The organism is Embleya sp. NPDC050154, assembly GCF_044460165.1.
In the GTDB taxonomy this organism is placed as follows: domain Bacteria; phylum Actinomycetota; class Actinomycetes; order Streptomycetales; family Streptomycetaceae; genus Embleya.
This window is the reverse complement of the sequence record NZ_JBITJP010000009.1, coordinates 68,637-183,979: the sequence shown is the minus strand read 5'-3', so window position 1 is coordinate 183,979 and position 115,343 is coordinate 68,637. Positions and strand designations below refer to the sequence as shown.

The 115,343-nt window shown below is 71.2% G+C and carries 94 protein-coding genes and 4 pseudogenes (2 of these 98 cut by a window edge); 34 read left to right on the top strand and 64 right to left on the bottom strand.

The annotated features are described in order from the left end of the window. A protein-coding gene (locus ACIBSV_RS20720; RefSeq protein ID WP_395864986.1) for an amino acid adenylation domain-containing protein crosses the window boundary here: on the top strand, nt 1–62 show its end. It extends 9,646 nt beyond the left edge of the window; the window shows 62 of its 9,708 coding nt (coding positions 9,647–9,708); its start codon lies beyond the left edge, outside the window; its stop codon occupies nt 60–62. A gap of 6 nt (nt 63–68) precedes the next feature. After that, nucleotides 69–1,163: an ABC transporter substrate-binding protein gene (locus ACIBSV_RS20715; RefSeq protein ID WP_395864984.1), complete on the top strand. Its 1,095-nt coding sequence runs from the start codon at nt 69–71 to the stop codon at nt 1,161–1,163. 88 nt (nt 1,164–1,251) lie between these two features. Here the strand turns inward: ACIBSV_RS20715 and panD are convergent, their stop codons facing one another. From panD to ACIBSV_RS20695, 4 genes are read right to left on the bottom strand one after another with little or no spacing between them, the layout of a single operon-like run. After that, entirely contained in the window at nt 1,252–1,674 is a 423-nt protein-coding gene (gene panD / locus ACIBSV_RS20710) for an aspartate 1-decarboxylase (RefSeq protein WP_395864982.1), read from the bottom strand. A gap of 13 nt (nt 1,675–1,687) precedes the next feature. Next, nucleotides 1,688–1,897 carry an MbtH family protein gene (locus ACIBSV_RS20705; protein WP_395864980.1) on the bottom strand — a complete coding sequence of 70 codons (210 nt, stop codon included), beginning with the start codon at nt 1,895–1,897 and terminating at the stop codon, nt 1,688–1,690. 6 nt (nt 1,898–1,903) lie between these two features. Next, a complete protein-coding gene (gene entS / locus ACIBSV_RS20700; protein WP_395864978.1) occupies nt 1,904–3,250 on the bottom strand; it encodes an enterobactin transporter EntS in 1,347 nt (448 codons plus the stop codon). Nucleotides 3,251–3,253: 3 nt separating this feature from the next. After that, nucleotides 3,254–4,621, bottom strand: coding sequence for a lysine N(6)-hydroxylase/L-ornithine N(5)-oxygenase family protein (locus ACIBSV_RS20695; protein WP_395864976.1), 1,368 nt, complete (start codon nt 4,619–4,621; stop codon nt 3,254–3,256). A 159-nt stretch (nt 4,622–4,780) separates the two neighbouring features. Here ACIBSV_RS20695 and ACIBSV_RS20690 point away from each other — a divergent pair, with 159 nt between their 5' ends. Then, entirely contained in the window at nt 4,781–6,109 is a 1,329-nt protein-coding gene (locus tag ACIBSV_RS20690; RefSeq protein WP_395864975.1) for a salicylate synthase, read from the top strand. A gap of 133 nt (nt 6,110–6,242) precedes the next feature. Here the strand turns inward: ACIBSV_RS20690 and ACIBSV_RS20685 are convergent, their stop codons facing one another. From ACIBSV_RS20685 to ACIBSV_RS20675, 3 genes are all read right to left on the bottom strand, one after another. Then, entirely contained in the window at nt 6,243–7,019 is a 777-nt protein-coding gene (locus tag ACIBSV_RS20685) for an ABC transporter ATP-binding protein (RefSeq protein ID WP_395865284.1), read from the bottom strand. Between the two features lie 295 nt (nt 7,020–7,314). After that, the gene (locus ACIBSV_RS20680) at nt 7,315–8,388 is read right to left on the bottom strand and encodes a FecCD family ABC transporter permease (RefSeq protein ID WP_395864973.1); all 1,074 of its coding nucleotides are present in this window, start codon (nt 8,386–8,388) and stop codon (nt 7,315–7,317) included. After that, nucleotides 8,385–9,353 carry a FecCD family ABC transporter permease gene (locus ACIBSV_RS20675; protein ID WP_395865282.1) on the bottom strand — a complete coding sequence of 323 codons (969 nt, stop codon included), beginning with the start codon at nt 9,351–9,353 and terminating at the stop codon, nt 8,385–8,387. The genes ACIBSV_RS20680 and ACIBSV_RS20675 overlap by 4 nt, the downstream gene beginning before the upstream one ends. Nucleotides 9,354–9,589: 236 nt before the next feature. Between ACIBSV_RS20675 and ACIBSV_RS20670 the strand changes: the two genes are divergently transcribed. The 4 genes from ACIBSV_RS20670 to ACIBSV_RS20655 all read left to right on the top strand — a co-directional run bounded on the left by ACIBSV_RS20670 (nt 9,590) and on the right by ACIBSV_RS20655 (nt 13,874). Beyond that, nucleotides 9,590–10,441 (top strand): siderophore-interacting protein, encoded by an 852-nt coding sequence (locus ACIBSV_RS20670; protein ID WP_395864971.1) that lies wholly within the window; start codon nt 9,590–9,592, stop codon nt 10,439–10,441. 116 nt (nt 10,442–10,557) lie between these two features. Then, nucleotides 10,558–12,390, top strand: coding sequence for a SigE family RNA polymerase sigma factor (locus tag ACIBSV_RS20665; RefSeq protein WP_395864969.1), 1,833 nt, complete (start codon nt 10,558–10,560; stop codon nt 12,388–12,390). Next, on the top strand, nt 12,387–12,536 hold the full coding sequence (locus ACIBSV_RS20660) for a hypothetical protein (protein WP_395864967.1): 150 nt from the start codon (nt 12,387–12,389) through the stop codon (nt 12,534–12,536). The genes ACIBSV_RS20665 and ACIBSV_RS20660 overlap by 4 nt, the downstream gene beginning before the upstream one ends. A 186-nt stretch (nt 12,537–12,722) precedes the next feature. Further along, on the top strand, nt 12,723–13,874 hold the full coding sequence (locus tag ACIBSV_RS20655; protein WP_395864965.1) for an erythromycin esterase family protein: 1,152 nt from the start codon (nt 12,723–12,725) through the stop codon (nt 13,872–13,874). A gap of 147 nt (nt 13,875–14,021) precedes the next feature. Here the strand turns inward: ACIBSV_RS20655 and ACIBSV_RS20650 are convergent, their stop codons facing one another. Together ACIBSV_RS20650 and ACIBSV_RS20645 are read right to left on the bottom strand one after the other, a co-directional pair. Then, a complete protein-coding gene (locus ACIBSV_RS20650) occupies nt 14,022–15,527 on the bottom strand; it encodes an MFS transporter (protein WP_395864964.1) in 1,506 nt (501 codons plus the stop codon). 203 nt (nt 15,528–15,730) lie between these two features. Continuing rightward, on the bottom strand, nt 15,731–16,330 hold the full coding sequence (locus ACIBSV_RS20645; protein WP_395864962.1) for a TetR/AcrR family transcriptional regulator: 600 nt from the start codon (nt 16,328–16,330) through the stop codon (nt 15,731–15,733). A 93-nt stretch (nt 16,331–16,423) separates the two neighbouring features. Between ACIBSV_RS20645 and ACIBSV_RS20640 the strand changes: the two genes are divergently transcribed. Continuing rightward, nucleotides 16,424–17,119, top strand: coding sequence for an SDR family NAD(P)-dependent oxidoreductase (locus ACIBSV_RS20640; RefSeq protein ID WP_395864960.1), 696 nt, complete (start codon nt 16,424–16,426; stop codon nt 17,117–17,119). Nucleotides 17,120–17,245: 126 nt separating this feature from the next. Here the strand turns inward: ACIBSV_RS20640 and ACIBSV_RS20635 are convergent, their stop codons facing one another. The 8 genes from ACIBSV_RS20635 to ACIBSV_RS20600 all read right to left on the bottom strand — a co-directional run bounded on the left by ACIBSV_RS20635 (nt 17,246) and on the right by ACIBSV_RS20600 (nt 23,831). Then, nucleotides 17,246–17,824 (bottom strand): hypothetical protein, encoded by a 579-nt coding sequence (locus ACIBSV_RS20635; protein WP_395864958.1) that lies wholly within the window; start codon nt 17,822–17,824, stop codon nt 17,246–17,248. Between the two features lie 212 nt (nt 17,825–18,036). After that, nucleotides 18,037–18,318, bottom strand: coding sequence for a hypothetical protein (locus ACIBSV_RS20630; RefSeq protein ID WP_395864956.1), 282 nt, complete (start codon nt 18,316–18,318; stop codon nt 18,037–18,039). 145 nt (nt 18,319–18,463) lie between these two features. Then, entirely contained in the window at nt 18,464–19,258 is a 795-nt protein-coding gene (locus tag ACIBSV_RS20625) for a hypothetical protein (RefSeq protein WP_395864954.1), read from the bottom strand. A gap of 256 nt (nt 19,259–19,514) precedes the next feature. Continuing rightward, the gene (locus tag ACIBSV_RS20620; protein WP_395864952.1) at nt 19,515–20,024 is read right to left on the bottom strand and encodes a hypothetical protein; all 510 of its coding nucleotides are present in this window, start codon (nt 20,022–20,024) and stop codon (nt 19,515–19,517) included. Between the two features lie 876 nt (nt 20,025–20,900). Continuing rightward, a complete protein-coding gene (locus tag ACIBSV_RS20615; RefSeq protein WP_395864950.1) occupies nt 20,901–21,719 on the bottom strand; it encodes a hypothetical protein in 819 nt (272 codons plus the stop codon). A gap of 266 nt (nt 21,720–21,985) precedes the next feature. Then, entirely contained in the window at nt 21,986–22,354 is a 369-nt protein-coding gene (locus tag ACIBSV_RS20610) for a chaplin (RefSeq protein WP_395864947.1), read from the bottom strand. Nucleotides 22,355–22,757: 403 nt separating this feature from the next. Beyond that, nucleotides 22,758–22,994 carry an acyl carrier protein gene (locus ACIBSV_RS20605; RefSeq protein ID WP_331771865.1) on the bottom strand — a complete coding sequence of 79 codons (237 nt, stop codon included), beginning with the start codon at nt 22,992–22,994 and terminating at the stop codon, nt 22,758–22,760. A gap of 303 nt (nt 22,995–23,297) precedes the next feature. After that, nucleotides 23,298–23,831 (bottom strand): MarR family winged helix-turn-helix transcriptional regulator, encoded by a 534-nt coding sequence (locus ACIBSV_RS20600; protein WP_395864945.1) that lies wholly within the window; start codon nt 23,829–23,831, stop codon nt 23,298–23,300. 207 nt (nt 23,832–24,038) lie between these two features. Between ACIBSV_RS20600 and ACIBSV_RS20595 the strand changes: the two are divergent. Then, a pseudogene (locus ACIBSV_RS20595) lies at nt 24,039–24,917 on the top strand (haloalkane dehalogenase); the annotation flags it as partial. Between the two features lie 234 nt (nt 24,918–25,151). Here the strand turns inward: ACIBSV_RS20595 and ACIBSV_RS20590 are convergent. Both ACIBSV_RS20590 and ACIBSV_RS20585 read right to left on the bottom strand, forming a co-directional pair. Next, a complete protein-coding gene (locus ACIBSV_RS20590; protein WP_395864943.1) occupies nt 25,152–25,946 on the bottom strand; it encodes a class I SAM-dependent methyltransferase in 795 nt (264 codons plus the stop codon). 221 nt (nt 25,947–26,167) lie between these two features. Continuing rightward, the gene (locus ACIBSV_RS20585; protein ID WP_395864941.1) at nt 26,168–26,641 is read right to left on the bottom strand and encodes an Lrp/AsnC family transcriptional regulator; all 474 of its coding nucleotides are present in this window, start codon (nt 26,639–26,641) and stop codon (nt 26,168–26,170) included. A gap of 93 nt (nt 26,642–26,734) precedes the next feature. Between ACIBSV_RS20585 and ACIBSV_RS20580 the strand changes: the two genes are divergently transcribed. After that, nucleotides 26,735–27,607 carry an LLM class flavin-dependent oxidoreductase gene (locus ACIBSV_RS20580; protein WP_395864939.1) on the top strand — a complete coding sequence of 291 codons (873 nt, stop codon included), beginning with the start codon at nt 26,735–26,737 and terminating at the stop codon, nt 27,605–27,607. Continuing rightward, nucleotides 27,598–28,086, top strand: a complete 489-nt coding sequence (locus ACIBSV_RS20575; protein WP_395864937.1) for a nucleoside deaminase — start codon at nt 27,598–27,600, stop codon at nt 28,084–28,086. Before ACIBSV_RS20580 ends, ACIBSV_RS20575 begins: the two co-directional genes overlap by 10 nt. A 38-nt stretch (nt 28,087–28,124) precedes the next feature. On the opposite strand, the gene uppS is transcribed toward ACIBSV_RS20575, so the two are convergent. The 4 genes from uppS to ACIBSV_RS20555 form a co-directional block, all read right to left on the bottom strand. Next, nucleotides 28,125–29,942 carry a polyprenyl diphosphate synthase gene (gene uppS, locus ACIBSV_RS20570; protein WP_395864935.1) on the bottom strand — a complete coding sequence of 606 codons (1,818 nt, stop codon included), beginning with the start codon at nt 29,940–29,942 and terminating at the stop codon, nt 28,125–28,127. A 383-nt stretch (nt 29,943–30,325) separates the two neighbouring features. After that, nucleotides 30,326–31,546, bottom strand: coding sequence for a cytochrome P450 (locus tag ACIBSV_RS20565; protein ID WP_395864933.1), 1,221 nt, complete (start codon nt 31,544–31,546; stop codon nt 30,326–30,328). A 166-nt stretch (nt 31,547–31,712) separates the two neighbouring features. Continuing rightward, nucleotides 31,713–32,471 carry a ferritin-like domain-containing protein gene (locus ACIBSV_RS20560; RefSeq protein WP_395864931.1) on the bottom strand — a complete coding sequence of 253 codons (759 nt, stop codon included), beginning with the start codon at nt 32,469–32,471 and terminating at the stop codon, nt 31,713–31,715. A 153-nt stretch (nt 32,472–32,624) separates the two neighbouring features. Further along, a complete protein-coding gene (locus tag ACIBSV_RS20555; protein ID WP_395864929.1) occupies nt 32,625–34,010 on the bottom strand; it encodes a salicylate synthase in 1,386 nt (461 codons plus the stop codon). 27 nt (nt 34,011–34,037) lie between these two features. On the opposite strand from ACIBSV_RS20555, the pseudogene ACIBSV_RS20550 reads away from it, so the two are divergent. Next, nucleotides 34,038–34,508, top strand: a pseudogene (locus tag ACIBSV_RS20550) (thioesterase domain-containing protein); the annotation flags it as partial. After that, nucleotides 34,409–34,927, top strand: coding sequence for a thioesterase II family protein (locus ACIBSV_RS20545; RefSeq protein ID WP_395864927.1), 519 nt, complete (start codon nt 34,409–34,411; stop codon nt 34,925–34,927). The pseudogene ACIBSV_RS20550 and the gene ACIBSV_RS20545, both read left to right, overlap by 100 nt. Nucleotides 34,928–35,550: 623 nt before the next feature. Here ACIBSV_RS20545 and ACIBSV_RS20540 read toward each other — a convergent pair. Both ACIBSV_RS20540 and ACIBSV_RS20535 read right to left on the bottom strand, forming a co-directional pair. Further along, entirely contained in the window at nt 35,551–35,991 is a 441-nt protein-coding gene (locus ACIBSV_RS20540) for a PPOX class F420-dependent oxidoreductase (protein ID WP_395864925.1), read from the bottom strand. A gap of 114 nt (nt 35,992–36,105) precedes the next feature. Next, nucleotides 36,106–36,846 carry an SDR family oxidoreductase gene (locus ACIBSV_RS20535; protein ID WP_395864923.1) on the bottom strand — a complete coding sequence of 247 codons (741 nt, stop codon included), beginning with the start codon at nt 36,844–36,846 and terminating at the stop codon, nt 36,106–36,108. 124 nt (nt 36,847–36,970) lie between these two features. Between ACIBSV_RS20535 and ACIBSV_RS20530 the strand changes: the two genes are divergently transcribed. Beyond that, nucleotides 36,971–37,477: an RrF2 family transcriptional regulator gene (locus ACIBSV_RS20530; RefSeq protein ID WP_395864921.1), complete on the top strand. Its 507-nt coding sequence runs from the start codon at nt 36,971–36,973 to the stop codon at nt 37,475–37,477. A 381-nt stretch (nt 37,478–37,858) separates the two neighbouring features. Here ACIBSV_RS20530 and ACIBSV_RS20525 read toward each other — a convergent pair whose 3' ends face one another. Together ACIBSV_RS20525 and ACIBSV_RS20520 are read right to left on the bottom strand one after the other, a co-directional pair. Continuing rightward, the gene (locus ACIBSV_RS20525) at nt 37,859–38,098 is read right to left on the bottom strand and encodes a hypothetical protein (RefSeq protein WP_395864919.1); all 240 of its coding nucleotides are present in this window, start codon (nt 38,096–38,098) and stop codon (nt 37,859–37,861) included. A 491-nt stretch (nt 38,099–38,589) separates the two neighbouring features. Continuing rightward, on the bottom strand, nt 38,590–40,287 hold the full coding sequence (locus tag ACIBSV_RS20520) for an ABC transporter substrate-binding protein (protein ID WP_395864917.1): 1,698 nt from the start codon (nt 40,285–40,287) through the stop codon (nt 38,590–38,592). A 187-nt stretch (nt 40,288–40,474) separates the two neighbouring features. Here ACIBSV_RS20520 and ACIBSV_RS20515 point away from each other — a divergent pair, with 187 nt between their 5' ends. The 4 genes from ACIBSV_RS20515 (at nt 40,475) to ACIBSV_RS20500 (ending at nt 43,772) form a co-directional block, all read left to right on the top strand. Continuing rightward, on the top strand, nt 40,475–41,602 hold the full coding sequence (locus ACIBSV_RS20515; RefSeq protein ID WP_395864915.1) for a M20 family metallopeptidase: 1,128 nt from the start codon (nt 40,475–40,477) through the stop codon (nt 41,600–41,602). A gap of 146 nt (nt 41,603–41,748) precedes the next feature. Next, nucleotides 41,749–42,216: a MarR family winged helix-turn-helix transcriptional regulator gene (locus ACIBSV_RS20510; RefSeq protein ID WP_395864913.1), complete on the top strand. Its 468-nt coding sequence runs from the start codon at nt 41,749–41,751 to the stop codon at nt 42,214–42,216. Nucleotides 42,217–42,329: 113 nt separating this feature from the next. Further along, nucleotides 42,330–43,082, top strand: coding sequence for a class I SAM-dependent methyltransferase (locus ACIBSV_RS20505; protein WP_395864911.1), 753 nt, complete (start codon nt 42,330–42,332; stop codon nt 43,080–43,082). A 129-nt stretch (nt 43,083–43,211) separates the two neighbouring features. Then, a complete protein-coding gene (locus ACIBSV_RS20500) occupies nt 43,212–43,772 on the top strand; it encodes a DinB family protein (RefSeq protein ID WP_395864909.1) in 561 nt (186 codons plus the stop codon). Between the two features lie 133 nt (nt 43,773–43,905). Here the strand turns inward: ACIBSV_RS20500 and ACIBSV_RS20495 are convergent, their stop codons facing one another. Next, a complete protein-coding gene (locus ACIBSV_RS20495; protein WP_395864907.1) occupies nt 43,906–44,763 on the bottom strand; it encodes a hypothetical protein in 858 nt (285 codons plus the stop codon). A 732-nt stretch (nt 44,764–45,495) separates the two neighbouring features. Here ACIBSV_RS20495 and ACIBSV_RS20490 point away from each other — a divergent pair. Both ACIBSV_RS20490 and ACIBSV_RS20485 read left to right on the top strand, forming a co-directional pair. Beyond that, a pseudogene (locus ACIBSV_RS20490) lies at nt 45,496–46,109 on the top strand (aminotransferase class V-fold PLP-dependent enzyme); the annotation flags it as partial. Nucleotides 46,110–46,299: 190 nt separating this feature from the next. Then, entirely contained in the window at nt 46,300–46,554 is a 255-nt protein-coding gene (locus ACIBSV_RS20485; RefSeq protein ID WP_395864905.1) for a SelB C-terminal domain-containing protein, read from the top strand. Between the two features lie 82 nt (nt 46,555–46,636). Here ACIBSV_RS20485 and ACIBSV_RS20480 read toward each other — a convergent pair whose 3' ends face one another. After that, nucleotides 46,637–47,098, bottom strand: a complete 462-nt coding sequence (locus ACIBSV_RS20480) for a VOC family protein (RefSeq protein WP_395864903.1) — start codon at nt 47,096–47,098, stop codon at nt 46,637–46,639. Continuing rightward, nucleotides 47,095–47,316, bottom strand: a complete 222-nt coding sequence (locus ACIBSV_RS20475) for a hypothetical protein (RefSeq protein ID WP_395864901.1) — start codon at nt 47,314–47,316, stop codon at nt 47,095–47,097. Before ACIBSV_RS20475 ends, ACIBSV_RS20480 begins: the two co-directional genes overlap by 4 nt. 62 nt (nt 47,317–47,378) lie before the next feature. On the opposite strand from ACIBSV_RS20475, the gene ACIBSV_RS20470 reads away from it, so the two are divergent. After that, entirely contained in the window at nt 47,379–48,509 is a 1,131-nt protein-coding gene (locus tag ACIBSV_RS20470; RefSeq protein ID WP_395865280.1) for a WYL domain-containing protein, read from the top strand. Here the strand turns inward: ACIBSV_RS20470 and ACIBSV_RS20465 are convergent. Together ACIBSV_RS20465 and ACIBSV_RS20460 are read right to left on the bottom strand one after the other, a co-directional pair. Beyond that, nucleotides 48,487–48,849: a hypothetical protein gene (locus ACIBSV_RS20465; RefSeq protein WP_395864899.1), complete on the bottom strand. Its 363-nt coding sequence runs from the start codon at nt 48,847–48,849 to the stop codon at nt 48,487–48,489. The genes ACIBSV_RS20470 and ACIBSV_RS20465 overlap by 23 nt on opposite strands. 117 nt (nt 48,850–48,966) lie before the next feature. Then, nucleotides 48,967–49,650: a TetR/AcrR family transcriptional regulator gene (locus ACIBSV_RS20460; RefSeq protein ID WP_395864897.1), complete on the bottom strand. Its 684-nt coding sequence runs from the start codon at nt 49,648–49,650 to the stop codon at nt 48,967–48,969. 93 nt (nt 49,651–49,743) lie between these two features. Between ACIBSV_RS20460 and ACIBSV_RS20455 the strand changes: the two genes are divergently transcribed. Next, the gene (locus ACIBSV_RS20455; RefSeq protein ID WP_395864895.1) at nt 49,744–50,460 is read left to right on the top strand and encodes an NAD(P)-dependent oxidoreductase; all 717 of its coding nucleotides are present in this window, start codon (nt 49,744–49,746) and stop codon (nt 50,458–50,460) included. A gap of 27 nt (nt 50,461–50,487) precedes the next feature. Here ACIBSV_RS20455 and ACIBSV_RS20450 read toward each other — a convergent pair whose 3' ends face one another. Together ACIBSV_RS20450 and ACIBSV_RS20445 are read right to left on the bottom strand one after the other, a co-directional pair. Continuing rightward, nucleotides 50,488–51,660 carry a cysteine desulfurase family protein gene (locus ACIBSV_RS20450; protein ID WP_395864893.1) on the bottom strand — a complete coding sequence of 391 codons (1,173 nt, stop codon included), beginning with the start codon at nt 51,658–51,660 and terminating at the stop codon, nt 50,488–50,490. A 16-nt stretch (nt 51,661–51,676) separates the two neighbouring features. Continuing rightward, nucleotides 51,677–52,126, bottom strand: coding sequence for an Lrp/AsnC family transcriptional regulator (locus ACIBSV_RS20445; protein WP_395864892.1), 450 nt, complete (start codon nt 52,124–52,126; stop codon nt 51,677–51,679). 252 nt (nt 52,127–52,378) lie between these two features. Between ACIBSV_RS20445 and ACIBSV_RS20440 the strand changes: the two genes are divergently transcribed. Then, entirely contained in the window at nt 52,379–53,305 is a 927-nt protein-coding gene (locus ACIBSV_RS20440) for an SMP-30/gluconolactonase/LRE family protein (protein WP_395864891.1), read from the top strand. A gap of 129 nt (nt 53,306–53,434) precedes the next feature. Here the strand turns inward: ACIBSV_RS20440 and ACIBSV_RS20435 are convergent, their stop codons facing one another. The 3 genes from ACIBSV_RS20435 to ACIBSV_RS20425 all read right to left on the bottom strand — a co-directional run bounded on the left by ACIBSV_RS20435 (nt 53,435) and on the right by ACIBSV_RS20425 (nt 55,501). After that, nucleotides 53,435–54,082, bottom strand: a complete 648-nt coding sequence (locus ACIBSV_RS20435; RefSeq protein ID WP_395864890.1) for a DsbA family protein — start codon at nt 54,080–54,082, stop codon at nt 53,435–53,437. A 37-nt stretch (nt 54,083–54,119) separates the two neighbouring features. Continuing rightward, nucleotides 54,120–54,473 (bottom strand): antibiotic biosynthesis monooxygenase family protein, encoded by a 354-nt coding sequence (locus tag ACIBSV_RS20430; protein WP_395864889.1) that lies wholly within the window; start codon nt 54,471–54,473, stop codon nt 54,120–54,122. A gap of 290 nt (nt 54,474–54,763) precedes the next feature. Next, a complete protein-coding gene (locus ACIBSV_RS20425; protein ID WP_395865278.1) occupies nt 54,764–55,501 on the bottom strand; it encodes a hypothetical protein in 738 nt (245 codons plus the stop codon). Nucleotides 55,502–55,945: 444 nt separating this feature from the next. Between ACIBSV_RS20425 and ACIBSV_RS20420 the strand changes: the two genes are divergently transcribed. Further along, a complete protein-coding gene (locus ACIBSV_RS20420) occupies nt 55,946–56,671 on the top strand; it encodes a TetR/AcrR family transcriptional regulator (RefSeq protein ID WP_395865276.1) in 726 nt (241 codons plus the stop codon). Then, the gene (locus ACIBSV_RS20415; protein WP_395864888.1) at nt 56,668–58,107 is read left to right on the top strand and encodes an MFS transporter; all 1,440 of its coding nucleotides are present in this window, start codon (nt 56,668–56,670) and stop codon (nt 58,105–58,107) included. The genes ACIBSV_RS20420 and ACIBSV_RS20415 overlap by 4 nt, the downstream gene beginning before the upstream one ends. A gap of 273 nt (nt 58,108–58,380) precedes the next feature. On the opposite strand, the gene ACIBSV_RS20410 is transcribed toward ACIBSV_RS20415, so the two are convergent. Continuing rightward, entirely contained in the window at nt 58,381–58,587 is a 207-nt protein-coding gene (locus ACIBSV_RS20410) for a cold-shock protein (RefSeq protein ID WP_020554951.1), read from the bottom strand. 790 nt (nt 58,588–59,377) lie between these two features. On the opposite strand from ACIBSV_RS20410, the gene ACIBSV_RS20405 reads away from it, so the two are divergent. Together ACIBSV_RS20405 and ACIBSV_RS20400 are read left to right on the top strand one after the other, a co-directional pair. Beyond that, nucleotides 59,378–64,900, top strand: coding sequence for a carboxyl transferase domain-containing protein (locus tag ACIBSV_RS20405; protein WP_395864886.1), 5,523 nt, complete (start codon nt 59,378–59,380; stop codon nt 64,898–64,900). A 204-nt stretch (nt 64,901–65,104) separates the two neighbouring features. Further along, entirely contained in the window at nt 65,105–65,413 is a 309-nt protein-coding gene (locus tag ACIBSV_RS20400; protein WP_395864884.1) for a hypothetical protein, read from the top strand. 102 nt (nt 65,414–65,515) lie between these two features. Here the strand turns inward: ACIBSV_RS20400 and ACIBSV_RS20395 are convergent, their stop codons facing one another. From ACIBSV_RS20395 to ACIBSV_RS20385, 3 genes are all read right to left on the bottom strand, one after another. Then, nucleotides 65,516–66,394 carry an SDR family NAD(P)-dependent oxidoreductase gene (locus tag ACIBSV_RS20395; protein ID WP_395864882.1) on the bottom strand — a complete coding sequence of 293 codons (879 nt, stop codon included), beginning with the start codon at nt 66,392–66,394 and terminating at the stop codon, nt 65,516–65,518. A gap of 52 nt (nt 66,395–66,446) precedes the next feature. Beyond that, nucleotides 66,447–67,238 (bottom strand): thioesterase II family protein, encoded by a 792-nt coding sequence (locus ACIBSV_RS20390; protein WP_395864880.1) that lies wholly within the window; start codon nt 67,236–67,238, stop codon nt 66,447–66,449. 308 nt (nt 67,239–67,546) lie between these two features. Continuing rightward, complete coding sequence (locus ACIBSV_RS20385) at nt 67,547–70,024, bottom strand: efflux RND transporter permease subunit (protein WP_395864878.1); 2,478 nt, start codon at nt 70,022–70,024, stop codon at nt 67,547–67,549. Nucleotides 70,025–70,515: 491 nt separating this feature from the next. Here ACIBSV_RS20385 and ACIBSV_RS20380 point away from each other — a divergent pair, with 491 nt between their 5' ends. Genes ACIBSV_RS20380 through ACIBSV_RS20365 form a run of 4 tightly spaced genes read left to right on the top strand, consistent with a single transcriptional unit; the run spans nt 70,516 to nt 84,246 of the window. After that, nucleotides 70,516–71,610 carry an SDR family oxidoreductase gene (locus ACIBSV_RS20380; protein WP_395864876.1) on the top strand — a complete coding sequence of 365 codons (1,095 nt, stop codon included), beginning with the start codon at nt 70,516–70,518 and terminating at the stop codon, nt 71,608–71,610. 57 nt (nt 71,611–71,667) lie between these two features. Then, a complete protein-coding gene (locus tag ACIBSV_RS20375) occupies nt 71,668–73,254 on the top strand; it encodes a PfaD family polyunsaturated fatty acid/polyketide biosynthesis protein (RefSeq protein WP_395864875.1) in 1,587 nt (528 codons plus the stop codon). 22 nt (nt 73,255–73,276) lie between these two features. Continuing rightward, nucleotides 73,277–80,029, top strand: coding sequence for an SDR family NAD(P)-dependent oxidoreductase (locus ACIBSV_RS20370; RefSeq protein ID WP_395864873.1), 6,753 nt, complete (start codon nt 73,277–73,279; stop codon nt 80,027–80,029). A gap of 5 nt (nt 80,030–80,034) precedes the next feature. Continuing rightward, nucleotides 80,035–84,246 (top strand): beta-ketoacyl synthase N-terminal-like domain-containing protein, encoded by a 4,212-nt coding sequence (locus ACIBSV_RS20365; RefSeq protein ID WP_395864871.1) that lies wholly within the window; start codon nt 80,035–80,037, stop codon nt 84,244–84,246. Between the two features lie 333 nt (nt 84,247–84,579). Here the strand turns inward: ACIBSV_RS20365 and ACIBSV_RS20360 are convergent, their stop codons facing one another. The 22 genes and pseudogenes from ACIBSV_RS20360 to ACIBSV_RS20255 form a co-directional block, all read right to left on the bottom strand. Continuing rightward, nucleotides 84,580–85,188 carry a hypothetical protein gene (locus tag ACIBSV_RS20360; protein ID WP_395864869.1) on the bottom strand — a complete coding sequence of 203 codons (609 nt, stop codon included), beginning with the start codon at nt 85,186–85,188 and terminating at the stop codon, nt 84,580–84,582. A gap of 175 nt (nt 85,189–85,363) precedes the next feature. Further along, nucleotides 85,364–87,022 (bottom strand): histidine ammonia-lyase, encoded by a 1,659-nt coding sequence (gene hutH / locus ACIBSV_RS20355; protein WP_395864867.1) that lies wholly within the window; start codon nt 87,020–87,022, stop codon nt 85,364–85,366. Nucleotides 87,023–87,265: 243 nt separating this feature from the next. Next, complete coding sequence (locus ACIBSV_RS20350) at nt 87,266–87,739, bottom strand: indole-3-glycerol phosphate synthase (protein WP_395865274.1); 474 nt, start codon at nt 87,737–87,739, stop codon at nt 87,266–87,268. Between the two features lie 81 nt (nt 87,740–87,820). Further along, a pseudogene (locus ACIBSV_RS20345) lies at nt 87,821–88,720 on the bottom strand (DMT family transporter); the annotation flags it as partial. An 8-nt stretch (nt 88,721–88,728) separates the two neighbouring features. Beyond that, a complete protein-coding gene (locus tag ACIBSV_RS20340) occupies nt 88,729–90,063 on the bottom strand; it encodes an MFS transporter (RefSeq protein WP_395864865.1) in 1,335 nt (444 codons plus the stop codon). Nucleotides 90,064–90,068: 5 nt separating this feature from the next. Beyond that, nucleotides 90,069–91,403 carry an acetyl-CoA carboxylase biotin carboxylase subunit family protein gene (locus tag ACIBSV_RS20335; RefSeq protein WP_395864863.1) on the bottom strand — a complete coding sequence of 445 codons (1,335 nt, stop codon included), beginning with the start codon at nt 91,401–91,403 and terminating at the stop codon, nt 90,069–90,071. Between the two features lie 70 nt (nt 91,404–91,473). After that, nucleotides 91,474–92,634 carry a saccharopine dehydrogenase family protein gene (locus ACIBSV_RS20330; RefSeq protein ID WP_395864861.1) on the bottom strand — a complete coding sequence of 387 codons (1,161 nt, stop codon included), beginning with the start codon at nt 92,632–92,634 and terminating at the stop codon, nt 91,474–91,476. Then, nucleotides 92,627–93,712: a saccharopine dehydrogenase gene (locus tag ACIBSV_RS20325; RefSeq protein WP_395864859.1), complete on the bottom strand. Its 1,086-nt coding sequence runs from the start codon at nt 93,710–93,712 to the stop codon at nt 92,627–92,629. Before ACIBSV_RS20325 ends, ACIBSV_RS20330 begins: the two co-directional genes overlap by 8 nt. 49 nt (nt 93,713–93,761) lie before the next feature. Then, nucleotides 93,762–96,029 (bottom strand): iron-containing redox enzyme family protein, encoded by a 2,268-nt coding sequence (locus ACIBSV_RS20320; RefSeq protein ID WP_395864857.1) that lies wholly within the window; start codon nt 96,027–96,029, stop codon nt 93,762–93,764. 32 nt (nt 96,030–96,061) lie between these two features. After that, nucleotides 96,062–96,979, bottom strand: coding sequence for a 3-oxoacyl-ACP synthase (locus ACIBSV_RS20315; protein ID WP_395864855.1), 918 nt, complete (start codon nt 96,977–96,979; stop codon nt 96,062–96,064). Continuing rightward, on the bottom strand, nt 96,976–97,839 hold the full coding sequence (locus tag ACIBSV_RS20310) for an isocitrate lyase/phosphoenolpyruvate mutase family protein (protein WP_395864853.1): 864 nt from the start codon (nt 97,837–97,839) through the stop codon (nt 96,976–96,978). Before ACIBSV_RS20310 ends, ACIBSV_RS20315 begins: the two co-directional genes overlap by 4 nt. Nucleotides 97,840–97,889: 50 nt before the next feature. Next, a complete protein-coding gene (locus ACIBSV_RS20305; RefSeq protein ID WP_395864852.1) occupies nt 97,890–98,678 on the bottom strand; it encodes a thioesterase II family protein in 789 nt (262 codons plus the stop codon). Further along, a complete protein-coding gene (locus ACIBSV_RS20300; protein ID WP_395864850.1) occupies nt 98,675–99,769 on the bottom strand; it encodes a C45 family autoproteolytic acyltransferase/hydolase in 1,095 nt (364 codons plus the stop codon). Before ACIBSV_RS20300 ends, ACIBSV_RS20305 begins: the two co-directional genes overlap by 4 nt. Continuing rightward, nucleotides 99,766–100,380, bottom strand: a complete 615-nt coding sequence (locus ACIBSV_RS20295; protein WP_395864848.1) for a GNAT family N-acetyltransferase — start codon at nt 100,378–100,380, stop codon at nt 99,766–99,768. The genes ACIBSV_RS20300 and ACIBSV_RS20295 overlap by 4 nt, the downstream gene beginning before the upstream one ends. Before the next feature lies 1 nt (nt 100,381). Then, the gene (locus ACIBSV_RS20290; protein ID WP_331771933.1) at nt 100,382–100,645 is read right to left on the bottom strand and encodes an acyl carrier protein; all 264 of its coding nucleotides are present in this window, start codon (nt 100,643–100,645) and stop codon (nt 100,382–100,384) included. Beyond that, nucleotides 100,629–102,179 (bottom strand): AMP-binding protein, encoded by a 1,551-nt coding sequence (locus tag ACIBSV_RS20285; protein WP_395864846.1) that lies wholly within the window; start codon nt 102,177–102,179, stop codon nt 100,629–100,631. The genes ACIBSV_RS20290 and ACIBSV_RS20285 overlap by 17 nt, the downstream gene beginning before the upstream one ends. Further along, a complete protein-coding gene (locus ACIBSV_RS20280) occupies nt 102,176–105,562 on the bottom strand; it encodes an amino acid adenylation domain-containing protein (protein WP_395864844.1) in 3,387 nt (1,128 codons plus the stop codon). Before ACIBSV_RS20280 ends, ACIBSV_RS20285 begins: the two co-directional genes overlap by 4 nt. Next, nucleotides 105,559–107,892: a class I tRNA ligase family protein gene (locus tag ACIBSV_RS20275; RefSeq protein WP_395864842.1), complete on the bottom strand. Its 2,334-nt coding sequence runs from the start codon at nt 107,890–107,892 to the stop codon at nt 105,559–105,561. The genes ACIBSV_RS20280 and ACIBSV_RS20275 overlap by 4 nt, the downstream gene beginning before the upstream one ends. Then, a complete protein-coding gene (locus ACIBSV_RS20270) occupies nt 107,889–109,064 on the bottom strand; it encodes an NAD(P)/FAD-dependent oxidoreductase (protein WP_395864840.1) in 1,176 nt (391 codons plus the stop codon). The genes ACIBSV_RS20275 and ACIBSV_RS20270 overlap by 4 nt, the downstream gene beginning before the upstream one ends. After that, entirely contained in the window at nt 109,061–110,413 is a 1,353-nt protein-coding gene (locus ACIBSV_RS20265; protein ID WP_395864838.1) for a lysine N(6)-hydroxylase/L-ornithine N(5)-oxygenase family protein, read from the bottom strand. Before ACIBSV_RS20265 ends, ACIBSV_RS20270 begins: the two co-directional genes overlap by 4 nt. 128 nt (nt 110,414–110,541) lie before the next feature. Next, complete coding sequence (locus ACIBSV_RS20260) at nt 110,542–110,682, bottom strand: hypothetical protein (protein WP_395864836.1); 141 nt, start codon at nt 110,680–110,682, stop codon at nt 110,542–110,544. A gap of 905 nt (nt 110,683–111,587) precedes the next feature. Continuing rightward, nucleotides 111,588–112,445: an NAD(P)H-binding protein gene (locus ACIBSV_RS20255; RefSeq protein ID WP_395864834.1), complete on the bottom strand. Its 858-nt coding sequence runs from the start codon at nt 112,443–112,445 to the stop codon at nt 111,588–111,590. 101 nt (nt 112,446–112,546) lie between these two features. Between ACIBSV_RS20255 and ACIBSV_RS20250 the strand changes: the two genes are divergently transcribed. After that, nucleotides 112,547–113,464, top strand: coding sequence for a LysR family transcriptional regulator (locus tag ACIBSV_RS20250; protein ID WP_395864832.1), 918 nt, complete (start codon nt 112,547–112,549; stop codon nt 113,462–113,464). A 121-nt stretch (nt 113,465–113,585) separates the two neighbouring features. Here the strand turns inward: ACIBSV_RS20250 and ACIBSV_RS20245 are convergent, their stop codons facing one another. Then, nucleotides 113,586–113,864: a hypothetical protein gene (locus ACIBSV_RS20245; RefSeq protein ID WP_395864830.1), complete on the bottom strand. Its 279-nt coding sequence runs from the start codon at nt 113,862–113,864 to the stop codon at nt 113,586–113,588. A 153-nt stretch (nt 113,865–114,017) separates the two neighbouring features. Here ACIBSV_RS20245 and ACIBSV_RS20240 point away from each other — a divergent pair, with 153 nt between their 5' ends. Both ACIBSV_RS20240 and thrS read left to right on the top strand, forming a co-directional pair. Then, nucleotides 114,018–114,608 (top strand): HAD family hydrolase, encoded by a 591-nt coding sequence (locus ACIBSV_RS20240; RefSeq protein ID WP_395864828.1) that lies wholly within the window; start codon nt 114,018–114,020, stop codon nt 114,606–114,608. A gap of 205 nt (nt 114,609–114,813) precedes the next feature. Continuing rightward, nucleotides 114,814–115,343, top strand: the 5' portion of a protein-coding gene (thrS, locus tag ACIBSV_RS20235; protein WP_395864826.1) for a threonine--tRNA ligase. Its footprint extends 733 nt past the window's final position; the window shows 530 of its 1,263 coding nt (coding positions 1–530); the start codon lies at nt 114,814–114,816; the stop codon falls past the right edge of the window.

Genomic DNA, 115,343 nt, shown 5'->3' with positions numbered 1-115,343 from the left:
TGGACCAGTGGGGCCCACTCGTACGCCGACGGTCGGACGCGACACACCCAGAGAGGCACTGAAGCATCATGCGAAGAATCGCAGCGCCGCCCTTCGTCCGCCACACCGCCGCCCGCCGCACCGGCCCCGGCCGCCTCGCCGCGGCCGGGATAGCCGTGGCACTCGTGTTCGGCCTCGCTGCCTGTGGCGACGACGACAAGAAGGATGCCTCCGGCGCGTCGCCCGCCTCCGGACCGGCGGCGGCCTCTCCCGGGACGGGCGGCGCGGCGGCGCCGACGTACCCGATCACGATCACCCACAAGCTGGGTACCACCACGATCAAGAAGGCGCCGAAGCGCATCGTCGCGCTGGGCGAGGGGGATCAGGACGCCGCGCTCGCGCTGGCGACCAAGCTCGCCGGCATGGTCGAGACGACCCCGCCGGACGGGGTGGCACCGTGGGCCAAGCCCAAGCTGGCCGGCGACAAGCCGCAGATCATCACGATGGGTGAGAACGGCGCTCCGCTGGAGAAGGTGCTCGCGCTTCAGCCCGACCTGATCCTGGCGAACACCGACTACTGGGTCGAGCAGGAGTACGACAAACTCAGCAAGATCGCGCCGACCACGGCGTTCGAGACCGGCCCCTCGCAGGACAGTTGGCAGCAGGTGACCCGGCAGGTCGGCAAGGCGCTGGGCAAGTCCACCGAGGCCGAGAAGCTGGTGACGGACCTGGAGGCCAAGATCGCCGGGGTGGCCACGAGCCATCCCGCGATCAAGGGCAAGTCCTTCGCACTGACCAACGCGCAGAACGCGGGTACGGTCGCGGTGCTCAAGGACAAGTCGGATACCTCGGTGAAGCTGCTCGCCGGGTTCGGGATGACCTTCCCGGATGCCATCGCCGGCCTGCCCGGGGCCGGATTCGCCGCCGAGTTGAGCATGGAGCGGCTGGACGTGCTCGAAGTGGGCGTGCTGCTGAGCAACTACAACGCGGACGACGCGCTGAAGAAGGCGATCGAGGGCAACCCGCAGTTCGCCAAGCTGAACGTGGTCAAGCGTGGTTCGTACGTCCCGCTGGACTCCAACGATTTCTGGGCCCTGCGTGCGCCGACCCCGCTCGCCGTGGAGTACGTGATCGACAAGATCATGCCGCGCGTGGACGCCGCCGCCCAGGCCGCGAAGGTCTGATCGCGGGCACCGGACGGAAGGTGAAGAGCCCCCGACTCCCCTGCGTCACAAGGGAGTCGGGGGCTCGATCGTTCGAGGTTCGATCGTCTCAGAGTACGGCGACCGTGGTGCCGGCGATCTGTCCCGGCATGCCGGGCACCGGCTCGGCCGGGTCGGTGCCCAGTGCCACGACGCGGTTGTCCGCGTCGACGTGCACCACGCGCGGGCGATGCGTGGCCAGTTCGGCTTCGTCCAGGAGTGCGAACGCCATCACGATGACCAGGTCGCCCGGGTGGATCAGCCGCGCGGCGGCCCCGTTGGCGCCGATCACCCCGCTGCCGCGCGGGCCGGGGATCGCGTACGTGGTCAGGCGCGCCCCGGTGTCGATGTCGACGACCTGGACCACCTCGCCCTCGGTGATGCCGGCAGCGTCGAGCAGGTCCTCGTCGACCGTCAGCGATCCGACGTAGTGCAGGTCGGCCTGTGTCACCCGGGCCCGATGGATCTTGCCACTCAGCAGCGTGCGCAGCACCGGTGCTCTCCGCTCAGTTCTCGGTGGCGGCCACGAGGGAACGCGGCCGCATGTCGGTCCAATTGGTCTCGATGTGTTCCAGGCACTGGGCCCGCGCGGCGGGTCCGTGCTCGGTGTGCCAACCGTCGGGCACGTCCAGGAACGCGGGCCACAAGGAGTACTGGCCCTCGTCGTTGAGCAGGGCCAGGAACGTCCCGGAGTCGTCGTCGAAGGGGTTCGTCACGGCGGGTCAGCCTTTCGTGGTCGTCGATGTCGTCGGCGGCGTGGCGCCGGGGGTGGGGTCTTCGGCCGCGGCGGGGTCGGTCGGGGTCGCCGCCTCCTCGGCCGGTGCGGAGGTCGGTTCCGCGGCCCGCAGCGCGGGCAGCGCGGTGGCGACCGCGAGGACCGCGGCGACACAGGCCAGGCCGCCGGCCACGAGGGTGGCGCCGGGGCCGATCAGGCGGGCGACGCCGCCGGAGAGCGCGTTGCCGGTGGCCGGGCCCGCGGTGGCCTGGGCCAGCCACAGGCTGCCCACCCGGCCTTGGAGTCGGTCGGGCGTGTACTGCTGTAGGAGGGTGCGGCGCAGGATCTCGGAGATGGTGTCGGCGCCGCCGGCCACCGCCAGGACGAGCAGGCCGAGCCACAGGTGCCGGGTCAGGCCGAAGGCGGCGATCGCCGCGCCCCACAGTGCGGCCACCGCGATCAGGGTCACCCCGGGGCGTTGCACCCGCGAGATCCAACCGCCGGCCAGGGCGCCGAGGAAGGCACCCACGGCGGGGGCGGTGTAGAGCAGGCCGACCGCGGTGGGTCCGCCGTCGAAGACCTCGTGGCCCATCTCGGGGAACAGGGCGTACGGCATGGCCAGGACGACGGCCGCCAGGTCGACGAGCATGAGCCCGCGGATGATCCTGTTCGCGCGTACGTGTCGCAGCCCGTCCAGGATGGCTTGCACGGGGTGTTGCGTGGCCGCGATGTCGGCGTCCTCGTCGGGTTCCGGGTGCAGTTGCGGCAGCCGCCACAGCAGGGCCGCGCCGGCCACGAACCCGGCCGCGTCGATCAGGTAGCACACCGCGACCCCCGGGCCGGCGGCGATCAGGCCCGCCAGGCTGGGGCCCACCATCGCGCCGAACTGGGTGGTCAGGGTGAGCAATGCCCCGGCCGCCGCGAGGTGTTCGCGCCCGGCGAGGGCCGGTGTGACGGCCATCAGGGCGGGTGCGCCCAGGCCGCCGGCGATGCCGGCGGCGATGGCCGCGAGGTAGACGAACCACAGTTGGGGCTCGGGTGCGAGGGCGTTGCCGGCCAGCGCGAGCACGACGACCGCGGAGCCCGCACGGGTGGACAGGATGAGCCGGCGCCGGTCGGTGCGGTCGGCCAGTACGCCGCCGGCCAGCAGGCCCACGCACAGGCTGACGCCGATCACCAGGTTGACCAACCCCACGTGCAGCGAGGACTCGCCCAGGTCGTAGACCTGGATGCTCGCGGCGACCGAGGTCAGCGCGGTCCCGAGCATGGACAGCGCGGTGGCGGTGAACAGCAGTCGGAACTCGCGATTGGCCCGCAGCGGGGTGATGTCGACCGCGATGTCGCCCAGGCGCACCGATCAACCCTGCCGGGAGGTGGGGATCAGGCCGTTCGCGATCGCGGTCGGGTTCTCGGTCGCGATCGCGGTGGTGGGGTCCGGGCCGGAGCGCTCGTTGATGGAGGTGAGGATCTCGCCGGCGCGGACCGCGATGTTGGACAGCAGGGTGGAGCCGATGCCGTGGGTGTGCTCGGTGCCGCCTTGGAGGTAGATCCCGGCGCTGAGCGGGGGTTCGGTGACCACCCGGTAGTCGCGGCCGAGGCGGGGGCGTCCGTACTCGTCGCGCGCGCAGGCCCGGGCGGTGTCGCCGAAGAGCGCGAGTCCGTCGCCGGGGCGGTAACCCGTGGCGTAGACGACCACGTCGGCGCGCAGCGTCTCGGTCTTCCCGGTGGGCAGGAACTCGACGTCCACGTGCGCTGCTTCGGGGTCGTCCCGCAGGTCGACGACCCGGGAGGCATGCCGGATGTACAGGCGTTGGCGGCCCTGGACACGCTCCTCGTACACCCGCCGGTACAACTCTTCGATCAGATCGCCGTCCACGACCGAGTAGTTCGTGTTCCGGTGATACTCCGTCAGTTGCCGTTTGACCTGCTCGGGCGCCTCGAAGTAGTGGTCGACGGCTGCGGGGTCGAAGATCCGGTTGGCGAACGGGCTGTCGTCGGCGGGGGAGTAGCCGTAGCGGCTGAAGACCGCGTGCACCTCGGCGTCGGGGAAGCGTCGGTAGAGGTAGTCCGCGGTCTCGGCGGCGCTTTGTCCGGCGCCGACCACCACCGCGGTGCGCACGGTCGTCGGGTCGGTGGCGGCGACGTTGGGCACGAGTCGGGAGTTGTGCCAGACCCGGGCGGAGGCCTCGACTCCCTCGGGCAGGTGCGGCATCAGGCCCGGGGCGAGTACGACGTTGCGGGCGCGGTGGGGGGTGGGATCACCCGCCACGGCGACGTCGAACGCGGTGATCCGGCCGGCGGTGAGGACGGGCTCGATGGCCAACACCTCGGCGCCGTAGCGCACATGATGGGCCACCCGGGCCGCGGCCCATTCGAGGTATCCGTGGAACTCGGCCCGGAGCGGGAAGAACACCTTGTGGTTGACGAAATCGACGAGTCGGTCGATCGAGTGAAGGTAGTTGACGAAGCTGAAGTCACTGGTCGGATTACGCATCGTGGCAAGGTCCTTGAGGAAGGAGACCTGCATCGTCGCGCCGTCCACGAGCATGCCGCGATGCCAGCCGAAGGTGGGCTGTTTCTCCAGGAACAGGGCGTCCACGCGGTGGTCCGACGAGGTGCGCGCGTTGTGTTCCTCGATCGCGACGGCGAGCGCCAGGTTCGAAGGCCCGAATCCGACCCCGATGAGGTCGTGCGTGGTCTTTCCGTCGTGCCGAGAGGAGGTCAACGAGCGTTTCCCTTCTGAGTGGTGGCCTCGAAGGGCACACGAAGCACTATTGCCTTTCAGTAGGGGAGGCTAACCTAACCTCGCGCGATGTGACCAGGGCCGTGGATCAATAGGTTAGCCTTGCCTAACCTGTCACTGTGCCGAATCGCGGAGGCTGTCGTGTCCGACTACGTCGAGCGGGAACTCCCTTTGTCCGAAGATCCTTTGGACCTGGCCGCAGCGTTGGCCGAGGCATCGTCGAGCATCGTGGGCAGCCGTGCGCATGTGGTCTACGAGCGGGACGACGAATGGTGCGTGGGCCTGGGGGTGCTCGTCGAGGTCGTGGTGACCAAGCACGAGGTCCGCTGTAGCGGCGGTGGCGGTGGTGACAGCGTGCGGTCGTGGGTCGACTCGCCGCTGCCGGCGGTCGACGAATTCCTGCGCGGGGCCCCGGTGTCACACTGGCGCGCGTATGGGTGGGCCGGGTTCGAGTTCGCCTACCTTCAGGCCGGCATGCCGGAACTGGTGGGTGAGGAACCGTTGTTGCACCTGTTCGTTCCGCGCATCGAGGTACGCCTGAGGCAGGGCCGGGCACGAATACGCGCCGTCGACGCCGAGGAACTCGTGGCGGTCAGCGCGCTGTTGGCCGCGCATCGACCGGCGCCGCGCAAGGATCCGGTGTCTCTCGACGTCGAGGCCGGCGGCGCCGGCGAGTACCGCTCGGCGGTCGGCGCGGCGGTGGACGAGATCCGCGCACGGCTGCTGCGCAAGGTCATCCTGTCCCGGACGGTCGAGGTGCCCACACCGGTGGACATGGTCGGCACCTACCTCGCCGGGCGGCGCGGAAACACGCCCACCCGCTCGTTCCTGCTCGACCTGGGCGGTGTGTGTGCGACCGGCTTCAGCCCCGAGATCGTGGTGTCCGTGGACGCCGATCGCAACGTCGGCACCCAGCCGCTCGCCGGAACCCGCGCGCTCGGCGGCGGGGAGGCGGCCGACCTGTCGCGACGCGACGACCTGCTCAGCGATGCCAAGGAGATCTACGAGCACGCCATCTCGGTCAAGGTCGCCTACGACGAACTGGTGCCGCTGTGCGACCCGGGCACGGTGATGGTCACCGACTACATGTCGGTCAAGCCGCGCGGCAGCGTGCAGCACCTGGCATCGTCACTGGTGGGCCGGCTCGCGCCCGGCATCGGATCGTGGGACGCGTTCGCGGCGCTGTTCCCCGCGGTGACCGCGTCGGGCGTGCCCAAACCGGCGGCGTACCGCGCGATCCGGCGACACGAGACGGGTCCGCGCGGGCTGTACAGCGGCGCGGTGTTGACCATGGACCACGACGGGACGCTGGACGCGGCCCTGGTGTTGCGCACGCTCTTCCGGCGCGACGGCAGGACGTGGCTCCAGGCGGGCGCCGGCATCGTGGAACAGTCCGAGCCCGGGCGCGAGTTCGAGGAGACTTGCGAGAAGCTGCGCTCGGTGGCCGGCTACCTGGTGCCGGCGCACTGAGCGACGGGCGTCTTCGACGGGTGCGACAGGCGTGCCTTCGCGCCGCCGGGGATGCCGAGCGGCGCGAAGGGCGGGCATGGTGTGCCGCCGGGTGGGGAGGGGGCCTCGCCGACGACGCGTGTTCGACGTGGCTCTAGCGACGGCCCCCGACCGGGATTACCAGTGGTGTGCCCGCGATGGGGCACTCGATCACCGCCGCGCGCAGGTCGAACACCTCGCGCACCAGCTCCGGCGTGACCACCTCGGCGGGCGGCCCGGACGCGACCACCCGGCCGTCGCGCATCGCGATCAGGTGATCGGCGTACCGGCACGCGTGGTTGAGCTCGTGGATGACCATCACCACGGTCCGGCCCTCGGCCCGGCCCAGTTCGGCCACCAGCTCCAACACGTCGACCTGATAGGCCAGGTCCAGGTAGGTGGTCGGTTCGTCCAGCAGCAACACGGGGGTGTCCTGGGCCAACGCCATGGCGATCCATACCCGTTGGCGCTGCCCGCCGGAGAGCTCGTCGATGCCTCGACCGGCCAACGCGTCCACACCGGTGGCCTTGAGCGCCGCGTCCACGACGGCGTCGTCGGAGGAGGACCACTGCCGCCACCACCGCTGGTACGGAGTGCGACCGCGCGCGACCAGATCGCGCACGGTGATGCCCTCGGGCGCGGTCGGGGACTGTGGCAACAGCGCGAGCCGTTGGGCGAAGTCCCGCCCGGACAACCGGGAGACGCTCTCGCCGTCGAGCAGGACGCTGCCCTGACGCGGTTTCAGCAACCGGGCGAGGGCGCGCAGAGCGGTCGACTTCCCGCACGCGTTGGGCCCGACCAGGGCGGTCACCCGGCCGGCGGGGATGTCGAGGTCCAGGTCCCGGGCGACGATGCGTTCGCCGTAGCCGAGGGTGATGCCTTCGGCGGTCATCCCGGGGGCGGCGGTCGTCCCGGGGGCGCCGGAGGCGTTCCTCGACGGAGCGGAGGGAGGGGCGGCGTCCGGCGCGCCTTTCTTCGTCGCCGGTTCGGTGTGCCGCGTCGTGTTCCCGGACTGCGCGGACTGCGCGGCCTGCGCGGCCTGCCCGGTCGAACCGGGCCGCTCGGCCGGTTCGATCGGCGCGGACGGCTCGACCGTTCCGACCGGTCCGGCGAGTTCGGCCTGCGCGGTCGCCTCCGTGTCGTCCGGGTGATCCGTCTGCTTCGTCTGCTCCGGCGCGGAACCCACGTCAGCCTCCCTTTCCGGCCCGGTTGTTCCGGGCGAGCAACCACAGCAGGTACGGCGCCCCGACGGCGCCGGTGACGATGCCGACCGGGAGTTCGTTGGTGAACGCGGTGCGGGCCACCACGTCCGCCACGACCACCAGGGCCGCGCCGACGAGACCGCTCACCACCAAGGGCAGCCCGGGGGTGCCGGCCAGTCTGCGGGCGATCTGCGGGGCGGCGAGCGCGACGAAGACCACCGGTCCCGCGCACGCGGTGGCCGCCGCCGTCAGTCCCGTCGCCAGCACGAGCAGCGCGATCCGCGAGCGGGTGACCGGCATGCCCAGGCTCGCGGCGGTGTCGTCGTCGAACTGGAGCATGCGGTACGGCCGTGCGAGCGCGATCGTCGCCGGCACCAGCACCACGAGCGCATAGCCCAACCAGCGCACGTGGGTGTACTCGCGCCCGTCCAGGCTGCCGGTCAACCACGAGGTGGCCCGGGTCGCGGTGTTCACGTCGACGCGCGCGAGCATCCAGCGGGTGAGCGCCGCGAGCATGCCGTTGACCGCGATGCCCACGAGCACGAAGCCGTACCCGGAGATGGTGCCGCCGCGAAACGCCAACAGATAGATGGCGGCGGCCGTCGCGAGCGCGCCGACCAGGGCGCCGAAGGGCACCGCGCCGTAGGTCGTGGACTGCGTGGTGCTCACACCGCCCAGCAGGATCGCCAGCACCGCGCCGGCCCCGGCGCCGGCCGTGATCCCGATCAGGTCCGGCCCGGCGAGCGGATTGCGGGTCACGGCCTGGAAGACCGCCCCGGCCATCCCGAGCGCGAATCCGACCAGCACTCCCACCAGGGCCCGTGGGAGCCGGAGTTCGTGCACGACCAACTCGGCGTCGGCGGGACCCGCGCCGAACAGCCCGGTGACCACGTCGCGCCACGGCAGGTGATAGTCGCCCAGCGCCAGCGACGCGATCAGGCCGACGAAGACGAGCACCGTCAGGCCGACGGCGGCGGCAAGCGTACGCGGGCGCACGGCGAATCCCAGCGGCCCTCGCTCCCAACGCAGGACGCGCGGTGCGGGATCGGCAGTCTTCATCCGGTGTGTTCCCCGATCCTTCCGCGCCTGACCAGATATATGAGGAAGGGCGCCCCGAGGAAGGCGGTGACCACGCCGACCTCCACCTCCGTGGGCCGTGCGATCACCCTCCCGACCACGTCGGCGACCAGCAACAACACCGCACCGGCCAGCCCCGAACACGGCACCAGCCAGCGGGCGTCGGGCCCGGTGAAGGCCCGCAGCACATGCGGCACCACCAGACCGACGAAGACGATCGGCCCGGCGGCGGCGACCGCGGTCCCGGTCAGCAGGACGACCACGAGCGCGCCCAGCGCCCGGGTGGTGCCCGCCCGCGTGCCGAGCGTGGTGGCCAACTCGTCGCCGAGCGCCAACGCGTTGAGCCGACCGGTCAGACTCAGCGCGAGGCAGATCCCGACCACGACGAACGGCAGCAGGAACAAGGTGGTTTCGCTGTCCCGGCCGGCGAGCGAACCGACCGCCCAGGAGCGGTAGCGGTTCAGTGAGTCGGGGTCGGTCAGCACGAGCGCGCCGGTCCCGGCCTCCAACAGCGCGCTGACCGCGGCCCCCGCGAGCGCGAGCTTGGCGGGTGTCGCGCCACCCACGCCCGCGCCGCCCACCAGGTAGGCGATCGCGCCCGCGATCGCCGCGCCGAGGAAGGCGAACCACAGGTGGCTGTGCGATCCGGTCAGTCCGAGCAGTCCCACACTCGCCGCGACCGCGAACGCCGCACCCGCGCTGACCCCGATCAGACCGGGGTCGGCCAACGGGTTGCGGGTCACGTTCTGGGCGACGGCGCCGGCCACCCCCAGCGCGACGCCCACCAGGAGTCCCAGGAGCGTGCGCGGCACCCGCAGATCGCGAATCAGCCCGGCGTCACCGGTGCGTTCGCCGCCCAGCATGGCGAGCACCTCGCTCGGCGCGACGTTGCGCGTGCCGATCGCCAGGGACGCGAACAGCGCGCCGAGCAGCAGCACGGCCAGCATCGCGAGCAGCCCGACACGCGAGGAACGACCGGGCGCGGCCCGGGCGTCGGACGCGGCGACGGCGGACGGGGCATCGGGGGAATCGACCCGGAGAGACACCCCAGTAAGGTAAGGCATACCTGAAAGACTTGCCCAGTACGCCCGGTTGCGACGCCGTGCCGCCGGGCGTCGCGCACGCATACCGATTCCGACCCGAGGCGCCGAGCAATCGGGACCGAACGACGAGGGGGCATCCCATGGCGCGAGACGACCAGGCCGGCGACACCCGTGACCGTGCCGGGCGGTCGCCGATTCGCACCTGTCTGGCCACGGTCGTGCGGTCGGCCGAGGTGACGCCGAGAATGTTGCGGTTGACGCTCGGCGGAGACGAGTTGCGTACGTTCGAGGGCGGAAGGCAGGCCGACGAACGGGTCAAACTCTTCTTCCCGCCTCGGGGCGAACGCATACCGGTGCTACCCGAATTCGGCCCCGAGGGTCTGGTCCATCCCGCCGGCGCGACGCCGCCGCACGCGCGCAACTACACCGTGCGGCGCTTCGACCCGGCCGGGCCCGAACTCGACATCGACTTCGTGATCCACGGCCACGGCCGAGCCGTGGAATGGGCCCGCGAGGCCCGACCCGGCGACGTGCTCGGGATAGCCGGCCCGGCGGTCGGTACGCTCCCGCCCGCCGACGCCGACCAGTTGTTGATCGCCGGGGACGAAACGGCGCTGCCCGCCGTGGCCTCGATCCTCGAACGCCTCACCCCCGGCACGCGCGCGCACGTCTTCGTCGAGGTCGCCGACCGCTTCGAGGAGCAGCCCCTGAGCGCGGCACCGGGCACCGACGTGCGGATCCGATGGTTGCACCGGGACACCTCGGCCGACCCCGACGACGATCAATTGGCCGACGCGGTTTGTGAATTCCCCTGGCCGGACGGCACCGTGCACGCCTGGGTCGCCGGCGAGGCGCTCACCGTGCGCACCATCCGTCGCTACCTGCGCAACGAACGCGGTCTGAACCGGGACACCCTGCACGCGGCCGGCTACTGGCGCCGAGGCAAGACGGTGGAGGAGTGGCTGAACGAGCCCCAGGACGCGGACGCCTGATCCCGCACGGGCGTCCTCCCCGCGGGGATTCCGGCCCGAAGAGATTTCCGACGAAGGTGTTATCAAAACCCGGGGCTCGTGGCGTTTCTCGTGTGACGTCAACGTGTGGAGGGTCCATGTCGGGAAGCAAGGCCGCGGCCGCGGACTTCGAGGAGTTCGCGCACGCGCGCAGCGGGCAATTGCTGCGCACCGCCTGCCTGCTCACCGGCGACTGGCACATGGCCGAGGACCTGGTCCAGGCGACCTTCGGGAAGTTGTTCCCGCGCTGGAACCGGGTGAGCGAGATGGACGCGCCCATGGCGTACGCGCACCGGACGCTGGTCAGAACGTTCCTGTCCGTCCGGCGACTCAAACGCTGGTCGGAATATCCCGCCGAGGATCTCCCGGACGCGCACGCGCCCGACGGCCAGGACATCGAGCTGCGCCTGACTCTTCTGGAAGGTCTGGCGCGACTGTCCCCGGACGACCGCGCGGTACTGGTGTTGCGCTACTGGGAGGACTACGCCGCGCTGTTCCCCGCCGCGATCGCGGTCGCCGCGGTGGAGGTCGTGCTCACCCGACGGCCCGGCACCGACGCGGCCCGACGCCGCGGTGTCGCCGCCGTCGCCGGGTTGTGGCCGCGCGTACGGCGTTGCCGGCGGCATCCGCTGGTCGTCGTGGCGGCGCTGCTGGTCGCCGCGCAGTACTGCTGGCGCGCCGCACTGGCCGTGTTCCTGGGCCCGTTGGACTTCGACGGACTGTGGTACCACCTGCCCGGACCCGCCCTGTGGCTCCAACAGGGCCATGTGGGACACACCCCGCAGGTGTTGTGGGCCGACGTGTACCCGCAAGGGCAGGAACTGCTCACCGGCTTCAGCGGCGCGTTCCTGGGCGACACCCGACTCGGTTGGGCGTCCGGACTGCCCTTCCTCGCCCTGGGCGCGCTCGCCACGGCCGGGCTCGCCCGTACGGCCGGCGCCCGCCGCGCGCACGCCGTACTCGCCGGTCTCGGCATCCTGGCGATCCCCGCGGTGTTCCTGGAAGCCTCCACCACCTACGTGGACTTCGCCACGGCCGCGACCACACTGACCGCGCTGCACCTGACGCTCGACCTGCACCCGGCCGTCGTGGACGCGATGCGGCGCGGCGAGGACGCGACGCGCTGTCTGCGTTACCGGGTGCCGATGGTCGGGATCGCGCTGGGGACGGCGATCGGCGTCAAGTCCTCGAACCTGTTGACCGCCGCCATGGTCGGCGTTCTGGTCGTGGTGCAGACCTGGCGTGTGGTCGGTGCGCTGCGGCGCTCGTTGCCGCCCGGCCCCGGGTCCGCGCCGGTCACCCGCGCCGCCCGGCTGCGCGGTCACGCCGCCGCCGCCCGCGTGGCGCTGCCGAACGCGGCCGTGCTGGGTGTGCCCACACTGGCGCTGGGCGGCTACTGGTACATCCGCACCTGGCTCAGATACGGCAACCCCTTCCACCCGTTCACGATGCTCGGCTTCCACGGGAAGGGCACCGTCGACGAACTGATCATCGTCCACAACACGGCATGGGTCGTGCGCGGCGAGAGCAAGCTCCGCGCCACGTGGCACTCGTGGACCTTCGACCGTGAACGCGTGGCCTACACGTACGATCAGCAACCCGGCGGATTCGGGCTGCAATGGATCTACGTCCTGCTCCCGGTCGTGCTCGTCGCCATCGCCCTGTTCGTGCGCGGGCGCCGCTTCGACTGCTCGCCGTACTGCGCGACCGCGCCCACTACCGTCCGGTGGTGCGCGCGGGAGGTGGGGTCGGCTGGTCCGCCGGCGGACTCGGCGGCGCGGAACTCTTCGAGGTCGGCGATTTCACCGGCAGCGTGTGCGGCAACCGTGCGCCCCGACTGGTTGCCACGAAGCGGGCACCCGACACGATCGCCGTCTCGCTCCGGGACGCGTGCGCGGCACCTTTGTTCGAGGTCGAGGTGGTGCTCGTGAACGCGGGCGGGGAGGCCGTCCGGGCCTGGACCGGCCGAGAAGGCGAGGCCGTCCTGCGCGTGCCGTCCGACCTCGCCGGGAAACCGCTGCTCGTGCGGTTCGCGGGAGACGGGTACTACGAGGGTGGGGAGGCGACGGTGGACTGATGGTCGGGGCCGGGGCGCGGCCGGCGCCGGTGGCGGGACGGCTTGCGGAGTGGGGAGCCGTGCCGGCGCCTCGGTCCCGGGTATCTCCGGGTGTCGGGTACTTGTCGAATTCGACCGAAGGAGTACCCGAGTCCTGGGTCTGGCGGACGAGGCGCCGGCCGCTAACCGTTGTCTAGCGTCGGAGTCATGAAATCAGACGATGTGTACCCATCCTGTGAGATCGAGGCCCCGGCGATCTCGCCCCGACACGGGCCGGGTGCGACTGTGGCCCTCGGCCTGGTTCCGGACCCGCCGCCGGCGCGCGGCACCGCCACCGTCACCGGGGCGCCGGGGTGGGTCGCCACCGGTGCCGCGCCGCCCAAAGACTCCGCTGCGGCGCGCGGTGACCCGGCGGCGGCCCTGGCTCACTCCGCGCATGCGCTGGGCAGTACCCTGCCGGGCGGCTCCGAGGCGGATCTGCGGGCGTTCGACACGATGATCGGCGGCGCGGACGTGGTCGGCGTGGGCGAGGCCACGCACGGTTCGAGCGAGTTCTGCACCGTCAAGCATCGCCTGTTCCGGCACCTGGTCGAACACCGCGGTTTCCGGAGCCTCGTCCTCGCGGTCCACCGGGATGCGGGGGTCCGCCTGGACGCGTGGGTGTTGCACGGCACGGGCCATCTGAGGACGATCATGGACGAAGAGTTCCGGGCCGGTGACAGTGCGTGGAACACCACCGAGACGCGGGACCTGTTGCGGTGGATGCGGGTGTGGAACGTACGCCGGCCCGACAGTCCGGTCCGGGTGGCCGGGAACGGCCTTGACTGCGCGTTCGACATCGCCGACGAAGCGGCGCGGCGGTACCGCGACCGGGTCGCCGCCGACTACACCCTGTGGTGGCAGCGCCACACCGGCACGCGGGTCTTCCTCTCCGCCCACAACGCGCAGATCGCCGGCGAGGGCCGGGCCGGGACCGGGACCCAGGGGCGCATCCTGCGCGAACGTCTCGGGGCCCGCTACGTCAACGCCGGATTCACCTTCGGCCAGGGATCATTCAACGCGATCGACCAGAACGCCCCCGGCGCACCGTGGCGTCGCTTTACGATCGGCCCGCCCGCCACCCGCGCCGGCGAGGACGTCCTGGAGAGAGTCTCCCGACGTGACTGGTACCTCGACACCCGCGCCGCGGCCCCGGGCGTCGCGCACGACTGGATCGAGGCCGCGCACCCCATCCGCAGCCTCGGCGTCGTCTGGCCCTGCGACGAGTACGAGAACACTCGGCTGCGCGCGAGCTACGACATCCTCATCCACCTGCACCACATCGGCGCTACCCACCGGCGCGCCGGCAACTCGACGTGACGAGTGGATGGGTCGGGGCCGGGTGGGGCTTCGGCAGCGCTCCCGGCCCCCGTCTTCGTTGCCGTCTCCGTACCCGCTTCCGCTCCTGCTTCGGCTTCCGAGCGTGCGTCCGTCGATGGGGGAGGCCGGGGGTGAACAGGACCGGCCTCAATCGGCCGCCGAGCCGCGGTCGACCGAGGAGATCGGTGGGGCGATGTCCTCGAGGGAGCGCCCTTCGGCGTTGATCGCGAGGAATCCGGCGACGATGCCGGCGGCCAGCATCAGACCCGCGCCGATGCAGAACGCGAGGACGGTGTCCGCGACATCGCCGGACTTGGTCAGGTCCGAGAAGACCAGGGGCCCGGCGATTCCGCCCGCCGCGGTACCCACCGCGTAGAACAGCGCGATGGCCGATGCCCGGGCCTCCATCGGGAAGATCTCCGAGACGGTCAGGTAGGCACTGCTCGCGCCGGTGGAGGCGAGGAACAACACGACGCACCAACACGCGGTGAGCGTGGTCGCGTTCAGGTGTCCCGCTCCGAACAGCCAGGCGGTGACGAAGAGCGCGAGCGCGCTGCCGACATAGGTCGAGGTGATCATCACGCGTCGTCCGACCGTGTCGAACAACGGCCCCAGCAGCAGCGGACCGAGCAGGTTGCCGACGGCGATCACGGCGAAGTAGTAGCCGGCACGGTTGCTCGGCACGTCGTAGAAGATTTCCAGGATCGACGCGAAGCCGAAGGTGATGGCGTTGTAGAGGAATGCCTGGCCGATGAACAACGACAGGCCCAGGACCGAACGACGCGGATGGTCCCGGACCACGCTGCGCGCGATCGCGCCCAGACCCGCCGCCTTGCCGGTGTCGATGGTCAACTCGCCCTCGGGATCCGGCAATGCGCGCTTCTCGCCGGTGCTTCGCGCGCTCTCGGCCACCACCTCCTCCTCGGCCTCGGCGACCAGGCGTTCGGCCTGGTCGCCACGGCCGTGCAGGTAGAGCCAGCGCGGTGATTCGGGGACGTGTCGGCGGACCAACAGGATGACCAGGCCGAGCACGACGCCCAGCGCGAAGGTCAGACGCCAGCCGATGTCGGCGGGGAAGATCGAGGTGTCGAGCATCACCACCGACAGCAGCGCGCCGCCGGCGGCTCCGGCCCAATAGGTGCCGTTGACGGCGAGATCGACCCGGCCTCGGTAGCGGGCCGGCATGAGTTCGTCGATGGCGGAGTTGATGGCCGCGTACTCGCCGCCGATGCCCAGGCCGGTGATGAACCGAAAGAGGAAGAACATCCAGGCCTGGACGGACAGGGCGGTCAGCGCGGTGCCCACGAGGTAGACGGCGAGCGTGACCATGAAGAGTTTCTTGCGGCCGAATCGATCCGTCAGCCACGCGAAGAACAGCGCACCGACACACGCCCCCGCGACGTACATCGCGGCGGCCGGCCCGGTGACCTGAGCCGCCGTGATGTCGAGCCCACTGTCCGACTCGGACAACCGGCCGGCGACGTTGCCGACCACGGTGACCTCGAGGCCGTCGAGGATCCACACCGTGCCGAGGCCGATCAGGATGCGCCAGTGCCACCATGACCACGGCAACCGGTCCAGGCGGGCGGGAACATCGGTGGTGAGGGTTCTGCGCTCGTCCGACGCGCTGCCCGGGGTTGTCGCACTGGTCATGATCGCCGTCCTCCGATCGGGTCGCCTTCGCAGCTGCCCCGCCCCGACTCGGGAAAACCCCCACGAGGGCACCGGGCTTCGTGTCGCGACCCACCCGGCATCCTCCTACTCCGGTGCCACCAGGGGCCGTTCGCGGCCTCGCCGAGCGCGCGGGTGCAGAGGGAGCCGGCGTCCACGCCCCGCCGGCGTCGCCTTGGTGATGCTCAATGTGAGCGAGGTTTGAGGAGTTCCTCGGTGAGGGTGCTCAGCAGTGCACGGGAGAGGGGCGACCGGGTCAGGGCGCGGTAGACGATCGGGCCGATGAGGGCGTCGATGGTGTCGTCGGGGTTGAGGGCGGGGGAGATCTCGCCTGCGTCGATGGCGTGTGTGAGCATGGCGCGTTCCCGCTCGCGGCGGGGGTCGAGGTAGCGGCGGTGCAGGCTTTTGGCCGCGTCGGGGTTGTGCTGTGCCTCGGCGATGAGTGCGAGCAGGACTTTGCCGGCGGAGTCGTCGGTGACGAATCGCGCGAAGTCGCCCACGTAGCGGCGGATGTTGTCCGCCGTGGGCGTTTCCGTCGGGACGGGAAGACGCTTTTCGCTGTCCTCGATGAGTGTGTCGAGGAGGATCTCGACCTTCGAGGGCCACCAGCGGTAGATCGTCTGCTTGGCGACGCCGGCGCGGCGCGCGATCGCCTCGACGGTCAGCGCGCCGAAGCCGTGTTCGACGAGCAGATCGTCCGCGGCATGGAGCACGGCAAGGCGCGCGACCTCGTCGCGCCGGTTGCCGGAGTGCGTCCTGCGGGGCTGGGGGCCGGCGGCGGGCATGCGGGACACGGTACCCGTCCGGCGGCGGCAAAAATCTTGCCTAGACGCAACGTCGCGTCTATGTTGGAATCCGCTCACCGAGAAGGAGTCGATATGTCCGTCACGTCCAATCGCCAAGCTCTCGTCATCGGAGCCTCCCGAGGGTTGGGACTCGTCCTCGCCAACGAGCTCGCTCGACGCGACTGGCGGGTCACCGCCACCGCGCGCCGCAGCGGCGGGGAACTGCAAGCGAACGCCGATGCCTCGAACGGACTTCTCGAGGTCGAATCACTGGAGATGACCAGCTCCGAGGAGTTGGCCGCGCTGCGCGAGCGCCTAGCCGGCCGGCGACTCGATCTGCTCTTCGTCAACGCCGCGATCGACCGAGGCAACCTGCCGATCGGCGAGGTCCCGACCGACATGTTCACCGAGGTGATGGTCACCAACGCGTTGAGCCCGCTGCGCACCCTGGAGGCCCTCCGCGACCTCGTGGTGCCCGGCGGCACCGTCGCGGTCATGTCCTCCGAGCAGGGCAGCATCACGCGGAACACCGAGGACGGCTACGACCTGTACAAGGCCGGCAAGGCCGCGCTCAACCAGCTCATGCGCAGCTACGCCACCCGCTATGCCGACGACGGCCGGACCAAACTGCTCATCGACCCCGGCCACAACCGGACCCGGCTCGGCGGACCCGACGCGCCCCTCGCCGCCGAGGAGAGCATCCCGGCCGTCGTCGATGTGCTGGAGGCGCAAATCGGCGCCCCCGGCCTGCGGTTCCTGGATCGGCACGGCGAGACCGTGCCGTGGTAGAGCGCCAGGGCACGGTCCACAGTCGGCGAAACGGCGGCAGGCTCATCCGGATCACGCGGATCACGCGGATCACGCGGGTCACGCGGATCACGCGGGTCACGCGTTGATCCGTTGAGCCTGCCGTCGTCACCCGGTGATCTTGCGGCGGCGGTGGTAGGCGATGGTGGCGATGGCCAACAGCGGACCCCACAGGAGAAGAGGGGCGTAGGCGGCGGTCATCAACCAGTAGTAGCCGCCGTCGGGGGAGTCAGGGTGGCCCATGTTGTCGGGGTCGTTCCAACCGATGGCGCCGAAGACGGTGATCAGGGTGACCAGGACGGCGCCTGTCGCGGCGGGGATCACCGCGGCCGGGCGCGGAATACGGCGGCCGCCCAGCCACGGGACCCAGCGCGGCATCACCTCGCCCCAGCGCTGGACCAGGCCGAGGGCGAGCAGACCTACGAGTTCGGCGAAGATGCTCAGGCCGATCAAGTAGAACGAGTACTTGCCGGGGTAGTTGGACTGGTGGAGCGGATCGCCCGCGGCGAACCCGCTCGGCATGCCGAAGGCGATCGCGGTGCGCCACAGGCCGGTCGGCAGGAGAGTGAGCGCGGCCCCCTTCGCGGCCCAGCGGGCCCGGCGGGAGACGACCGGGCGGGCGGGCGACTCAAGGGCGACGCCGCCGGCGGGCGACTCGGTGGGTCGGGCGATCGTGGCGGCGGTCATGTCTGCGTCCTTTTCGGGAGTCGTTCCTGCGGTGCCTCAACCTTCGTCGGTGGGTGGGGTGTTGGACATCCGCCGATCGGGAGACCGCGTGGGACGACATGCGGGGTGTCTGACCCGATCGGCAGAGGCCGGCGAAGGACTTCGACCACCTACTGCGCTGGAACGTCAGGGACCGCTCTCGACCTCCTCCTCGTACTCCTCTGCGATGTCGGCTATGCGCGCGGGTGTCTCCGGCGGCCGGTCACCGCCACCTTGGTGGCAAAGCCGTACAAGCGCGCGACGGCCCGGACACCCTCGGGAAGCTCGGCGTCCCAGCTTCCTTCGTGCTCCTTCGCCAATCGGTCGATCTCTGTTCGCAGTGCCTCGCGTCGGTCCTCCCGCACCTCGCGTGTCAGGCGCAGTTCCAACGCGATCAGGCTGCCCCGGGCGTCGCCCCGCTCCAACAGCACATCGCTGTAGGCACGCCAGGCGGCGAGGGCCGTCCGAGTCTGCACGCAGTAGTTGTTCCAACGGCGTTGTTCTCAACCGAAACTACCTATGGGTGGCTGCCGACAATCGACGACCACGCGTGCCTGGTGCCCACCCCGGGCCTGGCCGGGCCTGGGCCCGGGCCGGGCCCTCGTCCTCGCCCGGGTTCGGTCATCGAGCCAGTGAGGGGTTCGGGGAGATTCGTTCGGGGGTGGGTGTGCGTCCTCCCGGTGGGCGGGGGCGTCGTGTGCGGCGGGGCCGGCGGCGGCCCATGCGCATCGGGGAATCCTGGTTTCTGATGCGCTCCAGCCGTGCCGTCTCGTCGCGGTCGCCTCCGGAGCCGTAGGGGCCGGTGAGCGGGACGGGATGGCGGAGCGGGTCGGACAGCGCGACGAGGAAGGGCAACTCTTCGTCCCGGCTGTCGGGTTGCTCGAACTCCATGTTCCAGCCCTTCACCACCAGGACCGGCCCGGACTGCTCGCATCGGGTGTAGTCGATCAGGCCGGAAAGGTCCTCGATGGTGGGCACGCCCTTTGCCTCCGACGGCAGACGCCCTCGCCGGTACGCCTGCCGCTCCTGTGCGGACGCGCCTTCGTATGCCGGCACCTTCACGCTCCAATAGGCGTGAATCGCCTGCCACAACACCGATTCGGGTGCGGTGACGAGGCCGTCGGTCCAGTGCCGGCCGCTGCCCACCTCGAAGCTCAGGAAGCCGCCCTCCCAGCTGTTCGGCTTGATCTCGGCGATGCCACGGGCGCCGGAGTCGTCGAAGCCGAGCAGGTGGTGCGGGACGTCGATGTAGAGGGCGAGTCCCTTGTCGAGCATCGTCCGCTCGAACCGCCGCCGACCGGAGGTGACGTATTCCTTGTGCCGATCGGCCAGTTCCGGGCAGCCGGCCACCGCCTGTTCGTAGCCGGTGACCGTATCCGAACGCCCGGTCCACTCGCCGTACAACTGAATGATCACGCGTGACTCCCCACCTCAACGCGATAACCGACGGAAGTCACCCAATCACTATCCGCGAACACCTCGCAGGTAGGTTTTGCGCCAAGCTCCGGGCTTCCCCAGGTGATCCGGCCGCACGTGGCCGGTTGTCGATCCCTCCGGTCGATCCCTCCGGTCGACTCCTCTCGTGGATCCTTCTCGTCGATCCCTCTGCTCGATCTGTCGGAGTCGGGCCCGGGGTTTGGTTGTTCGCCGGGTGAGCCCGCATGCGGTGCGTCTATTCGATTCCTTGGTCCCGCCGGCCGCATTCGGATTCCTGGAGGCGCTCGATCAGCGGTTCGGTGGAGGAGTCTTCGGGCACGGTGGTGGAGGAGTCGCGGGTGACCGGGCTCGTTCGGGGCCAGGCGTCGAGGGCGTAGAGGATGTCGAAGTCCTCCAGGTCCATCCAGCCGATGGCGTGGTCGGGGTCGTGTTCGGCGTCGCCGATCCGGACGGCCGCCGTGCCCTCATGGGGATGGATGCCGCCGGCGCGGCGGACGGCGAGGATACGGACCCGGCCCGGGGAGAAGTCGGAGGTGGGAGCGAACTCCTCGCGTAGGCGCCAGGTTTGCCCGGGTTCGACGATCAGCCACGGCGAGCGGTCGGCGAGGCGCTCGCACGCCGCGCGGGTGGCGGCCTCGCGGCTGAGGAGGTCCTCGGTCATGAAGGTGTCGATCCATGCGTTGACGAGGGCGCCTGCGGCCTGGGCACCGAGGACCTGGTCGACGGGCTTGTCGTTGGGGTTCATTGGATCTCCTGGTGGGATGCCTTCGGTGAAGGTGTCGTGGGACGGCTGGTGAGCGGTCGGCGGCGGATGCCGTGAACGCGGCCGGGCGTCGGCGTTGGACCTTCCGCCGCCGGTGCCCGGTCCGGGACAACACGGGGATGGGCGAGACCCATACCGGCGACGAGTGTGATCCTGTCGGCGCGCCGCGAACGAGGCGATCGTCGTCGGGCGTCGGTTGCGGCGTACTGCTGTCGGAGTGGTCGGCGCCGGTTGTTGTTTCGGCGCTTACTGAACTACTCGAATACCGGATCCGCCCGGTTGCCACCCCGCGTCGTTTTTCTTCACCGGGTGGCCAGCCGCGCGACCGCTCGACGGTCGGTGGCCGGGTCTCGGCCCCGGGAGCGAGTGCGCCCGCGTGCGCTGGGCCGCAGGTTGCGGGATCGCGACGACCTGCGCGGACGGGCCCGGCGGGCAAGCCGCGCCCGGGCGGACGCGTGTGCGGGTAGTGGCGGTCGTGACCCTTCTCACGTCGGGTGAACGCGCGTACAGTCCCGGCCTGTTGCGTCGGGGATGACCGCGCGGAGCTGCTCCGTGCGTGGGCCTCGGCCGTTCTCGACCGGTCGAGGACTCACTCTGCGTGCGAGGTGTGGCCGGTACGGCCGCCTATTCGAGCGGGCGGTGGATCGCCTCGCCGCGCACGATGTGGGTCCCGTCCCAAGCAGCCATGCAGAGAGCCTGGCAGCGGCCCGGCTTGATCGGCAGAGGCGCACCGGCGGCGCTCTCGAGGCGTGCGCATCAGTCGGGGAGCGCGGCGGGGGAGGCGTCGACGCCGGAAGGATCGCGGGGTTGCTTCGGCCACTTGCACCACGCGCACCCCGCGCCTCCCCCACCCGACGGTCAGGTCGCGGTGGGCAGGTATCGCGCTACCGCGAGGTTGGCGATCGTGCGGAGCTTCGAGAAGTAGGAGGCGCAGTATTCCTCGTTGAGCAGGGGCACGATCTTGTCGAGGTCGGCGATGCACGCCCAGAGGACAGCGATGCCATCGCCGTCGAGTCCGCCGCTCAACTCTCTCGACACGAGACCGGCGACGTCGGCGTCCAGGAGGATCAACTCCACACCCGCGATGTCCACGCCGCGGAAGCTCGCGGGGAACGACGCTCGCCGATGCTCGGCCCAGAGCCGCCCGAGCAGCCCATCGCGACGGGCCTCACCGCCCTCATCGGCGGATCTCGTTTCCACTGCGGACGATGGGCGACGGAGCAGGGCGACGGCGTCGAAGACGGCACGCACGATGGTGATGGCCCTGGTCGGGTGGACGGCGCCACTCGTCACGACGCCGCGCGTGAGGTCGTCCCGCAACACGCGGCCGCGGTCGAGTACGGCGGCGAGTTCGGCCGGGACGAGCCCTGCCTCGACGGCCCGTTCGATCAGGTCCCGGAGCGGTTCGTCGCCGGCCGTACGCTCGGCGAGCATGTGCTCCAGCGCGTACAGGGAGTGCGAGACCGCGACCGTGGCGAACTCGTACCGGTAGTAGGAGTGTCGGATGAGTTCGCGGGAGGTCTCCAGGGCGCTCATGACGTGCATCGACGCCTCGTCGGGCAGCACGAGGCCGGCGACCAGGGCGTCCATGTCCGCGTAGTCGAGTGCGACGTCGCAGGCGCGCGGGTCCGGTACCGGCAAAGGGAACGGCCTGGGGGCAGGCGGCAGGGTGTCCATCGGGGCCATCGTGGCATCGAGGGGGTGCGGGCGTCGGCGGATTCGGTTTTTGGGGGGCGAACCGGTGGTCTGGTGCTGTGCGTTGTGGGTGGGCGGCACGGTTTCGACGAGTTCGGCTCTCGTGTTCGGCCCGGTTTGCCGCTTCGGGGCGTGTGTCCGCCTCGTCGCGTGTGGGGCAACACGACGGGGCCCCCGCGGAGAACCCGCAGAGGCCCCGGGTATCGGACGCGGAGGAGGCGGCCGAACCGGAATCACTGAACGAGGCGTCAGACGCCCACACGCTCGAGGAGCGAGCGGTTGCCGTTGTCGTGCTGGTAGCCACCACCGTGGGGGTGGCCCTGCGGACGGTGGCCCTCGTGCTCGTGGTCGCCGTCGTAGTAGACCTCGTTCTCGACCTCGGCGACGATGCATTCGTTGCCGAACGCCGGGTTGAGCGCAGCGGCCCCGTTGGCGGTGTCGCCGCATCCCATTGCCGGGGTATGGAACGGGGACTGGCCGATGTTCCCGGAAAAGACACCCGAGGAGTGCACCGCGGCGGCGTCGGCCTCGGAGCTCGCACTCGCGGCACCCGTGCCTCCCATCACGAGGGCGGCGGTACCGGCAGCCAGGACACCGGCCTTCTTGAACGAGTTCACGACAATCTCCCCTGTAGCGTATCCGCGCCGCCCGATGACGACGCGCACTCCTCTCAACGAGGCTGTTCGTCTCGGGAAACCACTAACGCAACGGTTCACCCGATTGACACACGATCGCCTCGCTGCGCCGAGTTGGCGATCCACGGAGGCGGAGGCGGAGTCCAGACGCGGCGGTGTCGCGTCCCCTCCCGCGTACGGGAGAGCCGGGTGGGCGGAGCGGCGGGGTTCGGGTCGTGGGAGTGGTCGAGCGATGAACGAAGGGGGGAGCGCCGTCTTCGCGAAGGACTGGAGGAACCGACTCACCCTCGACCTCGCCGACCTCACTCCTGGGTGACCCGCGCACGTCGGTATCGACTCGGCTCGATTCCGCCGCCGAGTCGGCGCCGGGCGTGAGGGGATTCGGCTACCCGGCCCGCTTGGCGGCGTCGATGGCCGCCGCCACGTCGTTGACGGTGGCCAGGCGCTCCCTCGCGGTCAAGGTGATGCCGTGTTCGCGTTCCAGGTTGAGAAGCAGTTCCGCCTTTTGGATCGAGTCGAATCCCAGGTCGCTCTCCAGGTTCGTCGTCCCGGTGATGTCGTCCACGTTCACCCAGGCCAGGTTGCATGCGGCGGCGATGACGGCTTTCTCGGTCGTGCTCAACTCGTACTCCCAGGATCGCGGCCGGCCGTCCCGCCCGGCCTCCGAAGCCGCGCCGGCGACCGGTACGGCCACGCACGGCCCACGTAGGCCAGGGTCTCACGATCCCCCCGACGTCAACCAATGGTTGTCCGCTCCGCTCCGCTGCGGTGTGGGGAGGCGGTGCGCGCAGGCCGCTCGGACGCGATTGCGTCAGGCCGGGTCTCGACCGTTTGGCGAGGGATGGATGGTCCGTGGGCCGGCGGCGGTGGTTTCCGCGTGACGCGGTCGAGGGCGGGGTCGGGGTCGGGTGTGGTGAGTCCGTGATCAATCGCCGGCGGTGCGTGGTGCGGTCTTCGTGTGATGGTCCAGGAGCCGGGTCAGCAGACCGGTCAGTGTGCGGCGTTCGGCCTGGGTCAGGGGCGCGAGCAGGTCGTCCTGGGCCCGGCTGATGATCGCGTCGAGGCGGCACAGGTGGTCGCGGCCTTCGGGGGTCACGGTGATGACGTTGCGACGGCGGTCGTCCGGGTCGGGCGTGCGGTCCACGAAGCCGCGTTCGGCGAGGTCGTTGATGACGGCGACCATGTCGCTGCGGTACACGCCGGTGCGACGGCTCAGCGCCGACTGACTTGCGGGGCCGCTCCGAGTGAGCGCGACCAAGACCACGAAATGCCACTTGCGGGCACCTTCGGTGGCGAGGCCGTCGGTCACCAGACGATCGGCGTGCATCGCGTTCCGGGTCAGCAGCCTGCTCGGCAAGCCGCGTACCCGGGCGGGCATTTCCCCCGCGTCCGGGCCGTCGCCGCAAGTCCCAGGGGTGCTGGTGTTCGCGGCGGTGTCGTTGGCCGCTCGGCTGCTCATGGCATCGATATTACCCCGTTGCATTAGTGAGACTAACGATATATGATCCAGGAGATCAAACGTTAGAAACACGAACGTTCATTGCCCGAACGAATGATCCGGGATGTTGCCACATCCGATCCCGATCCCGATTTCGATCCCCACGCGGGTCAGGGTCAGGGTCAGGAGCCGGGTCCGGACAGCCGGGCACCACGAGAGGAAACACTCACCATGCGTACCGTCGACGTCCTCGACTCCCACATCGCCTACACGGAGACCGGCGACGGGCTGCCCGTGGTGTTCCTGCACGGCAACCCGACCTCGTCGCACCTGTGGCGCAACGTCACCCCGCACGTCGCCGGCGGAGCCCGCGCCTTGGCCCCGGACCTGATCGGCATGGGCGCCTCGGGCAAGCCCGACATCGACTACGACTTCGCCGACCAGGCCCGCTACCTCGATGCCTGGTTCGATGCCCTGGACCTGGGCGAGGTTGTCCTGGTCGGCCACGACTGGGGCGGCGCGCTCGCCCTGGACCGGGCGGCCCGACACCCCACGCGGGTGCGCGGAGTGGTCATGCTGGAGACGATGCTCAAGCCGCTGACCGCCGAGGAACTCCCGCCGCCCGCGCGTTCCCGCTTCGAGGCGTTCCGTACGCCCGGAGTCGGCGAGGAACTGGTGCTCGAACAGAACGTCTTCATCGAGACCGCGTTCAAGGGCGGCGTGCTGAATCCGCTGAGCGAGACGGACGTGCAGCCCTACCGCGACCCGTACCCTACGCCGGAGAGCCGGCGTCCACTGCTGGCCTGGCCGCGGATGATGCCCATCGACGGAGAGCCGGCCGACGTCGTCGCCCGCATCACCGACTACGACGCCTGGCTCGGGGCCAGTACGGACGTTCCCAAGCTGCTCCTGACCTTCGACTCCTCGCCGACGCTGCTCATCGGTGACGAGATGATCGCCTGGAGCCGCGAGCACATCGCCGCCCTGGACATCGAGCACTGCGGCCCGGCCGGACACCACGCCCCCGAGGACCGGCCCGACGCCATCGGCACGGCGATCGCCCGGTGGCTGGACGCACACGGGCTCACCTCGCACGGCTCCCGCTGACACCACCCGGATCGACGTTTTCGGGATCCATCGGGGGCGGTGGCGACGGTCGGGGCTCGGGGCCGGGAAAGCGGGACCCGGCGGTCCTGCCCGCGCGGCGGTCGTCTCAGCCCGCGGCCGCCGCTCGGAACGGGCGGAAGAACGCGCGCAGTTCCTTGAGGAAGGAACCGGACGGGTGACCGGAGCGTGCCCGACCGCTGACCGCACCCCGTCGGCGCCTGCCCCCGGGTGGGTTCAGCCGCCGTCCTCGGTCGGCGATTCCGTGCCGGCGCCGGCACGATTCGCGTCGGGAGGCGGTGGGAGTCGGTAGACGGACACGTGTGAGCTCGACTCGGCGGTGAATTCGGTTCCCTGCCAGTCGGCGTGCCTCGATTCGAGCTCGAAGCCGGCCAGTTGGGCCATGAGATCCAGTTCGGCCGGCCAGATGTAGCGGTGCGGGCTGCGAAACAGTCGGGCCCGGGTGCCGTCGTCGAATCGGAAGTGATGCGAGACGAGGTGCTGGCGCAGCACGTCGTAGGTGTCCAGGCCGATGTAACCGGTCTCGGAATGCCAGACCACGGCGTGCTGACCGGGCGGCAGTTTGCGCAGCTCGGGAACCCCCAGCTCGACGACGAACCTTCCGTCCGGTGTGAGGTGGCGAGCGGCGTTGCGGAAGCACGCGACCTGTTCGGCCTGGGTGAGCAGGTTGGAGATGGTGTTGTAGACGAGATACACGAGTCGGAACGTGCCCGGGGCACGGGTGTTCGCCATGTCGCCGACGACCACCGGAATCGTCGTCTCGTCCACCTTCGTACGCAGCCGGTCGATCATCGGCTGCGACAGCTCGATACCGGTGACCCGCACTCCTCGCCCCGCGAGCGGTACGGCAACGCGTCCGGTACCGATGGCGAACTCGAGCGCCCGTCCCCCGCCCGCCAATTCCGCGAGCCGGTCCAGAGCCGGCTGCAAAACCTCCGGCGCAAACATCCCGGTACCCGGCGTGTCGTACGTTCGGGCAGCCTCCACGCCCCAAATCTCATCCAGTCCCATGCCCCCCACGATTCCCGCGGCAAGCGCCGATGTCGACGCCTTTTCCGCCCGCGCGCAGCCGCCTCCACGGAATGGATCGTGAGCGGCACGGTCCGCGGCGCCGGAACGCGCGGTCGACTCGACCTCGGATCGCGCCGCGACACGAACGCGACGAACACACCGCTTGTCGAGCCCGGCTCGGACGCCTGGGCCCTGCGCCGCCCGGGCGTGCCCGGCGTGCGCTACGCGTCCCGGTCGTCGGTGGGTGGGGTGGGGCGTTGAGGGCCTCGGTAGGGGAGGGTTTGGCTGTAGACGATGTTGGTGGTGGTGCTGCCGAAGTGCGCGAGTCGGTCGATGGTGCTTTCCAGGTGGGTCATCGAGGTGGCGGCGACCTTGAGGGTGTAGCAGTCCTCTCCCGTGGTGCGCAGGCACTCCAGGATCTCCGGGCGCTCTTCGAGGAGTCGGTGCAGGGGCGCGTGCCTGCTGCCGGGGTACTTGAGGCGCACCACGGCCAGTACGGCGAAGCCCGCCTTCGAGAGGTCGACCTCGGCTCGGTATCCGGTGATGACGCCGATGGTCTCCAGGCGTCTGACCCGCTCGGTCGTCGCGGAGGCGCTGAGGCTGACGCGTCGTCCCAGTTCGGTCAGCGCGATGCGCCCGTCTTGTTGCAGCTCCGCCAGGATGGCCCAATCGGTGTCGTCGAGATCCTCGGTCATCCGGCCAGAATACCGGCAGATCCACGGTGGACGCGGGCGAAGGCAGTGAATGATGTCTTCAGATATGTGGTTGTCGCCGGATAGCCTCGGGGCATGCAACTCGGCGTCAATGTTCCCAATTTCGGCCCCGGCACGGATCCGGGCGTTCTGCGCGACTGGGCGCAGACCGTGGAGGGGCTCGGATTCGATCTGCTGATGGTCTCCGACCACGTCGCGGTCACGCCCGATGTCGCGGAGCAGTACCCCGCCCCGTTCTACGAACCCTTCACCACGCTCGCCTGGCTGGCCGGTGTCACCCGGCGGGTGCGTCTGGGGACCACGGTGCTCATCGTCCCCTATCGGCATCCCCTACTCGTGGCCCGGATGGCCGCCAACCTCCATCAGCTCAGCGGGCGGCGCCTGGTCCTGGGTGTGGGCGTCGGCTGGGCGCGGCAGGAGTTCGAGGCGCTCGGCGTCCCGTTCCGGCAGCGCGGGAAGCTGACCGACGACCATCTCGCGGCCATCCGCACGGCCTGGGACGACGAGGGGGACTACGGCGTCGGCCGCATCCCGATCTGGGTCGGCGGCAACAGTGACGCGGGCATCGATCGGGCGGTGCGCCTCGGCGACGCGTGGCACCCCCTACGACGCACCCTGCCCTGGATGCGGGCGGCGACGGACCGGCTGCGGGCCGTCGCCGTCGAGCGGCAGCGCCCGGTGCCGGCGCTGGTTCCGCGCATCGCGCTGCGGGTCACCCGGGAACCACTGCCCGATGCCGAGCGCCTCGCCGGCGAGGGAAGCATCGACCAGATCGCCGCCGACCTGGATCACCTGCGGGCCCTGGGCGCCGACACCGTGGTCCTGGACCCGTTCAACGGCGACCCCGGCGAGACGGCGCACCCGCAGGCCGCATGGCGGATGCTCGCCACCGTGGCCGAGCGGGTGGGCCCGCTCACCCATCACCTTACGGAGACACCATGGCAGTGACCCCGGACGACCTCACCCACCTGCGCCGCTGCGTGGAACTCGCCGCCGAGGCGGTGGAGGCCGGCGACGAGCCGTTCGGGTCGGTCCTGGTGGCCGCCGACGGTAGCGTCCTGGCCGAGGACCGCAACCGCGAGCGAACCACCGGCGATGCCACCCGCCATCCGGAGTTCGAACTGGCCCGCTGGGCCGCCACGAACATGACGCCGCCGGAGCGGGCGGCGGCCACCGTCTTCACGTCCGGCGAACACTGCGCGATGTGCGCGGCGGCGCACGGCTGGGTGGGACTCGGTCGCATCGTCTATGTGAGCTCCGCCGAACAGACGAGCACCTGGCTTGCCGAACTCGGCGTTTCGGCGGCGCCCGTACGCAACCTCCCGATTCGGGAGGTCGTTCCCGCGCTCGTGGTGGAGGGCCCCGTTCCCGACTTGGCGGAGGAGGTACGCGCCCTGCACCGTCGGTTCCGCGAGGCACATCGCTGAAGCCGTTCCCCACGACGCTCTCGGCAGGGAGCACCGCGTCAGTGGCCCGGTGTGCCCGCGTCGTGGGCGGGTTGCCCCGCCGGCGCCGCGGAATCCGGTACGGCGCCGAAGTTGCGGCCGCGGTCCGCGTACGCGGTGATCGCCCGCCACAGGTCGCGGCGGTCGACGTCGGGCCAGCGGGTGTCGCTGAAGTGCAGTTCCGCGTAGGCGGCGTGCCAGGGCAGCAGGTTCGAGGTGCGCTGTTCGCCGCCCGTGCGCCACAGCAGGTCGACGTCCGGCAGGTCGGGCAGGGCCAGGTGGGCGGCGAACACGCGCTCGCAGATGTGCGCCGGGTCGATCCGGCCGGCGACGGCGGCTCGGGCCAACGAGGCGGCGGCCTGGGTGAGTTCGATCCGGCCGCCATAGTTCACGCACAGGGTCAGGGTCAGCCCGGTGCGATCCCGGGTGGCGTGTTCCAGGCGCACGAGCCGTTCCAGCACGTCCTGCGGCAGTCCTTCGGCGGAGCCGGCCCAGCGGAAGCGCACGTCGTGATCGAGCACGGCCGCGTCGACCATGTCCTCTCGCACGAGTGCGAGCAGGCCGTCGATCTCCTCGGGTCGCCGACGCCAGTTCTCCGTGGAGAAGGCGTAGAGCGTCAGGTGCCGCAGGCCGATCTCCAAGGCGCCGTGTACGACGTCGCGCATCGACTCGCCGCCCGCGCGATGGCCTTCGGTACGGGGCAGGCCCCGGTCGGTGGCCCAGCGGCCGTTGCCGTCCATCACGACGGCCACATGCCGGGGGAGCCGGCGCGGGGGACAGCTCGGCGGGCGCGCGCCCGAGGGATGCGGCCGGGGAGGCGTGGGGGTCTCGGTGCGGGGCGCCGGCAACAGGGCCGACAGGGCGGGCGGGCGAGGGGTCGCGGTGTCCCGTCGGGACCGCGCGGGACCGATCGGCGTGAGGAAGCGCCACGCCACGTGCGCCTTGAGCCGGGCGGGGAGCAGGATGCGCCGGCTCGCCAGCCGGGGCAACCGGGGCTTTCCGCGTAGTAGCTGTGCCCCGGCCCGCTCCACGCGTTCCAGCCGCAGCCGGCCGATGTCGGTCACCGCACGCGCCACCACGGCGAGTGCGGGGGGCAGTTCGCGGAACAGGTCGGGTTGGGCCAGCCAGAGGCGGGCCTGTGCCGCCAGGTGCGCGATCATCGCCTCGACGGGCGCGTCGTGCGTGCCGCCGGCCAGGTCCGCCGCCGTGAGGCCGTGGTCGGTGAGCACCTCCACGGGCACGGTGATCCGGCCCTGGGCGAGGTCCTCCGCGAGGTCCTCGAGATTGTCGATGATGCTCAGCGCGTCCACCCACTGCCGGGCGGCGTCCAGGTAGCGCAACCGCAGTGGCAGGTACAGGCCCGCAGCGGCCAGGAGCGCCGCGCCCTGGGCGAAGAAGGAGGTGTTGACCGCCTGGGAATAGGCGCTCCACGCCTTCCAGGTGGGATGGATACGGCCGGTGATGTCCGCTCGGGTGGCGGCGAACGCCGCCGAGAGGCCGTCGGTCGGCAGGTCCCAGGTCAGCATCGTGTGCACCAGGGCCCGGCGTACCGGATCCTCGCTGTCGCCGCGCCGCAGGTCCTCGTCGAACGCGGCGGTCCAGGCGTCGAACAGCGCCTCTCTGCCGGTGGGATCACCGGTGTCGGCGACGTCGTCGATCACCCGGCCGGCCGCGTAGATCGCCCACAGCGCCGGGCGTAACGCCGGCGGCATCAGCCGGGCGGTCGGGTACTCCGTGCCCCCCGCCCGGCGGATCGCCCTGCGGCATGCCTCGTAGCCTTCGACGAGACGCGGTTCGTCGATCGCTGCCGCGCGGTAGACGGAACGGGAACGGCGCATGGGGCTCCTCGGCCGGGCGGGACGGCGTGCGCGTCGCGGCGGGCACATCCGTACGGGACGGGCGGATCCGTACCAGGCGCGCCCCGGCGGGTCGAAACCGCGCGGATCTCGCACGATCGTGGCAACGCCCTTGTCACGACCCGGTGTTGGCGGATGATCCGGGCATAGGGGGAGACAACCGGTTTCCGGCCCGCCATGTCACGCGTATGGGCCGAAGATGCCTCGCAAGGGTGATCCGTCAGGGCCGAACGGGTGACGAGACGTCGGGGTGCGGCATAGGCGGCGAGGATCCGGGCCGGCCGCGTGGATCGTGCGGGCCGCGCCCGTCGACGCGCTCCGTGCCCCGACCCCGCGTGTCGATCACCGGCGGGGTCGGGGCGGTGTCAGCCCAGTCGTACGCGCAGTTCGCGCAGCGCGCGTACGGAGAGGTTGTCGTGCCACCGGATGTCGTCGTCGGCGAGTGACATCACCGGTGCTCGGCGCAGGAGTTCGCCGAAGGCGATGTGTGCCTCCATGCGGGCGAGCGCGGCGCCGGGGCAGGCGTGGACTCCCGGCCCGAAGGCCTGGTGCCGGCGCCCTTCGCGGGCGATGTCGAAGCGATCCGGGTCGACGAAGACGCTCGGATCGCGGTTCGCGGCGCCGAGCATGAAGAACACCAGGTCGCCCGCGCGGATCTCCCGACCGCCCAGCACCAGGTCCCGGCGTGCCATCCGGGACAGCCGTTGCACGGGGCTCTCCAGGCGCAACATCTCCTCGATCGCCGAGGGCAGCAGGTCGGGACTCTCGCGCAGGCGCGCGAGTTGCCCGGGATGGCGCAGCAGCAGCAACAGGCCGTTGCCGAGCAGGTTGGTGGTCGTCTCGAAACCCGCGAAGATCATCATCAGGCAGGTGGAGACCACCTGTTCGTCCGACGAGGAACCGTTCCGGAGCAGCACGCTGATCAGGTCGTGGCCCGGCGCGCGGCGGCGTTGGGCGACCAACTCGCCGAGGTGGGCCGAGGCTTCGCGGACACTGTCGAACGCCTCGGCGGCGGTGGACAGGTAGGTCGCGGGCGGGGCGCCGAAGAAGTCGACGATGCCGATGGCGCAGCGTTTGAGCAACTCGTGGGATTCGCGTGGTGCGCCGATGATCTCCGAGACGACGTAGAGCGGCAGCGGCACGGCAAGGTCCGCGACCGCGTCCAACTCACCGCGTGCCGGCGCACGGTCGAGGATCTCGGCGACCGTGCGCCGGACCAGGGGCTGAAAGGACCGGATGACGCGTTGGTTCATCGAACGTGTCACCGGAGCGCGCAGCGGCCGGTGTTCGGGCGGATCGGCCATCAGCGGCCAGCGCGAGAGCACTTCGGCCAACGGACGAAACCGATCGCGGTGGGCGGGCGGGAACTGCCGCAGGCGTGGGGTGATCCGGTCCGCGGAGATGTCGGGATGGGCGGTTCCGCGGACCACGTCGTCGTACCGGGTGATCAGCCAGGCATTCCACCGGGGGTCGAAATGCACGGGATCGTGCTCGCGCAGGGCCCGCAGTGCCGGGTAGGGATCGTTCCGAAAGGACGCGGAGACGAGGTCGATGTGTGCGGTGCTCGTGTCGGGACGTATCGTCACCGACCCGCCTCCCGCCCGATCGGAGCATGGTCGCGTCGTGGTGAAGGCACATTTCCGCTCGACGCGGGGCGTAAGGGTAAGTGCGGGTGTGGGCGAGGGAGGCGACTAAGTGTAATCATGTGATTACTATAGCCATATCGCTGGAGCCCCTTCGCCCCCTCAGACCTCACGAACCACCGACGGCAACCGCCGAATTCCGGTGCGGGCGGGAGTGAATCCGTCGGGTGACGGCGCGGAAGTCGCGGGCCACGTGACCGGTGAAGCGACGGCGGGTCGTGCCGAGCGACGCGAGTGCCTTGCCGTGGTCGTAGACGACCACGGCGGTCGCGCCCGCGGTGATCATCCACCAACCGGCGACCGCGATCGCTCGGGTCGGCGGTGCCAGGTCCGCCAACGACGTGCGCAGGACGTCGCAGTGCAAGGGGACGTGACGTTCCTCGTCGGCGAGGATGCGGGCGGCGACCTCGGCGGCGAGCGGGTCGCCGACGCCGTCGTGGAGCGCGCGGTAGTACGGGAGCGCGATCACCTCGGCGACCATGAGGACCATCAACTCCAGGCGCAGGCCGAGCGAACGCCGCAGCCGGCGAAAGACCGCGTCGGACCAGTGGCCCGGGATGGTGTCCGCGCCGGCCGCGGCGAGCAGGTGCGCCAGGAGTCGGGCGTGGTTCTGCTCCTCGGCCACGAACAGCCGGATCGTCGCGGTGTAGACGTCGTCGCCGTCGGCGGCTGCCTTGGCGATCAGGACGCGGCCGTCGCTTCCCTCGCCGACCTGGAAGCGCTGGATGCTGCGGACCACGGCCGGGTGCAGCCGTGCGCCGGCCGCCCACGCCGGGTCGCCGTCGTCCGCGCGTCGTTGCGCCGCCGCCCGGAAGTCGCTCAGCCAACGGTCGTGGTCCGCGCTCGAAGAATCCTGGATCTGCGACATGGACGCTCTCCTTCCGTACGCCGTGGCGCACGCGAACGCGGCCGGATACCGCGTTCTGCGAAGGACGCGCGCGAGCGTCCGACGGTTGTCGAGCCGGGGCGGCTCCGGGGCGGCGCGGGCTCGGCGCGGCCGGGCTTCGGCGCCGGTGCTTGCTCAGCCGTCGGTGAACGCCGCGTAGGGTTTGGGTGGTTCGTCCTCCGGTGTCGCCGGCACAACGTACGGAGCGACGGTGGCGAGGGTGTGGCACGTTCCGCGGTATTCGTGCACCGGCCGTGAGTCGGCAACGACGCCCGCACCAGCGCGCAACCAGGTGCGGCCGTTCCGCGTGTAGACCATGCGCAGCGCGAGCGCGGCGTCCAACTCCCCGGCGTGCGTGCCCCGTACGACCGCGCCCGCGTACAGGCCGCGAGGCGCCTCCTCGAACTCGGCGATCATCGAGCACGCGGCCGTCTTCGGCACGCCGGACACGGTCACCGCGGGGAACAGCGCGAACAGCGCGTCCCACGGCCCGTGTCGCGCGTCGAGGCGCCCGAACACCCGGGAGCCGATGTGTTGGACGCTGCCGCGTTCCCTGGCGGTCATGAACTCGTCGACGCCGACACCGTCCGGGTCGCACAGCGGGGCCAGTTCGTCTTGCGCCAGGCGTACCGAGATCGCGTGGTCGTACACCTCCTTGGCGTCCTGGATCAGCGCGGCCCGCCGCCGTGCGTCGAACACCGGGTCGCCGTCGCGCGGACAGGTGCCGGTGAGCGGTCGGGTGGCGATCCGCAGGTCGGCGTCGACCTCCACGAGGGTCTCCGGACTGAACCCGGCGGCCCGGAGCCCGGGCAGGTCGAGCAGGAACGACCGCGCGGGTGTGTTCGCGCGAAGCCCGCGCAGGTAGGTAGCGGGGAAGTCCACCGGGTAGGGGACCTCGACACCGCGAGACAGGAGCACCTTGTCGAGTTCGCCCGCCCGGATGCGGTCGATCGCGGCTGCCACGGTGGTGGCGAACAACGCGAATTCGTCGGTCTCGACCTCCACAGGCCGCGTCGTCGTGGTGCTCGACCGGTCCGCGGCCGTCGCGGCGAGCAACACCCGGTCGAGGTCCTCGTCCGCCAGGGCGCGCACGGTCAGCGACGTCTCGTCGACCTCGACCTCGACGCGGGGAACGGTCAGTCGGCCCAGCTCCGGGCCCTGGTCGGAGGGCGGCAACTTCGCTGATACGCAGCCCAGTTCGTAGTCCAAGCGGCCGTAGACCCGCCAGTCCCGGATCGGTGCGTCGGCCAGGAGGGTCTCGATCGCCCGCGCAGGCGAGCCCGCCCACGGCACGCTCGTACGACCCTCGCCCACCCCGACCATCGTGTCGTGGTGGATGGTGAGCACCACGGCCGCGCCGCCGGCGAACCACCAGCGCGCTTCGCTTGCGTAGACGAGCGATTCGTCGAAGAGTCCGGACTCGGCCAACCGCACCGCGACGGCCGGCGGATCGTACCTCCCTTCTCGACGAACGTGCAGGTAGCGGCGGGTGGGCGCGGTCGTGGGGGAGTCGATGGTCACTGGTTGCACCGTCCTCGGAAGCTGCGCATGAGTGGGGCAGGGGGGCCGGAGCGGCAGGCGCGGATCCGGCGACGGACGTCGGATCCGGGTGGACCGACGACGTCCCAAAGTCGTGCGAGCCCGGCCGCGCGGATCGAACCTTCTTTTCCCGCAGGGGGTTTGGCTTCGATCATGGGCACGGTCGCGCGAGCGCCCCCTCGTCGGCGAAGCGCGCTCGATGCGCCTTCGACGACCCCTGTATGGCGATCATTTAGGTTAGCCTTGCCTAACTTGAACGTGCCAGGCCGGGTTTGGGTTCCCGCCCCGGGAACGAACTCGACTCGCGGGAACCGAGGAGGGGTCGTTGACGAACGCCCGCGCGCGCATGCGGCCGCGATCGCGACTCGGATCAGGTCGTCGTGCGCGCTGTTCGGGCACAGCGTGGGTGCGGCCGTCGCGTACGAGGTCGCGCTGCGGCTACAGGCGCACGGACCCGGTGCGACCCACCTGTTCGTGTCCGGGCGGCACGCGCTGCCCATGTCCGCGACGACGACGTGTACCTGTGTGACGACGACGGGCTGCCGGCCGAACTCGGCCGACTGGGCGGCACCGGAACGGCGTTGCTCGCCGACCCCGCGTTGCGCGAGATCGTGCTGCCCATCCTGCGCAACGACTATCGGCTCGCCGAGCGCTATCGCCCGACGCAAGGCATCCGGCTGCGCTGCCCGGTCACCGCGATGATCGGCAATGTCGACCCGGAGGTGACCGGGACCGAGGCCCGACGCCGGGAGGAGGTCACCGGCGCGCCGTTCGACCTGCGGGTGCTGCCGGGCGACCACTTCTACCTGACACCGCAACGCGACGCGGTGGTCGCCGAAGTGGTCCGCCGACTCGTCCCGGCCCCGGCCGCACGGACGCTCGGGCCGTCCACCCCCTGACCGCCGACGGGGCCGCCGGCGACCCGAAGTTCGCCGGCCTCGGCCGCGACGCCGACTACGTCACCGGCCGGTCCGGCTCGCGCGGCGTCTTCCATCACGCGCCCGCGACCGATCCCGCCGTCCTGGCGTTCGAGGAACGTGCCGAGGAGACCGGAACGTGGCCCGAGATTTTCAGCGGACCTGCCCAGGTCGTGGACGCCGCCTCGACGCGCGTCGCGATCCCGGTACCGACCGTCAACGGCGCCCGCGAGCCGTTCTCCTGTGGCCCGGGCGCCGCGGAATGTTCTTCGGGTCCGGCGCCGGCCGCGGTCGTACGGCCGTACCACGCGCCCGCCGCGACGGTGCGCGCGGCGGTGGTCCACGAGGCCGGCCACGCGGCACTTCCGGAACACGCGGCTCCGGCGGTCCGCCTTGCCGTGACCGACTTTTTCGACGATTACGTGGGGACCTGCCGACGCGTACGGGCGTGTCCTGATCGGTCGGCGAGTGCGGCGGCACGGCACCCCTGCCGATGTCGCACTCGCCGATTCGACGGCAACGCGCCCGCCACGCGGTCGACATCGGCCCGGGTGCCGGGGCCGGGGTGGGTGCGCCGCCGCCGCGATCGCCCGGGACCGGCTCGGCTACTCCGCAGCGGTACGGCTGCCGCCCGCCTGGTCGCTGTCCTTGAGCGTGCCCCAGCCGTGCCAGCGGTCGATCTCGACCCAGGCACTGACGCGGCCCCGGGCGCGCTGCGGGTAGTCCTGGCCGCCGTAATGACGCGACAGGCGGTCGATGTCGATCAGGTCCTTGTCGTCGCGGATCTCGGTGACCCGGCCGATCAGGCTGAGATGCGTGTACCAGTTCCCGGTGTCGAGCACGGTCAGCGAGACGCGCGGATCGTTGCGGATGTGCTCGAGCCGTTTGCGTCCCTCGTCCATGTTGACGAGCACCCTGCCCTCGTCCCACAGGTACCAGGTCGCCGTGGAGACGGGTTGGCCGTCGGCCCGGAGCGTTGTCACGACCGCGGGATTGGGCTGCCGCAGCATCTCGATCGCCTGCTCGGGCAGTGGCGGCTTCGACATGGGTCCTCCTCGTCGGTGTCCGGCCGCGGTGGATTCCCCCGCGACGATGTCGCCGCACCCGACCGCACCGAAACCCTACTCCCGGATCCCTCGGATTCCGTCGACGCGCCGCCGCTACCGGTCCGTTCGGATCCAGTCCCGGTAGTGCGTCGGTGCCAGGTGCGCGTCCGGCCCCGCGGTGAGCACGTCGCCGGGGACGGCCGCGAACATGCCGGCCGTGTCGTCGACGACCACGGTGCGGGCGTCGGCGCGCGCGGCCAGGGTGATCCTGCCGAGTTCGTCGAGGGTGAAGACGTCTGGGCCGGCGACGTTGCGGATGCCCTGGAGCGGGGTGCCGACACCGACCTCGACGACCGCGTCGACGACGTCCGCGGCGGCGATCGGCTGGACCGGGGTGGCGGGCAGACGGACGGTGTCGTCGTCGGAGGTCCAGGACAGCACGGCATCCATGAACTCGAAGAACTGGGTGGCGCGCACGATGGAGTACGGCGTGGGCCCCTGGCGGAGCAGGTCCTCCTGTAGGGCCTTGGCGCGGTAGTAGTCCAACCGGGGCACCCGGTCCACGCCGACGATCGACAGGATCACCTGGTGTCCGACCCCGGCTTCCGCTGCCGCGTCGAGCAGGTTGCCCATGGAGGTGCGGAAGAAGTCCGGGGACTTCTCGTCGAAGGTCGGCGAGTTCGCCAGGTTGACCACCACCTCGGCGCCCTCCAGTGCCTCCCGCAGGCCCTTCCCGGTGATCAGGTCGACACCGGTGGACAACGCCGCAGGGAGGGCTTCGTGGCCGCTCGCGGTCAGTTTCCGGACCACCTGCGAGCCGATCAGCCCGGTTCCGCCGACGACCGTGATCTTCATGGCTGTTCTGCCTCTCGTCGAGTGCGCGAGGTCGCGCGGGAACGCATCCAAACTCGGATACATCTTGTCCGTGATAATACTCGGATAGAGTTCATCCGAGTCAACCGGAGGGACGGTCGAGCGGATGAAGCTGTCGGGCGGAGTGGAGTCGGCGCTGCACTGTTGCGTGGTGCTGACCACGGCGACGGAGCCGGTACCCGCTGCGCGGCTCGCGGAACTCCACGGCGTCTCCGGCAGCTATCTGGCCAAACAACTCCAGGCGCTCTCCCGCGCGGATCTGGTGGGCTCGATCCAGGGCAAGTCGGGCGGGTACGTGCTGACCAGGGCGGCCGAACGGATCACCGTCCTGGACGTCGTGACGGCTGTGGACGGCGCGGAACCCGCGTTCGTGTGCACCGAGATCCGCCAGAGGGGTCCGCTGGCGGCGGCGCCGGAGGCGTGCATCCGACCCTGCGCGATCTCCCGTGCGATGGCCGCCGCCGACGCCGCGTGGCGCGCGGCGCTGCACGCGATCACCATCGCTGATCTGGCCAGGAGCGTCGACGAGGACTACGGCCCCGCCGCGCTCGCGGGCATCCGCACCTGGCTGAACGAACCGAGCGCCGGCGAGGGTGCGCCCGCCGCCGACTGAGCGCCCCTGCCGCCGTTCGAGCGCACGCCACCGACCGGCGCGCGCCACGGCATAAGAAACGCGGATGCGATGGCAAGAGCCCGCTCGACCCGGCCATCCGCGAGGAGGAAGGGCTCCGGGAGGAGCATTTGCGCTTCGCGTGACGCGTCGCCGGGCATGCTTGCGGGGACGAAGGTGTGCCGATTGCGGGGAGGCGGGGATGGTGGGCCGACTTGGGGTGCCGATGCGGACCACACCCTTCGGGTTGTCGGGGGCGGACATCCGGTTCGGCCCATTCGGGCCGATGTCGCCTTCGGCGACGGTGGGTTGACGGCCGCCCGCATTCCCGACTCCCCGACCCTCCCGACCTCTCGACCTCCCGATTGGGACCTCGGGCGGGGCTCAGCCGAGCGTGGGCAACTCGTCGAGGGGGAGTTGACCGGTCTGCACCCCGCCGATCGGCAGGCCGCCCGTCGTCACCGCGTCCGCGAACATGCCGGCCGCCGCTCCGGGAACCTCCCCCGCGGTGGTCGGGGGTTGCGGAGCGGGATCGGCGTGGGCGCTGCCCGCCGTCGCGGCCGTTCCGACCGCCGCCAATGCCGTCAGCACGGCGATCCCGCCGAGCCGTCCTCGAAGAGTCATGTGCAAGTCCCTTCCGTACCACGGGTCATGGGTCGCGGGTCACGCCCCGGCGGGGCGGATCTCCGTCGCCCCCTGGCGGGGAGCGCCCGGGCGCGGATTGGCGTCGCCCGGCGACAGCGGGTCAACGCCCGTCGGCATGCGACGGTTACGGGTGGGTCGCCTCGTCGGCCGAGGCGCCGCCCGCCGTGCCGGCCCGTCGTCGGTTTCGTGGGCGCGGTCGGCGTACGGCCGCACGTTCGAGCCGGACGCCGAGCAGGGAGGGGCCAGGTGAGGCCGGGGGTCGCGTGCGGGCCGACGGCAGATCGCCCGGCGCCGCATCCACGGTCGATGGCCGGCGATGGCCGCGAGGCGTCGGCTCCCGTCAGGGAGGAGCCGACGCCTCGGAAGCCGTGCACTTCCGGGGCGAGTTCGCCTCGGAAGCCGTGTACCTCCCGGGCGCGTGCGCCTCGGAAGCCGTCTACCTCCGGGGCGAGTGCGCCCGGAGGCAGGAGTCATCGCTTGCCGGCCCTGCGCAGCGTGGTCGGCAGGATGCCGCCGCCGTCCACCTCGAAGGCGTAACGACGGGTGAACCAGGGGGAGTTGGAGTCCATGAAGGTCACCACGTCGACGCGTTTGATCAACTCGGCCTCGGCCGCGGTCCATTCCGGGCAGCCGGCGGTGTCCGGCTTGGTCATCGCCTCGGCCGTGAGGCGCTGGTACTCGGGGTTGTCGGTGGCGCCGAGGTTGAGGCCCTCGGCCGGCTTGGGACCGGAGAAGAACACCAGGTTCTGATCGGGGGTGGGCACCGAGATCGGCGCCCAGGCGATGTCCCACTGGCCGGCCATCAAGGTGGAGACGTTGGTCGACTGGGAGGTCTGGCTGGTGTCGACCTTCACGCCGAAGGCCTTCCACTGCCGGACCGCCAACTCGACGGCGGCGATCACCTGGGTGCCCTGGTAGCCGGGGTAGGGCATCGAGAGGGACAACTGTCGGCCGTCCTTGCTCCAGCGCCCACCGGACTTCTTCCATCCCGCGGCGCGCAGTGCCTCCGCGGCGCGGGCCACGTCGTGCGGCGGGAGGTTGGCGGTGACCGAGTCGGTGGGGCAGGGCGGTGCCATCGTGGTGCCGAGTCGGGTCGCCGGCGCACCCTTGCCGCCGGTGGCCACGGCACCGATCTGCTTGAGGTCGAGCGCGGCGATCATGGCCCAGCGCACCCGGGCGTCGGCGGTGACGCGATTCGGGGCCTCGTTGAACAGCAGCATGCCGAACGGGTCCCGCTGGATCTCGAACCCGAGGCCGGCCGCCGCGAGCCGGGCACGATCGGCACCGATGACCCGCGCCACGTCGAGTTGTCCACCCAGGAGCAGATTGGTCCTGGTGGACTCGTTGCCGACGAACTTGAAGACCACCCGGTCCGGTGTGGCGGCGTTGTCGGCACCGTCCGGGCCCCACGTATATCCGGGGCGTTTGGTGAAGGTGAAGTGGTCGCCCGCCACCACTTCGGTCAGCCGATAGGGCCCGGTGCCGTCGGACGCCTGGTCCAGCTTCTCCTGCGACCGCATGCCGGAGGGGCACACCAGTTGCACGGTCCCGGCACTGCGCAGCAGGAACGGGGCGGACTCCGGGGCTTTCAGCGTCAGGGTGCCCGCGGCGTCGTCCGCGGTGGCGGTGGCGCCGACGGGCACCAACAGGCCCGCCATCGGCGACTTGTTCGCCGGGTCGCCGATGTAGTTGTACTGCGCCGCGATCGCGGACGGGGTCAGCGATGTGCCGTCGTCGCACATCACGCCGCGCCGGAGGGTGAAGTTCGCCGTGGTCGTGTCGGCGGTCCACGTCTCGGCGATGCCGGAGGCGATGCGCCCGTCGGGTCGGATGTTGACCAGCGAGTCGTACGCGAAGCGGTTCATCATCACCGCGCTGGAGGCCAGCGTGGTCAGCGGGTTCATGCCACCGGGGTCGCCGGGCACCCCGATGGTGATCGTGTTGCCGCCGGTGGAGGTGCCGCCGCTGTCGGTTCCCCCGCACCCGGCGGCAAGCAGCCCCAGTGCGACGGCCGCCCCGGCCCCTCGGGACACGCGTCGCATCCGCACACTTCCCGTGCGGCGGCCGGCGGCGGCGTGACCGGTGCCGTTCGCCGCGTCCGACTCCTCGGCCACCGCTCGTCGACGGTGGCCGGGCGGCGGGCCCGGCAGTTCGGATCGTCTCGTCACGGGATTCCTCCTGGGGATGTGGCGCTCGCCGCACACGTCGATCACGCTAGGCAGCGTCCGTACGTCTCGAATCGTCGTCGTGCACGAAGATCGATCCGCGATGCTGTGCGACTCGCCGACGCCGATGCCGCCGCCCGACGGTGATGTCGAGGTGGATCGAGCCGGTCGACTGGAGAGGTATTCGGGTATGGCTTCCCCCAAGCGCTGTCTCGAGGACATGTCGGCCGAGCTCGACGCGATGGTGGTTCTGTTACGCGATCTGGTGACCTGTGAATCCCCGTCCGAGGACCGTGCGGCCCTGAACCGGTGCGCGGAGTTGCTGGCCGCGGTGGGCACGCGGTTCCTCGGTCGTGAACCCGAGCGTGTGCTGCTGGACGGCATCACGAATCTGGTGTGGCGGCCGCGGGGACGCGGGCCGCTCCTGCTCGGGCACTACGACACCGTGTGGCCGATGGGAACCCTCGCGGAACTGCCGTTCTCGGTGCGGGAGGGGGTGGCGCGCGGTCCCGGTGTCTTCGACATGAAAGCCGGGATCGTGCAGATGTTGTACGCGGCCCGGGCGTCCACGGCGCGGGATCGGGTGGGGATGCTTCTGACGGGCGACGAGGAGACCGGATCGCTGATCTCACGTGCCCTGGTCGAGGAGGTGGCCGCCGAATCGGGCGCGGTGTTGGTGGGGGAGCCGAGCGCGGACGGGGGCGCGGTCAAAGTCGCACGCAAGGGGGTCGCCCGATTTCGGGTGGAGGTCGGGGGCCGGGCGGCCCACGCGGGCCTGGAACCGGAGCTCGGCGTGAACGCGACGGTGGAACTCGCCCACCAGGTACTCGCGCTGGTTCCGGTGGCGCGCGCGGAGCTGGGCACGACGGTCACACCCACCGTCGCGGCGTCCGGGTCCACGGTCAACACCGTGCCCGAGGCGGCGACGTTGGCGGTCGACGTCCGCGCCTGGAGCCGGGCCGAACTCGACCGTGTCGCAAGGTACATGGAAGGTCTGCGCGCGGTTCTGCCCCGGGCCGAGATCTCGGTCAGCGGCGGTGTCAATCGTTATCCGCTCGAAGAAGCCATGTCCCTCGACCTGCTCGCGCGCGTGCGCGCGGCGGCCCGCGAGATGGGCGTCCCGGAGCCGGAGACGGTGCGTTCGGGCGGCGGGTCGGACGGGAATCTCACCGCCGCGATCGGCATTCCCACCCTGGACGGCATGGGCGCCGTCGGAGGGCACCCGCACGCCCGCGACGAGTTCGTCGACATCACGAGCATGCCGATGCGAACAGCGCTGCTGGCGACGACGATCGACGGACTCTGCGCTGTGGAGTAGAGGCAGGGCACGGAGCGGCGGCGCGTCGGAAGGCTGGATGCCGGGTGCCGGGTGCCGGGAACCGGATGCCCGGGTTCCCGGGTGCGCGCCGTTCGCTCGGCCCGGAGGACTTGCTTGCTTGTACAAGCAGTATGTAGGTTGTCGCCATGTCGGACTTCATGCCGACCGGCGGGCCCGGGGCGGCGCCCGCCGGTGACGACGAGGACGACCGCTGGTGCATGGCGGTGCGTCTGTTGGGTCGGATCGAACAACGGTTGGACCAGGCCCTGCGGCAGTCCCACGGCCTGCAGCTCTCGGAGTATCGGGCGCTGTGCGCACTGAGCAGGGAGGACAGCGGAGGAAGCCTGCGAATGGGGGAGTTGGCGGAGCGCATCGGCCTGAAGGTCAGCTCGGTCACCCGACTCGTGGGGCGACTGGAGGCCCAGGGCATGGCCGAACGAACCTCCGTGGGTGGCGAGGACGGCCGGGGCGTGCGCGCGACGATCAGTACGGCCGGACACCTTCGCTACCAGCAGGCGACGGCCACCTACCGCGCGGCGCTCGGTGCCGAATTGGACGCCGCTCGCGAGAACGTCCACTTGGCCGAACTGGCGGGCTGGGTTCGCCATACGTGAGTTGGGCCGAGGTCGGCGCCGGGGTCGAGGCCGGAGCCGACCGATCGACGCGTGCCGCGTGCCGCCGCGTTCGACCGTTCACCCGGTCGACTCGGAACGAAGGATCGAGAGCCTTGACCGACGCAACCGTTCACTACGACCGACTCCTGGCCGAGCAGTACACCTGGATGCTCGGCGACGACATCGAAGCACTCGCCGCCGGACAAGCCGCGCTGCTCCGCGACCTGGGCGTGCTGCCCGGGCCTGCTCCGGGCGTGGCCGTAGACCTGGGATGCGGCCCGGGCCAACAGACGCTCGCCTTGGCCCGCGCCGGCTTCGCGTCGGTCGTCGCAGTCGACAGCAGCAAACTCCTGCTGGCCGAACTCGCGGGGCACACAAGGGACATCGCCGGGATCGACCCGGTCCACGCCGACATCCGCGGCGTGCTTCCGCAGGTCGCCAGACCCGGGACCGTGGACCTCGTCGTGTGCATGGGCGACACGCTTCCCCACCTGCCGAGCAGGGCCGACGTGACGGCGTTGCTCGCCGACACCGCGCGTGCCCTGGCCCCGGGAGGCCGGTTCGTGGTCACCTATCGCGACCAGTCCCGACCCCTGCACGGGACGGACCGGTTCATCCCCGTACGCGGCGACCGGGATCGCGTGTTCACGTGCTTCCTGGAGTACGTCGACGAGGACACCGTCATGGTCCACGACCTCCTGCACACCCGGAGCGGGGACACCTGGAGCCTGCGGGCCGGCAGCTATCCCAAGCTGCGCATCGCCTCGGACTGGCTGAACGAGCAGTGCCGGCGGGCAGGGCTGGAAATACGCGACGACACGACGGGCCCGCGAGGCATGCGCATCCTCCACGCCGTCAAGACCTGACCTCGGCCTCGGCCCTGGCCTCGGCCCTGCGACTTCGCCGACAAGGCGCGGTGCCGAGCCCCCGCGTTCCTTGGTCTCCGAGTCCCCGACAACTCCTATGCCCGACCGGGCAGATCGTGATGGCCGACCATGACGGACACGACCGATCCGAGCAGACGAGGCGACCTATTCGTGGGCGTCGCCGCCAACCGGCGTTTCGACGGCCCCACCACGGGGGGCGAGTTCGGCATCCTGACCGACATCCTGGCCGCCCAGCGCGCGACCCTGGAACTGAAGTGCTCCGGTCTGGGCCCGGAATTGGCCCGGCGATCCGTGGAACCCTCCACCCTCTCCCTGCTCGGCATCGTGCGCCACCTCGCCGACGTGGAGCGGCGCTGGTTCCGCCGGGTGCTGGCCGGCCAGGACACACCGGCCCGGTTCTCCTCGCGAGCGGATCCCGACGGCGACTTCGACGGCGCGGCGCCCGACTCCGCGATCGTCGAGGAGGCATGGCAGGCCTGGCGTACGGAGGTCGCCTTCGCCGAACGCTTCACCACCGAGGCGCCCGACCTCGACGTCGAGGGCGATGACGAGTGGCGCGGAACGGTGTCCCTGCGTTGGGTACTCGTGCACATGGTCGAGGAGTACGCGCGCCACAACGGCCACGCCGACCTGCTCCGCGAACGCATCGACGGAGCAATCGGCCTGTAACCCGGGCCGGGACCGGCCCGTCGTACCCGCGGGTCCCTCGACGCCGTAGCCGGACGCACGGCCTCGCGAAATGACGTTGCCTGGGGGCGACGTCGCGGCGTGCCCGGAGGTGGATCCCGGGACGCCGCTTCGGTCAGGAGCGCACGGCCGCCTGGAGTTTGCCCACCTGGGTGCGGGCCAGGGTCTGGTTGGGCTGGACCGCCTTGGTGCTCTCCAGGTCGACGGTCGATACGAGCACGAGGAGCGATCCGACCCGCACCAGCAACAGGCCGCTCGCTCCCGCCTCGGGATCCTGCGCCGTCACCGCGAGGGACTCGTCGCCCAGGGCGGGCCCGTTCGCCCGGGTGTAGGCCATCGTGGTGCGCGTGCCCTGCTCGTCCCTGGTCGTGATCGTCGAGCACGCGGCGAGAGCGGCGCGGCCCTTGGCCAGCAGATTTTCCGCCTGGCCCGGGCTGAAGGCGTACAACTCGACGATGTCGACGCGGCTCGGCATCGGGTCGGCCGGGGTCGAGTCCGCGGACGTCGCGGCCTTGATGGCGGCCAGGGGCGCGGGCGTGCCGTTGCCGGGCAGCATGAGGTCGACGAACGGCTGGCATTCGGGCCGCTCGGCGGTCTCCTTCCCGCCGAGGACACGGGGGTTGGGAACGTCCTTGGTGTAGTCCGCTCCGGTGTTCATCTCCGGCTGCGTCACCACCACGGAGGAGAGTTGATCCTGGGTCAGCACCCGGCCCGCGGATCCGGTCGACCCGCCGCCGCTCGACGGATTCGGCTTGGCCGAGGGCGACGTGGCGTTCGCTGTGCCGGAGCCGTTCGAATCGGCGGGGCCGGGCGCCTGGGACGGACCGGGCCCATCGGCCGCGGCGCCCGTCGTGACGACCCCCTTGGCACCCTTGTCGTCCGTTCCGGAGTCGGAGTCGCACGCGGACGCGAACAACAACGGCACCGACGCGGCGACGGCAAGGGTCGCGAGACGAAATCGTGCGCTGCGCATGTGCCGAGTTCCCCCATGGGTCGATCGAGAGCACGAGTCTTCCGCCGCTCGCGGACCGACGAAAGATCGCATCCCGATCCCGAGGGACCCTTGCCCGAAGGCGAGGGACCCCGAGGGATTCGACGGTACGCCGTCGGCCGAGTCCGGGGCATCGGTAAATGGCCGGCGCGGGTCCGGACGCGGCAGGAGGTTGTGCAGTGTCGGGGCCGACGCGAACCTGGCTGTGCTCGCGCCGTTTGCTCATGGAGGGACCTGCGACGACCGGTGACGCATCCGAGCCGTCCGAGCCGTCCGAGGGTATCCAAGGCGTCCAGGGCGTCCAGGGCGTCCAAGGCGTCGGTGTCGCCCGGACCCCGACCCGAGGTCCGTATCGGGGCCGGCGTGCTGCACGGCAGCCGGGAGGCGGGTGTGGCGGTCTTCCGCGGCATTCCGTTCGCCGAGACCTCCCGCCGGATCCGGAACGACCACACGTTTTCGGTAGTGCCGTTGCTCGGGACATAGCCCAGGGGCGGTGGTGCCATGACGTGGTCTGTCCGCTTCGGACAGCGACCCGGAGCGTTGCTTCGGACAGCGACCCCGGAGCGGTGGTTCCCGGGCGTTGGCCCCGGGCCCGATCCTCGCTCCCGGGGTCGGTGGTAGCCCGGCTCCGGGGTCGCGAGTCCCGATCAGCGCAGCGCGATCGTGACTCCCGGGCGCGCGGGCACGAGTTCGCCGATCACGGGGTGGCCGGGGATTTTGTCGCTGGCCACGCTCGGCTGTCCGGTGGTGGTCGACATCGGCTCCGGATTGCTCTCGCCCGAACCGCTGTTGCCCGACGAACCCGACGCGGCGTCCATGGTGCGCGCGGGAGCGACGCTGGTGACCGCGAGCGGTGACAAACTCCTCGGCGGCCCGCAGGCAGGGCTGCTGTTCGGGCACGCCGACGTGATCGCCGCGCTGCGCGCGCACCCGCTCGCCCGCGCCCTGCGCGTGGACAAACTCACCTTGGCGGCCCTGGAGGCGACCCTGCGCGGGCCACGCCCACCGGTGACCGCAGCCTTGCACACCCGGGCCCGGGAACTCGCCATGCGGTCAAGGGCTTGGCCGGCGCGCTGGAGGCGGCCGGGGTGCCCGCGCACGCGGTCCAGGCCCAGGGCCGGGTCGGCGGCGGGGGAGCGCCGGGCGTGGCACTGGCATCCTTCGCCGTCGCGCTGCCGCACGAACTCGCCGGGCCCTTGCGCATCGGCGAACCCGCGGTCGTGGGACGGGTCGAGAAGGGCCGCCTGCTGCTCGATCTGCGCTGTGTTCCGGCGGACCGGGATCCGGATGTGATCGCGGCGGTCGTACGCGCGCACAAGGAGGCGTGAGGTGCGGGTGCGAGTCCGGGGCCGGGCGATCCCGCTCGTGCGCGGGTCCACGGGGCCGTCGCGGGTCGTTCGCGGCCCGCGACGCCCGGGCGCGGTCCCGCGCCCGCGCGGGGGGCTGTGAGATGCGGGTGGTTGCCACGGCGGGGCATGTCGATCACGGGAAGTCCACGCTGGTGCGCTGGCGGCCTCGGTGCGCGCCGGCGCGCTGTTCCGGGCCGCCGACGCGGTACTCCTGCTGCCCGACGCGCCGCGGGAGGCGATGCGTCGGCCGGCCGTACTGGAGCAGCCGTTCACCGTCGCGCGGGCACGGGCCGCGCTGCACACCACCCGCCGGGTGGCGATGCCCGTCCTGGAACACCTGGAGCGCGCGGGCCGGATCCGCCGCCTGCCGGACGATCGCCGGACCGTGGTGCGGGTCGACGGGCCCGAAGCCGCGCCCGGGTAGCCACGGGAGCGCCTCGTGCCACCGCCGGCCGGCCCGACCGCAAGGGCGGCCGAGCCGGCCCCCCGACCGCGGTCGGGGCGGGTCAGTCCAGGCAGAACTCGTTGCCCTCGGGGTCGGTCATCACGATGTGGCCGCTGCCCAGCGGCGGAGCGGGCTCGTGGCGCTGCACCCGGGCGGCCCCCAACGCGACGAGCCGGGCGCACTCGGCCTCCAACGCCGCCATGCGCTCCTCACCCTGTAGTCCGGGAGACACCCGCACGTCGAGGTGCACTCGATTCTTGGCGACCTTGCCCTCGGGTACCTGCTGGAAGAACACTCGCGGACCGTTTCCGTCCGGGTCCTCGAGCGCCGACCGGGTGTTGCGCTGGTCCTCGGGCACGCCGATCCGCGCGAGGAACTCGTCCCACGCGGCCAGCGGGTCGGCCCCCTCGGGCAGGTCGACTCCGGGCGGGCCGGGGATGACATAGCCCAGCGCCTCGCCCCAGAAGGACGACAGCGCCGCCGGGTCGTGGGCGTCGAAGGTCACCTGGATGTGGCGGCTCATCGGGTTGCTCCGTTCGTGGCGGGTCGGATGTGCGAATGGAGGTCGCGCGGCAGGCGGACCTCGGACGGGCGGTGGATCGGCTCGCGGTGCATGTGCGGGACCGGATCGGCCATATTCGCCTCGGCGAGGCCGTCGAACCGGGTTCGGAGCCGGCGGTTCCAGTGGGCCTCCCACTGCTCGCGCGGCGTCCGGTTCCAGTCGATCTCGTCTGCGTCCATGGACCCACCCTGACACCATAGGCGGACAGGATCTGTCCGCCATGGCCGGCAGGGTGTTCGATATGGACGTGGCGCGCGGTGACGAGCGGGGTACGACGGAGCGGGTGCTCACGCTGCTCGGGCTGCTTCAGCAGCGCCGGGCCTGGTCCGGTCCCGAGCTCGCCGACCGCCTGGGGGTCACCGCGCGTACGGTGCGGCGCGATGTCGAGCGGCTGCGGTCGCTCGGCTATCCCGTACATGCCGGTCAGGGAGTCGGCGGCGGTTACCAACTCGGCACGGGCAAGGACTTGCCACCGCTGCTGCTCGACGACGAGGAGGCGATCGCCACCGTGGTCTCGCTGATCGCGGGTGCGGGCGGCGCGGGTCGTGCCGGTGGTGCGGTCGTCGGGTCCGGTGAGGCCGCGCTGCGGGCGCTGACCAAGCTCGACCGGGTGTTGCCCACCCGGCTTCGGCACGAGGTGCGTGCGCTTTCCGGTTCGGTGGAGTCGTTCGGCGCAGGCCGCGCGTCGGTCGACCCCGAGGTGCTCATGACGCTGGCCAGGGCCTGCCGTGACGAGGTCGAGGCCGGCTTCGACTATCCGACCGGGAGTTCGGGGGGATCCGGGGGTGCCGGGGACACGGGGAGTTCTCGAAACTCCGGGAGTGGGCTGCGCCGGCGGCGGGTCGAGCCCTACCGCCTGGTCGCCTCCGACCGGCGCTGGTACCTCCTCGGCTACGACCTCGATCGCGACGACTGGCGCAGCTTCCGGGTCGATCGCATGACCGCCGTGTCCGCCCGCACCTGGCGGTTTCGGCCGCGCGCGGCGCCGGACGCGGCGGCGTACGTGCAGGAGGGTGTCGCGAGTCGGGTCTACCCGCACCGGGCCCGCTTTCTCGTGCACGCTTCGGCCGACACGGTGCGCGCGCAGATCTCGGCGTCGGCGGCTGTGGTGCGACCACGCGGAAGCCGGCGCTGCGAGGTGCTCAGCGGCGCCGGCAACCTCGACGTCGTGTTGATGCACGTACTCCTGCTCGGGCACGACTTCGAGATACTCGACCCGCCGGAGCTGGCGAGTCGTTGTCGCGTGCTCGCGGAGCGACTACTGGCGGCCGGCGCGACGCTCGCACCCGAGCCGGACTCGGATCCGGAGAACGACCCGAACCCGGATACCGACCCGAACCCGGGCTCGGCTACGTCTTCGCCCGCACCGTGATGCTCGGGGTGCCCGTGGCGCTGTGCGCGGTCACCAACCAACACCCCGGCCCGGGCACTTCGACGCCCATCGGCAGGGCGCCGGGCAGTCCCTGAGCGGTCGGGGCGAGTTCGGCCCGACCGACGCCTCGGGTTCCCGAGACACCCCGGACGGTCACCGTGGGAGCGGATGATTCCCCTACCCACAACGGGTACTTGCCCGCAGAGCCTTCCTCGCGCTCGGACAACAGGTCGCCCCAGTGGCCGGTGTTCGGGGCGTAGAACCAGATTCCGCCGCCGCCCACGACGCGGGGCGAACCCGCGTCGTGGAGGGCTTGGGGCAACCCGGCATCGGTGGGCACGACGGCATCGTCGCACCCCGCCGATTGCCTTCCCCGGTCCCCGTTCCGAGCCGGCGCGCCGAGCACCAGAAAGCGCGGTGCTGAGCCGGTTTTTCACGGCGCTGCGGGGGACAGGCGCTATTCGCCCATGACTTCGTCGGGGCGCAGGGCGTCGAGGATGAGGGTGAGGCCGAAGGTGAACTCCTCGGCGTAGTCGTATCCGGGTTCGAGGGCCTGTTCGGTGACGAGTTCGGTGAGGTGGGGGTAGGTGTCGGCGGGCATCTCCCGCAGGATGGCGCCCGCGACCTCGTCCAACTCCGCGGAGTCGCCGAACGGCAGGCTCGATTCCTGGATCACGAAGCCGTACACGTAGCTGTCGATCAGCGACACCGCGTGCGCGGTCATCCGGACGGAGAACCCTCCGGCGCGCAATGCCCCGATGACGGCGTCGTGGTGGCGCAGCGTCGCGGGGCCGGGTCGGGTGCGAGAGTCCAGCAGGGGGACGGCCCACGGATGGCGCCGGAGTACGGAACGGGCGGAGGACGCTCGCAGGCGCATGGCGCTCTTCCAGTCCGTGTCGCGCGGTGGCAGGTCGATCTCTCCGAACACCGCGTCCACCATGCCGTCGAGCACGTCGTCCCGGCCCGCGACGTGGTGGTAGAGCGACATCGCCTCGACGCCCAGCGGTTCCGCGATGGCGCGCATGGTGAGCGCTGCCGAACCCTTCGCGTCCGCGACCGCCACCGCCGTGCGGATCACGCGCTCGCGACTGAGCGGCGTGCGCGCCGAGGCCCCGCGCCGGCGCTTGCCTTCCTCGCTCATCCGCTCCTCCTTTTGCTTCTGTTGACTACCTTACAACATAAGGCTAGCTTACCTTACAACATAAGGTCGTCATTTCGACGAAGGGGCCGCGCCATGGGCACGGATCGAATGAAGAAGGTCTGCATCGTCGGAGCCTCGGGGAAGCTCGGGCAGTACATGGTCCGGCAGGCGTTGGACCGCGGCTACGAGGTGGTCGGCGTGTGCCGCGAGCGCAGCGTGCCGAAGCTGGCCGCGTTCGACGGCCGGATCACCGTCGTCCCCGGGCCCACGAACGACCCGGAGGTGATCCGGCGGGCGGTCGCCGGCTGCGATGGGGTCCTGACGGTACTGGTGCCGTGGGGCGTGCAGCAGTACGCGTCGGGTACGGCACAGGCGGTGCTCGATCACGCGCGGCCGGGCGCTCGCCTGGTGTTCTCCTGCGGCTGGCACATCACCCGCGACGGCAAGGACCGGTATTCGCGGATGTTCACGATGGGCGTCCGGATCGCCCGCGTGTTGGGCAAGCTCGTCCGTGCCGTCGAGATCGACGACCAAGTGGAGGCGTGCCGCCGGGTGTTCGAAAGCGACACCCGGTGGACCGTGGTGCGCGGCAGCACCCTGAAGGAGGGCGACAGTCAGGGACTGCCCGTATGGAGCCGGCACGTGGGCGACCCGGTATTGGCCAGCGACCTGACCCGCCGGGTGGACTTCGCACTGTTCATGGTGGAGGCGCTCACCGACGACACGCTCGTCCGGGAGGCCCCGGCGATCGTCGGCTGCCGCACTCCCAGCGCCCTCGCGCACAGCGGGCGCGCCCAGGGGCAGGCATAGCACCGACAACGGTCGGCCGGATCGACATCACGGTGTGCCCGCCGCGTTGATCAGGGCGGTCGCGGCGGTGCTGACGTCCTCCGGTGTGGTCCATCGTCCGAGGGACAGCAGTAGCGCGCCCAGTGCGCGTTCCGGGGCGATGCCCATCGCGGTCAGGACCGGGGAGGGGGTGTGCCTGCCGCTGTGGCAGGCCGAGCCGGTGGACGCGGCCAAGCCCGGCGCGGCGGCCAGGAGTTCGTGGCCCAGGGTGCCGTCGATGCTGATGTTGAGCGTGTTCGGCAGGCGCTCCTTCGCGGGGCCGTTGAGGTGTACGCGACCGGGCAGCGCGGTGGCCAGGCTGCGGTGCAGGTCGTCGCGCAGCGCCGCGATTCGGGTCGCCGCGCCGTCCGCGAGTTCGGTCGCCGCGATGTCCGCGGCCGTGCCCAGGGCGACGGCCAGGGCGACGTTCTCGGTGCCCGCGCGCAGGCCGTACTCCTGGCCGCCCCCGTAGACCACCGGTTCCAGGGCGAGCCCCGCGCGCACGTACAGGGCGGCCGTGCCCTTGGGCGCGTACATCTTGTGCCCGACCACGGTCAGCAGATCCACGTCGAGGTCGCGCACGTCGAGGGGGATCCGGCCGGCCGCCCGGGCGGCATCGCAGCGGAACAGCGCGCCGTATTCGTGCGCCACCGCGGCGAGTTCGGAGACGGGCTGGAGGGCTCCGGTCTCGTTGTTGGCGGCCATTACCGACACCAGGACGGTGTCGGCGTCCAGCGCCGCGGCCAGTCGGCCGGGATCGACCAGTCCGGCTGCGTCGACCGGCAGATACGTCACGCGTACGCCGTGCAGACGCTCGAGCGCGCGGCATGTCTCCAGGACCGCCGGGTGCTCGGTGACCTGCGTGATCACGTGCGGCCGCGCGGCCTCGGAGGCCAGGACCGCGCCGCGGACGGCGAGTTGATCGGCCTCGGAGCCGGAACCGGTGAACACGATGCGCTCGCCATCCGCTCCGAGCAGGGCCGCGACCCTGGCGCGTGCCGCCGCCAGGGCCGCACGGGGTTCGTCGGCGTAGGGGTGATCGCTGGAGGGATTGCCGAACCAGTGGGTCAGGAACGGCCCCATCGCGAGCACGACACGCGGGTCGACCGGGGTGGTCGCGTTGTAGTCCAGGTAGATGGGTCCGTCGGCGAGGGCCGGGCCGCCTCGCGCCGTTCCGTTCATGGCATCTCCCTTCTGCTCAGGAGCTCGTGTCGCCCGTGGGGATGGAGCGTTCGAAGAAGGTTTCGAGGACCATCGTGGCTTGTGTGCTGCTGACGCCGGTGATGGCGTGGATGCGGCGCAGGACGTCCTGCATCGCCGCGGTGGAGCCGGTACGGATCTTGAGGAGGATCGAGGCCGTCCCGGCGATCACGTGTGCCTCCTGGATCTCCGGGATGGCCGCGAAGGACGGTGCGGAGTCGCCCATCCATGCGACCGAGTCGACGGTCACGAAGGCCAGGACGTCCAGGTCCACCGCGACCGGGTCGACGTCGACGGTGGTGCGGCGGATGACGCCCGCCGCCCGCAGCTTGCGTACCCGCTCGTGTGCGGCGCCGGCGGACAGGCCGACCTCCTTGCCGAGTTCGGCGTACGTGCGCGTCGCGTCCTCCTGAAGCAGCGCCAGCAGACCCCGATCGATGTCGTCCATTGCGGTTCCTCCGTTGTCGCGCCGATCGAGGGGGCTCGATGGTAGCGAGCCGTGTCGGGGCCGCCGTGACCGCGTGTGGCCGGCCGCGATCGTTGCCGACCGGGACGCCGCCGAGCCCGGGTGCCCGGGTTCGCCCGTACGAACCCGCAGGTGCGGAACGGGTTCGGCGAGGCCTTGACGCAACTGAAGCATATTCTGTAATCATGATGATCGATAGGATGATGTTCAGTGGCGGCGAGGAGTTGCGAGACGATGTCCGACGCACAAACCCCGATCTACGACATGATCGACGAACGTTTCCGCACCGGGCGATGCATGAACGGTGACGACCGGCTGGAGACGCTCTATTCGGGTGGCCGCTGGTCGGAGGGCCCGCTGTACTTCCCCGCGGGACGCTTCCTGATCTGGAGCGACATCCCCAACGACCGCATGCTGCGCTGGGACGAGACCAGCGGCGTCGTCAGCGTCTTCCGTTCGCCGGCCGGACACCCCAACGGCAACACCCTCGACCGCGAGGGCCGACTGGTCACCTGCGAACAGGGCAACCGTCGCGTCACCCGTACCGAACACGACGGCTCGATCACCGTGCTGGCCGACCGCTTCGGGGGCAAGCGGCTGAACAGCCCCAATGACTCCGTCGTGCACTCGGACGGCTCGATCTACTTCTCCGACCCCGACTTCGGCATCACCAGCGACTACGAGGGCCATCGTGCGGAGAGCGAGATCGGGGCGACCAACGTCTACCGGATCGACCCGGTGACCGCCGAAGTACGCCTGGTCGCCGACGGGTTCGCCGGCCCCAACGGGCTGGTGCTGTCCGAGGACGAGCAGCGGCTGTACGTCTCCGACACCCGGGCCAACCACGTGCGCGTCTTCGACGTTCGTGCGGACGGGACGCTCTCGGACGGCGAGGTCTTCGTCGAATGCCGCCCCGGTGACGGCCGGTTCGACAACATTCGCTTCGACGACGAGGGCCGTCTGTGGGTCGCCGCGATGGCCGACGGCGTGCACTGCTACGCCCCCGACGGCACCCTCATCGGCCGTATCCGCACCCCCGAGCCCGTCGCCAACATCACCTTCGGCGGCCCCAAGCGCAATCGGATGTTCCTGGCCGCCAACACCTCGCTGTACTCCCTGGTCGCGGCCGTCACCGGCACCCCACGGTTGCCGAAGCGCTGATCGGGCGGCGCGTACGTGCGGCGTGGGGGCGTCTGGCGCCGAACCGACGCGGCGGGGCGAGGGGTGTCGGCACAGGGTTGCCGCACGCCTCGCCCCGCCGCACTGTCGGCCCCCGGGCGGCCCGGCCCGTCAGTCGGCGGCCTCGACGCGTGCTGCCGGCATGGCTTCCTCCAGCAGGGCACGGAGTCGAGCCGGAGGTTGGATGCCCGAGGTCGGGGATCGCCCGTCGATGACCACCGACGGGACGCCGGTGATGCCCAGAGCCGTGGCACGGGCCTCGTCCGCTCGTACCTCCCGGGTGTAGGCGTCACCGTGCAGCAGGCGGCGGACATCGGACCCGGGCAGTCCGGCCGTGGTGCCCAGGTACGCCAGGACCTCCGGGTCGGCGATGTTGCGACCCTCGGTGTGGTAGGCGTTGAACAGGCTTTCCACGACCGGGTCGGCCAGGTTGTGCTCGGCGGCCAGGTACACCAGGCGGTGCGCGTCGAACGTGCTCACCGGCCGGGCGAGATGCAGGTTCAACTCCAACCCTTCGAGCCTGCCTTCGGCGCGGATGTGCTCGATCCGCTCGGCCGCTCGATCGCCCCACCACGTCACCATCGCCTCGGCCGCCGTCGGGCCGGGCACGCGGCCGGCATCGGGGGCGAGTTCGCGGCTTCGCCAGATGATCCCGACGAGCGGGCCGCCCTCCGGCAGGCCCCGCACGGCCGCTTCGACGCGTCTCTTGCCGATGAAGCACCACGGGCACAGGACGTCTCCGTAGATCTCGACCTTCATGGCCGGCCCTCTCTCCTGGACGGTGGCTGATTTCGGGCTATTCCCCGGTCCGAGGGCCCACTTCGCGCACGACGGTGTAGGTGGGGGCCCCGGTCATGCGCGGCTCGGCCCGGCCGCCGAGTGCTTCCACCGCCTGCCCGATGGCGGCCATCCTGCCGTCGGTGTCGGAGTTCTCGACGAAGTGGCGGTAGTCGGCCTCGCTCGCCCAATGCACGATGTTGTACACCCGCGTCCCGTCGGTGCTCACGTGGAAGCGGGCCGAGCGGTAGCCGGGGTAGAAATTGACCCACTGTTCCTGGATCTCGGCGAAGGCATCGACGAGTTCGCTCTGCGTGGCGGGGCCGTCGACGGTGTAGTCGATGATCGAGTAGAAACCCTGGTCGGTGCTCATGTCAGTGCTCCTGATACCGGCTGTTCGAGTGGAGTGGGGTGGCGACCCCCGATCGGTATTCTGGAACTTCAAGTTGGGTTGAGGTCAAGCGTGATCGTCGAGCCCGGTCATCGGGTGACCGGCTTCACGCACGACGCCGACGTCGCGCACGCGGTACCGACCAGGCCGTCGCCGCGACCACGACCAGGCCCGCCGCGGCGATTCCCGTCCGGCGGATCGTGGGAGAGGCGCCCGTGCCGCGGCCGGGCGAGGTCGTGCGGACGATCGGCAGCGAACGTGTCGGCGGGCCGCTATGGCATCCCCGGTGCGGACACGCCGGTCCACCACCAGGATTCCAGCTCGTCGCCGTCGAGTACCCCGGCCGGTGGGCGGTCCCCCGGCGGCACGTCGACGGCGAGCGCGTGTGTGCGGCGTACGATTTCGCGCAGTTCGCGGACGGCGGGCATCTCGGCCAACTCCTCGACGTCGAACGGGCAGCCGACGGGGCCGTCCAGGAGCATATGGCAGCCCAGCGAGTACCACATGGCGATCAATTCCCGGTCGCCGTGCTTCTCGGCTGCGACCGCGACCTCGCGGACCACGTCGATCAACGGGACGGGCCGCGGCGCCGCCGCGTCCGGGCCGTCCAGCAGGCCGGACTCCACCATGCGCCGCCACAACTGCGAGCCCGCGTCGCAGTACAACAACGGCGGATCGACGTAGCCGTCCTCGAGCCAGGAGGCGTAGCCGTCGAAGTCGTCGTGCTCCTCCGCGTCGTCGGGGTAGGTGCGCAACCCGGTGAACTCGCGCAGCGCGTCGAAATAGTCCTGCCGTTGCGGGTAGTCCGGGTGCCGATCGAGGGGAAAGGCGTAGCTGAACCGGCGGCGCAGCAGGATATCCATCACCCGGAAATGGGTGAACGAGCAGTCGAACCCCTCCTGGAAGCCGTACAGCACGGCGAACCAATCGCGCAGGCGCGGCTCGTCCGGTCCGTGGTGGGCGTCCAGGACCCTGATCGAGTCCGTCACCAGATCCTCGATCTCATGCATCGACACCGCGAACTCCCGCTTCTCGATTCGTCGTCCCGCCGGGTGCGTGGTGGAGGGACCAATTGTCTCGGCCGGGATTCCACCACGCCGAGCCGACACCCTCGCGCGCGGACGCGAAGGTCGCTCACCCCGCGAGCGGGAGGCCCGGTGTGCGGAACACCCGGTGCTCGGCGTCGATCGCGAACACCCTGCCGCCGTCAGCGACTTCACGTAGGCCCGGCTGGTCGTGGTCGCCCCCGAGGCCGAGTCCACGTCGGCGCTCTGCGCGACCAGGGTCTCCTGGACGAGTTGCGACCGGCCGCGTCGGCCTCGGGGCCGATGGCCCTGCGGAAGGCATGAGGCCCGGGGACCCGCACCCGGGACCCGCACCTCGGGGACCCGCACCTCCGGACCCGCACTCGTAGACACTGTCTACGGGTGTGGTAGACACTGTCTATGGCAGACATGGCACGCGAGGAATCGCTTCGGGAACGGCTGATCGACGTCGGCGTGGAGGTCGTGACGACCGATGGGATCTCCGCACTGGGTCTGCGTGAGATCGCCCGCCGGGCAGGGGTGTCGCACGGGGCCCCGCGCAGATACTTCGCCACACATCACGCGCTGCTCTCGGCGATCGCCCGGCGCGGCTTCGCGGACCTGAGGACCCGGTTCGAGGCCGCGATCGCCGCCGGAGCGTCGCCGCGCGACCGGTTGGCGGCGCTCGCGCGGGCGTATGTCGGGTACGCGCTGGAGCAACGCGGCATGTTCGAGCTGATGTTCCGACACGACCTGTTGGACAGCGAACGACACGGATCGGAGCAACCGCGGCTCCGGGAGTCCACCCTCCCGCTGTTCGAGATCATCGTCGGGCTCATCACGCGGTGCCGGACGGAGCAGGAGCAGGACGCGCGGCGCGGCGACGCACCGAGCAACGCCGGGCCGGTTCCGTCGCCGGCGGTGACAGCCGCGGCGCTCTGGTCGAACCTGCACGGCATCGCCCAGTTGTGGGCCTGGGACAGCCTGCAACTCGCGCTCGATACCAGGTCGGCGGGCGGCGGATCCGGACGAGGACCCGAAGGAGGACCAGAGGGTGGATCCGCGGTCGGCCCCGAAGTCGGCCCCGACCGCGGACCTCTCGATCTGCTCGTCAGGGCGGCCCTGGACGCTCACCTCGGCCCGGCGACCGCATGACCGAGAACACGAGGCGACACCTCGCGCTTGCCGTCAGCGTGGCCGGCGCGATGATCGTCGCGCTGGACGGCACGGTCCTGCTCGTGGCGCAGCCCAGCCTCCAGCGCGGCCTCGGCGCGAGTGTGGCGCAGGTCCAGTGGACCAGTACCGCCTACCTGCTCGCGGTGGCCGGACTGCTCGTCATCGCCGGACGCCTGGGCGACCGGTACGGACACCCCCGACTGATGTTCATCGGCGTACTCGGCTTCGGCGCCGCCTCGGCCGGCATCGCGCTCGCGCCGAACGTCGGCTGGGTGATCGTCCTGCGGGCGGTCCAGGGGGTGTTCGGCGCACTTCTGCAACCCGCCACCCTCGCCCTGCTGAGGTTGACATACACGCCGGATCGCCTGGGTACGCCGGTCGCCATCCGTACCGGCGCGATCGGGATCGCCGCGGCGGCCGGGCCCCTGCTCGGCGGCGTGCTCGTCGAACAACTGGGCTGGCGCGCGGTGTTCTGGATCAACGTGCCCGTCGCACTCGTGATCGCCGCGCTCACCCTCGCCCTGCGAGTGCCGACGCCCGCGCGTACCGGGTCGCAGCGGCTCGACCTCGTCGGTGCGGCCCTGCTCGCGAGCGCGCCGGCGATCCTGGTGCACACGCTGGCCGAGGTTCCGACGCGCGGATGGACCGCCGCGCCGACGTGGCTCGGGTTCGCGGTGGCCGCGGGCGTCGCGGTGGTGTTCGTCGTGCACGAGCGTCGCGCCGCGCACCCCATCGTGCCCTTGGCGGTGGCCCGCTCCATACCGGTGACGGCATCGATGGTGCTGCTGCTGGTCGTCAGCGGCGGCATGTTCGGGGCCCTGTTCGTGAGCACGTTCTTCTTTCAGGGCGTGCTCGGGCTCGACGCGCTCGACACCGCTCTGCGGGTGCTTCCGCTGACCGCGCTCATGGTCCTGGGCGCACCCGTCGCCACCGCCGCGCTGCGCCGATACGGAGCGCGGCACACCGCGATCGCCGGCGTCGGCCTGGTCGTCCTCGGCATCGCGGCGTTGTCCCGGATCGATCCCGGCAGCACATGGATCCTCACGGAGGCGGCCTTCGCCGTGCTCGGCGCGGGGTTCGCCGCCGTGATGGTCACCGGCACCGGGACCGTCGTCGGCGACGCGCCGCCCGGGTACGCCGGGGTCGTCGGCGGACTCAAGCAGACGGCGATGAACGTCGGTCCGACCCTGGGCATCGCGGTCGCCGCCGGCGTCATGCTGCCGAAGCCGTCCGGCGTCGGGCCCGCGAGCGCGATGCCCGCCCCGACGATGGGTCCGGCTCTGCTGACCCTGGCCGGACTCGCCGCCCTGGGTCTGCTGCCGGCGTTGCTCCTGCCCCGCACCCGGCCCGGTGCGAGGAACGACACGTCGGTCTCGGCCGACGAGCGTGTCCACACCGCCGACCGAGCGGCGTGAAGTCCCGGGCCGAGTCCGGCGATTGCTCGTCGAGTCGAGCGGGCGGCGGTCTCCGTTTCCCTGCGGAAACGTCTCCGATGAACGGAGATCTCGGTAGGTATGCCACCGGTGGGGGCACCCCGACCCTCGCGTGACCGCGCGCCCGTACACGTGGCATGTGCTGCCCCGTCGTCGTGGCCGCCGCGGTCGGGCACGCGGGCGGCTCGGGCGGGAAAGCGAAAGCGGGACCCGCGGCCTTCACGGCGCGGGTCCCGCAAGGGATATCGAAGGGCGTCAGGCGGGAACGATGTTCTCCGCCTGCGGGCCCTTCTGGCCCTGCGTCACGTCGAAGGAGACCTTCTGGCCTTCCTGGAGCTCGCGGAAACCCTGGGCGGCGATGTTCGAGTAGTGGGCGAAGACGTCCGGGCCGCCGCCGTCCTGCTCGATGAAGCCGAAGCCCTTTTCCGCATTGAACCACTTCACGGTGCCGGTGGTCGCCATGTCATTCTCCGTCTTTCGGGGGCAGTGCCGGAATGCGATGTGCGATTCCGTGTTCGCCGCAAGGAGCCCACCCGGAGATGACCGGCCAAACAAAAAGTGCACCCACGGATCACGCCCGTCAGGTGCACATAAAGTTCATGAGGACCACAACTGCAACTGGAATCAAGATAGCACGGAAAGCGACGAGACCACGGCGGAACGTCGCTCGACCCGCCCGCGCCGGCGCGCGACCCGGCGGGGGAGGGCCGCCGAGCCCACGTGCCCGACATCGCGCCACGGCCGCGGCGCGACATCGCGCCACGGCCGCGGCCGACCGGACCGACGAGTCGACGACGGGCCACACGACCCCCAACGCGGCCTCTCGTACGGGGGTTGCGCGGCTCGGCCGAAGGCGAGGGCCGAGGGTGGGGCCGAAGACCGGGACGAGCGACGCTGCTCCGAACGGATGACGGCCAATCAGGCAATCATCAAGCCGGATCCGAGGGCACCCGTCGTGTGGGTGATCGGGGCGCGCGGTGCCGAGGACCCGCTACGAGGTGCGGTTCGGGTGCGGCGGAGCCTGCCACGAGGACCCTCACGCCCGCCCCGGTCGGGCCGCGGCGCGTGACGGTCGGTGGTCGTTCGGCACACCCCGTCACCTGTAGCGTGCGCCGTCTGCGATATGGCCACGGCCGCGGGACGGAGGTCGTCACCGCCGGGCCCCCCTGTCGCGGCGCGCTCATCGTCGGTTCACAGGAGGGTCGTTCGGGTGTTCAGTCGTGTCGCCATCGTCAACCGTGGTGAGGCCGCGATGCGGCTTGTCCACGCCGTCCGGGAACTGGCCGCGGAAACCGGGACTCGGATCGAGACCGTCGCCCTGCACACCGACGTCGACCACGCGGCCACCTTCGTGCGCGAGGCCGACCTCTCCTACGATCTCGGCCCCGCCTCGGCCCGCCCGTACCTCGACCATGCCGTCCTGGAGCGGGCGCTGGTGGAGACCGGGGCGGACGCCGCCTGGGTCGGCTGGGGCTTCGTGGCCGAGGACCCGGCGTTCGCCGAGTTGTGCGAGCGGATCGGCGTCGCCTTCGTCGGCCCGAGCGCGGAGGCGATGCGCCGGCTCGGTGACAAGATCGGCGCGAAGCTGATCGCCGAGGAGGTCGGCGTCCCGGTCGCGCCGTGGAGTCGGGGCGCGGTCGAGACCCTGGACGCCGCCCTGGCAGCGGCGGCCGAGATCGGCTACCCGCTGATGCTCAAGGCCACCGCGGGCGGTGGTGGGCGCGGCATCCGGGTGGTCACGAGCGAGGCGGAGCTGACCGACGCCTACGAGCGCACCAGCCACGAGGCCGCGCGCGCGTTCGGCAGTGGCATCGTCTTCCTCGAGCGCCTGGTCACCGGGGCCCGGCACGTCGAGGTCCAGGTGATCGCCGACGGGCAGGGCACCGCGTGGGCGCTCGGCGTCCGCGACTGCTCGATCCAACGGCGCAACCAGAAGGTCATCGAGGAGTCCGCCTCGCCGGTCCTCGGCCCGGAACAGACGGCCGAACTCAAGGCATCGGCCGAACGATTGGCCATCGCGGTCGACTACCGCGGCGCGGCCACCGTCGAGTTCCTGTATCACCCCGGCGACAAACGCTTCTCCTTCCTCGAGGTCAACACCCGCCTCCAGGTCGAGCACCCGATCACCGAGATCACCACCGGGTTCGACCTGGTCAAGGCGCAACTGCGGGTGGCATCCGGGGCCAGGCTCGACGGCGGGCCGCCCGCCGAGCGCGGGCACGCCATCGAGGCCAGGTTGAACGCCGAGGACCCCGACCGCGACTTCGCGCCCTCCCCGGGCCGCATCGCGCGACTGGACCTGCCCGCCGGACCGGGCATCCGGGTGGACACCGGCGTCGGCGAGGGCGACACCATCCCGGCCGACTTCGACTCGATGATCGCCAAGATCATCGCCCACGGCCGCGACCGAGACGAGGCCCTGGGCCGACTGCGCCGGGCGATGGCGCAGACCACGGTGATCATCGAGGGCGGCGCGACCAACAAGAGCTTCGTACTCGATCTGCTCGACCAGCCCGAGGTGATCGACGCGAGCGCCGACACCGGCTGGATCGACCGCGTGCGTGCCGAGGGCAGGCTCGTCACGCGCCGGCACTCCGCAGTCGCGCTGGCCGCCGCCGCGATCGAGGCGTACGAGGAGGACGAACGCGTCGAGCGCCGAAGGCTGTTGTCGACCGCGTTCGGCGGACGCCCGCAGGTGCGGCACGAGAGCGGCCGGCCGCTCGACCTCAAGCTGCGCGGCGTCGGCTACCGGGTACGCGTCGCTCGAGTCGCCGCCCACCGGTTCCGCGTCGCCATCCAAGCGGGCGACGACATCCGAACCGCCGACTTCGAGCTCGACCGCTTCGACCGGCACACCGGCCAGATCATCGTCAACGGCACCTCCTACCGCCTGCTCACCGACACCCACGGGCCGATCCACCAGGTCGAGGTCGACGGCGTCACCCACCGGGTCAGCCGCGACGAGGGCGGCGTGGTCCGCTCGCCCGCGCCCGCACTGGTGGTCGCCACGCCGCTGGCGGTCGGGGCCGAGGTCGAGTCGGGTGCACCGATCCTGGTGCTGGAGAGCATGAAGATGGAGACGGTGCTGCGGGCGCCGTTCAAGGCGCGGCTGAAGGAATGCGCCGTGTCCGTGGGCAGCCAGGTGGACACCGGAGCACCGCTGCTGCGACTGGAACCGCTCGCCGACGACAACGCCCGAGCCGAGGACACCTCGTCCGCCGAATCCGTCGAACTGGACCTGCCCGCCGCGCCCGCGACGATCCCGACGCAGGAGCGGGTCACCCGCGGCTGCGAGGACCTGCGCGGCCTGCTTCTGGGCTTCGACGTCGATCCGCACGACGAACGCCGGGTCCTGGACGACTACCTCGCCGCGCGCCGGGCGGCCGGCGAGGAGGGCCACGGGCGACCGTTGGCCGCGGAACTCGAACTCGTCGACATGTTCGCCGACCTCGCCGAACTCAGCCGCAACCGCCCGGCCGGCGAGGACGGCCCCGGCGACGGCCACGTACACAGCGCCCGCGAACACTTCCATACCTATCTGCAAAGTCTCGACGCCGAACGAGCCGGACTGCCCGAGGCGTTCCGGGCCAAGCTCGCCAAGGCACTGGGACACTACGGCGTCACCGGGTTCGAGCCCTCGGCCGCGCTCGAGGCCGCGGTGTTCCGGATCTTCCTTGCCCAACAACGCGCGTCCGCCGACGCTTCGCTCGTGACCACGTTGCTGCGCGCGTGGTTGCGCGACCCGCCGCCGGACGAGACGCTGCGCGAGCCCGCCGGGTTGGTGCTGGAGCGGCTGGTGGCCGCCACGCAGGTGCGCTTCCCGGCGGTCGCCGATCTCGCGCGCGGCATGGTGTTCGCCTGGTTCGCCCAGCCGTTGCTGCGCCGCAACCGCGCTCGCGTGTACGCCGACGTCCGCAAGCACCTGCGTCACCTGGACGCGCACCCGGACACACCGGACCGCGCCGAGCGCATCGCCGCGATGGTGCGCAGCACCGAGCCGCTGGTGCGGCTGCTGGGCCGGCGGCTCGTGCGCGACGACCGGGACAACACGATCATGCTGGAAGTGCTGACTCGGCGGTACTACGGCAACAAGGCTCTGATCGGCGTGCGCACCACCGAGGTCGCGGGCTGCAAGTTCGTCGTCGCCGAGCGCGCGAGTTCACACCTGGTCTCCGCGGCGGTGCGGTTCGACGCGCTGGGCGGTGCGCTGCGCGGGTTGGCGAGACTGGCGGGCGAGGACGCCGTCGAAGCCGACATCTATCTCGCCTGGGAGAAGCAGCCGGCGGATTCCGAGGAGATGGCGGCGGCGCTGCACGAGGTCCTCGACATGCACGCGCTGCCGAACCGGGTCCGTCGACTCACCGTCACCGTCGCGGGCAGCCGGGGCGCGGTGATGCACCACCACTTCACGTTCCGCCCGTCCGGCACCGGGATGGTGGAGGAGCGACTGATTCGCGGTCTGCATCCCTACATCGCGCAGCGCATGCAGTTGGAACGGCTGAGCCGGTTCGACCTCACCCGCCTGCCGTCGTCGGACGAGGAGGTCTACCTCTACCAGTGCGTGGCGAAGGAGAACCCGTCGGACGACCGGCTCGTCGCCTGCGCCCAGGTCCGAGACCTGACCGAACTGCGCGGGCACGACGGCAGGTTGCTCGCGCTGCCGACGGCCGAGGACGTCTTCGCCACCTGCCTCGACTCGATCCGCCGCGCGCGGTCGCGGCGGTCGACCACGAAACACGCCAACACCAACCGGATCGTGATCTACGTCTGGCCGCCGAGCGAGATCACCCGCGCGGAACTGGAGACGATCGCCGGACGCGTACTGCCGACCACGGCGGGCGCCGGCCTGGAGGAGATCCTGTTCATCCTGCGGCAGCGCGACCGCAGGACCGGTGAACTGAACAAGATTGTCGTACGGATCACCTTCGACGCCTCCGGCGGCACCGAACTCACGGTCGGCGAGCGCACGGTGGAGCCGGTGGAGCCGGTCGACGACTACCGCCAGAAGGTGCTGCGCGCGAGTGGCCGCAACACCGTGTATCCGTATGAACTGGTCCGCCTGCTCGCCGGGACCGACGGCGGCTTCGTCGAGCACGACCTCGACGAACACGGCGCGTTGGTGCCGGTGGACCGGCTCAGGGGCGGCAACACCGCGGCGATCGTCGCGGGTGTGGTCAGCACGCCCACCGAGCGGCATCCCGAGGGTGTGACCCGTGTCGTGTTGCTCGGGGATCCGACGAAGGCGTTGGGTGCGTTGTCGGAGCCGGAGTGCCGTCGGGTGATCGCCGCGCTGGACCTGGCGGAGCACCTGCGGGTCCCGTTGGAGTGGTTCGCGCTCTCGGCGGGCGCGCGGATCTCGATGACCTCGGGCACCGAGAACATGGACTGGGTGGCCGCGGCGCTCAAGCGGATCGTGACGTTCACCCAGGACGGCGGCGAGATCAACATCGTGGTCGCGGGCATCACCGTCGGCGCGCAGCCGTACTGGAACGCCGAGGCGACGATGCTCATGCACACCAAGGGCATCCTGGTGATGACCCCGGACTCGGCGATGGTGCTCACCGGCAAGCAGTCGCTGGACTTCTCCGGCGGCGTCTCCGCCGAGGACAACTTCGGCATCGGCGGCTACGACCGCGTGATGGGCCCCAACGGCCAGGCCCAGTACTGGGCACCCGACCTCGCCGCCGCCCGCGACGTCCTGATGGCCCACTACGACCACACCTACGTCGTGCCCGGCGAGAGCCTGCCGCGGCGGGCGCGGACGTCCGACCCCGTGGATCGCGACGTCTGCGACTTCCGGCACGAGATGGGCGGCAGCGACTTCACCACCGTCGGCGAGATCTTCTCCGCGGAGCACAACCCGGACCGCAAGAAGCCGTTCGACATCCGGACCGTGATGCGCGCGCTCTCCGACCAGGACCATCCGGTGCTGGAGCGCTGGGCGGGCATGGCCGACGCGGACACCGCGGCGGTGCAGGACGTGCATCTGGGGGGCATGCCGGTGTGCCTGATCGGCATCGAGTCGCGGTCGGTGCCGCGACGCGGTTTCCCGCCCACGGACGGCCCGGACACCTACACCGCCGGCACCCTGTTCCCGCAGTCCTCGAAGAAGACCGCCCGGGCGATCAACGCCGCCTCCGGCAACCGGCCGCTCGTGGTGCTGGCGAACCTCTCCGGGTTCGACGGATCACCGGAATCCATGCGCAAGTTGCAACTGGAGTACGGCGCCGAAATCGGCCGGGCGATCGTGAACTTCCGTGGGCCGATCGTGTTCTGCGTGATCTCGCGCTACCACGGCGGCGCGTTCGTGGTCTTCTCCAAGGCACTCAACCCGAACATGACCGTCCTGGCCCTGGAGGGGTCCTTCGCCTCGGTCCTCGGTGGTGCGCCCGCGGCGGCGGTGGTGTTCTCCGGCGAGGTCAACCGCCGTACGGCGGCCGATTCGCGTGTGCGCGACCTGGAGGCCCTCGTCGCGGCGGCCTGTGGTGCCGAGCGCGCCGGGTTGATCGCGGAACTCGACGAACTGCGCTCGTCGGTGCGGGCGCAAAAACTCGGCGAGGTGGCCGCGGAGTTCGACCGGGTGCATGACATTCGGCGTGCGGTCGAGGTCGGTTCCGTCGACGCGGTCATCCGAGCCGCGGAGTTGCGCCCGCGGATCATCGAGGCGATCGAGTCCCGCCTGCACCCGACCGACGAGCGCCGTGCGGAAGCGGCCCAGGGCGAACAGCGGGGGTCCCTGCGCGAGGCGCCCGCGCCGGAGTCGACCCGCCTCTGACCCCTGAATGCAGCAGCGCGGCCTGCGTCCGTACGAGTGGTTCCGAAAATCCGGCGCAGGGGTGGTGAGCAGCGGCGATGCCCGAAAAGCCGTGAATCCGGCGGCGTTTCGGGTGTCGGCTGTGCACCTCGGCCCCCGGATCTGCGTTCAGGATGAATCCGACCACCTCGGCCGAGGTGGTGCTTTCCAAGGCAAGGGGTTTTCATGCGCAGGCTCACTCGCGCTTCCGTCACGGCCGTCGCGGCCGTGCTCCTGGCGGGTGCCGCGTCCGCCGCACCGGCGTTCGCCCTGGACGGCGTCGCCGACCGGCCGGCGTCGGCCCCGCAGCCGGGCGGTCACGGCTCCGGTGACGGCGACTCCGGCGGCGGTGGCGGCGGTGGCGGCATCTTCGGTGGTTGGGGCTACGGCCACGGCGACGCCCACGGCGGCGGCGGTGGCGGCGGCTGGGGCCCGTGGGGCGGCGGTGGCGGCGGTGGCGAAGGTGGCGGCGGCGGTTGGGGCGGCCTGCGGTAACCACCGCCACCCCGCTACCGCGGATGACATCGGCCTGCTCGATCCGATCGGATCGAGCAGGCCGATGTTGTTGCGGCGTTCGTCACGGCGACGTGGTGTTCGCTACGACAGTGTGCCCGCGGTGTCCTTCGGCGCCTGACGTGCGACCTTCGCCGTAGCGCGTTCGATCGAGGCGTGCACGACCGGTTCGAACGCGGAACCCAGCAACCGGGTGCCGAGGTCCATCACCTTCGCGTCGAGGCCGATGCACACGCGGGAGCGGCCCTTGCGGACGCTGGTCAGGATCACCCGTGCGGCCTCCTGCGCCGAGGTCTTGGACAACGAGTCGTGGATCGCCGCGACCTCGGCCCGGTCGGTTCCCTCCGCCGCACGCGAGTTGCGCACGATGGCGGTCTTGATCCCGCCCGGGTAGGCGGTGGTCACCCCGATCTCGGGGCCCTCGCGGCGGAGTTCGTTGCGCAGCGATTCGGAGAACCCCCGGACGGCGTACTTGGTCGCCGAGTAGGCGCTACGCCTCGGCATGCCGAACAACCCGAACGAGGAGGACACGTTGACCACGTGGGCGCCGCGCTCCGGGGCGGCACGGCGAAGGTGCGGGAGGAACGACTTCGTACCGTGGACCACGCCCCAGAAGTTGACGCCCATGATCCACTCGAAGTCGGCCCACTCCATCTCGTCGACGCTCGCGGTCAACGCCACACCGGCGTTGTTGACCACCAGGTTGACCTGGCCGAAGCGCTCCGCCGTGGTGTCCGCCCAGCCCTGTACCATCGCACGCCGAGCCACGTCGACCACGTCGGCGTACACCTCCTTCGCGCCCAGGTGCCGGGCCTGTTCCGCGGTCTCGTCCAAGCCGTCCGCGTCGACGTCGGAGAGGGCCAACAGCGCGCCCTGTCGGGCGAGGGCGAGCGCGAGAGCCCGGCCGATCCCCGAAGCGGCTCCCGTCACCGTGCACACGCGTCCTGCGTAGTCCCGAATCACGGGCTCACTCCAAAACTGGAAGACATTCGGATGACGGTCGGCGTTCCCGGAATCAGGAGAAGGCGCCGACGGTGGTGCGCAGGTCGGCGGAGAGGTCGGTGAGCAGACTCGGCAATGCCTCGTGCACGTACAGGTGTCCACCGGGATAGGTGCGCAACCGCATGGGCAACGTGGTCTGCTCCTGCCAATTCGACAGGGATTCCACGGCGACCAGCGTGTCGCCCCGAGCGCCGAATACACTCATCGCACAATCCAGCGGCGCCTCGTGCACGTATTGGTGCTGGAGGGCCAGCAGGAGATCGGCCATCATCGGCGGACCGAAAGCAGTCATCGCGCCCTGGTCCCGAAACACCTCGGGGGGAAGCAGGTCGGTCAGACCCAATTGGCGCCAGGGTTGGTCCGACACCAGGATCGGTCGGCACGCCCGCGCGAACGCACCGCCCTGGGGCGGGGGTACGGCGGACAGGGCCAGCAGCGACGGCATGGCGTGGCCGCATCGGCGCAGCTCACGCACGGTGTCGAAGGCGATCATCGCGCCGATGCTGTGGCCGAAGAAGACGTAGGGACGGCCGTCGTCGGTATCCAGGACGAGTTCCGCGACCATCGCGCACAGTTGCGCCGGATCGGTGAGCGAGACCTCGCCCGCCCGTGCGCCGCGTCCCGGAAGTCGTACCGCGGTCAGTTCGACCGAGTCCGGCAGGTATTCGACCCACGGCGCGAACATCATCGCGTCCGCACCCGCGTAGGGGATGGCGAACAGCCTTACCGGGGCCTGCGGCCGGGGTGTGAAGGTGACGAGGTCGGGGCGTGGTGAAGTGCTGAGCGGACGGCAGATGGATTCCACAGGCGATTCTCGATTCGTCTCGCGCGAAAAGGCGGCGGGATCGGGTGCGCTCGGCGAAAGCCGGCTGATCGCGGAAACTCTATGCCCCCGCGGGAGTTGGGCCGGAAACACGATCCGCCGAACGGGGTAATGGAGTCGACGCTATCGACAAATGACCGGAACGGCCTTTCGAATGAGTCGACTTGCAGAACAGATTCGGATCGCGGTCACCACCGGGGCCCGGGTCGAGCACGGATGGGAATTGAACTCCGCTTCATGGTCGAGTCTTTGCCATGCCATGGCACGGTGGTGTCGATCCCGCGACCGGGTCAGGGTGTCTGTTGGTCAGGGCCTTCGCTTGCCGAGTCCGCGGTCTGGCCGACCAGCTCCGGGCAGGCCTCGGCGCGTGCGTCGGGCAGCTTGGCGCCGATCTCGCGGGGGCGACGCCGGGGGAGCGTGGGCGCCCACCAGTTGGCTCGGCCGGTCAGGCGCATCAGTGCGGGGACCAGGATGCCGCGCACGACGGTGGCGTCCACGACGACGGCGACCGCGAGGCCGACGCCGACGGTCTTGAGCAGCGTGACGTTGGACATGGTCAGCGCGACCATGGTGGCGGCGACGATCAGGGCCGCGGCGGTGAACAGGCGGCCCGTGTGCTCGATCCCGAAGACGATCGAACGGGTGTTGTCCCCGGTGCGCACGAACTCCTCCTTGATCCGGGCGAGGAGGAATACCTCGTAGTCCACGGAGATCCCGAAGGCGACGGCCAGGGTCAGCAACGGCATGGTGGTCTCCAGCGATCCGTTGGTGCTGAAGTCACCAACCAGCCACCGCAGATGACCGTCCTGGAAGACGTAGACGATGGCGCCCAGGCTCGCGGTGATGCTCAACAGCCCCATCAGGACCGCCTTGATCGGCACCAGGACGCTGCGGGTGAACAGGAAGAGCATGACCAGGGTGCCGATCAGCATGATGCCCGCGCCGTAGGGGAGGGCCTCCCGCAGGGTGTGCTTGGTGTCGGTCAACTCCGCGGCCTTGCCCGCGACCAGGTGGGGTTGCGGCGCCGGCAGGGTCCGCAGCGTGTGCACGAGCGCGACCGTCTCCGGCGCCTGACTGTCGGCGGTACTGACCACCCGCAGCACACTGCCGATGACGACGGGGGGAGCCGGCGCCGGCGGCTCGACCGGGCGTACCACGACCCGCGTTTGGTCGTCAGGGGCCGGTACGTCGGCCGCCGGTGTCGACGGCGAGGGCGACTCCGGTACGTCGATCACCGGCGCCGAAGGCGACGGCGACTGTGGTCCGTTGCTCGCCGGGGGCGACTGTGGTCCCGGGACGGGCAGGCCGGCACGGTAGTCGCCGGTGTCGGCGAGTACGTGCGCGACATGGGGCAACGCGGACAACCGCCGGGCGTAGGCGTCGATCGCCGGGCCGTCGGTCGCCGCGTTCGCCCGGGGCAGCACCACCGGGATGATGCGCTCGGGCGGGTCGGCGAAGTCCGTGCGCAACAGGTTGGCCGTGGCGTGGGGTTCGGAGCGGGTCGGCAGGATCGTCTCGTCGACGGTGGTGAACCGCGCGTGCAGGAAGGGCAGGGCCAGGACCAGGAGCAGTACCGCGGCGGCGCCGCCGCACAGGATCGGGCGGGCGGTGGCGACGGTCGCGATCCGACGCCAGAGCGGACTGCCGCCGCCCACGCGCCCGGACCCGCGCCGGAACCGGCGGAACGGGTCCAGCCGGTCCAGGCGCGGCCCCAACACGGCCAGCAGTGCGGGCAGTACGAGCAGCGAGGTCAGCGCCGAGATGATCACGACCAGGATCGACGCCCACGCCAACGAGCGCAGCAGTTCCAGCGGGAAGACGAACAGCGCGGACAGGCACAGGGCCACCGTCGCCGCGGAGAACAGCACGGCACGTCCGGCGGTGGCCATGCTGCGGGTGATGGCCCGGCGTGAATCGGCGCCCCGGGAGAGCTCTTCGCGATATCGGGTGACGATGAACAGGGCGTAGTCGACGGACAGCGCGAAGCCCAGGGCGGCGCAGATGTTGATCGCGAACACGGTGATCGGCATCACCAGGGTCAACGTGGCCAGCACGGCCAGGGCGCCGGCCACCGAGACCGCGCCGACGGCGAGCGGGATCGCCGCCGCGGTGAGCGACCCGAAGGCCAGCAGCAGGATGATCATGGTCAGCGGCGCCGCGAGCAATTCCCCGCGTTTGAGGTCGCGTTCGGACTCGTCGGTGGCCTGCGCGTTCAGCCAGGCGGGCCCGGTGGCGCTGACCCGCAGACCGTCGCCGGCGGCCTTGCGGGCGGCCGGGACCAGGGAGCGCGAGGTGGCCACGTGGTCGCGTTCGCTGCCGGTGAGGTCGACGCGGATCAGGGCGCCGTGTCCGTCCCGGGAGCGCAACAGGGTCGAGCCGGTGCTCCAGTAGGACTGGGCCTCGCGCACGCCGGGCCGTCCCGCGACCGTGGCGGTGAGCCGGCGGCCCGTCTCGGCGACCGCGGCGTCGTCGACGGGTGTGTCGGCGCGGACGTAGAGCACCAGGTCGGCGGCCTTCGCCCCGTAGCGGGCGGCGACGCGCTCGGCCTCGGCCGCCTGGGTGCCCGTCGCGGTGAACCCGCCGTTGGACCAGCGGTCCCTGGCCCCGGCGACCACCGTGGCGGCCAACACCAGGACGATCATCGCGCCCACCAGGAGCCAGCGACGATGCCGAACACACCACCCCGCGAGGCGGTTCAGCGCGCCGCCGGGCGGGCGCTCGTGCGACACCTCGTGCTCGGGGGGCGGGACCGGGATTGTGTCGAGCATTGCATGTCCTCCCATGGCGACGTTGCCTGCGCGGTGGGTGGCGTCGCCCGTGAACCGAGATCAGGTGGAGACGCGGCGGGCCCCGAACGGCCGGCGCCCGGGGCCGGCGGCCATCGACGAGGGGTATTTCGTTGCCGGCGGTCCGCCGCACACACGGGGATGTCCGGGGAATCACTGCTCGCGCCGGAAGCGAGGTTACCCCGCCGCGGACCGGCAGGTCGCGATTGCGGACATCGACCACGCCGATCCCGGAATTCGGACGAAGATAATCCGACAGTCGCACCGAGATTCGAGCGAATACGCGTACGAATATGTGCCGGTTTCGTCCGTTTGGGTCATTCGCCGACCCGACGACGCGTCCGCAGACAATTGGTCCATCATGATGAATCCGACTCGATCGCCTGTTAGCGGAGCTTTCCGGTCCCGTGTCCGTGCATAGAATCGACCCGCAATACCGGTCATCGGGTCCCATCGAGAAGAGGCACACGATCTTGCGGGTTACATTGACTGGTGGCACCGGTTTCCTCGGTCTGCGACTCATTCGTGAACTTGTGAACCGGAATTGTTCCGTCACCCTGCTGTCGCGTCGCGGCGATGTAAGTGCGATCGACCGAGCCTCCCAGGCTTTCGGTCGACTGGCGGAGCCGTCGGCTTTCATCGACAAGTTTCGTCGGCGCGCCGACGAAATCGAGATCGACATCGCGCAACCGTTGTTCGGCCTCCCGGACGACACGGTGGAAAAGCTCGTCCGGCGGACCGACATGTTCCTTCACAGCGCCGGCAACATCGACCTCAACACGGGCGCCCGTGCGATCCGGCCCGTCAATGTGAACGGGACGCAAAATTTCCTCGACATCGCGTCCAGGAGTCCCTACGGCGCGCCGTTTTGTCATGTCAGCACCGCTTTCGTGGCCGGTGCGCGACGATCCGGAACGGTGTACGAGGCCGACCTCGTCGACACGTACGGCTTCGAGAACGAATACGAGCGGTCCAAGTGCGACGCCGAAGCCCTCGTGCACCGCTGGTCCGGTGAGAAGGGAATCCCGGCGCTGATCATGCGCCCCAGCATTCTCCTCACCGACCGCCCGCCGGTGCCGGGTCTGCCGGCCCACCCCTTTCAGACCATCAGCGCACTGCTGCGCGCGTCGACCATCGAAAGGGGCATCGCCGGTCTTTCGATTCCGCGAGGTCTGCGGCCGGTCATCCACATGGTGGGACGGGTCGACGCCCAGCTCAACTGCCTCCCGGTGGAGGACGCCGCGAACGCCATGGTCGGCATCGCCGCGGAATACCGTTCGACGACCGTCGAGACCCATCACATCGTGCATCCGGAGTACGTGGCGGCCACGACGCTCATCGAGCTCTTCGAGAAGTTCGCGCCGATCCGTATCGTGCTGAAAACCGCGCTGCCCGAGCGGCTCTCCCCGGCCGAACAGCGCTTTCACAGCTACGCCGGATTCTCCGCGTACTTTCGCCACACGCGCGTCTTCGACGACCGCAACGCGCGCCGTGTCCTGGGCGCGCCCTGTTCCCGGACGCCCGTCGACATGGCCTACCTCCTGGCCGGAACGCACGGGATTCTATGACGGTCGACGACCCCGAAATCCGGCCAACTTTCCGAAAGGCCACAGGAGAAACCGTTCATGACCATCGGACTGCAGGCATCACCCCGTCGTGAATTGCCGGACCCCACCGCCGACGGTCTCCTGGCCGTGCTCCGCCAACCGCGGAGCGCGGCCACGATCGTTCGGCGCCGGTCCGACTCCGCGACCGTAGCCGTGCCCGGTGACGCGCCGGTCGAAGGCTGCGAAGTCGTCGGCACACTCCCTCCGTTGTACCCCGAATGGCTGGGCGACAGATCCTTCACCGCCGATCACGGCGTGCGATTCCCCTATGTGGCCGGTGAGATGGCCCAGGGGATCGCGGGCGTCGCCATGGTCAAGGCCATGGCCCGAGCGGACCTGTTGGGGATCTTCGGCGCAGCCGGCCTGCCGATCGACGCGGTCCGGCGGGCCATCGAGGAACTGCGGCGGGACCTGCCCGAACACGCCTCGTGGGGCGTGAACATCATCCACAACCCGCACTCGCCCGCCTGGGAGAACGAGGTGGCCGCCCTCGCCATCCGACACGGCGTGCGGTGCGTTTCGGTGTCCGCCTTCAGCGAGGTCACCCGAGCCCTCGTGCACTGTTGCGCCGCGGGCCTGCGCGCGCGGGCCGACGGCCGGGTGGAGCGGCCCCGGATGATGATGGCCAAGGTCTCGCGTCCCGAGGTCGCCGAACAGTTCCTCGCCCCCGCGCCGCCGGCCCTGCTGCAAGAGCTGGTCGCCGAGGGGCTCCTGACCGCGGACGAGGCCGCCCTCGCGGCCCACGTGCCGATGGTCGACGACCTCACCGTGGAATCCGACAGCGGCGGGCACACCGACGGCAGGCCGCTGTCCACCGCCCTCCCGCAGATCCTCGCCCTACGCGACGCGGTCGCCCACCGGCACGGCATCGCGCCGCGCACCAGGATCGGCGCGGCCGGCGGCCTGGGCACCCCACACGCCGTCGCCGCCGCGTTCGCCATGGGCGCCGCGTACGTGGTGACCGGATCGGTCAACCAGCTCAGTCTGGAGGCCGACACCTCCGACCGGGCCCGGGCGATGCTCCAGGCCGCGGACACCATGGACGTGGCCATGGCGCCGTCGGCCGACATGTTCGAGCTCGGGGCGAAGGTCCAAGTCCTCAGTCGAGGCACGATGTTCGCGGCCCGGGCCGCGAAACTGGCGCAGCTCTACCGCGATCACGAATCACTGGAGGAGATTCCCCCGGCCCAGATCGCCCGCCTGGAGCGGGAGATGTTCCGGCAGCCGCTGGCCGACGTCTGGGCGCAGACCGAGGAGTTCTGGCGCGCCAGGGAGCCCGCGCAGGCCGACCGGGCGGCCGTGGACGCCAAGCACCGCATGGCGCTGGTGTTCCGCTGGTACCTGGGTATGTCCAGCACCTGGGCGACCACCGGAACCGCCGACCGCAGCGTGGACTACCAGATCTGGTGCGGCCCCGCGGTCGGCGCGTTCAACGACTGGCGCAAGGACGGCTTCCTCGCCGACCCCGCGAACCTGTCCGTGGTGCAGATCGCCCGCAACCTGATGGAGGGCGCAACGGTCCTGACCCGCGCGCACCAGCTGCGCAGCCACGGCGTCGACCTGCCGGCCCAGGCGTTCACCTTCCCCGCCCATGAACTGCTCTGATCCGTCCACTGCAAGGAGCCCCGTGCCCGAGAGTTCCCGCCCCTCGCAGCCGCCCATCGCCGTCATCGGTCTGAGCACCCTGGTGCCCGGCTCCGCGGACGTCGCCGGGTTCTGGCGCGACCTGGTTCACGCCCGCGACCTCATCCGAGACGTGCCGGAAACCCACTGGCTCGTGAGCGATCACTACTCGAGCGACCCCACCGCCCCCGACAAGACGTACGGCAAGCGCGGGGCGTTCATGTCGCCGGTGGCGTTCGACCCGCTGGCCTTCGGCACTCCGCCGTCGACCATCGACGCCACCGACACCGCGCAACTGCTCAGCCTGATCGCGGCCGAACGCGTTCTGCGCGACGCCTGCGGTGAGCAGGGGCCGTCCGAGACGCTGCGCGAACGCACCGGCATCATCCTCGGCGCCAGTCCCACCGAACTGGCCTTCCGCATGTCGTTCCGGTCCCAACGGCCCACCTGGCGCCGGGTCATGCTGGCCGGTGGCGTCGACGAGCACAAGGCCGACGAGTTGTGCGACGCGATCTCGGCCTCGTATCCCGTATGGAAGGAAAGCTCCTTCCCGGGCATGCTCACCAACGTCATCGCCGGACGCGTCGCCCGCCACTTCGACCTGCACGGCAGCAATTACACCACCGACGCGGCCTGCGCCAGCTCGCTCTCGGCGATGAGCGCCGCCATCGACGAACTCACGCTCGGCCGCGCCGACATGATGATCACCGGTGGCGTGGACCCGCTGTGTGACGCGTTCGGGTTCACCTGCTTCAGCAAGACCCCGGCGCTGTCCCCGTCGGGCGAGTGCCGGCCCTTCTCCGCCGAGGCCGACGGCACCCTCCTGGGCGAGGCCGTGGCCATGGTCATGCTCAAGCGGCTGGCGGACGCCGAGCGCGACGGCGACCGCGTCTACGCGGTGATCCGCGGCGTCGGAACCTCCTCCGACGGACGCGGATCCTCGATCTACGCCCCCGCCGTCGCCGGTCAGGTCCGCGCGTTGCACCGGGCCTACGCCAGTGCGGGCTACAGCCCCGCGACGGTGGAACTGATCGAGGCGCACGGCACCGGCACCAAGGCCGGCGACACCGCCGAAGTCACGGCCCTGCAAGAGGTGTTCGGCACCGGTGACCCGGCCGACATCGCGCGCTGCGCACTCGGATCGGTCAAGTCGCAGATCGGCCACACCCGTACGGCCGCGGGCGCGGTCGGACTGGCCAAGGCCGCCCTCGCGCTGCACCACAAGATCCTGCCGCCCACGCTCAAGGCGGACCGGGCCGACCCGGCCCTGGAACTGGAAAAGGGTCCCTTCTACCTGAGCACCCGGACCCGACCCTGGATCCGGGGCAGCGAACACCCGCGCCGGGCCTCGGTCTCCAGCTTCGGGTTCGGCGGGACCAACTTCCACGTCACGCTCGAGGAGCACCGCACCGAAGAGTCCGCCCCGGCGGTCGACGCGTACACCCGCACCGCTCCGAGCGAACTGGTCCTGTTGAGCGCAGAGTCCGGTCCCGCGCTGGTCGCGGCGCTGGACGCGCTGACCGCGGACACCGCGCCGTTGCACGACCTGGCACGTCGTACCCAACTCGCCTTCGAAGCCGCGGCGAAACACCGGCTGTGCCTGGTCGCGCGCGACGAGGACGAGCTTCGGGCCCAGGCATCCGACGCCCGACGCCGGATCTCGGCGGAACCGCAGAGCGGGTTCCACACGCCCGCCGGCATGCGCTACGCGTGCGGCGCCGCCTCGACCGACAAGATCGCGCTGCTGTTCCCGGGACAGGGCAGCCAGTACCCCGACATGGGGATCGACGTCGTGCTGCATCAACCGCGCGCGCTCGCCGCGTGGGACGCGGTGGCCGACTTCGCGATCGACGGACGCCCCCTGCACCGCAGCGTCTTCCCGCCGCCGGTGGCGGACCAGGCGGCCGAGCGCGAGCACGCCGAGCGGCTCAAGGCCACCGAGTGCGCGCAACCCGCGCTCGCCGCACACGCGTTGATGATCCAGGAGATCCTGGGCGCGGTCGGCTTCGTGCCGGACTGCGTGGCGGGCCACAGCTTCGGCGAACTCTCGGCCCTGCACGCGGCCGGTGTCTACGACGACGCCACGCTGATGTCCCTGGCCCGCGCCCGCGGCGAACTCCTGCGCGACGCGAGCAAGGTCTCCGGCGCGATGCTCGCGGTCACCGCCTCCAGCAAGGAAGCGGACGACCTGGTGCGCGGCATCCGCAGGGCCTGGGTCGCCAATTACAACTCCCCGACGCAGCACGTGATCTCGGGCGCCGAGTCCGCGATCGCCAAGGTGGAGCAACGCGCCCTGGAGCAGCAACTGCCCACCCAGCGGCTCGCGGTCTCGTGCGCCTTCCACAGTCCGCTGCTGCAGTCCGCGACCTCCGGGTGGCGGCCCACCCTGGAACAACACGATTTCACGGCGCCTCGACTGCCGGTCTACGGCAACGCCGACGCCAAGCCGTATCCGGACACGGCGCCCGAGATCCGCACCGTGCTGCGCGATCACGTCACCTCCTCCGTGCGCTTCGCCGAAATGATCCTGGCCATGCACGATGACGGCGTCCGCACGTTCGTCGAGGCCGGGCCGGGAACCGTACTCACCGGCCTGGTCGGTCGGATCCTCGCGGACCGTCCGCACGTCGCGCTGAGCGCGGACCAGACCCGGGGATCCGGACTCACCGCACTGCACCGCGTCCTGGGCGCGCTGGCCGTCGCCGGACGCCCCCTGGACTTCGCCCCGCTGTGGGCTGCGTTCACCTCGAGCACTCCTTCGCCATCGTCAACAAGGACGGGTATGACCATCCCCATCTCCGGTCCCAACCCCGATGTGGGTCACCGCGAGAAGACCCCTGCCGCGCCCGCCGTACGCGAGTCGGCCGCCGGGTTCAGGCAGGCCGGCCCGCCGACGACCCCGACCGCGCCGGTCGCCGCGGTGCACCAAGCGCCGCCGCCGACGCCCGCGGCCGTCACCCAGGCACCACCGCCCGCCCTCGTCCAGGCCGCGCTTCCGCCCGCGGCCGTGGCACCGTACGCCGCGCCCGAGCCGGTGACGCAGTACCCCGCGCCCGCTCCGGTGGCGCAATACGCCCCGACGGCTCCGGTGGCGCAGTACGCCGCGCCCGCCCCGGTGGCGCCGGCCGCACCGGTGCCCGCGCCCGTTCCCGTGCCCGCGCAGCAGACGCCCGCCGTGCCGGTGCGGACCTACGAGGCACCGGTCGCGGAGGCGACGACGCACGACGTCACCTCGTCCGGGTCCACCTGGTCGCCGGTGACCTCGTCCGGTGCCTGGCTGCACGCCTTCCTCGAGGTACAACGGCAGGCGAGCGACGCGCACAGCGCGTACCAGAGCACCACCTCGGCCAGTCACGCCTCCTACCTCGACCTGGCCAGGACCTCGCTGGACGGCCTGATGGCCTGGCAGCCCGGTGCCGAGCCCCGTGCCGTGGCGGCTCCGGCGCCCGCTCCGGCGCCCGCGCTCATGCCCGCGCCCGCCCCGCTCGCACCGGCCCCGCAGGCGTTGGAGGCCCGGCCGCACACCCCCCGGGAGATCAGCCCCGCGCCCGCCGCGGTGACGCAGTACCCGCCGACCCCGGTCACCCAGGCTCGGCCGCCCGTGCCGGCGGCCCAGGTCGCCCCGGCCCAGCCCCGGCCCCCGGCGCAACCGGCCGCCGTGCACGCGGCGCCCGCGCTCCGGCAGATCCCGGCGCCGACCGCCGCCCCCGCCCCCGCCCTCACCTCCGCCCCGGCCCCGGCTCCGGTCGCGGCGCCCGCGGCCCCCGCCCAGGAGAGCGGCGCGGACGTGGCGCTGGCGATCGTGGCGGAACTGACGGGTTATCCGGTGGAGATGCTCACGCCGGACATGGACCTCGAGGTCGACCTGGGTGTCGACTCGATCAAGCGGGTGCAGATCCTGACCCGGTTGCGGGACCACTTCCCGGACGAGGCGAACGTCGACCCGGCGGACCTGGCCCGGCTGCGTACGATCGCCGCCATCGCCGACAAGATCACCTCGCTCCGGGCACCGAACGGCGCGACCCCGCAGACCCGGGCGCTCGCCTCCGTCCCGGCCCCGGCCCTGGCCCCGCTTCCGGAATCGGCCTCGGCTCCGGCCCAGGAGAGCGGCGCGGACGTGGCGCTGGCGATCGTGGCGGAACTGACGGGTTATCCGGTGGAGATGCTCACGCCGGACATGGACCTCGAGGTCGACCTGGGTGTCGACTCGATCAAGCGGGTGCAGATCCTGACCCGGTTGCGGGACCACTTCCCGGACGAGGCGAACGTCGACCCGGCGGACCTGGCCCGGCTGCGTACGATCGCCGCCATCGCCGACAAGATCACCTCCCTCCGGGCGCCCGACGTCGCGACCCCGCAGACCCCGGCCCCGGTCGCGCCCGCCGCGCCGGCCGCCCGCGCGCAGGAGCAGATCCCCGCACAGGCCAAGCACGCCGCGCCCCAGCTCACGGTCCTGCGCACCGGCACCACCCTGGTACCCACCGAGGCCGCGAACGGCGGCCCCCTCAAGGGCCTGCGCGAACAACCGCTGTTGATCACCGACGACGGCACCGGCGTCGCCGAATGCCTGGCGGAGACGCTGCGCCGCGAGGGCATCAAGGTCTCCGTCACCGACCGGGTGACCGAGGACTCCACCGCCGTGATCGTCCTCGCCGGCCTGCGCGAGATCGACCCGGAGCAGGACCCGGACGCACCCACCCGCGAGGTCTTCACGACCCTGCACACCATCGCCGAGGCCATGGAGCGCCGAGGCGGCGTCCTGGTCGTCGTCCAGGACACCGGCGGCGCGTTCGGCACCTCCGGCATCCGCGGTCGCGAGGGCTGCGCCGGCATCGCCGCGCTGGCCCGGACCGCCGCGAACGAATGGGCGCACGCCTCGATCAAGACGATCGACATCGAGCGGGCCGCCCGCGCGCCCCAGGACCTCGCCCAGGCCATCGCCACCGAGCTCCTGCACGGCGACGACACCACCGACGTCGCGCTGACCGCCGACGGCTCGCGCGCGCTGCTCCGCGGCACCACCGAGACCCTCGGCACACCGCGCCCGCTCGACCTCGGACCGGACCCGGTGATCGTGGTCACCGGCGGAGCCCGCGGCATCACCGCGTCCTGCCTGATCGCCCTGGCCGGCGCCCACCGGCCCAAGTTCCTGCTCCTGGGCCGGACCCGCCCCGTCGACGAGGACGACGAACTGCGCGGCGCCGCGGACGAGACCGCCATCCGCAAGGTGCTGAGCAACCGTCGCGACGAGAACACCGGCGCCACCCCGACCCTGGCCGAACTCGCCGTCGCCTCCGGCCGGGTGCTCGCCTCCCGCGAGATCCGCACCACCCTGGACCTGCTGGCCGTCGCCGGAGCGGAGACCCGCTACGTCACCGCCGACGCGACCGACCGCGAGCGGGTCTTCGAGGCACTGGCCGAGGTACGCCGGGACTGGGGCCCGATCACGGGCATCATCCACGCCGCCGGTGTCATCGCCGACAGCAACATCTCGGACAAGACCCAGGCCCAGTTCACCTCCGTCTACGACACCAAGGTGCGCGGATTCCGCACCCTCCTGGAGCTGACCGACAACGACCCGGTGCGCCTGGTGTGCGCCTTCTCCTCGGTCAGCGCGCGACTGGGTACCGCCGGGCAGAGCGACTACGCGGCGGCCAACCAGGCCATGGAGCAGATCACCGCGACCGAGGCGGCCCACCGCCCGGAGTGCACCGTGCGAGCCGTGGCCTGGGGCCCCTGGGCCGCCGGCATGGTTTCCCCCGCGCACGCCGAGCACTTCCGTCGGCTCGGCGTCCCGCTCCTGGAAGAGAGCGCGGGCGTCCAGGCGTTCATGACCGAACTCGAGCAGTCCGGTCCGGCCTGCGTCTCGATCGCCGCCGGCGCGGCCGGTCCCGCCGTCGGGACCGACCACGGCGGCGTCACCGAGATTCTGGTCGGCGCCGACACCCACCCCTACCTGGTCGACCACAGCATCGCGGGACGCCCCGTGGTGCCGGTGGCCCTGGTGCTGGAATGGTTCGCCCGCGCCGCGCGTACGGCCCTGCCCGACCAGGATTCCGTACTGGTCCGTGACCTGCGCGTGCTGCGCGCCGTCGCACTGGACAAGTTCGGTGTGGAGGAGACTCGGCTGCGGGTGCACGCGCGCCCCGACGCCACCCAGCCGGACGCCCCGCTGCGCCTGGAACTCAAGAGTGCCGACGGCGCCCTGCACTACGCGGCCCTCGCGGGTCCGGGCGAGGTCGCGACGTTGACCGCCCCGGCCGCGGAGCCCGTCGACGAGAGCTTCGAGGTACACCCGGGCAGCGCCGTCTACGACGGGGCCATGCTCTTCCACGGACCGCTCTTCCACGCCATCACCACGATCAACGGGCTGAGTTCCGCCGGGGCGACCTGCGATCTCGTCGGGCTGCGGCAGCTCGGCTGGGCGCACGACGCCTGGCAGACCGACCCGCTCGTCCTGGACGGCGCGCTCCAGGCGGCCTGCCTGTGGGTGTTGTCCTCGGCCAGCGTGCAGTCCCTGCCGATGGGCGTTCGTGAGGTACGCGTGTTGTCGACGGGCGCCGTGGACACCCCGGTCAAGTGCACCGTCCACAGCGTCATGCAGGGCACCGACAACGCGATCTGCGACATCTGGCTCACCACCGAGCACGAGGGCGCGGAGCGGGTCCTGGGCGTGCTCGCCGGCGTGGAGATGGTCTACCGCCCGGACCTGTCCAGCCCGCAGCGAACTGCGGCGTTGATCTCGACGGACGCGTGAGGGGCATGAACTTTCCCGCCATCGCCATCGTGGGACGCGGCTGCGTTCTGCCCGGAGCCAACGATCCCGCCGAACTGTGGGACACCGTGGTCTCCGGCGCGGTACGACTGACCCCGTTCTCCATCGGGCGCTCGAAGGCCGGACCCGATTGGAGCGGGGCCGACCCCGCGAGCACCGTGTTCGGCCATGTCACCGGGTTCGAGGAACGCTTCGACCCGAACGGCCTGGCCATCGACGCCGAACAGGTCATGGGCCTGGATCCGACCGTCCGCTGGGTCATGCACGCGACCCGGCAGGCACTCGCCGAGGTCGGCCGACTCGGCCTGCAGCCACGCGCCGGTCTGGTCCTGGGCAACATCTCGTGCCCGACCACGTCGATGACCGCCTACGCCGAGGACGTCTGGCTGCGCTCGCAGCCGGCCGAGGTCCGGGCCGGGTGGCCCCGGCACGACCGGCACGCGCCGATCCCGGCGAGCCGATTCTGCTTCGGGCTTCCGGCGCAACTGGTGGCCCGGGCGTTCGAGCTGCGCGCGGGCGCGGTGGTCCTGGAAGCGGCCTGCGCGTCGGTGCTGTACGCGATCGAACTCGCCTGTCGGAAGCTCTCCTTCCGGCAGGCGGACCTGATGGTCGCCGGGGCGCTCAACGGCGGCGCGCCCGAGATCATCAGCCACGGCATGGGTCGGCTGGGGGCACTGAGCCCCAGCGGACGCTCCCGGCCCTTCCACCGGGACGCCGACGGTCTGGTCCCCGCGGAGGGGACCGCCATGGTCGCCCTCATGCGGTTGGAGGACGCCCTGGCCGCGGACGTGCCCGTCCTGGGCGTGATCCGCGGCATCGGGGCGACCAACGACGGCGGCCGGGGCGGCATGCTCGTCCCGGACGGCGGCCGGCAACAACGTGCGATGAGCCTGGCCTACCAGGCTGCGGGCATCGATCCCAAGACGGTGTCCCTGCTGGAGTGCCACGCCACCGGCACCGCGGTCGGCGACACCGTGGAGGCGGGCTGCGCGGCCCGGATCTTCGCCGAACGTACGGACCTGCCGGTCGGTTCGGTCAAGGGCAACCTCGGCCATCCACTCACCGCCGCGTCGGGCGCCGCGCTGCTCAAGGTGCTGGGCGCGATGGAACACGGCACGCTGCCGCCCACCGTCGGTGCCGACGAGGCCATCGACGCCATGCGCGGCACACCGTTGCGCCCGTTGGCCCGGCCGGAGGAGTGGCGGGGTCTTCGGCGCGCCGCGGTGAGCGGATTCGGCTTCGGCGGTGTCAACGCCCACCTGGTCGTGGACGCCTGGAACACCGCCGACCGGGCGTCGGTCTCCTTCCCCGGCGTGGCCGTGCCCGGCCCCGCCGCGCGCCGCCGGCACCAAGTGGCGGTCGTCGGCCTCGGCGCCCGCGTCGGTGACGGCGACACCACGGGCGACTTCGTCGACGCCCTGCTGGCGGGCGAGCCCAGGCTGCGACCGCCGCGTACGGTCGAACTGCGCGTGGACGGCCTGCGCATGCCGCCCAACGACATGCTCCAGACCTCCGGCGAACACCTGTTGGTGCTGGAGGCCGCCCGTGACGCCGCCCGCGCGCTGGAACTGCCCGAAGAGCGCACCATGGTGCTCGTCGGGGTGGGCGCGGCGACCGTGCACGCCGAGTTCTCGGTCTGGCACAACCGCACCACCCTGGAGGCCCGCCGGTCGGCGGCGGCCGAGGCGTCCTCCGAGGACCGCGTCGCCGACCCGTTGAACTGCCCGCCGTGGTCGCTCGGGGGCCTGGGCAACATCGCCGCCAACCGGATCAGCGCGCAGCTTCGGCTGACCGACCACAGCGTCGCGGTCTGCGCCGAGGAGGCATCCGGGATCCGGGCGCTCGACATGGCGGTCGACGCGATCGGCAGTGGGGCGAGCGACGCGGCACTCGTGGGCGCGGTCGACCTCGCCTCCACGGTGGTCCACCGCGCGGTCGTCCGTGACCTCGGACTCCCCGGAGCCGAGGGAAACGCGGCCGTGGTGCTGGCCCTGAAGCGACTCGACCACGCGCGCCGGGACGGCGACCCCGTCCTCGCCGTGATCGAACCGCAGGACCGGGACCGGGACCGGGACTCGGCCGAGGGAGCGGCGGCGTCGGACGCCGTCGATCTGGTGGTCGGCGACCTCGAATCGGCGCCCGCGCAGTCGGGCCGGTCGGGCCGGTCGGACCGGTCGGACCGGTTGGATCCGTCCGGCCTGTTCGGTCGCCCGCACTGCGCCGCCGGCCTCCTGAGTGTGGCCTGTGCGACCGTGGCCCTGTACCACCGCAGCGTGCCCACCCTGGGTGGCGTGGCAGTGCCACGGCCGGAGTTGACCCGGGCGAAGGTGAGCGTCGCCGCGCTCGGGGCGCCGCCGGCCGAACTGGTCCTGAACGCGGGGGACACGGCGCCGGCCGAGACCGGTTTCGCGACACTGGGCCGGAGGGCCGAAGGGGAGACGCCCGCCCGGCGTCTGTCCAGCATCGCGTTCTTCGACCTCAGGACCGTGCTCCGGCTCCAGGAGGCGCGCCCGGCGCGCGAGCTCGTGGCGCTTCCGGCGGCCCGCGCGGTGCCGGCGGTCGAGATCGGTGCCGGTGCACAGGCGCCGGCCCGGACTTCGGCCGCGGTCCCGGTCCCGGTCCCGGTCCCGGCTACGGCAATGGCCGCGGCCCCGCCGCCTCCGCCGACGCCGAGCCACGTGTCGGTCGAGGAAAGCCTGGTACCGGCCGCGCTCAGCGCCCACCAGCGGCTCGTGGGCAGATCCCATCTGCAGTTCCTGAACGCTCGGCACGAGAACCACCTGCTGTTCCTGGAGATGCAGCAGCGGGCGGCCCGAGCGCTGCTCGAGGTCGCTAGCGCGTTCCGGGATCCGCATCCGTCGGAGGCGGTGGTACCCGTACCGCATGTGCCGCAGGCGGGCGCACCCGTACCGCATCCGGTGGGATCGGCGGAGCCGGTGCCTCCGGTCGCCGCGATCGCCCCGGTGCGGCCGGCCGAACCGGCCGCCGAAGTCGCCACGATCGCCGAGGCCGCCGCGCCGATGCCGACGCCGCAACGCGGCCCGGCCGAGCGCGAGTTCGTGGTCAGCCCCGACGACGATCCGTGGGTGCTGGACCACTGCCCCACCTGGACGTTGCCGGTGCTGCCGATGATGTGCACGGTGGACCACCTCTTCCAGGCGGCGAGCACGCACACCGGTCTCCAGGCGACCGGCCTGCGGGAACTGCGCCTCCAGCGCTGGATCCCGGTGGTGAGCCCCACCCGTCTGGCCACCAGGGTCGAGCCGATCGCGGGTCGGGACCGGGACGTACACGTCAGCCTGCTGATGTGGCGGCCGGCCCGGAACGAGGCGCTGTCCCGGTTCGAACTCGTGGCCGAGGCGACGATCACCTTCGACCGGCCCGAAACGCCGGCTCCGCTGCCGCCGCTCACCGACGCCCAGCGCGCGGAACTGCCGTATCTGACCAATCGGCTGCCGCACGGCCCGGCGTTCCAGTACCTCACCGAGGTCGGCTACGGCAGCGGTGGCGCGGTGGGCATCCTGGACGCGCGACGCGGTTCCGTCCCCGGGACGTTCACGCATCCCGGGCTGCTCGACGCGGCGACGCACATCATCGCCGATCGGGTGTTCTGGTTGCCCTATCCCCAGGTCGGGCCGAACGTGGTGCCCTATCCACACGGCCTGGTTCGGATGGACCTGTTCGCCCCGTTCCCCACGGAGGGGCAACTGCGCGTGGAGGCCCGTCCGGCCGGAGCCGAGGGCGATCTGCTCTTCGTCGACTTCCAGGTGTTGGCGGGGGATCGGCTGTGCGCCGCGTTCCGCAACGTCAGCATGGTCTCGCCGCCGAGTGTGCTGGAACTGCAATCCGGCGCGGATCGGCGGGCCTTCCTCCTGGAGCGCCGCTACGCCCCGGCGATGAGCATGTCCCAGGTCGTCGGGGGCGCCAGCCGGCTGGACCGGGCGGTACTGGAGCAGGCCGACTGGCCGACCGGCGGGCTGGCCTACGTCTACGGCCTGCCGGCCGGGGCCCCGGCCCGACTGCACGCGGAGGAGGTCGCGATGCGTGAGCACGTGGCCCGCGCGCACGGCGAACACCCGGCCCGGGTGGTCGTCGACGTACCGAACCAGGTGGCGTGGATGGCCGACCAACCGGACCGGAAGCACCGACTCCTGGTGCACTCGGACAACGAGACGGTCACGGTCGAGAACCGGCCGTAGCCCGCGCCCGCGCGCGGTCGAGGCCCACCGGTGGGCGGGATTCCTTCGGGGTCCCGCCCACCGGCGTGTGCTCGACGTGCGAGTCCCGACGACAGTCGACTCGGGTCCGAGGCCCCGGCCGCGCTCCGCGCGATGAACCGCGGCCAGGCCCTGTCCGGCGAATCCTGGTGGGTCCGCGCCGCCCGGCACCGCGCCTCGCCGCACCGGAGAAGCAGCCGAATGGAAGCACCATGCGGCTGCTTCTCCGGCACGCCGATGCACGGCATCCGCCCTTCGGGCTCCTCGCTGCGCTCACGACGCGGCCCGATCCACCAAGATCCGCCGGACAGGGGCCTAGGACATCGCGTCGCGCAGCGCGGCGACGATCGTTTCGGGTGGGTGGATTGCGGCGGCGGCGTGTTCGGCCGCGTCGAGGACGTCGGCGAACCGGTCGGGTTCCGCGCGGCCCAGCACCTCGCGCAGCCATGGGACGAGGCGGTCGGCGTCGGTCGGAACCTCGGGCAGCACGAGGCCGGGTACAGAGTTGGCGGGCCGTACCACCGGAGGGTGCCGCTCGTCGCGCTGCGGCTTGCGCGCGGTGGGACGTGTGCCGCGAAGGAGGCGTCGCAGGCCGGGGGACAACGCGACCGGCTCGGCGGGCCGCGCGGGTTCCGGGTCCCGAGGGGGCGCGGCGTCCGGTTCGGGAGCGTGCCAGGCGGACAGGTCCGGGGCTCGGCGTTCGCTGCCCCAGCGGCCCACCGGCAAGCGGACCTTGTGCGGATGCACGCACACCCCCACACCCGACTCGGCGTCGATGCGGCGTCCCTCGCCCGGGCGCCACGGCCACGCCGGGTCCGGCCGGTCGGCCACGTCGAACTCGCCGGGAGCGAAGCGCAGCGACGGGCAGTACCCGCACACCTCCCCTTCGATCCACGGCGGCAGGACCGGCTCGTGCGAGGACATGACGGCAGCGTAGTGACCCGGGCCCGGACGCGGGTCCGAAGGGTGCCGATCATGCGCCCCGCCGCCCGGGAGACGCCGCGCCCCGGTCCCGGAGCTCGACGGCTCCGGGACGGCCGGCCCGGTCGGCGGCGTCGACCCGCGTCGACGCCGCCGATCCGGCGGGGTCGCGCGGGGCTCAGACCCCGTCGGGGCGCAGGGTCCCACGGGCGACCATGTCGACGGCGGTGTCGACGTCGGGCGTCATCCAGCGGTCCTCACCGAGGGTGGGTACCCGTTCGCGGAAGCGGTGGTGCAGTTCGTCGGTGGCCTTGGCCAGCGGCAGGTCGCCCATGGTGGGACGGGCCAGGTCGATGCCCTGCGCGGCGAGGAGGAACTGCACGGCCAACACGATCTCGGCGCGGTGCAGGTTGTCGTCGAGGTTGCGCGCCGAGGCCATGGCCATGGTGTTGTGATCCTCCTGCCCGAACTTCTCCGGTCGGGACAGCACCCCGGCGGGCATCGCGCGTGCCTGCATCTCCGGGATCAGCGCCGCGCCGACGGTCTGGACCTGCACCATGCCGGAGTTGAGTCCGACCGGCGGGCCGGCGAGGTTGTCGGGGAGCCCGTAGCTCCACTTGGAGGCGATCAGCCGTCCGGACAACTCGTGCGAGAGTACGGACACGTCGGTGATCTGCGCGTTGAGGGTGTCGATCGCGTGTCCGATCTGTGCGCCGTCCCAGTTCCCGCCCATCACGAACTCCCACGTGTCGTCCGGACGTTCGAACAACAGCGGGTTGGAGGTCGAGGCGTTGGCCTCGCGGGTGATGATGGTCTGCGCCTCGTCCAGGGTCTGCCGGGCGGTCGCGACGATGTGCGGGGCGGCGCGTACGGACACCGCGTCCTGCACGCGCGGCGACGTCTCGCCGAACCGCTCCCGGCCCTGCTCGGTCATCCACGCGCTGTCGTCGGTCAACTCGCGCAGCCGGGCCGCCTCGTGCTCCTCGGCGGGGATGCGCCGCTCGGCGTGGGTGCGCTCGTCCAGGGAACTCGCCTCGGCCCGGGTCGCCTCCAGGAACAGCGCGAACGCGCCCCGGAATTGGTCCAGGAACCGTTCCGAGCGATCCACCGACGCCGTGTAACGCGCCGTCAGCACACCGCTGCCGCTGATCAGCGGCAGCGTCTCACCGGCTTCCAATGGGAACTCGACCGGCAGCCCCGCCTGTTGGAGCGCCTCGCGGGCTCCGCGCGCGGGCCCCTCGCGGTACCGGGCGGTGCCCGCGTCGCCGGTGAGCACGAGTCCCGCGGCGGCCATCGGCTGGAGGTCTCCGGTCCCCAGCGAGCCGATCGAGGGCATCACCGGGGTCACGCCCGCGTTGACCAACGCGAGCATGCGCTCGACCATCTCGGGCCGCACGCCCATTTTCGCCCGGGCCATCGCGTTCGCCCGCAACACCAGGGCCAATCTGGCCACGCCGGGGGAGAGTTCCTCGCCGGTACCGGCGGCGTGCGAGCGCAGGACCCGGCGTTGGAAGTCGCGTTGTTGCTCGTCGGTGAGGGGATGGTCCTTGAGCGGGCCCAGCGCCTGGTTCCAGCCGTACACGCGCTGCCCGCGGGCGAGCGCCGCCAACGCTCCCGTGCGGGCGGTGCGCATGCGCGTGGCGGCGGCCGGGGCCAGGCGTACCGCACCCGCGTTCCCGTGCAGCACGGCCTTCATCTGCGCGAGGGTCAGGTGGTCACCGTCGAGCGTGATGCCCGCCGCCTGCTTGGTGTTCGTCGACGCGAGCGAGGCGACCGGCCGCTTCGGGCTCGGACTCGCCGAGCCGGTCACCAGGGCGGACGTCACGGCGACCGCCACGACGACCCCCGTCCAACGTCGCCGGCGTGCCGGTGGCACGGGCCGAGGTGGAGCGGCCGGATGCGGCCGGAGGCCCTTGAATTCGGGAATCGGGAACGAAAAATTCACACCGAGACCATCGGCGCCCCGGCAGGGATCCTGAACAATCTCACCGTCGGCGCCGGCGAGGGCGGCGGTGGTGCCGGGGCAGGCGGCGGCGACCGGCGGGTCCGTTCGGCTCGCCGCCGTCGCGGATGTGCCGGGTCACTCCTCCTGGTCGTCGTGGGCGTACAGCTTCAGCACCGGAACGCCCACCTTGTGGCGGGCCCGGCTGGCCCAGTCCCGGTGGAAGAACTCCTCGACCAGGTGCGGGGCGGTCAGCACGATCACCTCGTCGGCGTGCGTCTGTTCGACCACGGTTCGCAGCAGGTCCAAGGGGTGGCCCTCGATGAGTTGGCCCACGGCCTCACTGCCGGCCTCCCGCAGGCTTCGGAGCGAGTGCTCCAGTGCCAGGGCGGCGGGCCCCTCGGCTCCCTCGCCTTCCGGCTCGTCCGCCTCGTGGACCGCCTGCTTCAGCTCTCCGAGCGCGACGTCGTCGATCGAGCGCAGCAGTCGGTCCTCGTTGCCGCGCGGCTGCATCAGCACGACGAAGGACATCGTGTCGTCGTGGAGGGTGGTGACGAGCTCGACGTCCGCCGCGGACAGCGGCTGCTCGACCATCAGAACGCTTGTGAACACCATGAGCCTTCCCTCGGCGCACCCGGACGGGCACGGACGGTACGCAACGATAGCGACACGTTCCGCCCTCGATCCTCTGATTCCCTCGCGCACCGCCGTCGACGCCTCGGGCGTGGGTCCGCGCCGGGAGACCAGCACCCCCGTCAGGCACAGTGCGCCGCCCACCAGTGCCACCGGCTCGGGCACTTCGTCGAGGAGGGCCCAGGACATCAGCACGACGACGACCGGCACCAGATACGTCGTCGCGCCCATCCTTCCGGCGGTGGTGCGCGAGAGCGCGTACGCCCACGTGTAGAAGGCAAGCGCGGTCGGGAACAGGCCCAGATAGACCATGCCGAGCACGGCGCGCGGGGGCGCGGACGCCAGATCGTGCGCCAGGCCGTCGGCGAACGGCAGGCACGCCACCGCGCCGACGGCGCAGCCGAACGTGGTGACCTGGAGCGCCGAGGCATGCCCGAGCGCGGGCTTTTGCGCCATCACGCCGGCGGCGCTGCCCACGGCCGCGACCAGTCACAGCAGTACGCCCACCAACGGGGCGCGGCCGGCGTCCAGGCCGGCGAACCCGACCAACGCGGCGCCCGCGAAGGCCAGTGCCACGCCCACCATCAACTGCCGCGGGAACCCCTCCTTCAGGAGCCAACCGCCGAACAGGGCGATCAGGATCGGGCCGACGTTGACCACCAGCGCCGCGGTGCCCGCGTCGACCTCCTGCTCACCGCGATTGAGCGCGACGAAGTACACGCCGAACCACAGCACACCCGAGCCGAGGATGCCCGGCCACGCCGCACGGGCCGGCACTCCTTCGCCGCGCACCAGCAGGAACAGGCCCAGTACCACCGCCCCCAGGACCAGTCTGCCCAGCGCCAGGGCGCCGGCGGAGAAGTGCGGCGCCGCGTCACGGATGACGACGAACGCCGACGCCCACAACAACACGGTGATCCCGGCCGCGACCAACGCCCGCCCCCGGTCACCCCGCCACATCCTCCCCGTCACCCGCCCGACGCGCCGGCCGTGCTGCTCGACGCGTCGGCGGCATCGGAACCCACCGGTTCCGCCGCCGGTTCGTCCCGCACCGACACCAACACCAGCACGATCGACAACACCGAACCCACCGTCAGCACCGGCCACACCTGATGCCCGAAGCGAATGAACAACCACCCGCCCACGACCGGTCCGACCGCCGCGCCCAGGCTCCAGGCGAAGTGGAAACCGCCGATGTAGTGGCTCTTGAGATGCGCGGGTCCGGCGACCACCGGATAGGCGGTGGTGGCCGGACCGCCGAGGATCTCGCCGACCGACCAGATCAGCGTGCCGAGCAGGATCACGGCCGGGCCCAGCGGCAGTCCGTACACGGCCACGCCCACGCCCACCAGGACCAGGGCCCACGCCATGGTCAGGCGTTGCGACCATGCCTGCGCGTACTTGGTGACCAGCAATTCGAACGAGATGACGATGAAGCCGTTCAGTGACACCGCCAGCGTGTACCAGAAGATCGCCACGCCGCTGTCCTTGACGTCGAGCGGCAGCGTGGACAGGTACTGCACGTAGACGACCCCGAAGAAGAAGATCGCGGTCAGGTAGAGCATGTAGCGACGATCGCGCAGCATGGCGCGATACCCGCCTCGCCCGACCCGATCGGCCTCCCGCGCGCTTTCCTCCCCGTCGGCGCCCGCGGCGGCGGGCGCGCCCGCCGCGCCCGGTTCGGCTGATCGGGGCGGCAACGTCAGCCACGCGATGGTCGCGTAGATGAGCGCGATCGTCGCCTCGACCCAGAAGACCAGTGCGTAGCTGCGGCCCGCCAGGTTGTACAGCGCGAATCCGAACAGCGGCGCGACGGTGGCGCCCAGGTTCAGCCCGAAGCGGTACATCGCGAAGATCATCACCTGGCGGTTCGCCGGGGTGAGGTCGGAGAGCAGGGTGGCCGACGCCGGGCGGTAGAGCTGCCCGGCCAGGCTGACCAGGGCCACCGCGACCAGGATCAGGCCGAATGAGGGCAGGTAGAGGATGGCCGCCAGGGGCACGCTCGCGCCGACCATGCTCAGCACGCTCGCGTTGCGCGCGCCGAGCCTGATCGACAGCGCCCCGCCCAGCAGCACGCCCACGATGGCGCCGCCGCCATACACACCCAGCGCGAACGCCGCCTGACCGTCCGAGTAGCCCTGCGAGGTCAGGAACAACACCAGGAAGATGTTCAGGAAGGCGCCGAGGCGGTTGACGAACGCCCCCGCGAGCAGCGTCTTCGCCGGGAGCGAGGCCTGCCGGAAGGTGGCCACCACGGCGGCCTTGTCGCTGTCGTGGCCCTCCTCGTGGACGACGTCGGTCATGCCCGTCAGCCGATGACGATGCGGATGGCGGCGCGGACGCGCTGCTCCAGGGCGTCGAGTCCGTCGGGCGTGGGGGCGTCGATGAAGAAGGTGACGGACCGGTCGTCGGAATTGGCGAGCGGCACCAGCGAGGCACCGCGCTTCTGCAGGACCAGCACCGCACGCAGCGTCGGTTCCTCGCCCGGCCCCCCGGGTTTGATGTCCGGCCACACACCGCTGTCGCCGATCCACTCGGGCCGTACATCCGGCCAGTCCAGGACGACGTCCTCCAGCGTGCCGGGCCGGTGCTCCAGGTAGACCTGCCGGGTGTAGCGGTGCGGCCGCGGGTAGCCGGCCGGTTCGCCGAGCGCGACGCGCAGGATCTCCGGCTCCAGGGGACGGCCGGTGGCCAGTTGATACAGCGTCAGCAGCCCGTCGCCGGGGGTGCGCGCGGCCACCTCCATCAGGCGCGGGAGACCGTCGTCGCCGACCCGCCACTCGGAGTGCGCGATCCCGTTCTCGAACGCGAGCGCCTCCACCAGCCGCCGATTGGCCGTCACGAGCGCCTCGCGCAGGTCCTCGCGCACGCCGGGCACGCTGTGCGCCATCTCCACGAAGGTGTGCGTGTGGCTGTCGGTGGTGACCTTGTCCGTCACCGACGCGAAGACCACCGCGCCGTCCTGGACGAGGCTCTCCACGGAGAACTCCGGGCCCAGCACCTTCTCCTCGACCAGGACGACCTCGTGGTCGGGGTAGGAGGCCAGCCGCTCGCGCAGCGCGGCCACGTCGTCGACCGTCTCGACACCGGAACTGGAGGCGCGCGAAGCGGGTTTGACCACGGCCGGGAAGCGCACCGCGCCGAGATCGACGCTCGCGCGCTCGCCGGCGGGAATGGTCAGCGACGCCGGTCCCAGGTCGGCGGCGTACCAGCGTTGGAGATACTTGCTGCGGCAGGCGCGGCTGGCGCGTAAGCCCGGCGAGCGCACCCCCAGTCCGTCGGCGAGCAGGCCGGTCGGCTCGGCGAGGTAGTCGCCCACCGCGTAGGCGCCGACGATGGTGTACGCCTCGCGCCAGGCCGCGGTCCGGGCGATCGCGCCCGCGACGAACGCGCCTTGCACCGTGAAGTCGCCGGTGACGTAAGCGATTTCGGTGATCTGCGAGGCGGGGTTGGAGGTGTCGGCCATCGCCGCCGTCGCCTGCTCGCGGTAGGACTCCGCGGTGATGACCAGGATCTCGAGGCCGCGCCCGGAGAGTTCGGTCAGATACAGCGGATTGCGGCGGATCACGGGGAACGAGCCGGTCAGGATGAATGCCTTGGGCCGGTCGGCGGAATCCCGCGACTCGAGTCGTGCCTGGGTCATGGTTCCGTGTCCTCCTGGATCGGTGGATCGGTGGATCGGTGGATCGGTGGATCGTGGGGCCGGCCGGTGCTCAGCCCGTCCGGCGTTGTTCGTCGAAGCGCCAGTCGACGCCGTTCGCGCTCAGGAAGGCCAGCCACCGCCGGGCGTCCTCGGCGCCCTGGGCGGCCTGGCGCAGGCCGGCGGGCGCCTGTCCGTCGAGGATCTCGGTGACGCCGTACGCCAGCGGCAGGGACACACACCGCGCCATCGCGCTCTCCTCGGCGTCGCCGACCGTGTCCAGGACGTATTCGCCGTGCCAGGACGCGCCGTTCGCGCCGCGGATGTCGAGCGCGACGGCGAGCACGACCCGGTCGCGGTCGGCGTCGGTGGTCGGATGGCGGGCGGCGAGTTCGTCGGCGAGGGCGGCGATGCGGTCTCCGTCGCCGGTGCGCACCGTGGCGAACACGTCCTCCCAGGCCCGCAGCCAGCCCTCCAGGCGCAGCGTGCCGCGGACGAACACGCGCGCCTGCCAGGCGGGTGGGAAGGCGTACTGGGCGAGGTAGGGGACGCTGTCACGGTTGGGGTAGGCCTCGAACGTCTCGCCGTCGAGCACGTGCGCGCGGGTCGCCGTCCACGGGAGGTCGACGACCCGCTCGACACCCTCGTCGCGGTAGCGGGCCGGTGCGCGCAGCGCGCTCAACACTCCGCGCGGCGCCCAACTGAAGCGGTAGCGGAACTCGTTGGGCTCGGCCGGGACTCCGCCGCAGTACGAGGTGAACTCGACGGTGGCCGGGCCGTCGCCGACGACCTCGCGGCCCCTGGCCACCAGCAGGTCGGCGAACAGGTGGTCGATACCCGGGTCGAGGCCGGCCTCGGTCAGCACGACCAGGCCGGCCTTCGCCGCGGCCGGCGCCTCGGCCAGGATGCCCTCGGAGACGTAACTGCTGCAGGCGAAATGGGCGTTGTGCTCGACGCACAGCCGCAGCAGCGCGGGGTGCTCGCTCGCGGGCAACATCGACACCACGATGTCGCCGGTGCGCAACTCCTGTGCGAGCCGGCCCAGATCGTACGCGCGGGCGCCTGCGCGGTCGGTCAGGCCCAGCCGGGCCAGGCAGCGCTCGGCCTTGGCGTCGGTGCGGCCCCACACCAGCAGCCGCCGGGCCCGGTCGGCCACCACGCGCAAGCCGCTGCCGGTGGACAGGCCGGTGCCGATCCAGTGCACGGTTCCGTCGGCGGGAATCGCGTCAGACATGGACGTTCTCCGTTTCCAGGCCGTTCGCTTCGCATGCGTCGCGGAAGACCCGCAGGCAGCGCTGCCAGGGTTGGCCGGGTTCTCCCAGGGTCAGCAGATGGGGCGTCAGTTCGGCGGAGAAGGCGACGCCGGCCTCGCGAGGCAGCAGCGACGGCAGGTTGTCGATGGCGATCACGCCCAGCGGGTCGCCGACGTCGCGCAACGGGCGGACCGGCTCGCGCCAATCGGTGGTGTCGTCGTAGATGGGCAACACGTTGTCGCGCGAGGTGACGTCGCACGTGACGTCCGCGATCAGGGACAGTCGCCGGGGCCCGGCCCGCAGGGATTCGACGGTCACGAACGGCGGGGTCGGCGCGGTCACCAGCACGGCGTTGACGAGAATGTCGTGATCCATCAGGGCCGCGCGGTCCAGCGATCGGGTCTCGGCGACGTCCCAGCAGGTCGGCTCGATCCCCGCGACCGCCAGCGCGTCCCGCGCGCCGCGCCCGCACCGACCCAGTGCCCCGACGACCAGCACGCTCGGCCGCGTGCCGCCGGACGTCTCGCGCAACACCCGATCCAGGGCCTTTTTCGTCAGCGGTCGCAGCGGCAGGTCCAGCCGTCCCCGATGCCGGAGCACCGCGAGCGCGGCGCCCATGTAACCGGCCCAATAGCCGAACGCGGCCAGCCGTCGACCGTCCGCGTCCGTGAGGTACTCCATGTCCAGCAGCGCGCCGCCACCCGCCGCGAAGCGCCGCAGCAGCGCCGCGGCGTCGCGCTGGCCCTTGTACGCATGGCCGAAATACACGTGCCGGTGCGCCAACGCAGCCGGCTCGGCGGGCAGTTCCTTGAGCCCGACGATGAACTCCGTGGCCGGGGCGTCGAGCCAGGAACCGGCCTCGGCGGCTACGCAGCCGGCGTCGAGATAGTCCGAGATCGGAAAGGCGCGCTGCGGCGAGTGCTCGACCGTGAGCGTGATGCCGTGCGCGACCAACCGCGCGGCGTCGGCCGGCACGATCGGTGCCCGCCGCTCGCTCTCGCGCGCCTCGTGTCGCATCGTGATCCCGACGTCGGTCGTGCGCGGGTGGGGTTCGGCCATGTGGTGCCCTCCGGTTGCCGGTTCGTGATCTCGCGGGGTCGGGGCCGACTCAGATGACCAGGTCGGCCAGGTCGTCGGTCTCGCCGGGGGACGGGGTGTCCGGGCCGGCGGGCGGGTCGCCGGCGGATATGCGCTTGAGCATCGGCTGTTCGAGGAAGTACGCGAAGGAGGCGTACCCGCGCCACACGCGACGCCACTGTTCGGCCACCGCCGCCTCTCCCACGGTGCGCCGCACCCGGTCGAGATAGCCGACGATGACGTCGGCGGCCTGCTTGGCGTGCCCGGCGGAGAAGTTGTCGATGGTCAGATGTGCCTGCTCGTAGCAGTCGTCGATGCCGTGATGGCGCAACTTCTGCAACTCGTGCAGCCGCATCTCGCCGGAGCCGAACATCTCGATCGCCAGGTTGTAGCCCAGGATCTCGTTGTGGAAACGGTCCGGGAACAGGCACATGCACAACTGCTGGATCGCGAACCCGTAAAGATCGTCCGGGAGTTCATCCTGCTCGATGAAGGCCTCGTCGCGAATGTGCGGAAGCCGGATGCCCGCGCTGGCCAACACCCGGTGGGTCAGCGTGATGTGGTTCTTGCGCAGGTCGCCGTTGCCCATCTCGTCGGCGTAGATGGCGAACAACATGGCGTCGGTCTCGCGCTCGTCGTGCCCGAGATTGCCGAGGCGGTGCAGCCACGCACCGTCGATGAGGTAGGTGAGGTAGTAGGTGGACTGCCGAAAGAGCACCTCGTCGCGGTCCGGGATCTCGCGCAGCGGCTCGTACGGGTCGACCAGCTTCTCCCAATAGACCCGCTCGGCCCGCTCGTACAGCGCCTGTGGGCTGTAGTCGAACCAGCTCGCGTCGGTGTACCGGCCGCCGGCGCCGTGCACGAACAGGATCTCCGCGTCCCGGAAACAGCGCTCGGCCCGCTCGGCGGCGATCGGCAGGGTGTTGGGGAAGTTCTCGATGTTGACCAGGCGGTGGAACAACTCGCGGTGGTCGCGTGGTTCGGCCTCGGCGATCACGACGTCGGCGGGCGCGCTGCGGGCGATCGCGGCCCGCCGGCGCTCGGCCGCCTCGTCCCCGGCGGTCTCGGGTGAGATCTCGATGACGGGACGCTCGCCGGCCTGGACGCTCGCCGCCCAGGCCCGGAAGGTCGCCGCCTCGTGTTCGTCGAAGATCCCGAACATCGGCCCGCCGAAGCGCATCGCGTCCAGGAGCCGGCAGTCGCCGTTGCCGGGCCCGCGCAGGTGGCCGGACTCGCGTAGGTCGGCCAGGAAGCCGGCGAGGTCGATCCGGGCGGCGCCGAAGACGTCCGTCAGCGCCTTGCCGCCGATCCGCACGTCGCCGTGCTGGCGGCCGGCGAGCGGGGCGTGGCGCGCGATGATGTCGGCGACCTTCGACTCCAGGGTGAGGTTGTCGTGCCAGGCGCCGAGCTCGGCGAGCATCGCGACGTGTTCCCGCTCCAGGTCCAGGGTCAGCCGCACGGCCGCGTACAGCCGGCGCCGCGTGGCCGGACCGGCCAGTGCCAGATGTTCGGCCAGCACTTCGCGCAGATCCGGCTCGGACAACAGCGGCGCGGTGTCGGTGAGCAGGTCGTCCACGCCGAGCGCGTGGAAGGCGTAGTGCACGCCCGAGACCTCGGGCAGGAAATTGGCGGGCAGCCGGGACAGGGCCAGGTGGAAGCTGCCGTGCAGGGCGGTGAGCGGGCGGGCCCGGGCCTTGTCCAGGAAGTCGGCGGCGGCGATCTCCGGCAGGAGTACACCCTCGCTCTCCAGCGCGCGCCGGCGCAACCGGGCCTGGCCGCGCTCGGGATTGCCGCCGCCGCGCAGGGTCAGGTGGTGGGCGAAGAGCCGGTTGACGACGACGGAGGGCTGGGTCGCGGGCTGGGAAAGCGTGTCCAGCCGGCAGCCGGCCGACAGGGCCAGCGGCGCCCGCCCCCGCAGGGCCCTCGCGCGAGCCTGCGGACCCGATCGGGTCAGGGCCGCCAGGACCGCGGCCAACTCGGCGCGGACGGCCTGTACTTCGGCGGCGATCGCATCGGCGTCGGCGAAGGTGCCGGCCGCCGCGTCCGGGGCCCGGTCCTCGGCCGCGGGCAGGAAGGCGTCGATCACGCGCCGGGCGACCAGGAGCGTCGACTCCGACTCCTGGTCGCGCAGCAGAAGCCGGAACAACTCGTTCGGCTCCGCGAGCGTGGCAGCCCGGGCTTCCTCCCAGCCGGCGCGGCTGAACGCGAAGGGCCGGTGCGGCAGCGCGTCGATGGTGTCGGGAAGGACGAAGGGCACGAAGCCACGGTCGCGGCCCGGCGTACGCGGTGCGGTGGTCATCCTGGGCCTCCTCCTGGGGGTGTCGTCCACGGTCATCCGGCGGCCCTGCGCAGCAGCACTCCGATCCGTTGACCGGGAACGCCGGCGGCCAACAGGTAGTGCCGGCCCGGTTCGACGTGCCCCGCCTCGGCCCGGTCGACCAGGTTGATCAACGGATCGGCGGCGAAGCAGTGGCCCACCCGGGTGATGTTGTCCAGATGGAGCTGGGCCGGGGTGAAACCGGCCTGCCGCTCCTTCATCACGATCACCGGCTTGAAGATGTTCGCGTGCATCAGCCCCGCGATGTCGCCCGGCTTCATCCCGAGGGGGGTGAGCAGGCGCTCGTTCACCGTGCGGGCCAGGTCCGCGCTGATCTCGTTGGCGTGCGCCAGCCTGCCCGGGTCCTGGGCGCTCGCGCAGGCGAGGATCTCGTAGCCGCCCTCGACCTCGCCCTCGGCCGCCACCAGGCAACTCGCCGCCCCGTCGCTGAACAGCGCGTAACTCGCCATCCGGTCGTCCTCGTGCGCGGCGCTGTCGGTGGTGACCACCAGCACCCGCCGGTGGCGACCGGCGCGGACGAACGCGGTCGCGGTGTCGATCGCGGCCAGCAGGTTCACGCAGCGATTCATGTTCTGCCCGTAGAAGGGGACGTCGCCCAGGCCCGACTCGGCCAGGAAGGACTCCATGAACGCGCCGTGACCCTCCGAGGGGCCGGGTACCCGGGTCGAGCACAGCACGACCGCGTCGGCGCCGCTCGCCGTGGCCCGCAGGGTCGCTGCGGCGCTCTGCGCCGCGATCGCCTCCAGGCTTCGCTCGGTTCGTCGCACGGTGCCCCAGCCCCACAGGCCGGGCGTCGGCGCCATCTTGAACTCGGCGGCGCGCGCGGCCAGGTTGGCGATGCTCGTGTGCGGGACCTCGAACTCGCCCAGGACGTACCGCGGCCCGTGCAGGTGGGCGGACGGTCCGGTCACGAGTCCTCCTCCGGTTCGGCGGCCGGCTCGGACATCAGCGCGTTCACCTCGGCGTAGGGCACGGCCTGCCCGACGAAGGCGAACGTCCCGTGCTCGCGCACCTCGCGCGCCGCGCGCAGGAAGCCGCCCAGCGCGGCCCGGGCGAACGCCGAGCCCAGGCTGATCCGCCGAGCGCCGCACTCGCGCAACTCCTCGACCGACAACGCCGGACCGACCCCCGCGAGCACGTTGACCGGCCGATCGAGCACCGAGCACACGGTGCGGATCGCCTCGACGTCCGGCAGACACGGCGCGTACAACACGTCGGCGCCCGCCGCCTCGTAGGCCTGGAGCCGCACGACGGTGTCCTTGAGATCACCCCGGCCGTACAGGAAGTTCTCCGCCCGCGCGGTCAGGGTGAACGGGAACGGCAGCGCCCGGGCCGCCTCGACGGCCGCGGCCACCCGCTCCACGGCCGCCTCGATCGGCAGGATCGGGTCGTCCGGGTCCCCGGTGGCGTCCTCGATGGAGGCGCCCACCAGGCCCGCGTCGGCGGCCAGCCGGATCGTGTGGGCGATCTCCTCGCCGGACGTGCCGTAGCAGCTCTCCAGGTCGGCGCCGACCGGCAGCGGCGTCGCGGCCACGATCGCGCGGGCGTTGTCCAGCGCCTGCTCGCGATCCAACAGGTTCACGCCGTCGGAGTGGCCCAGCGCGAAGGCCAGGCCCGCGCTGGTGGTCGCCAGCGCGGTGAAGCCGAGCTGCGTCAGCAGGCGGGCGCTGCCCGCGTCCCACGCGTTCGCCACCACGAACGCCTGCTCGCTCTCGTGCGCCTCCTTGAAGGCGAGGCCCCTTCGGTACCGGTCTGCCGGGTCGAGCAGCATTGCCGTTCCTTCCGATGCGCTTTGGATGCGTTCAGCGTGCCCTTGCGGGGTCAGATCACTTCGATGTGCTGATCGGCCCGAACGGCGGTCAGCAGCAGGTCGATCACCGCCGAGGGGCCCTTGTCGCGGAAGTGGAAGTGGCCGCCGTCGACCCAGTGGCACTCGGGCGGGCTCACACACTCGCGGTCCCACAGCGCCAGCTTGTCGGGGGACAGGTAGGGGTCGTCGCGGCCGGCGATGAGCGTGACGCCCACCGCCAGCGGGGCGGCCGAGGTGTACTCGTAACCGGCGGCCATCCGGAAGTCCGCGATCACGCCGGGCAGCAGCAGGTCCAGCACCTCCTCCTGGGCCATCACCTCCGGGGGCAGACCCTCGAAGAACTGGAGCGCCTCGGCGAACTCCCGGCCCTCCAGGGCCGCGAGATGGCGAACGCGCTGCGAGGGCGCCAGCGAGGGGGCCGACACGCCGGAGACGAACAACCGTCGCAGCGTGGACAGATCGCGCAGCCGACGCGCGGTCTCGAACGCGACGAGGCTGCCCAGACTGTGTCCGAACAGGTAGACGAGCCGCGTGCCGTCGGCGCCCGACTCCCGGGCCCGGATCGCCGAGGCCGCGCCGTGCGCGAACTCCGCCAGCGTCGGTCGGGCCTCGCGTGCCCGGTGCGCGCGGCCGGGCGGGCACACCGCGACCAGTTCCGCCTCGTCGCCCAGCTCCTCCTGCCAGGACAGGAACGAACGCGCGTCGCCGCCCGCGTGGGCGAAGCAGTACACGCGCGGGGTGTGCGCGGCGGCGCCGTCGCGCGTGACGAACCAGCCGCCGCCGGCCACGGACACACTCACGAGATCACCTCCGCCGGTGCGGCGCCCCGGGCCACGGCGGCGCGCAGCGAGAACGAGTGGGTGCGATGGAGCGCCGGATCGCCCGGCCGCACGTGCAGTTCGCCCAGGTCCGGCCGCAGCACCACGGCCGCCACCGTGCGCTCGCGGCGGACGTCGCCGTTGCCCTCGACCCGGATCGGCGCCCGCGACAGCAGCGCGAAGTGCTCCTCGACGCCCGCTCGGGGCGCCAGCTCGGTCAGGCGGGCACGGCAGGCGTCCAGCCGCTGCCGGGAGAAGTTACGGGCGAAGACGTTGAGTTCGTCGTGCGCGACGAAGTCCGGGTGCAGGAAGTGGTTGGTGTGCGTGCTCGTCGAGGACTCGCTCACCCGCAGCTCGTCGCCGAGGATCTCCACCCACGCCGACTTGCGGGCGTCGCACAACACCAGGTTGCGCGAGCTCGCCAGCTTGAGGGTACGCAGGATCCGTACCGCGTCGTCCACGTCGCGGGCGCTGTCCAGCAGGTGGCGGATGGCCAGGTAGGGCGGCAGGCCCGGTCGCCACCGGCCGCCGAGCACGAGGTTGAGCCCGACCGCGAGACCGTCGCTGTTGACCCCGAGGTAGCCCAGGAGCCCACCGAAGCCGAGCACCAGGACCCGGCGGGGCGAGCCGGTCCGCGTGATGTCCAGGACGCAGATCTGGTCGTCCAGGTCGCCATTGAGGTCGACGGTCTGCGCCAGCACCGGGCCGGCCGCGCCGCCGACGGCGTACGTCGTACAGTCACCCATGGTCGGTATGCGCTGGTATCCCATGATCTCGCGCCGGACCTGCAACAGCAGCGCCTCGTCGGCACCGAGCCCCGCGCCCTCGGCCAGCCCCTGCAACTCCTGCGCCAGCAAAGGCGTCTGGGTCTCTATCTCGACCCGGTACGCATCCAGCGTCGGCTTCAGCGTCGCCCACGACACCGGGGCCGGCATGATCCGGTTCAGCCGGGCCAGCCCGTCGTCGAGGAAGGCGCGCAGGCTCTCGGCGCGCTCGACGCCGTGCCGTCGGCCGCACTCGAAGGCGTCGCCCCGAGCCCGCACCACCGGCACCCGCGGGCCGGCCGCGGTCACGCCTTCCCCGTCGGTCGCGTCACCTTGGGCCCGGCGAGCAACTGCGCGCGAACCGACGGCCATTCGGCGCGCAGCACGCTGTAGTAGATCGCGTCCCGGCGCCTGCCGCCGGGCATCGGATTGAAGCTGCGCAGCACGCCCTCCTCGGTGGCTCCGATGTTGCGCAGTCCGGCGCGCGCCTGGAGGTTGAGCACGTCGGTCTTGAACTCCACGCGCTCGGCGTTCAGTTGTTCGAAGGCGTGCTCCAGCATGAGGAACTTCGCCCAGCGGTTGATGCCCTTGCCCCGGAACTCGGCGCCCAGCCACGACCAGCCGATCTCCAGCCGCCCGTCCGGCTCGGCGATGCTGCAGAAGCTCATGCTGCCCGCCGTGCGATCCACGGACTTGTCGATCACGTTGTAGACGACGCGGCGACCGGCGGCCTGATCGGCCAGGGCCGCGTCGAAGAACGCGTCGAACTCGGCATCGGTGGCGATCACGAGCACGAAATAGCGCCAGATCTCGGGGTCCATCGCCTGTTTGCGCACCGCCTCGCGATCCTCGGGGACGATCGGCCGCAGCAGGACGTGCTCGTTCTCCAGCGTCGTCGACGCGGTCTGCACCCAGGTCATCTCAAGCCACCTTTCCGGCGTGGCGCGACAGCGCCTCGGTCACATCGCGCAGCGTGCTCATGGCCGCCACGTCGGGTTCGGTGAAGCAGGCCAGGTCCACCCCGGCATCGTCGCAGGCGGACATCAGGAACAGGACCTTGTTCAGCGAGGTCAACCCGTACGTGCCGACCATGTCCTGGTCCAGGTCGATGTCCTGGGGCGCGACGCCGGATTCCAGCACCTGGGCCAGGTTCCGCCTGGCCACCGTCTCAATCTCGCACTGCATGGATGCTTCCCTGGTTGTCGTGGATCCGGGAACGGTAGGCGTCGAGGATGCGCCCGCGCCTGGCCTTGAGCTGAGAGGTGAGCAGCCCGTTCTCGACACTGAACCGAGGACTGGCCACCACCACCGTGCGGATCTGCTCGTCCTGGCCGAACGCCGCGTTGGTGCGCGCGAGTTGCTCGGCGATGGCGCGCTCCTCGGCAGGCCCCACCGGATCCGCGGCGGGCGAGACCACCGCGACCAGATGGGTCTGCGTCGGGCAGAACACCACACATTCCTCGATCACCGGGCTGGACTTCATGTGCTCCTCCAGCGGTCGGACGACGATCTTGCGGCCGTTGTCCAGCACGATCACGTCGTCGGCACGACCGTGCACGAACAGGAACCCGTCCTCGTCGAGATGACCGATGTCGTTGGTGCGCACCGTCCCGTCCGCGGCGAACACCCGCTCGGACACCCCGGGCGGCGCCTGCTCGTAGCCCCGGCACACCGGGTGCTCGGCTTGCACGTGGATCACCCCCTCGGCGTCCAACAACACCCGTTTGCCCGGCAGTACGCGCCCGACGCTGCCCCGCCGGTGCGCGCCCGGGTGGTTCTTGGTGACGATGCACGTCTCGTTGAGCCCATACCCCTCGAAGATCGGCAATCCGGCGTCCTCGAAGAAGGCCAGCGTGCCGGTCGAAGCCGGCGCCGAACCGGTCCACAGATAGCGGATGCGGTCGCCGAACAACTGCCGCGCGGCGCCGCGGCGCGCCGTCGCCTCGTCGCCGTCGACGCCGGCACCACGCATCCGGGCCTCGATGTGTTTCCTGGCCGTCTCGAAGAATCCCGGCACGCCCATCACCACCGTCGGCCGGATCCGGCGCAATGCCGGGAACGCCGCCTCGTACGTGCTGATCGTGACGTCGTGGCCCCAACGCAGCGCGGAATACGTCCAGTAGCGCTGCTGGAGCACCGACAGCGGCAGGAACACGAGCAGATTGTCCGCGCCGCCGTGCCCGAACATCTCCTGGACCGCGCGCAGATCGTCGTCGATGCTGCCGACGGACGCGGTGAGCGTCTTGGGCTCGCCGGTACTGCCCGAGGTGAGCTTCAGCGACAACACGTCGTCGGGCGAGTAGACGATCGGCTCCGGGACGCGACCGTCGTCCGGTGCGCTCGCCGCCGCGTCGACCTCCGCGAGGGCCCTGCTGCCGGGGGCCCGCGGCGGGCCGTCGGTGAACAGCACGCCCAGGCGGTAGCGCTCGCGCAGACCGGTGTCCGTGTCGAACTTGGCCGGATCGAAGCCCACGGTCACCGCGCCCAGGCGGATCGCCGCGAGATCCAGCAGCGCCCACTCGAGACAGTTCGCGGCCAGGATGCCGACCCGGTCGCCCCGATCGATGCCCAGGTCGCGCAACCACACGGCGAGGCGCCCGGCGCGCGCGTGCAATTCGGTCAGCTCCATCGTCCGGATCCCGCCGAGCCGGAAGAAGGAGATGTGCGGGCCGGGGGTGGGGGCCCGGGAGACGATGTGGTTGATCACCGAGTCGCTCATGTCGCGCTCGACCCCGCCCCACCGCGCTCGGCCAGGCCGCGCTCGATGTGCGCGGCCATCGTGCGCACCGTGTCCACCTCCGGCAGCCGGTCCAGCGTGATCGTCAAGCCGAACCGCTTGCGCACCCCGGCCAGGATGCGGGCGGCCACCAGCGAGTCGCCGCCCAGGTCGTACAGCGGGCGGGTGACGTCCAGGTCCACGTCCGCGACGCGCAGCGGCTTGGCCCACAACCCGGCGACCACGAGCTCCAGTTCCGAGTCGGCGGCGGTGGGCGCGGACGCGGACGGCGCGGCGGATTCGGCGGCTTCCGCGAGCCTGACCCGGTCGACCTTGCCGTTGCGGGTCAGCGGCAGCGCGGTGTGCCAGTACACCCCGGCCGGGATCATGTACTGCGGCAGATGCTCGCGCAGCGCCGCGCGCACCGCCTCCACGTCCGGACGCTCGTCGCCGGCGGGCACGAGATGGGCGACCAGCCGATCGCCTTGCGCGCCGCCCTGTCGGGAGACCACCGCACGTTCCACGGCGGGCAACGCGACCAGGCGGGTCTCCACCTCGCCGGCCTCGATGCGATAGCCGTTCACCTTGATCTGGAAGTCGCCGCGGCCGAGGATGTCGATCTCGCCGTCCGGCAGATAGCGGCCCAGGTCCCCGGTCCGGTACAGGCGCTCGCCCCGCTCCGGGTCGATCACGAAGCGCTCGGCGGTCAACTCCGGGTCGCCCCAGTAGCCGCGTGCCAGGCCCACCCCGGCGGCCCAGATCTCGCCGGTGACCCCGTCGGGCACGTCGCACCCGTACTCGTCCAGCACGTACGCCCGGTTGTTCGCGTTCGGCCGGCCGTACGGGATGCTGCGCGAGCCGTCCTCGTCCTCGCCGATCGGGTGCGACACGTTCCAGATCGTGGTCTCCGTCGGCCCGCCCAGCGAGACGATCCGCGGGTCCAACCCGAGCTTGCGCAGGTCCAGGGGCAACGTCGGCGGGATGCGGTCGCCGCTCATCATCACCAGCCGCAGCGTGTCCAGCGCGTCCGTGCCCTCCGCCGCCTGGTCGCGCAGCAGCGACACGATCGCCGGGACCGAGTTCCACACGCTCACGCCCCGCTCGCCGCACAACCGCAACCAGTGCGCGGGATCGGCCGCCTTGTCCGCGTCCGGCAACACCACGGCCGCGCCCGAACACAGGGCGCCGAAGACGTCGTAGACGGACAGGTCGAAGTTGAAGGCGCTGATCCCGAAGAACCGGTCCGCCGGCCCGACGCCGAACCGCGCGTTGCAGTCGGCGACCACGTTGGCCACGCTCCTGCGGCTGACCATCACGCCCTTGGGCTCGCCGGTGGTCCCCGACGTGTACAGCACGTACGCCAGGTGGTCGTCGTCCTGGGCGCCGGGCACCGGGCGCGGATCGGGCACCGGACCGGGCGGCAGCGGGCGGCTCGCGTCGAGCACCAGGACCTCGCGCCCGGTGTCGTCGCCGGCGGCTTCCGCGTCGTTGGTCAGAACCACCCGCGCCCGGCCGTTGCCCAGCATGTACGCGCGCCTCGCCCGCGGGAGTGCGGCGTCGACGGGCAGGTACGCGGCCCCGGCGAGCATCGTGGCGAGGATGCCGACGATCTGCTCGGGCCCGCGGCGCATCACCAGCCCGACCAACTCGTCCGGGCACACGTCGCGGGCGCGCAGCCACGCGGCGGCGTGCGCGGCGTGCCCGTACACCTGCGCGTAGCTGTACGACGCCGCGCCGGTCAGCACCGCGGGCGCGTTCGGCGCGCGCTCCACGTGGGCCAGGAACGCGTCCGTGAGCATCCCCGGCGAAGGCAGCGTCACCGTCGTCGTGTTGGCCGCCCGGCGGCGCTCGCGCTGCGCCTCGGGCAGCAGGTCGAACGTGGTCGCCGACCACGCCTCCTCGGCCAGGAGCGCCTCCAGCAGATGCTGGTAGCCGGACACCAGGTCCGCCACCAGACCGTCCGGGAACAAGCCGTCCACGCTGTCGAACTGGACCACCACGCCGCCGTGTTGCTCGAACGTGGACACATCCAGCCACACCTGCGGAGTCTGGCTGGAGGTGTACACCTCCGCCCCGAACAACTCCAGGGCCGAGCCGTCGACGTCGGCGTGCGCGTAACCCAGCGCGCTGTTGAACGTGTACGGCATAGGCCCGCGCGCCGCACCGCCGCGCCGACCCGCCTCGCGCAGCACCTCGATGCCGGTGAAGTGTCGGTTGTCCAACCCCCGGCGCAGCCCGGCCTGCAGCGCACGCGCTCGCTCCACGAAGGGAATTCGCCGGTCCACCTCGATCTCGACGAGCATCGTCTCGCAGAAGTTGCCAACGGCCTCGAACATGCGCGGGTGGATCGGCGGACGATTCGCCACCGTGGTGTTGATCGTGAAGCGCGAACCGGCGCCCCACGCCGCGAGGGTGTCCGCGTAGATCGCGAACAGCAGTGCGGAGGGGGTGAGTCCGGCCGTCGCCGCCCGGGCCTTGAGCGCGATCCACTGCGACCGGGTCAGCCGCGCGAAGTGCGCCGAGAAGCGCGGGGCCACGATCGAGGAGGGACTCGTGCGCAGCGGCAGGTCCGGAGCGGGCGCGAGATCCTCGAGCCGGTCCAGCCAGTACTTGCGCGCGCGCTTGGCCGGGGCACGGGTGCGCGCGGCCTCCAGCGCGGCCACGTACGCCTCGAAGGACGCCTCCTCCGGCGGATCCGCGTGCTCGGCGCCCGCCTCCCCGGTCGCCTTCCCGGTCGTCTCGTCCGTCGCGTCCGCCATCACGTCATAGGCGTGGCGCCAGTCGCGGAAGAACAGGAACATGCTGATGGCGTCCATGACCAGGCCGTCGTGGTCGACGTGCAGCACCATCCGGTCGTCCGCCAGCACGGTGACGTCGACCACCAGCAGCGGCGCACGATCGGCGGGCAGGATGCGATGCGAGCGCGACTCGCGCTCGGCGAGCAGATGTTCGTGCTGCGCCGCCTCGGACGCGCCGCGCAAGTCCACGCGTGCCACGCGCACATCGACGTCGTGCTCTCGGACCTGTCGACCATCGGGGGTGAAGCGGGTGCGTAACGCGCCGTGGCGCGCCACGACCGCGCGCAGCGCCGCCTCCAGGCGGTCGATGTCCCAGACGCCCTCGATCTCGTGGTAGACGTGGCTGGCCACGTTGCCCATCTCGACGTGCTCGCCCCGTCCGACCAGATAGCTGCGTTGCAGATCGGTCATCGCGAAGCCGTCCGGCGCGTCCAGATGGGCGACGATCTCTGCCTTGTGCTCCTTGATCAGGCGCAGCAGGTCGGGATCCATGCGCTCCCTGGGGCCTTGCAGGCGCAGGTCGGCCCCAACGGCCGTGATGGTCAGACCCCTGGCCTCGATCTCGCGGAGAACCTGTATGTGACTCATGCCGGCACCTCCGTGTGCGCGGCGACCTCGTCCGGATCCAGGCCCTCGGCGATCAGCGCGCTCAGTTCGGCGACGGTGCGGGCACCGAGCAACTCCTCGATGGGCACGTCGGCGTCGACCTGCTCGGTGAGTTGGTACTGCAGGGCGATGGCCTGCAACGATTCCATGCCGAGCTGGACCAGGGACCGGTCCCGCACCGGCTCGTCCGCGGGCAGGCGCAGGAGGTCGCGCACCAGACCGCTGAACCAGGGGAGCAGCGGCGGGGCCGGGTGGTCGAAAGACGGGTGTTCGGACGCCGGGGTCGAGGAAGTCGGGTTCGAGGGCGCCGGGTCGGTTGTTCCCGGGTCGGCGAAGAACACCTGGCCGGCCAGGTCGACGGCGGTTCCGGCGGGCACCAGGTCGATCCCGGTGGGCCACCGGGTCGGCGCGGGCGCGCCGAGCGCGGTCGACAGGCGGTTCGCGAACCTCGGCATCACCGGCGCGCCGCACGTGGCCAGCAGGCGGGCGGCGGCCAGTTCGAGGGCGACCACCGTGCGCGCCTCGTCCTTGAAGTCCGCCACGTCCGCGGCCGGGGCCTGGAGGCGGGCGAAGGTGGTGACGTCCGTGACGATGCCGTCCAACAGTTCGGCCGCGCGGTTGAGCGAGAATCCGTCCTGCCCGAGGGCTCCGGTCAGCGCCGATCGGCGCGCCTCCAGCCGGGCCAGGAAGGCCGCGTGCTCGGGCCGCCAGGTGCCGGCGTCGGGCGCCACCCCGCCGTACCGCTTCGCGACGCGCTCGCCCAGGTCGTTCAGCCAGGCCTGCCACGTGCCGACCAGGGTGTCGCGGACGAAGCCCTCGTACGCGTCGGGGGAGAAGCTGGTGCGTCGGCCCTCGGGACGGGTCAGGGCCAGGTAGAAGCGGATCGCGTCGACCGTGCGCGGGTTCAGCACGTCCTTGCCCCAGATCGCGTGGCCGCGGCTGGTGGAGAACTTGCTGTCCTCGAGGAGGTAGAACTCGTTGATGTTGTAGTCGATGTCCGGCTGCCATCGTGGATGCGCGACGCGGTACAGCGCCGGGATGAACATCGGGTGGAAGAAGCTGCCGTCCGAACCCAGGAAGTGCACGATCTTCCAGTCGGCCCCGGGGTCGTCCGCGTCCCAGTCACGGCCCAGGTCGCGGCCGAGTGCCCCGATGCCGTAGAGGATGCTGAAGGCGTAGTCCAGCCACGACCAGATGACCTGACCCGGCACGTCGGATTCGGCGGGTGTGATGCCCCATCCGGCCGGATGCGTGACCGGGATGTGCAACCGCTCGCGGCGGGAGAGCCGTTCGGCCAGTTCCTTGACCCCCGCCGGGACGCGGCCGAGCCGGTGGTGGTCGGTGACCACCTTCCCGAACTCGTGCAACGGGAAGGTGTATCGCACCAGCGGACTCTCGCGCGGAGGCGCGTCGCACGCGGCGGAACGCGGCTCGACCAGGTCGGTGCACACGTTGGGTTCCAGGCACGTCTCGCAGATGTTCCCGCCGCTGTCGGCGTCGCACGCGGGGCAGCGTCCGGTGACCCCCGACTCGTACAGGTATTCGCCGGTGTCGGCGGCGAACAGCGCGGCACCCTCCCTCGGTGCCACCGTCCCCGAGGCGGTCAGCCGGGAGAAGAAGGTGCGCAGCGCGGCCGGGTAGGCGTCGTCACGGCTGGTCGCGGTGTACTGGTGGACGTCGATGTCCATCAGCTTCAGCGTGGCCAGGATCTCGGCGCTGTAGTGCGCGGCGGTCTGTGCCGGCGTGCGGCCCTCCCGGCGGGCGGCGGCCACGACGTAGTTCTGGTAGTCGTCGCTGCCGGTGATGTGCCACGCGTCGGCGCCGAGCATGCGCTGGTGCCGGACGAACACGTCGGCGCCGAAGAACGGCCCGGACAGGTGCCCCAGGTGCAGGTCGCCGTTGGGGGTGGGCGCGGAGGAGAAGACGAACACGGGACGCTTGCCGAACCCGCGGTGTCCGGTGTCGTTGGCCGCGTGTACCGCTCGTTCGCCGTCGCGCCAGTAGAAGCTGACGAACAGCAGGTCGGTGTCGCCCGTGTTCTCCACCGAGTGCGTCTCGAACGGTTCGAACTGCACGACGGTGGAGGCGGATACCGGATGGCGCTCGGCGTCCACGGTCAGTTCCCCGGTTCCGGAGACGAACACCCAGGTCTCGGTCTCGTCGTGCTGGTGCGCCTGCGAACGCGTGCCGGGGGCGATGCCGACCCAGGTCGCGCCGACCCCCAGCCGCGTCGCGGAGCCCGTCTCGACGGCGGCCACGGCGACGCCGTCGACGGCGCGGGGGGCGTCGGGGCGATAGGTGCTGATCTTCACGACAGACTCCTTTGCTTCTCCCACGCGTGCGGAGGAATCGAGGACAGGTCCAGCAGGTCCGCGGCCTCCGCCGCGATCGCCGGGGCGAGCCGATACCCGGAACCGTTGGCGGTACCGGCGAAGACCACGCGCCCCTCGCCCAGCGCCCGCACCTGCGGTTCTCCGGTGGGGCTGTACGCGTCACAGAACACCCGGCCCGAGACGCAGCGTTCGGCCAGTTCGGGGGCGTAGCGGCGCAGGCTCGCGCGCGCCTGGTCGACGTCGTCCGCGGACAGCCCGTCGACCAGGTCGTCGGGATCGACGTCCCAGGTCGTGCAGGTGTAGCTGAACAACCAGTGCCCCGAGGCGTGCAGGGGCAACAGGAAGGCGTCCTCGTCCTGGAAGACGACGGCTCGGTCGGTGCGGGTCGGGACCCGCTCGATGTGCAGGGCGACGATCTTCTTGACCCGGGCGCCCAGCGGGGCGAGCAGCTCCCGCCACGCGGGCTCGGCGAGCCACGGGCCCGGTGCCAGGACGACCCGCTCCGCGGTCAGCGTCTCGCCGGTGCCGAGGGTGAGTTCGACACCGCTCACGCTCGTGTCGCGGCCCGGGCTCGCGTGGGCCAGGGCGCGGACCGCGTCCACATGGACGCCCTCGCGCAGGGTCACCCGGGGACGGAGCTCCCGGGCGAGGTCGTGGACCAGGGCGTACACGTCGGCGTACTGGGCGCCTCGACAGTTCCAGATCCGCGCGTGCTCGGGCAGGCGGAGGTCGGGAGGGCCGGACGGATCCTGCCCGGGTGGTGCGCCGGAGGGATCGGCCGGCGCGGGACTGTCGGTCACGGTGTCGATGCGGGTCAACTCGGCGCTGTCGAGGTAGATCTCGCGCACTCGCGCCGCGTTCGCGGGCGAGGCGACCACCGACATCGGTACCGCGTGGATGGGCAACTCCGGGGCGCGCTGCTTGAGCCGGGCGTAGTAGTCCTGGCTGTACGCCGTCATGCGCCGAACCCGCTCCGTCGCGCCGCGCGGACAGTGCAGTCCCGCCGACCGTCGGCTCGCGCCCGCACCGACGGTGTCCCGGTCCAGGAGTACGACGGATGCCTCCGGCGCGCGTGCGGTGATTTCCCGGGCGACCAGGCACCCGACGATTCCCGCGCCGACGACGGCGACATCGGCGTGTTCGGGGCTCACAGAGCGTCCAGTTCGTCGACGGGCGGCTTGGCGGACCACTCCACGAACGACGGCAGTTGTTCGTCGGAGCCCACGCCCAGAAGCCGGTCGAGGATGCGCCGGCTGCGCCAGGCGGTCAGGCTCAGATTGGGATCCGCCAGTCCGCGCTGGCCACGTGCCGCGTTCTGCATGAAGATCAGGCGATCGCGGGGGCCGTCCCATTGCACGGCGAAGTCCCGGTCGATGCGGTACTCGTCGCCCTCGCGCTCCAGGCGGCTTTCGATCGGCGCGAGGAAATCCGTCGACGCCGGACGAAATCCGGTGGCCCACACGATGGTGTCCACATCCACGTGCTCGACCACACCCGGTCGGTCGTTGTGGCCCATCTTGATGGTCCACCCGCCGGACTCGTTCGCGCTCACATCGGTGACGCCACGATTGGGAAGCAGCGCCAGCAGATCCTGCGCCCCGTCGATGAAGCGGTGCTCGTAGCAGCGCTGGTAGATCTCGCGCAGCGTCGACTCCGAGATGCCGTCGCTGCTCAGCACGTTGCGATTGTTGAGCGACTCGCGGACCGCTTTGTCGAGGCCGGAGAAGTACTCGGAGTAGCTCGGCATGTAGTACTCGTTCGTGAACGGCGAGTCGTCGATGGGAAAGTAGTTCCCGCGCCGCGATATCCAGGTCACGCGCCGAGGCAATTCCTTCGGCGTCCGTGATATCAGATCCAGGAAAGCTTCCGCTCCGGACTGGCCGCCACCGACCACGGCCACCCTCTTGCCGACGAGTCCCGCGCGCGTTCCGTCGATGAAGTCGGAGACGTGGAACTGGGTGTCGCCGAGCTTGTCCCGAGCCTGTTCCGGAACCCAGGGTCTGGTGCCGACGCCGACGCAGATGTTGTCCGCGGTCACGGTGCGGCGACTGGTGTGCACGACGAATGAATCTTCCGCGTCGTCGAATTCGACGGAGACCACTTTTTCGCCGAACACGATGTTCTCGTTGCGCCGGCTCGCCCACTCCAGATAATTCCGGAATTCCCGACGGGGAACCGCTTCGTATTGGGCGTTGATGAAGTGGTAGATCTTCCCCTGTTCGTGCAGGTACGAGAGGAAGGAAAACCCGTTCGTCGGGTCGGAGAGGATGACGAGATCCTTGAGTAACGACACCTGTAACGACGCGCCGGGTATCTGCTGATTGTCGTGCCAGCCGAACTGCTCCTTCTGGTCGAGAAAGAGATTCGGCGTCTCCGAGCGTCCGTGCAGCAGCGACGCCAGGCTCAGGTTGGCAGGACCGACTCCGATGCCGACACAGCGGTACTGCGCCGACTGGGGTTCGTTTTTTCCCGGAATACGGTTTTCGACTGATTTCCCCACGGCTCGACGACACTCCCAGCACTCGCGCAGGACTGGTCATCCGGCGAAATTCCCCAGCGCAACGCGCGTAACTCGCGACATGGCCGGGGAACAGCCCCGGTGCGCCGGGAACCGGCTCACGCGGAGCTTCACGACAGATGCTTCTCGGAGGTTGGCCGCCACGCGCTGCGGAAGTCGAACGGTTGTCCGCGGCGCACGCCGGGCGGCGACAGGTGGTCGGATTTCAGGCACACGAGATTCCCTGCCCGCTTAATCTCGATTTCGAGCACGGCAGGCAGGTCGCGGAGCTTCGGTCCCGGTCCGTCCGTTTAGTCGGTGACGACTGGCGGAAGGGGTACCGACTCCGCGGAGAAGCTTCGGAACGGCTATTACTCAGCTATTCACTTTGGTTTGACCGGAGAGTCGCGTCATCAAATCTTTTCGCGCGAGTTCGCGCGGGCTGATGACCGAGATAGACTCTATAGCAGGGCCGGCGGCTTGGCTAGTGCGTCGCGGCGACCCTCCCGGGAAGATCGATTACCCGCCGATGGACGGAAAACGCGAAGATCGTATTCCGGTTCCCCAATCTTTGACAACTGCCGGGATGCCATTGATCAGGCGCTTTACCTTGGATATCGGCCGACCGGCACGCGAGGCGAACCGCACATGGACGAGATCGTGGACGAGATCGATCCTCGCCGCCCGACCGGATCGGCCCATGAGTTTTCGGGTCATGACCCCGCCGCATATCGTTGACAATCTCAAGGAAGCGGAACCTCCGATTTTGCGGCCGCGCGCTCCGACCATGCCCCCTCGAATTGCCGTCTCCGGCACCGCATCGACGGGCCCGGCTTCGACCGGCGACCCACATCCGCCGACGCGGGGTCGCGACCGGCGGGACGGCGATGTCCCGCAGGGGTCGGGGCCGGGCAGGGCGCGCACGGGCATGCGTACGACCCGGGCCGCGGCGGCCGGGCCGGGCTTCGTGCCCGTCCCTGCCGCCGACCCGGGTCCGCGGTCGTCGAGGTTGCCTATTTTGTGCCCGGTGCCGGCGTCCTTGCGTGTCGGCACCGGGCGCGGTTGTCGTGGCGGTCGTGCGCCGGGTCCCGAGCGTCACCGAGTATCGGCGACCCGGCGAACGGGCCGGGGGTTCAGCCTCGCCGTGTGGTCGCCGACTCCGAGGTCGGCCGGCCGGTCACGAGGTTTCCCGGTTCCAGGCTCCGGTGGCGGCCGTGGCGCGTGCGTAGTCCGCGAAGTCGCGCGGTGCGCGGCCGAGGACCCTGCGGACGCCGTCCTCGACGCGTGCGTTGCGGCCGTCGAGCACGGTGGTGAAGAGGTAGATGAGGAAGTCGATGTCGCCGGCGGGCAGGCCGGCCTCCTCGAGTGCCTTGGCGTACTCGTCCGCGCCCACGGTCGCGAAGTCGACGCGGCGTCCGGTGGCGGCGGCGATCTCCGCGACGGCGTCGGCGAAGGTGAGCAGGCGCGGCCCGGTCACCTCGTACGTCTGCCCGTGGTGCCCGTCCTCGGTGAGCGCGGCGACGGCGACCTCGGCGATGTCGTCCGCGTCGACGAAGGGTTCACCCACGTCGCCGACGGGCAGCACGACCTGTCCTTCCAGGACCGGCCCGACCAGGTAACCCTCGCTGAAGTTCTGGCTGAACCAGCTCGCGCGCACCACGGTCCAGGCGATTCCCGAATCGGCCACGACGCGTTCACACACCTGGGCCTCCTCCTCGCCGCGCCCGGACAACAGCACCAGGTGCCGCACGCCCGCGCTCGCCGCCGCCTCGGTGAAGGCCCGGATCGCCGCGGGAGCCCCGGGTACCGCCAGGTCCGGAAAGAACGACACGTAGACCGTGTCCACGTCCCGCAACGCGGGTGCCCACGTCGCCGGGTCCTCCCAGTCGAACCCCGGGTCGGCCCCGCGCGAGCCCACCCGTACGTCGGCCTCGCGCGCGCGGAGCAGATCCACGATCCGGCGGCCGGTCTTGCCGGTCCCGCCCAGTACCAGGATCTTGTTCGAACTCACCGTCATGTCGTGTCCGTTCGGCATCGTGAATGTGTTCCTCAAAGATCGTTCAGCCGCCGGACGGGAACAACGCCGCCATGATCAACTATCGTTGAGCAGGATTCAACGATCGGGCGGGGGCCTGCGTGGAGACGTACGAGATCGAGGCATTCCTGGCGGTCGCCGAGGAACTGCACTTCGGTCGTTCTGCGGAGCGATTGGGCGTGTCCACGGGGCGGGTCAGTCAGATCATCCGCAAGCTCGAACGCCGGGTCGGGGCGTCCCTGTTCGACCGAACGAGTCGGTTGGTGACGCTCACCACGATCGGCACCCTGTTCCACGACGACCTGCGCCCCGGCCACGAGCAGGTGCAAAGGGCATTGGAACGCGCGATCATGGCCGCTCGCGGCTTCGAGGGCCCGCTGCGGGTCGGCTTTCTCGGCGCCGCGGCCGGTGCGCTCGTTCTGGAGACGGCCCGTGCCTATCGCGCCGAGCACCCGACCGGCGACGTCATCGTCCACGAGCTCCAGATGGACAACTCCTTCACGGAACTGCGCGAGCATCGCACGGAGATGGTGCTCAACACCCGGCCCGTCACGGAGCCGGACATGGTCGCCGGGCCCGCGCTGTGGAGCGAGCCTCGATACCTGGCCGTCTCCTCGCGGCATCGACTGGCCGCCCGGCCGGAGGTCTGCCTGGAGGACCTGGCCCGCGTCACCCTGCTGCGCATGCCCGCCAACGCACCCGCCGCCATCGCCGACGACCGGGTCCCGGCCGCGACGCCACAGGGTCGGCCGATCGCACACGGGCCGCGGGTGGCCTCGTTCCAGGAGGCCCTGGCCCTGATCGCGGCCGACGAGGGCGCGTTCACCGTCGGCGGCCAGGTGATCCGCTTCTACACCCGCCCCGACGTGACCTACGTGCCCATCTCCGACGCCCCGCCCATCGAATGGGGTTTCGTGTGGCGCGCGTCGCACGAGACCGCCCGCATCCGAGCCTTCAACGCCAAGGCCGTCGCCGTGCGCACACCGTCGCGACGGGCCCGGGGAGCGGCCACGCCTTGACCCTCGGGGTTGACATCGAGGCGGTCGGGCGGACGGCCGGCGCCGGCGGTCGGCGCGGCGACGAACGCGGACGCGGATGCGGAGGCAGACGCTCGGTGCGTCGAGGCAGTGGGCGCGCCCGTCACCCGGGCCGGTCGCCCCGGCGACGGATGTCGAGCGTGGCACAGTGGAACGAACCGCCCAGGCTCTGCACGTGCCGGAAGGGACAACGGAGCGGCCGGCGGCCCAACTCTTCGACCAGTGCGCACATGTCGTCGTCCTCGGCCGGGAACATCGATCGTCGGGCGGTGCCGACCACACATTCCTCCAGCGGATCCCACTCGTTGTCCGAGCCCACCGGGATCGCGGGCCCAGGGGAGTGTCGAGGGGTTCGTTCACCGGTCGGCGGGTGATGGCGCATGTCCCGATCGTGCCCGAGACCCGTGTTCCGAGCATCCCGGGCGGGGCCACACGGATCAGCCGAAGTCGTCCACACACCGCCGGCGGGCCGGTGCCCGGGTGCGGGGCCGTACGGGGACACGAGTGCTCGGGCGCGGGGCTATACGGTGACGCGATGATCCTTTCCCTGCCGCCCGGCGATTTCCGCGCCTACCTGTTCGACTGCGACGGCACCATCGCCGACTCGATGCCGCTGCACTACCGGGCCTGGAAGCAGGCTCTGGACGAGTGGGGCTGCGTGTTCCCCGAGGATCTGTTCTACGCCTGGGGCGGGCGAACGGTGGCGGACATCATCACGTCGCTCAACGAGGACCAGGGGTTGGCCATGCCGGTGGAGGCCGTCGCGCATCGCCGGGAACTCCTCTTCCGCGAATACCTCCCGCAAGTGACCGTCGTACCGGGCGTCCTGGCGCACATCGAACACGCCGCCGGGCGTATACCGACGGCCGTTGTCTCCGGCAGCACCCGCGACTCCGTCACGGCGTCGCTGACCGCACTGGGTCTGCTCGACAGGTTCGACGTACTGGTGTGCGCCGGCGACTACACGAGGGCCAAGCCCGACCCCGAGGGGTATCTCCGGGCGGCCGAGCACCTCGGCGTGCCGCCGGAGCACTGTCTGGTCTTCGAGGACACGGAGATGGGCATCCGGGCGGCGACGGCGGCGGGCATGGCGTCCGTACGGATTCCGGATCCTCGTCCGAGGTGAGCGTCGCGCCGGCGCGGTGAGGGTCGCTCCGCGGGCAGGGGCTCCGGCGCGGCTCCGGCGAAATACGATCGCGACGGCACGGCGAGTTTGCTAGCGTCGATGGCATGAAGCGCGCCCACATGATGACGACGACGCCGGAGAGTGTCCCGGCGCGCTGACGGATTTCTTGGTCAAAGCCCCGGGGCGAGTGCCCCGGGGCTTCGTCTTGCGGTCACTCGCCCGATGTACGCGAGGAGACCCGATGCACGACCACCGCAGACTCGGCCGTGAGCTGGAACTGTTCGACACCGACCCGCTGATCGGGGCGGGACTGCCGTACTGGCTGCCCGACGGCGCCGCCGTACGGCACGCCCTGGAGGAGTACATCCGCGACGCCGAACGGCGGGCGGGCTACCGGCACGTGTACTCGCCGGTGCTGGGCAAGCGGGAACTGTACGAGATCTCGGGCCACTGGTCGCACTACAGCGACGACATGTTCCCGCCGATGGACGTGGGCGGCGAGCAGGTGGTGCTGCGGCCGAGCCTGTGTCCCCATCACGCGGTGATCTACCGCTCCCGGGGCCGCAGCTACCGTGAACTGCCGCTGCGTATGGCCGAGTTGGGCGGCATGTACCGATCCGAGCCGTCCGGCGTGCTCGGTGGGCTGACCCGGGTCCGGGCCATTCAGCTCAACGACGCGCACATCTTCTGCACCCTGGACCAGGTCGCCGAGGAGGCGCGGGCAGCCCTGGAGAT

Excerpts from the sequence above, each read along its gene's own strand:
- ACIBSV_RS20715 (WP_395864984.1), top strand. The coding sequence starts at position 69 with ATGCGAAGAATCGCAGCGCCGCCCTTCGTCCGCCACACCGCCGCCCGC.
- ACIBSV_RS20685 (WP_395865284.1), bottom strand. The coding sequence starts at position 7,019 with ATGACCGCCGAAGGCATCACCCTCGGCTACGGCGAACGCATCGTCGCC.
- ACIBSV_RS20680 (WP_395864973.1), bottom strand. The coding sequence starts at position 8,388 with ATGAAGACTGCCGATCCCGCACCGCGCGTCCTGCGTTGGGAGCGAGGG.
- ACIBSV_RS20675 (WP_395865282.1), bottom strand. The coding sequence starts at position 9,353 with ATGCTGGCCGTGCTGCTGCTCGGCGCGCTGTTCGCGTCCCTGGCGATC.
- ACIBSV_RS20670 (WP_395864971.1), top strand. The coding sequence starts at position 9,590 with ATGGCGCGAGACGACCAGGCCGGCGACACCCGTGACCGTGCCGGGCGG.
- ACIBSV_RS20665 (WP_395864969.1), top strand. The coding sequence starts at position 10,558 with ATGTCGGGAAGCAAGGCCGCGGCCGCGGACTTCGAGGAGTTCGCGCAC.
- ACIBSV_RS20655 (WP_395864965.1), top strand. The coding sequence starts at position 12,723 with ATGAAATCAGACGATGTGTACCCATCCTGTGAGATCGAGGCCCCGGCG.
- ACIBSV_RS20650 (WP_395864964.1), bottom strand. The coding sequence starts at position 15,527 with ATGACCAGTGCGACAACCCCGGGCAGCGCGTCGGACGAGCGCAGAACC.
- ACIBSV_RS20645 (WP_395864962.1), bottom strand. The coding sequence starts at position 16,330 with ATGCCCGCCGCCGGCCCCCAGCCCCGCAGGACGCACTCCGGCAACCGG.
- ACIBSV_RS20640 (WP_395864960.1), top strand. The coding sequence starts at position 16,424 with ATGTCCGTCACGTCCAATCGCCAAGCTCTCGTCATCGGAGCCTCCCGA.
- ACIBSV_RS20635 (WP_395864958.1), bottom strand. The coding sequence starts at position 17,824 with ATGACCGCCGCCACGATCGCCCGACCCACCGAGTCGCCCGCCGGCGGC.
- ACIBSV_RS20620 (WP_395864952.1), bottom strand. The coding sequence starts at position 20,024 with ATGAACCCCAACGACAAGCCCGTCGACCAGGTCCTCGGTGCCCAGGCC.
- ACIBSV_RS20615 (WP_395864950.1), bottom strand. The coding sequence starts at position 21,719 with ATGGACACCCTGCCGCCTGCCCCCAGGCCGTTCCCTTTGCCGGTACCG.
- ACIBSV_RS20600 (WP_395864945.1), bottom strand. The coding sequence starts at position 23,831 with ATGAGCAGCCGAGCGGCCAACGACACCGCCGCGAACACCAGCACCCCT.
- ACIBSV_RS20590 (WP_395864943.1), bottom strand. The coding sequence starts at position 25,946 with ATGGGACTGGATGAGATTTGGGGCGTGGAGGCTGCCCGAACGTACGAC.
- ACIBSV_RS20585 (WP_395864941.1), bottom strand. The coding sequence starts at position 26,641 with ATGACCGAGGATCTCGACGACACCGATTGGGCCATCCTGGCGGAGCTG.
- ACIBSV_RS20580 (WP_395864939.1), top strand. The coding sequence starts at position 26,735 with ATGCAACTCGGCGTCAATGTTCCCAATTTCGGCCCCGGCACGGATCCG.
- ACIBSV_RS20575 (WP_395864937.1), top strand. The coding sequence starts at position 27,598 with ATGGCAGTGACCCCGGACGACCTCACCCACCTGCGCCGCTGCGTGGAA.
- uppS (WP_395864935.1), bottom strand. The coding sequence starts at position 29,942 with ATGCGCCGTTCCCGTTCCGTCTACCGCGCGGCAGCGATCGACGAACCG.
- ACIBSV_RS20560 (WP_395864931.1), bottom strand. The coding sequence starts at position 32,471 with ATGTCGCAGATCCAGGATTCTTCGAGCGCGGACCACGACCGTTGGCTG.
- ACIBSV_RS20540 (WP_395864925.1), bottom strand. The coding sequence starts at position 35,991 with ATGTCGAAGCCGCCACTGCCCGAGCAGGCGATCGAGATGCTGCGGCAG.
- ACIBSV_RS20535 (WP_395864923.1), bottom strand. The coding sequence starts at position 36,846 with ATGAAGATCACGGTCGTCGGCGGAACCGGGCTGATCGGCTCGCAGGTG.
- ACIBSV_RS20530 (WP_395864921.1), top strand. The coding sequence starts at position 36,971 with ATGAAGCTGTCGGGCGGAGTGGAGTCGGCGCTGCACTGTTGCGTGGTG.
- ACIBSV_RS20525 (WP_395864919.1), bottom strand. The coding sequence starts at position 38,098 with ATGACTCTTCGAGGACGGCTCGGCGGGATCGCCGTGCTGACGGCATTG.
- ACIBSV_RS20515 (WP_395864915.1), top strand. The coding sequence starts at position 40,475 with ATGGCTTCCCCCAAGCGCTGTCTCGAGGACATGTCGGCCGAGCTCGAC.
- ACIBSV_RS20510 (WP_395864913.1), top strand. The coding sequence starts at position 41,749 with ATGTCGGACTTCATGCCGACCGGCGGGCCCGGGGCGGCGCCCGCCGGT.
- ACIBSV_RS20500 (WP_395864909.1), top strand. The coding sequence starts at position 43,212 with ATGACGGACACGACCGATCCGAGCAGACGAGGCGACCTATTCGTGGGC.
- ACIBSV_RS20495 (WP_395864907.1), bottom strand. The coding sequence starts at position 44,763 with ATGCGCAGCGCACGATTTCGTCTCGCGACCCTTGCCGTCGCCGCGTCG.
- ACIBSV_RS20480 (WP_395864903.1), bottom strand. The coding sequence starts at position 47,098 with ATGAGCCGCCACATCCAGGTGACCTTCGACGCCCACGACCCGGCGGCG.
- ACIBSV_RS20475 (WP_395864901.1), bottom strand. The coding sequence starts at position 47,316 with ATGGACGCAGACGAGATCGACTGGAACCGGACGCCGCGCGAGCAGTGG.
- ACIBSV_RS20470 (WP_395865280.1), top strand. The coding sequence starts at position 47,379 with ATGGACGTGGCGCGCGGTGACGAGCGGGGTACGACGGAGCGGGTGCTC.
- ACIBSV_RS20460 (WP_395864897.1), bottom strand. The coding sequence starts at position 49,650 with ATGAGCGAGGAAGGCAAGCGCCGGCGCGGGGCCTCGGCGCGCACGCCG.
- ACIBSV_RS20455 (WP_395864895.1), top strand. The coding sequence starts at position 49,744 with ATGGGCACGGATCGAATGAAGAAGGTCTGCATCGTCGGAGCCTCGGGG.
- ACIBSV_RS20450 (WP_395864893.1), bottom strand. The coding sequence starts at position 51,660 with ATGAACGGAACGGCGCGAGGCGGCCCGGCCCTCGCCGACGGACCCATC.
- ACIBSV_RS20445 (WP_395864892.1), bottom strand. The coding sequence starts at position 52,126 with ATGGACGACATCGATCGGGGTCTGCTGGCGCTGCTTCAGGAGGACGCG.
- ACIBSV_RS20440 (WP_395864891.1), top strand. The coding sequence starts at position 52,379 with ATGTCCGACGCACAAACCCCGATCTACGACATGATCGACGAACGTTTC.
- ACIBSV_RS20435 (WP_395864890.1), bottom strand. The coding sequence starts at position 54,082 with ATGAAGGTCGAGATCTACGGAGACGTCCTGTGCCCGTGGTGCTTCATC.
- ACIBSV_RS20430 (WP_395864889.1), bottom strand. The coding sequence starts at position 54,473 with ATGAGCACCGACCAGGGTTTCTACTCGATCATCGACTACACCGTCGAC.
- ACIBSV_RS20425 (WP_395865278.1), bottom strand. The coding sequence starts at position 55,501 with ATGCATGAGATCGAGGATCTGGTGACGGACTCGATCAGGGTCCTGGAC.
- ACIBSV_RS20420 (WP_395865276.1), top strand. The coding sequence starts at position 55,946 with ATGGCACGCGAGGAATCGCTTCGGGAACGGCTGATCGACGTCGGCGTG.
- ACIBSV_RS20415 (WP_395864888.1), top strand. The coding sequence starts at position 56,668 with ATGACCGAGAACACGAGGCGACACCTCGCGCTTGCCGTCAGCGTGGCC.
- ACIBSV_RS20410 (WP_020554951.1), bottom strand. The coding sequence starts at position 58,587 with ATGGCGACCACCGGCACCGTGAAGTGGTTCAATGCGGAAAAGGGCTTC.
- ACIBSV_RS20405 (WP_395864886.1), top strand. The coding sequence starts at position 59,378 with ATGCGGCTTGTCCACGCCGTCCGGGAACTGGCCGCGGAAACCGGGACT.
- ACIBSV_RS20400 (WP_395864884.1), top strand. The coding sequence starts at position 65,105 with ATGCGCAGGCTCACTCGCGCTTCCGTCACGGCCGTCGCGGCCGTGCTC.
- ACIBSV_RS20385 (WP_395864878.1), bottom strand. The coding sequence starts at position 70,024 with ATGCTCGACACAATCCCGGTCCCGCCCCCCGAGCACGAGGTGTCGCAC.
- ACIBSV_RS20375 (WP_395864875.1), top strand. The coding sequence starts at position 71,668 with ATGACCATCGGACTGCAGGCATCACCCCGTCGTGAATTGCCGGACCCC.
- ACIBSV_RS20365 (WP_395864871.1), top strand. The coding sequence starts at position 80,035 with ATGAACTTTCCCGCCATCGCCATCGTGGGACGCGGCTGCGTTCTGCCC.
- ACIBSV_RS20360 (WP_395864869.1), bottom strand. The coding sequence starts at position 85,188 with ATGTCCTCGCACGAGCCGGTCCTGCCGCCGTGGATCGAAGGGGAGGTG.
- ACIBSV_RS20340 (WP_395864865.1), bottom strand. The coding sequence starts at position 90,063 with ATGACCGACGTCGTCCACGAGGAGGGCCACGACAGCGACAAGGCCGCC.
- ACIBSV_RS20335 (WP_395864863.1), bottom strand. The coding sequence starts at position 91,403 with ATGACCCAGGCACGACTCGAGTCGCGGGATTCCGCCGACCGGCCCAAG.
- ACIBSV_RS20330 (WP_395864861.1), bottom strand. The coding sequence starts at position 92,634 with ATGTCTGACGCGATTCCCGCCGACGGAACCGTGCACTGGATCGGCACC.
- ACIBSV_RS20325 (WP_395864859.1), bottom strand. The coding sequence starts at position 93,712 with ATGGCCGAACCCCACCCGCGCACGACCGACGTCGGGATCACGATGCGA.
- ACIBSV_RS20320 (WP_395864857.1), bottom strand. The coding sequence starts at position 96,029 with ATGACCACCGCACCGCGTACGCCGGGCCGCGACCGTGGCTTCGTGCCC.
- ACIBSV_RS20310 (WP_395864853.1), bottom strand. The coding sequence starts at position 97,839 with ATGCTGCTCGACCCGGCAGACCGGTACCGAAGGGGCCTCGCCTTCAAG.
- ACIBSV_RS20295 (WP_395864848.1), bottom strand. The coding sequence starts at position 100,380 with ATGACCTGGGTGCAGACCGCGTCGACGACGCTGGAGAACGAGCACGTC.
- ACIBSV_RS20290 (WP_331771933.1), bottom strand. The coding sequence starts at position 100,645 with ATGCAGTGCGAGATTGAGACGGTGGCCAGGCGGAACCTGGCCCAGGTG.
- ACIBSV_RS20285 (WP_395864846.1), bottom strand. The coding sequence starts at position 102,179 with ATGAGCGACTCGGTGATCAACCACATCGTCTCCCGGGCCCCCACCCCC.
- ACIBSV_RS20280 (WP_395864844.1), bottom strand. The coding sequence starts at position 105,562 with ATGAGTCACATACAGGTTCTCCGCGAGATCGAGGCCAGGGGTCTGACC.
- ACIBSV_RS20255 (WP_395864834.1), bottom strand. The coding sequence starts at position 112,445 with ATGCCGAACGGACACGACATGACGGTGAGTTCGAACAAGATCCTGGTA.
- ACIBSV_RS20245 (WP_395864830.1), bottom strand. The coding sequence starts at position 113,864 with ATGCGCCATCACCCGCCGACCGGTGAACGAACCCCTCGACACTCCCCT.
- ACIBSV_RS20240 (WP_395864828.1), top strand. The coding sequence starts at position 114,018 with ATGATCCTTTCCCTGCCGCCCGGCGATTTCCGCGCCTACCTGTTCGAC.